Origin of the sequence: Halobaculum roseum (assembly GCF_019880245.1) — an archaeon.
Lineage (GTDB): Archaea > Halobacteriota > Halobacteria > Halobacteriales > Haloferacaceae > Halobaculum > Halobaculum roseum.
In genome coordinates this window covers 55,459-169,019 of the sequence record NZ_CP082287.1, presented here as the reverse complement: position 1 = coordinate 169,019, position 113,561 = coordinate 55,459, and the positions used below count along the sequence as shown (strand labels likewise).

General features: G+C 58.6%; 104 protein-coding genes, 9 tRNA genes and 7 pseudogenes (2 of these 120 only partly in view). 50 read left to right on the top strand and 70 right to left on the bottom strand.

From position 1 onward, the window contains the following. Positions 1 to 304, bottom strand: partial view of a hypothetical protein gene (locus tag K6T36_RS18965; protein WP_225935240.1) — the 5' portion only. 449 nt of this gene lie to the left of the window's left edge; the window shows 304 of its 753 coding nt (coding positions 1-304); the start codon lies at positions 302 to 304; its stop codon lies off the left edge, out of view. A gap of 118 nt (positions 305 to 422) precedes the next feature. Further along, a complete protein-coding gene (locus K6T36_RS16100) occupies positions 423 to 989 on the bottom strand; it encodes a hypothetical protein (protein ID WP_222923520.1) in 567 nt (188 codons plus the stop codon). A 315-nt stretch (positions 990 to 1,304) separates the two neighbouring features. On the opposite strand from K6T36_RS16100, the gene K6T36_RS16095 reads away from it, so the two are divergent. Beyond that, entirely contained in the window at positions 1,305 to 1,595 is a 291-nt protein-coding gene (locus K6T36_RS16095; protein WP_222923519.1) for a hypothetical protein, read from the top strand. Between the two features lie 380 nt (positions 1,596 to 1,975). Here K6T36_RS16095 and K6T36_RS16090 read toward each other — a convergent pair. Further along, positions 1,976 to 2,234: pseudogene (locus K6T36_RS16090) on the bottom strand (restriction endonuclease); the annotation flags it as partial. Between the two features lie 115 nt (positions 2,235 to 2,349). On the opposite strand from K6T36_RS16090, the gene K6T36_RS16085 reads away from it, so the two are divergent. Next, entirely contained in the window at positions 2,350 to 2,736 is a 387-nt protein-coding gene (locus K6T36_RS16085) for a hypothetical protein (protein WP_222923518.1), read from the top strand. A 181-nt stretch (positions 2,737 to 2,917) separates the two neighbouring features. On the opposite strand, the gene K6T36_RS16080 is transcribed toward K6T36_RS16085, so the two are convergent. Together K6T36_RS16080 and K6T36_RS16075 are read right to left on the bottom strand one after the other, a co-directional pair. Then, entirely contained in the window at positions 2,918 to 4,009 is a 1,092-nt protein-coding gene (locus K6T36_RS16080) for a type I restriction enzyme HsdR N-terminal domain-containing protein (RefSeq protein WP_222923517.1), read from the bottom strand. A 92-nt stretch (positions 4,010 to 4,101) separates the two neighbouring features. Then, positions 4,102 to 8,262 (bottom strand): Eco57I restriction-modification methylase domain-containing protein, encoded by a 4,161-nt coding sequence (locus tag K6T36_RS16075; RefSeq protein WP_222923516.1) that lies wholly within the window; start codon positions 8,260 to 8,262, stop codon positions 4,102 to 4,104. Positions 8,263 to 8,491: 229 nt separating this feature from the next. On the opposite strand from K6T36_RS16075, the gene K6T36_RS16070 reads away from it, so the two are divergent. The 3 genes from K6T36_RS16070 to K6T36_RS16060 all read left to right on the top strand — a co-directional run bounded on the left by K6T36_RS16070 (position 8,492) and on the right by K6T36_RS16060 (position 14,570). After that, positions 8,492 to 8,968 (top strand): hypothetical protein, encoded by a 477-nt coding sequence (locus K6T36_RS16070; protein WP_222923515.1) that lies wholly within the window; start codon positions 8,492 to 8,494, stop codon positions 8,966 to 8,968. Between the two features lie 135 nt (positions 8,969 to 9,103). Further along, positions 9,104 to 11,683 (top strand): PD-(D/E)XK nuclease family protein, encoded by a 2,580-nt coding sequence (locus K6T36_RS16065; RefSeq protein ID WP_222923514.1) that lies wholly within the window; start codon positions 9,104 to 9,106, stop codon positions 11,681 to 11,683. Further along, positions 11,676 to 14,570, top strand: a complete 2,895-nt coding sequence (locus tag K6T36_RS16060) for a UvrD-helicase domain-containing protein (protein ID WP_222923513.1) — start codon at positions 11,676 to 11,678, stop codon at positions 14,568 to 14,570. Before K6T36_RS16065 ends, K6T36_RS16060 begins: the two co-directional genes overlap by 8 nt. A 69-nt stretch (positions 14,571 to 14,639) precedes the next feature. Here K6T36_RS16060 and K6T36_RS16055 read toward each other — a convergent pair. Then, a pseudogene (locus K6T36_RS16055) lies at positions 14,640 to 14,912 on the bottom strand (PIN domain-containing protein); the annotation flags it as partial. A 9-nt stretch (positions 14,913 to 14,921) separates the two neighbouring features. Continuing rightward, entirely contained in the window at positions 14,922 to 15,152 is a 231-nt protein-coding gene (locus K6T36_RS16050) for a hypothetical protein (RefSeq protein ID WP_222923511.1), read from the bottom strand. A 265-nt stretch (positions 15,153 to 15,417) separates the two neighbouring features. On the opposite strand from K6T36_RS16050, the gene K6T36_RS16045 reads away from it, so the two are divergent. Continuing rightward, positions 15,418 to 15,720: a hypothetical protein gene (locus K6T36_RS16045; protein WP_222923510.1), complete on the top strand. Its 303-nt coding sequence runs from the start codon at positions 15,418 to 15,420 to the stop codon at positions 15,718 to 15,720. After that, entirely contained in the window at positions 15,721 to 16,224 is a 504-nt protein-coding gene (locus tag K6T36_RS16040) for a PIN domain-containing protein (RefSeq protein ID WP_222923509.1), read from the top strand. A gap of 21 nt (positions 16,225 to 16,245) precedes the next feature. Here K6T36_RS16040 and K6T36_RS16035 read toward each other — a convergent pair whose 3' ends face one another. From K6T36_RS16035 to K6T36_RS16020, 4 genes are all read right to left on the bottom strand, one after another. Then, positions 16,246 to 18,453, bottom strand: coding sequence for a type B DNA-directed DNA polymerase (locus K6T36_RS16035; RefSeq protein ID WP_222923508.1), 2,208 nt, complete (start codon positions 18,451 to 18,453; stop codon positions 16,246 to 16,248). 2 nt (positions 18,454 to 18,455) lie between these two features. Beyond that, on the bottom strand, positions 18,456 to 18,761 hold the full coding sequence (locus tag K6T36_RS16030; protein WP_222923676.1) for a DUF8156 family protein: 306 nt from the start codon (positions 18,759 to 18,761) through the stop codon (positions 18,456 to 18,458). A 2-nt stretch (positions 18,762 to 18,763) separates the two neighbouring features. Next, positions 18,764 to 19,516: a P-loop NTPase family protein gene (locus tag K6T36_RS16025; RefSeq protein WP_222923507.1), complete on the bottom strand. Its 753-nt coding sequence runs from the start codon at positions 19,514 to 19,516 to the stop codon at positions 18,764 to 18,766. Between the two features lie 723 nt (positions 19,517 to 20,239). Beyond that, complete coding sequence (locus tag K6T36_RS16020) at positions 20,240 to 21,802, bottom strand: pectate lyase family protein (RefSeq protein WP_222923506.1); 1,563 nt, start codon at positions 21,800 to 21,802, stop codon at positions 20,240 to 20,242. A 784-nt stretch (positions 21,803 to 22,586) separates the two neighbouring features. On the opposite strand from K6T36_RS16020, the gene K6T36_RS16015 reads away from it, so the two are divergent. Next, entirely contained in the window at positions 22,587 to 23,078 is a 492-nt protein-coding gene (locus K6T36_RS16015) for a hypothetical protein (RefSeq protein ID WP_222923505.1), read from the top strand. Continuing rightward, positions 23,069 to 23,587: a hypothetical protein gene (locus K6T36_RS16010; protein WP_222923504.1), complete on the top strand. Its 519-nt coding sequence runs from the start codon at positions 23,069 to 23,071 to the stop codon at positions 23,585 to 23,587. The genes K6T36_RS16015 and K6T36_RS16010 overlap by 10 nt, the downstream gene beginning before the upstream one ends. A 157-nt stretch (positions 23,588 to 23,744) precedes the next feature. Here the strand turns inward: K6T36_RS16010 and K6T36_RS16005 are convergent, their stop codons facing one another. Next, positions 23,745 to 25,019, bottom strand: coding sequence for an RNA-guided endonuclease InsQ/TnpB family protein (locus tag K6T36_RS16005; protein WP_222923503.1), 1,275 nt, complete (start codon positions 25,017 to 25,019; stop codon positions 23,745 to 23,747). Positions 25,020 to 25,193: 174 nt separating this feature from the next. Here K6T36_RS16005 and K6T36_RS19205 point away from each other — a divergent pair, with 174 nt between their 5' ends. Continuing rightward, positions 25,194 to 25,349: a DUF7563 family protein gene (locus K6T36_RS19205; protein WP_425601461.1), complete on the top strand. Its 156-nt coding sequence runs from the start codon at positions 25,194 to 25,196 to the stop codon at positions 25,347 to 25,349. Between the two features lie 354 nt (positions 25,350 to 25,703). Here the strand turns inward: K6T36_RS19205 and K6T36_RS16000 are convergent, their stop codons facing one another. After that, complete coding sequence (locus tag K6T36_RS16000; protein WP_222923502.1) at positions 25,704 to 26,249, bottom strand: helix-turn-helix domain-containing protein; 546 nt, start codon at positions 26,247 to 26,249, stop codon at positions 25,704 to 25,706. 754 nt (positions 26,250 to 27,003) lie between these two features. On the opposite strand from K6T36_RS16000, the gene K6T36_RS15995 reads away from it, so the two are divergent. The 9 genes and pseudogenes from K6T36_RS15995 (at position 27,004) to K6T36_RS18955 (ending at position 31,117) form a co-directional block, all read left to right on the top strand. Continuing rightward, positions 27,004 to 27,282 (top strand): type II toxin-antitoxin system HicB family antitoxin, encoded by a 279-nt coding sequence (locus tag K6T36_RS15995; RefSeq protein ID WP_222923501.1) that lies wholly within the window; start codon positions 27,004 to 27,006, stop codon positions 27,280 to 27,282. After that, positions 27,279 to 27,533 (top strand): type II toxin-antitoxin system HicA family toxin, encoded by a 255-nt coding sequence (locus tag K6T36_RS15990; RefSeq protein ID WP_222923500.1) that lies wholly within the window; start codon positions 27,279 to 27,281, stop codon positions 27,531 to 27,533. The genes K6T36_RS15995 and K6T36_RS15990 overlap by 4 nt, the downstream gene beginning before the upstream one ends. Positions 27,534 to 27,545: 12 nt before the next feature. Continuing rightward, complete coding sequence (locus K6T36_RS15985; protein ID WP_222923499.1) at positions 27,546 to 27,719, top strand: hypothetical protein; 174 nt, start codon at positions 27,546 to 27,548, stop codon at positions 27,717 to 27,719. A gap of 27 nt (positions 27,720 to 27,746) precedes the next feature. Then, the gene (locus K6T36_RS15980) at positions 27,747 to 28,016 is read left to right on the top strand and encodes an AbrB/MazE/SpoVT family DNA-binding domain-containing protein (protein WP_222923498.1); all 270 of its coding nucleotides are present in this window, start codon (positions 27,747 to 27,749) and stop codon (positions 28,014 to 28,016) included. Positions 28,017 to 28,022: 6 nt separating this feature from the next. After that, positions 28,023 to 28,325: a hypothetical protein gene (locus tag K6T36_RS15975; protein WP_222923497.1), complete on the top strand. Its 303-nt coding sequence runs from the start codon at positions 28,023 to 28,025 to the stop codon at positions 28,323 to 28,325. Positions 28,326 to 28,697: 372 nt separating this feature from the next. Beyond that, positions 28,698 to 30,140 (top strand): lamin tail domain-containing protein, encoded by a 1,443-nt coding sequence (locus K6T36_RS15970; protein WP_222923496.1) that lies wholly within the window; start codon positions 28,698 to 28,700, stop codon positions 30,138 to 30,140. Next, the gene (locus K6T36_RS15965; RefSeq protein WP_222923495.1) at positions 30,140 to 30,445 is read left to right on the top strand and encodes a DUF3006 domain-containing protein; all 306 of its coding nucleotides are present in this window, start codon (positions 30,140 to 30,142) and stop codon (positions 30,443 to 30,445) included. The genes K6T36_RS15970 and K6T36_RS15965 overlap by 1 nt, the downstream gene beginning before the upstream one ends. Positions 30,446 to 30,508: 63 nt before the next feature. Further along, positions 30,509 to 30,787, top strand: a pseudogene (locus K6T36_RS19200) (cyclin family protein); the annotation flags it as partial. Between the two features lie 42 nt (positions 30,788 to 30,829). Beyond that, complete coding sequence (locus K6T36_RS18955; protein ID WP_225935238.1) at positions 30,830 to 31,117, top strand: transcription initiation factor IIB family protein; 288 nt, start codon at positions 30,830 to 30,832, stop codon at positions 31,115 to 31,117. Positions 31,118 to 31,148: 31 nt separating this feature from the next. On the opposite strand, the gene K6T36_RS15955 is transcribed toward K6T36_RS18955, so the two are convergent. The 3 genes and pseudogenes from K6T36_RS15955 to K6T36_RS15945 form a co-directional block, all read right to left on the bottom strand. Beyond that, positions 31,149 to 31,505 carry a hypothetical protein gene (locus tag K6T36_RS15955; protein WP_222609148.1) on the bottom strand — a complete coding sequence of 119 codons (357 nt, stop codon included), beginning with the start codon at positions 31,503 to 31,505 and terminating at the stop codon, positions 31,149 to 31,151. Between the two features lie 133 nt (positions 31,506 to 31,638). Further along, a pseudogene (locus tag K6T36_RS15950) lies at positions 31,639 to 32,207 on the bottom strand (IS6 family transposase); the annotation flags it as partial. Between the two features lie 30 nt (positions 32,208 to 32,237). Beyond that, positions 32,238 to 32,609, bottom strand: coding sequence for a MarR family transcriptional regulator (locus K6T36_RS15945; RefSeq protein WP_222609159.1), 372 nt, complete (start codon positions 32,607 to 32,609; stop codon positions 32,238 to 32,240). Positions 32,610 to 32,944: 335 nt separating this feature from the next. Here K6T36_RS15945 and K6T36_RS15940 point away from each other — a divergent pair, with 335 nt between their 5' ends. Further along, positions 32,945 to 33,544, top strand: coding sequence for a nucleotidyltransferase family protein (locus K6T36_RS15940; protein ID WP_222923494.1), 600 nt, complete (start codon positions 32,945 to 32,947; stop codon positions 33,542 to 33,544). 21 nt (positions 33,545 to 33,565) lie between these two features. Here the strand turns inward: K6T36_RS15940 and K6T36_RS15935 are convergent, their stop codons facing one another. Then, on the bottom strand, positions 33,566 to 35,503 hold the full coding sequence (locus tag K6T36_RS15935) for an archaea-specific SMC-related protein (RefSeq protein WP_222609150.1): 1,938 nt from the start codon (positions 35,501 to 35,503) through the stop codon (positions 33,566 to 33,568). A gap of 52 nt (positions 35,504 to 35,555) precedes the next feature. Next, positions 35,556 to 36,170: a rod-determining factor RdfA gene (gene rdfA / locus K6T36_RS15930; RefSeq protein WP_222608957.1), complete on the bottom strand. Its 615-nt coding sequence runs from the start codon at positions 36,168 to 36,170 to the stop codon at positions 35,556 to 35,558. 89 nt (positions 36,171 to 36,259) lie between these two features. Between rdfA and K6T36_RS15925 the strand changes: the two genes are divergently transcribed. The 9 genes from K6T36_RS15925 (at position 36,260) to K6T36_RS15885 (ending at position 46,836) form a co-directional block, all read left to right on the top strand. Beyond that, a complete protein-coding gene (locus K6T36_RS15925; protein ID WP_222608958.1) occupies positions 36,260 to 36,718 on the top strand; it encodes an SRPBCC family protein in 459 nt (152 codons plus the stop codon). A gap of 95 nt (positions 36,719 to 36,813) precedes the next feature. Then, positions 36,814 to 38,100, top strand: coding sequence for a benzoate/H(+) symporter BenE family transporter (locus K6T36_RS15920; protein ID WP_222923493.1), 1,287 nt, complete (start codon positions 36,814 to 36,816; stop codon positions 38,098 to 38,100). A gap of 62 nt (positions 38,101 to 38,162) precedes the next feature. Further along, entirely contained in the window at positions 38,163 to 39,041 is an 879-nt protein-coding gene (locus K6T36_RS15915) for a DUF6282 family protein (RefSeq protein ID WP_222923492.1), read from the top strand. Positions 39,042 to 39,104: 63 nt separating this feature from the next. Next, positions 39,105 to 39,518, top strand: coding sequence for a PaaI family thioesterase (locus tag K6T36_RS15910; protein WP_222923491.1), 414 nt, complete (start codon positions 39,105 to 39,107; stop codon positions 39,516 to 39,518). Between the two features lie 61 nt (positions 39,519 to 39,579). After that, positions 39,580 to 41,160, top strand: coding sequence for a class I adenylate-forming enzyme family protein (locus K6T36_RS15905; RefSeq protein WP_222923490.1), 1,581 nt, complete (start codon positions 39,580 to 39,582; stop codon positions 41,158 to 41,160). Positions 41,161 to 41,175: 15 nt separating this feature from the next. Next, on the top strand, positions 41,176 to 42,060 hold the full coding sequence (locus K6T36_RS15900) for an FAD binding domain-containing protein (RefSeq protein WP_222608963.1): 885 nt from the start codon (positions 41,176 to 41,178) through the stop codon (positions 42,058 to 42,060). Beyond that, positions 42,057 to 42,674, top strand: a complete 618-nt coding sequence (locus tag K6T36_RS15895; RefSeq protein WP_222608964.1) for a (2Fe-2S)-binding protein — start codon at positions 42,057 to 42,059, stop codon at positions 42,672 to 42,674. Before K6T36_RS15900 ends, K6T36_RS15895 begins: the two co-directional genes overlap by 4 nt. Further along, positions 42,667 to 45,120, top strand: coding sequence for a xanthine dehydrogenase family protein molybdopterin-binding subunit (locus K6T36_RS15890; protein WP_222608965.1), 2,454 nt, complete (start codon positions 42,667 to 42,669; stop codon positions 45,118 to 45,120). The genes K6T36_RS15895 and K6T36_RS15890 overlap by 8 nt, the downstream gene beginning before the upstream one ends. A gap of 129 nt (positions 45,121 to 45,249) precedes the next feature. Beyond that, entirely contained in the window at positions 45,250 to 46,836 is a 1,587-nt protein-coding gene (locus tag K6T36_RS15885) for an AMP-binding protein (protein ID WP_222608966.1), read from the top strand. 47 nt (positions 46,837 to 46,883) lie between these two features. On the opposite strand, the gene K6T36_RS15880 is transcribed toward K6T36_RS15885, so the two are convergent. Continuing rightward, the gene (locus tag K6T36_RS15880; protein ID WP_222608967.1) at positions 46,884 to 48,005 is read right to left on the bottom strand and encodes an XdhC family protein; all 1,122 of its coding nucleotides are present in this window, start codon (positions 48,003 to 48,005) and stop codon (positions 46,884 to 46,886) included. A 270-nt stretch (positions 48,006 to 48,275) separates the two neighbouring features. On the opposite strand from K6T36_RS15880, the gene K6T36_RS15875 reads away from it, so the two are divergent. The 3 genes from K6T36_RS15875 (at position 48,276) to K6T36_RS15865 (ending at position 50,988) form a co-directional block, all read left to right on the top strand. After that, the gene (locus K6T36_RS15875) at positions 48,276 to 49,220 is read left to right on the top strand and encodes a hypothetical protein (RefSeq protein WP_225935251.1); all 945 of its coding nucleotides are present in this window, start codon (positions 48,276 to 48,278) and stop codon (positions 49,218 to 49,220) included. Positions 49,221 to 49,222: 2 nt separating this feature from the next. Then, positions 49,223 to 49,528 (top strand): DUF8156 family protein, encoded by a 306-nt coding sequence (locus K6T36_RS15870; RefSeq protein WP_222923667.1) that lies wholly within the window; start codon positions 49,223 to 49,225, stop codon positions 49,526 to 49,528. Between the two features lie 173 nt (positions 49,529 to 49,701). Further along, positions 49,702 to 50,988 (top strand): RNA-guided endonuclease InsQ/TnpB family protein, encoded by a 1,287-nt coding sequence (locus K6T36_RS15865; protein WP_222923666.1) that lies wholly within the window; start codon positions 49,702 to 49,704, stop codon positions 50,986 to 50,988. A 273-nt stretch (positions 50,989 to 51,261) separates the two neighbouring features. Here the strand turns inward: K6T36_RS15865 and K6T36_RS15860 are convergent, their stop codons facing one another. Then, the gene (locus K6T36_RS15860; RefSeq protein WP_188873101.1) at positions 51,262 to 52,020 is read right to left on the bottom strand and encodes a potassium channel family protein; all 759 of its coding nucleotides are present in this window, start codon (positions 52,018 to 52,020) and stop codon (positions 51,262 to 51,264) included. 463 nt (positions 52,021 to 52,483) lie between these two features. On the opposite strand from K6T36_RS15860, the gene K6T36_RS15855 reads away from it, so the two are divergent. The 4 genes from K6T36_RS15855 to K6T36_RS15840 all read left to right on the top strand — a co-directional run bounded on the left by K6T36_RS15855 (position 52,484) and on the right by K6T36_RS15840 (position 59,870). Next, positions 52,484 to 53,467 carry a formate/nitrite transporter family protein gene (locus tag K6T36_RS15855; protein WP_188873102.1) on the top strand — a complete coding sequence of 328 codons (984 nt, stop codon included), beginning with the start codon at positions 52,484 to 52,486 and terminating at the stop codon, positions 53,465 to 53,467. Positions 53,468 to 53,791: 324 nt separating this feature from the next. Next, a complete protein-coding gene (locus K6T36_RS15850; RefSeq protein WP_188873103.1) occupies positions 53,792 to 55,096 on the top strand; it encodes an RNA-guided endonuclease InsQ/TnpB family protein in 1,305 nt (434 codons plus the stop codon). A 241-nt stretch (positions 55,097 to 55,337) separates the two neighbouring features. Then, positions 55,338 to 57,497 carry a type B DNA-directed DNA polymerase gene (locus tag K6T36_RS15845; RefSeq protein ID WP_222923665.1) on the top strand — a complete coding sequence of 720 codons (2,160 nt, stop codon included), beginning with the start codon at positions 55,338 to 55,340 and terminating at the stop codon, positions 57,495 to 57,497. A 1,095-nt stretch (positions 57,498 to 58,592) separates the two neighbouring features. After that, complete coding sequence (locus K6T36_RS15840; RefSeq protein WP_092635370.1) at positions 58,593 to 59,870, top strand: Cdc6/Cdc18 family protein; 1,278 nt, start codon at positions 58,593 to 58,595, stop codon at positions 59,868 to 59,870. Between the two features lie 358 nt (positions 59,871 to 60,228). Here K6T36_RS15840 and K6T36_RS15835 read toward each other — a convergent pair whose 3' ends face one another. From K6T36_RS15835 to K6T36_RS15770, 14 genes are all read right to left on the bottom strand, one after another. After that, the gene (locus K6T36_RS15835; protein WP_222923664.1) at positions 60,229 to 60,552 is read right to left on the bottom strand and encodes a DUF6788 family protein; all 324 of its coding nucleotides are present in this window, start codon (positions 60,550 to 60,552) and stop codon (positions 60,229 to 60,231) included. Between the two features lie 204 nt (positions 60,553 to 60,756). Then, positions 60,757 to 61,431 carry a MarR family transcriptional regulator gene (locus K6T36_RS15830; RefSeq protein WP_222923663.1) on the bottom strand — a complete coding sequence of 225 codons (675 nt, stop codon included), beginning with the start codon at positions 61,429 to 61,431 and terminating at the stop codon, positions 60,757 to 60,759. A 71-nt stretch (positions 61,432 to 61,502) separates the two neighbouring features. Beyond that, positions 61,503 to 61,796, bottom strand: coding sequence for a hypothetical protein (locus K6T36_RS15825; RefSeq protein ID WP_222923662.1), 294 nt, complete (start codon positions 61,794 to 61,796; stop codon positions 61,503 to 61,505). 59 nt (positions 61,797 to 61,855) lie between these two features. After that, a tRNA-Gly gene (locus tag K6T36_RS15820) sits at positions 61,856 to 61,928 on the bottom strand. 27 nt (positions 61,929 to 61,955) lie between these two features. Then, entirely contained in the window at positions 61,956 to 63,485 is a 1,530-nt protein-coding gene (locus tag K6T36_RS15815; protein ID WP_222923661.1) for a TROVE domain-containing protein, read from the bottom strand. 113 nt (positions 63,486 to 63,598) lie between these two features. Further along, positions 63,599 to 63,673: transfer RNA gene (locus tag K6T36_RS15810), tRNA-Arg, on the bottom strand. 424 nt (positions 63,674 to 64,097) lie between these two features. After that, a tRNA-Glu gene (locus tag K6T36_RS15805) sits at positions 64,098 to 64,173 on the bottom strand. A 42-nt stretch (positions 64,174 to 64,215) separates the two neighbouring features. Next, positions 64,216 to 64,620, bottom strand: a complete 405-nt coding sequence (locus K6T36_RS15800; RefSeq protein WP_222923660.1) for a hypothetical protein — start codon at positions 64,618 to 64,620, stop codon at positions 64,216 to 64,218. Between the two features lie 12 nt (positions 64,621 to 64,632). Further along, a tRNA-Met gene (locus K6T36_RS15795) sits at positions 64,633 to 64,703 on the bottom strand. 103 nt (positions 64,704 to 64,806) lie between these two features. Next, positions 64,807 to 64,878: transfer RNA gene (locus tag K6T36_RS15790), tRNA-Glu, on the bottom strand. Between the two features lie 191 nt (positions 64,879 to 65,069). Beyond that, positions 65,070 to 65,156, bottom strand: a tRNA-Ser gene (locus K6T36_RS15785). 4 nt (positions 65,157 to 65,160) lie between these two features. Next, positions 65,161 to 65,233, bottom strand: a tRNA-Pro gene (locus K6T36_RS15780). Positions 65,234 to 65,482: 249 nt separating this feature from the next. After that, positions 65,483 to 65,556, bottom strand: a tRNA-Asp gene (locus K6T36_RS15775). 3 nt (positions 65,557 to 65,559) lie between these two features. Then, a tRNA-Gln gene (locus tag K6T36_RS15770) sits at positions 65,560 to 65,635 on the bottom strand. A gap of 725 nt (positions 65,636 to 66,360) precedes the next feature. Here K6T36_RS15770 and K6T36_RS15765 point away from each other — a divergent pair. Next, the gene (locus K6T36_RS15765; RefSeq protein WP_222923659.1) at positions 66,361 to 66,981 is read left to right on the top strand and encodes a hypothetical protein; all 621 of its coding nucleotides are present in this window, start codon (positions 66,361 to 66,363) and stop codon (positions 66,979 to 66,981) included. A gap of 391 nt (positions 66,982 to 67,372) precedes the next feature. Here the strand turns inward: K6T36_RS15765 and K6T36_RS15760 are convergent, their stop codons facing one another. The 3 genes from K6T36_RS15760 to K6T36_RS15750 all read right to left on the bottom strand — a co-directional run bounded on the left by K6T36_RS15760 (position 67,373) and on the right by K6T36_RS15750 (position 70,117). Then, positions 67,373 to 68,248, bottom strand: coding sequence for a DUF8172 family protein (locus K6T36_RS15760; protein WP_222923658.1), 876 nt, complete (start codon positions 68,246 to 68,248; stop codon positions 67,373 to 67,375). Between the two features lie 556 nt (positions 68,249 to 68,804). Further along, positions 68,805 to 69,212, bottom strand: a complete 408-nt coding sequence (locus K6T36_RS15755; protein WP_222923657.1) for a MarR family transcriptional regulator — start codon at positions 69,210 to 69,212, stop codon at positions 68,805 to 68,807. Between the two features lie 104 nt (positions 69,213 to 69,316). After that, the gene (locus K6T36_RS15750) at positions 69,317 to 70,117 is read right to left on the bottom strand and encodes a DUF8170 family protein (RefSeq protein ID WP_222923656.1); all 801 of its coding nucleotides are present in this window, start codon (positions 70,115 to 70,117) and stop codon (positions 69,317 to 69,319) included. A 115-nt stretch (positions 70,118 to 70,232) separates the two neighbouring features. On the opposite strand from K6T36_RS15750, the gene K6T36_RS15745 reads away from it, so the two are divergent. Further along, positions 70,233 to 70,721, top strand: a complete 489-nt coding sequence (locus K6T36_RS15745) for a helix-turn-helix domain-containing protein (RefSeq protein ID WP_222923655.1) — start codon at positions 70,233 to 70,235, stop codon at positions 70,719 to 70,721. Between the two features lie 31 nt (positions 70,722 to 70,752). Here K6T36_RS15745 and K6T36_RS15740 read toward each other — a convergent pair whose 3' ends face one another. Both K6T36_RS15740 and K6T36_RS15735 read right to left on the bottom strand, forming a co-directional pair. After that, positions 70,753 to 72,009, bottom strand: coding sequence for an RNA-guided endonuclease InsQ/TnpB family protein (locus K6T36_RS15740; protein ID WP_222923654.1), 1,257 nt, complete (start codon positions 72,007 to 72,009; stop codon positions 70,753 to 70,755). Between the two features lie 180 nt (positions 72,010 to 72,189). After that, a complete protein-coding gene (locus tag K6T36_RS15735) occupies positions 72,190 to 73,020 on the bottom strand; it encodes a type IV toxin-antitoxin system AbiEi family antitoxin domain-containing protein (protein ID WP_222923653.1) in 831 nt (276 codons plus the stop codon). Positions 73,021 to 73,345: 325 nt separating this feature from the next. On the opposite strand from K6T36_RS15735, the gene K6T36_RS15730 reads away from it, so the two are divergent. After that, a complete protein-coding gene (locus K6T36_RS15730) occupies positions 73,346 to 74,785 on the top strand; it encodes a hypothetical protein (protein ID WP_222923652.1) in 1,440 nt (479 codons plus the stop codon). A gap of 881 nt (positions 74,786 to 75,666) precedes the next feature. On the opposite strand, the gene K6T36_RS15725 is transcribed toward K6T36_RS15730, so the two are convergent. The 4 genes and pseudogenes from K6T36_RS15725 to K6T36_RS15710 all read right to left on the bottom strand — a co-directional run bounded on the left by K6T36_RS15725 (position 75,667) and on the right by K6T36_RS15710 (position 78,745). Continuing rightward, positions 75,667 to 76,746, bottom strand: coding sequence for a transcription initiation factor IIB (locus K6T36_RS15725; RefSeq protein ID WP_222923651.1), 1,080 nt, complete (start codon positions 76,744 to 76,746; stop codon positions 75,667 to 75,669). 702 nt (positions 76,747 to 77,448) lie between these two features. Further along, positions 77,449 to 77,928 carry a hypothetical protein gene (locus tag K6T36_RS15720; RefSeq protein WP_486606367.1) on the bottom strand — a complete coding sequence of 160 codons (480 nt, stop codon included), beginning with the start codon at positions 77,926 to 77,928 and terminating at the stop codon, positions 77,449 to 77,451. A 92-nt stretch (positions 77,929 to 78,020) separates the two neighbouring features. Then, positions 78,021 to 78,340 (bottom strand): annotated as a pseudogene (locus K6T36_RS15715) (DUF8158 family protein); the annotation flags it as partial. Positions 78,341 to 78,358: 18 nt separating this feature from the next. Next, complete coding sequence (locus tag K6T36_RS15710; RefSeq protein WP_222923650.1) at positions 78,359 to 78,745, bottom strand: DUF8105 family protein; 387 nt, start codon at positions 78,743 to 78,745, stop codon at positions 78,359 to 78,361. A 739-nt stretch (positions 78,746 to 79,484) separates the two neighbouring features. Between K6T36_RS15710 and K6T36_RS15705 the strand changes: the two genes are divergently transcribed. Continuing rightward, positions 79,485 to 79,970 carry a hypothetical protein gene (locus tag K6T36_RS15705; RefSeq protein ID WP_222923649.1) on the top strand — a complete coding sequence of 162 codons (486 nt, stop codon included), beginning with the start codon at positions 79,485 to 79,487 and terminating at the stop codon, positions 79,968 to 79,970. A gap of 644 nt (positions 79,971 to 80,614) precedes the next feature. Here the strand turns inward: K6T36_RS15705 and K6T36_RS15700 are convergent. Next, entirely contained in the window at positions 80,615 to 80,938 is a 324-nt protein-coding gene (locus K6T36_RS15700) for a DUF6788 family protein (RefSeq protein WP_222923648.1), read from the bottom strand. 138 nt (positions 80,939 to 81,076) lie between these two features. Here K6T36_RS15700 and K6T36_RS15695 point away from each other — a divergent pair, with 138 nt between their 5' ends. Further along, positions 81,077 to 82,003: a MarR family transcriptional regulator gene (locus tag K6T36_RS15695; RefSeq protein ID WP_222923647.1), complete on the top strand. Its 927-nt coding sequence runs from the start codon at positions 81,077 to 81,079 to the stop codon at positions 82,001 to 82,003. A 12-nt stretch (positions 82,004 to 82,015) separates the two neighbouring features. Here the strand turns inward: K6T36_RS15695 and K6T36_RS15690 are convergent, their stop codons facing one another. Beyond that, complete coding sequence (locus K6T36_RS15690) at positions 82,016 to 83,245, bottom strand: RNA-guided endonuclease InsQ/TnpB family protein (protein ID WP_157501737.1); 1,230 nt, start codon at positions 83,243 to 83,245, stop codon at positions 82,016 to 82,018. 138 nt (positions 83,246 to 83,383) lie between these two features. Between K6T36_RS15690 and K6T36_RS15685 the strand changes: the two genes are divergently transcribed. Next, a complete protein-coding gene (locus K6T36_RS15685) occupies positions 83,384 to 84,187 on the top strand; it encodes a DUF6036 family nucleotidyltransferase (protein WP_222923646.1) in 804 nt (267 codons plus the stop codon). An 11-nt stretch (positions 84,188 to 84,198) separates the two neighbouring features. Here K6T36_RS15685 and K6T36_RS15680 read toward each other — a convergent pair whose 3' ends face one another. From K6T36_RS15680 to thiD, 3 genes are all read right to left on the bottom strand, one after another. Further along, positions 84,199 to 85,014 (bottom strand): hypothetical protein, encoded by an 816-nt coding sequence (locus K6T36_RS15680; protein WP_222923645.1) that lies wholly within the window; start codon positions 85,012 to 85,014, stop codon positions 84,199 to 84,201. Between the two features lie 330 nt (positions 85,015 to 85,344). Then, entirely contained in the window at positions 85,345 to 86,271 is a 927-nt protein-coding gene (locus K6T36_RS15675) for a thiamine-phosphate synthase family protein (RefSeq protein ID WP_222923644.1), read from the bottom strand. Between the two features lie 2 nt (positions 86,272 to 86,273). Then, on the bottom strand, positions 86,274 to 87,623 hold the full coding sequence (thiD, locus tag K6T36_RS15670; RefSeq protein ID WP_222923643.1) for a bifunctional hydroxymethylpyrimidine kinase/phosphomethylpyrimidine kinase: 1,350 nt from the start codon (positions 87,621 to 87,623) through the stop codon (positions 86,274 to 86,276). 63 nt (positions 87,624 to 87,686) lie between these two features. Between thiD and tenA the strand changes: the two genes are divergently transcribed. From tenA to K6T36_RS15655, 3 genes are read left to right on the top strand one after another with little or no spacing between them, the layout of a single operon-like run. Beyond that, positions 87,687 to 88,352 (top strand): thiaminase II, encoded by a 666-nt coding sequence (gene tenA, locus K6T36_RS15665; RefSeq protein ID WP_222923642.1) that lies wholly within the window; start codon positions 87,687 to 87,689, stop codon positions 88,350 to 88,352. After that, complete coding sequence (locus K6T36_RS15660) at positions 88,349 to 89,110, top strand: TenA family protein (RefSeq protein ID WP_222923641.1); 762 nt, start codon at positions 88,349 to 88,351, stop codon at positions 89,108 to 89,110. Before tenA ends, K6T36_RS15660 begins: the two co-directional genes overlap by 4 nt. Beyond that, positions 89,104 to 90,624 carry a sodium:solute symporter family transporter gene (locus tag K6T36_RS15655; RefSeq protein WP_222923640.1) on the top strand — a complete coding sequence of 507 codons (1,521 nt, stop codon included), beginning with the start codon at positions 89,104 to 89,106 and terminating at the stop codon, positions 90,622 to 90,624. The genes K6T36_RS15660 and K6T36_RS15655 overlap by 7 nt, the downstream gene beginning before the upstream one ends. 15 nt (positions 90,625 to 90,639) lie before the next feature. On the opposite strand, the gene K6T36_RS15650 is transcribed toward K6T36_RS15655, so the two are convergent. The 4 genes from K6T36_RS15650 to K6T36_RS15635 form a co-directional block, all read right to left on the bottom strand. Further along, a complete protein-coding gene (locus K6T36_RS15650) occupies positions 90,640 to 91,188 on the bottom strand; it encodes a hypothetical protein (RefSeq protein ID WP_222923673.1) in 549 nt (182 codons plus the stop codon). 4 nt (positions 91,189 to 91,192) lie between these two features. Further along, positions 91,193 to 92,524, bottom strand: a complete 1,332-nt coding sequence (locus K6T36_RS15645; protein WP_222923639.1) for an NRAMP family divalent metal transporter — start codon at positions 92,522 to 92,524, stop codon at positions 91,193 to 91,195. A gap of 1 nt (position 92,525) precedes the next feature. After that, positions 92,526 to 92,717: a hypothetical protein gene (locus K6T36_RS15640; protein WP_222923638.1), complete on the bottom strand. Its 192-nt coding sequence runs from the start codon at positions 92,715 to 92,717 to the stop codon at positions 92,526 to 92,528. Positions 92,718 to 93,015: 298 nt separating this feature from the next. After that, positions 93,016 to 93,954, bottom strand: a complete 939-nt coding sequence (locus tag K6T36_RS15635) for an ArdC-like ssDNA-binding domain-containing protein (RefSeq protein WP_222923637.1) — start codon at positions 93,952 to 93,954, stop codon at positions 93,016 to 93,018. Positions 93,955 to 94,122: 168 nt separating this feature from the next. On the opposite strand from K6T36_RS15635, the gene K6T36_RS15630 reads away from it, so the two are divergent. Next, positions 94,123 to 94,422 carry a DUF3892 domain-containing protein gene (locus tag K6T36_RS15630; RefSeq protein WP_222923636.1) on the top strand — a complete coding sequence of 100 codons (300 nt, stop codon included), beginning with the start codon at positions 94,123 to 94,125 and terminating at the stop codon, positions 94,420 to 94,422. On the opposite strand, the gene K6T36_RS15625 is transcribed toward K6T36_RS15630, so the two are convergent. From K6T36_RS15625 to K6T36_RS15605, 5 genes and pseudogenes are all read right to left on the bottom strand, one after another. Continuing rightward, positions 94,419 to 94,781 (bottom strand): DUF8013 domain-containing protein, encoded by a 363-nt coding sequence (locus tag K6T36_RS15625; RefSeq protein ID WP_222923635.1) that lies wholly within the window; start codon positions 94,779 to 94,781, stop codon positions 94,419 to 94,421. The genes K6T36_RS15630 and K6T36_RS15625 overlap by 4 nt on opposite strands. A 75-nt stretch (positions 94,782 to 94,856) precedes the next feature. Then, on the bottom strand, positions 94,857 to 95,858 hold the full coding sequence (locus tag K6T36_RS15620) for a DUF6610 family protein (RefSeq protein ID WP_222923634.1): 1,002 nt from the start codon (positions 95,856 to 95,858) through the stop codon (positions 94,857 to 94,859). A gap of 122 nt (positions 95,859 to 95,980) precedes the next feature. Continuing rightward, positions 95,981 to 96,202: a DUF8129 domain-containing protein gene (locus K6T36_RS15615; RefSeq protein WP_222923633.1), complete on the bottom strand. Its 222-nt coding sequence runs from the start codon at positions 96,200 to 96,202 to the stop codon at positions 95,981 to 95,983. 66 nt (positions 96,203 to 96,268) lie between these two features. Further along, a pseudogene (locus K6T36_RS15610) lies at positions 96,269 to 96,669 on the bottom strand (hypothetical protein); the annotation flags it as partial. Between the two features lie 37 nt (positions 96,670 to 96,706). Next, positions 96,707 to 97,984, bottom strand: a complete 1,278-nt coding sequence (locus K6T36_RS15605) for an RNA-guided endonuclease InsQ/TnpB family protein (RefSeq protein WP_222923632.1) — start codon at positions 97,982 to 97,984, stop codon at positions 96,707 to 96,709. A 581-nt stretch (positions 97,985 to 98,565) separates the two neighbouring features. Between K6T36_RS15605 and K6T36_RS15600 the strand changes: the two genes are divergently transcribed. Continuing rightward, positions 98,566 to 99,015, top strand: a complete 450-nt coding sequence (locus K6T36_RS15600; protein ID WP_222923631.1) for a universal stress protein — start codon at positions 98,566 to 98,568, stop codon at positions 99,013 to 99,015. Between the two features lie 38 nt (positions 99,016 to 99,053). Here the strand turns inward: K6T36_RS15600 and K6T36_RS15595 are convergent, their stop codons facing one another. The 7 genes from K6T36_RS15595 to K6T36_RS15570 all read right to left on the bottom strand — a co-directional run bounded on the left by K6T36_RS15595 (position 99,054) and on the right by K6T36_RS15570 (position 102,443). Continuing rightward, positions 99,054 to 99,413, bottom strand: coding sequence for a DUF7522 family protein (locus K6T36_RS15595; protein ID WP_222923630.1), 360 nt, complete (start codon positions 99,411 to 99,413; stop codon positions 99,054 to 99,056). A gap of 135 nt (positions 99,414 to 99,548) precedes the next feature. Beyond that, on the bottom strand, positions 99,549 to 99,962 hold the full coding sequence (locus K6T36_RS15590) for a DUF7522 family protein (protein ID WP_390182302.1): 414 nt from the start codon (positions 99,960 to 99,962) through the stop codon (positions 99,549 to 99,551). 97 nt (positions 99,963 to 100,059) lie between these two features. Next, entirely contained in the window at positions 100,060 to 100,554 is a 495-nt protein-coding gene (locus K6T36_RS15585; RefSeq protein ID WP_321170480.1) for a hypothetical protein, read from the bottom strand. Beyond that, a complete protein-coding gene (locus tag K6T36_RS15580) occupies positions 100,551 to 101,015 on the bottom strand; it encodes a hypothetical protein (RefSeq protein ID WP_222923628.1) in 465 nt (154 codons plus the stop codon). The genes K6T36_RS15585 and K6T36_RS15580 overlap by 4 nt, the downstream gene beginning before the upstream one ends. 197 nt (positions 101,016 to 101,212) lie before the next feature. Beyond that, entirely contained in the window at positions 101,213 to 101,344 is a 132-nt protein-coding gene (locus tag K6T36_RS19090) for a hypothetical protein (RefSeq protein WP_008458061.1), read from the bottom strand. Continuing rightward, positions 101,344 to 101,961, bottom strand: a complete 618-nt coding sequence (locus tag K6T36_RS15575) for a DUF6166 domain-containing protein (RefSeq protein WP_222923627.1) — start codon at positions 101,959 to 101,961, stop codon at positions 101,344 to 101,346. The genes K6T36_RS19090 and K6T36_RS15575 overlap by 1 nt, the downstream gene beginning before the upstream one ends. Then, positions 101,958 to 102,443: an HNH endonuclease signature motif containing protein gene (locus K6T36_RS15570; protein WP_222923626.1), complete on the bottom strand. Its 486-nt coding sequence runs from the start codon at positions 102,441 to 102,443 to the stop codon at positions 101,958 to 101,960. Before K6T36_RS15570 ends, K6T36_RS15575 begins: the two co-directional genes overlap by 4 nt. Positions 102,444 to 102,790: 347 nt before the next feature. Here K6T36_RS15570 and cobT point away from each other — a divergent pair, with 347 nt between their 5' ends. Next, positions 102,791 to 103,840 carry a nicotinate mononucleotide-dependent phosphoribosyltransferase CobT gene (gene cobT, locus K6T36_RS15565; RefSeq protein ID WP_222923625.1) on the top strand — a complete coding sequence of 350 codons (1,050 nt, stop codon included), beginning with the start codon at positions 102,791 to 102,793 and terminating at the stop codon, positions 103,838 to 103,840. A gap of 284 nt (positions 103,841 to 104,124) precedes the next feature. Here cobT and thiC read toward each other — a convergent pair whose 3' ends face one another. The 3 genes from thiC to K6T36_RS15550 form a co-directional block, all read right to left on the bottom strand. Further along, positions 104,125 to 105,573, bottom strand: a complete 1,449-nt coding sequence (gene thiC, locus K6T36_RS15560; RefSeq protein WP_222923624.1) for a phosphomethylpyrimidine synthase ThiC — start codon at positions 105,571 to 105,573, stop codon at positions 104,125 to 104,127. Positions 105,574 to 105,785: 212 nt separating this feature from the next. After that, positions 105,786 to 106,481 (bottom strand): 5,6-dimethylbenzimidazole synthase, encoded by a 696-nt coding sequence (gene bluB / locus K6T36_RS15555; RefSeq protein ID WP_222923623.1) that lies wholly within the window; start codon positions 106,479 to 106,481, stop codon positions 105,786 to 105,788. A gap of 533 nt (positions 106,482 to 107,014) precedes the next feature. Next, on the bottom strand, positions 107,015 to 108,325 hold the full coding sequence (locus K6T36_RS15550; protein WP_222923622.1) for an RNA-guided endonuclease InsQ/TnpB family protein: 1,311 nt from the start codon (positions 108,323 to 108,325) through the stop codon (positions 107,015 to 107,017). A 170-nt stretch (positions 108,326 to 108,495) separates the two neighbouring features. Here K6T36_RS15550 and K6T36_RS15545 point away from each other — a divergent pair, with 170 nt between their 5' ends. After that, positions 108,496 to 109,860, top strand: a complete 1,365-nt coding sequence (locus tag K6T36_RS15545) for a restriction endonuclease (RefSeq protein ID WP_222923621.1) — start codon at positions 108,496 to 108,498, stop codon at positions 109,858 to 109,860. Between the two features lie 13 nt (positions 109,861 to 109,873). On the opposite strand, the pseudogene K6T36_RS18945 reads toward K6T36_RS15545, so the two are convergent. The 3 genes and pseudogenes from K6T36_RS18945 to K6T36_RS15530 all read right to left on the bottom strand — a co-directional run bounded on the left by K6T36_RS18945 (position 109,874) and on the right by K6T36_RS15530 (position 113,264). Then, positions 109,874 to 110,312: pseudogene (locus K6T36_RS18945) on the bottom strand (hypothetical protein). A gap of 310 nt (positions 110,313 to 110,622) precedes the next feature. Beyond that, positions 110,623 to 111,399 carry a DUF7345 domain-containing protein gene (locus K6T36_RS15535; protein ID WP_222923619.1) on the bottom strand — a complete coding sequence of 259 codons (777 nt, stop codon included), beginning with the start codon at positions 111,397 to 111,399 and terminating at the stop codon, positions 110,623 to 110,625. A gap of 95 nt (positions 111,400 to 111,494) precedes the next feature. Next, positions 111,495 to 113,264, bottom strand: coding sequence for a DUF4198 domain-containing protein (locus K6T36_RS15530; protein WP_222923618.1), 1,770 nt, complete (start codon positions 113,262 to 113,264; stop codon positions 111,495 to 111,497). A gap of 224 nt (positions 113,265 to 113,488) precedes the next feature. Here K6T36_RS15530 and K6T36_RS15525 point away from each other — a divergent pair, with 224 nt between their 5' ends. Continuing rightward, positions 113,489 to 113,561 carry the 5' portion of a DUF7345 domain-containing protein gene (locus K6T36_RS15525; RefSeq protein WP_225935250.1) on the top strand. 1,043 nt of this gene lie beyond the right edge of the window, so 73 of the gene's 1,116 nt are visible here — the first part of the coding sequence; it begins with the start codon at positions 113,489 to 113,491; its stop codon lies off the right edge, out of view.

Genomic DNA, 113,561 nt, shown 5'->3' with positions numbered 1-113,561 from the left:
CATCATAGGTGCTCGGTTCTCTGATAAAGTGAGGCCCATCGCCTGCGTACGCTTCAGAGACGGGATTCAGGTATCCTAATCCATCCAGTACCGGCTCGATGAGATACTGCTTGGTGAATACTTCCGGAGCCTGCTCCAGCGGTGCGCCTTCGAGTGTCTGCGTCTTGCGGAGGAGATTCGCCAGACGGTTTCCTTCACCCAACTCGCGGAACTTTCGAGGGAAGGTCTCCATCCGGTTTCGGACGCGTTCCGCGATGTGGAAGTCCGGTTGAAGTGCCGGCGGAAGAGATGCATCTTCGCTCATTTCTCGACTGGCCCTGGTAGCATCCTGCTTTCCTTGTGGGTAACCTCAGAGAATTCGCAAACACTCACATCAATAACGCAACCTGTCCGCTCGATCCTCTCCTTCATCATGGTATGCGTCACTGATCTTCTGTGAACTCTTCTAGTGGAATATCTCGCTTGTGTACTAGAGCAAGCTTCGAATTGTCGTCATCCTCCATCGTGGTGAGACCGCGTTGGACGAGGGTGTGAACCTGTCCAGCGGACTCCGGGAACGAAAACTGATCGTCCTCTGCATCGGCTCGGACCTCTAAGTAATGGAGATACAAGCGGAACGTCGTATCCGCCCCAATGGGCCACCAGATCGTACCGATCTGACCATCAACCTGTTCATTCCAATATTCTAGGTACTCCCGGACATCGTCAACGAGCCTTTCACTGGATGTACGAAGGCGAAGTGGGTATCCTTCCTCCTGCTCCATGTCCTCGATAATATCTCCGAGAAACGGATCAGCCTCGAAGGCTGTTGGTGAGTCTTGTTCGGATTCAAGAAGCTGTTCCAACGCTGTGAGTTCTTCACGGCGAGCGGCTACGGGGTAAGCGACGTTGTACTTCTCGTCGGGTAATCTCTCGTGTTGATCCGGCTGCTCTGACTGGGGGACGTGATCGCTGGTGGACGAATTAAACAAGGTCTCAAATAGTCCCATACATGTTTTCTAAATAGCAAGTATAAATACTTCGTGCTAGCGGATTAGCAGAAGCCCAATTACTGCTGGCGATTGGATGCTGATGCTCGGCGTCGACATCTCCAGCCGATATCTGGACGCGTACAGGGTGGACGCTCGAGGCGACGCTGCGGGGAGCGCGCGCATCGCCCGCCGTGTTCCGGACACTGGAGCGCTACTGTGGGTCGATCGTCGACGCAACGCCACGAGGAGAGCCCCCGAAGTTGGTCGTCACCACGCAGGTCGAATAGCTAGCCAAACGCCCGATTCAAGTCACCACCAATGTCACACCAATCCATGTCCGTCACCGTCGCTGACCTCCGTGATCGCCTACCCGCGTTCGACGATATCGAGCCCGGGTTGACGCTGGAGATCAACGGGGAGCCCTACGAGGTCACGAGCGTCGAAACCGAGCATCCCGGCCCGGGCGAGGAGATTCGCGTCCTCGATCTCGCCGGCGACGATGGGGAGATGCGACTCTCATGGGGAGCTGGTCATACCGTTGAGGAAGTCGTGTTCGCGGCTGTAGATGGGAATCCGATGATGGACGCGATCGCTGTGGAATCAATCGAGGTGGACAGCGAGTAGACCTGATTTCTCCGAGTGTGATAACTTTCAAATATTAGGATCCGCATATATCGGTAGACCGCAGACGACTCGGTGAGCTAGCAAGCAGGCGCGAATATCGGTACTTTCGGGGTTCGAATCCTCGGGGGGAAGTGGTCTAGCCGGGCTAAAGAGTAGCGCTCGAAACCTAGTTCACCAGACCATGTTAGGAATAATATCAACTGGACTATCAGGAGTCGTCTTCGAAAACGCCGGCGTAGCGCTTCCGGTCATCCTAGCGCTCATCGCGTACATTGGGTCCTCCCAAAGAACGTACTTCCCCTCACCTTTGCCCGGTACACAGTGAGATGCGTCTCTACCAATTGTTGACTGCGACTGTTTGACTAATCGATTTGAGGCCGCTACTCCTCGACAGCTCCCTCCACAATTTCAAGTTCCTCGTCGGTCAGCTCGTACAGTTCGTCGACGATCTCGTCGGTCCACTCGATTTGATTTTCCAACTCCGCAGCGCGGGCTGTTGTCTCCAGATAGCTCTCCAGCCCGTTACGAACGTCGTCGACGGCAGGAAGGGTCAACCCACGAAGCCGGTCCACCAGCGAGTTCCGTCTCCGTCGCAGTCTCGGGGAAGTCGGTAGATCCGTCTACCTCATATACAACAACTACTCAATGACAGGCTGTGCTCGAGAGGAAACACAATGACTGGAAATTCTTGAAGAGCCTCTAACTCGCCAAAGTCGCCAATACCCTCCCCTTGCATTGTTGAGGTGGAGTCATCATGACAGACGATGTTCCAGACATTGAGGTCCAGCACAGTCTTCGCAGCCGACTCACCGAGCAGTTCGATTCCGAGCTCGTCGATGCTGCGGCAGATATCATTCCGCAGTTCAACCAAGGCGAACAAGCGCCCGAGTACCGGGTAGCCGTAGCACGGGAGTTCATCGAACTCTCCGAAAACTCGCAGAAACAAAACGAAAACCCTCTCGAGGACCCTGACAAAAGCGCTCTCGTGAGGGCGTTTACCTGTGTCGCAGCCGCGAATGGGATCACAGAGACGGGGATCAGGGGCCCTTGCGTACACGCGGTCTACGAGGGTGGTGATGAGGAACAAACAGCTCAATTCCGAGAGGATCTAAAGGAGATTCGAACTCGTCTGAAGCAATAACTACCGAGTACCTCTCAATTGATTCGGCGAAACTTTCGCGACGATTCAGCCATCGAGGCCACGTTAGATCGAACGTCGATTTTGACCCCCATGCTACGCAAGTTGTTAACTAGAGACACGATTCATCGAAAGCGGAGTCTAGAACTTATTCCACCAGAAATATGACAAATTGTTAGATAATCTACCAACCCTTGGTAAACGTACAGTCCAGCCCAACTATTTGCGGTAACTCCGATACGTACCGCTGCTTGTCCGCGGCGCTCAGTGATGTGAACAGATAGACTCCACCGTCCAGCGCCTGATACTGTAACATCTCCGCCTCATCGATATGGACCGGCTCGTCATTCAGCAGTGCTCGCGAACCGCGTCCGGTACCGGGCACGTACGGCAGCTCGATAGCATCCAACAGGTCATGTGCGTCAATGAGATATTCGACCAGTGCGGCGATCGCCTCGGCTTGAGTGTCTCCACTCACGACCTCAATGCACTGACTATCGTCTGTCACCTCAATCACGTACGCGCCATGGGATGCCCCCGCTGCCTTCGACTCAGACGAGCTCGGCTCCGTACGCGATGAGCCCGCTCCTCTATCGGTCGTACTGGCCTGTGACTCCAGTCTGTCGATCAGAGCGTCGACGAACGCTTTCGCCTCGTCCTCGACGTGTTGGGAGACTGCCTCGCCAGCGGTTGTGGTCACGACGGCGGTAACCTCCTCTGCGACGGTTTCCTTCCCGGTTCGCAACTGCCGAATGGCGTGTTGGACGGCCTGCATTGTTTCAGCTATGTGTTGTGACTCGCCGGTTGCGATCGACTCTTTCGCGATGGCACGTAGCGCGTGCTGGTGGTCGTCGATCGTCTCGATAGAGAACTGCGCAAGCGAGATCTCGTTAGGGCGATCGCTGTCGCGGTCGCGCCGGTAGAGCTCAAACTTGCTACCATTGGTTAACAACCCCCAGTCAACACCGACCTGACGCATGTAACTGCTCAGCTGTTCTTCGTGATCTCCGTTGAGCGTGGTGTCACACCCTTTTGCCTCAACGAAGACAACCGGCGTATCGCTAAGCTTCAGTGCGTAATCGACTTTCTTCGTCCCGGTACCCATTCGCACTGAGTACTCAAGTTCGATGTCTGATGAGAGGATATCCCAACCCAGCAGTTCCAATAGCGGCTCGATGATCTTTCGTTTCGTGTTCTGTTCATCCATCTGTGGCGTCTCCTCAATCAGTGACGCCGACCGAGCCGAATAGGCAGAAAGGGCATCTGAATCAATCATTTGAACGTGACTTAATAATGAAACCCGTATAAAACCGGATCACAACGGTACCACAGCTCCCCATATAGGACGTAGCTGTAATTCCGGCGAAGCTACTCCTCGACAGCCTCCTCCACGATCTCGATTTCCTCGTCGGATAGCCCATACAGCTCGTAGACGATTTCGTCGATCAACTCATCAGTCCGCTCTATTTGCTCTTCCAACTCTTCAGCGCGAGCCTTCGTCTCTAGATAGCTCTCCAGCCCATCACGAACATCGTCGACGGCAGGCAGGGTCAACCCACGGAGTCGGTCCACCAGCGAGTTCGTCTTCGTCGCGGTCTCGCGGAAGCCGGCGAACCCGCCTGCCTCGTCGACGGCGACCGGGACGAACGCCTCGATGAGATCCGCCTCCGTTTCAGTGAGGTCCGTGATTCGCAGCGCCGGGAGTGGGTCAGTCTCTGTGTACCCCCACTGGTCCGTTTCGTGTGCGTCCTCGTCGTCGGGCTTGTAGCGAGCGGTGAGGCAAATCTCAACCGTCGTGTCGGCCTCACGGATGACCTCTGCGTGGCCGACGCGGAGGTTCGGCTTCTGTTCGGTTGTTTCTTGGAGGATGGAGTCTGCAGCATCTTCAGGGGGTTGCGTGAAGCCAGCTTCTGAGATAGCCTGACCAGTTGCGTAATTTCCGAGATAATTTTTCAAATCCAGATTTAGACTGGCGATCTGGCTTTTTTGTTGGGCTATGTCGGAGACCAGCTCTGCCATCACGTCGTGATAGACTTCTTCAGCTAACGCTTCGATAACGCTGTCTACACGATCTCCTCCGCGGATGTACTCTCGTAACGATTTCAGCACTTCAGTCGCCGTTTGTTCCCGTTCTTCTGCTGACAGTTCGAATTGGATGTTTTTCAGTGGGAGATGTTCCAGATACTCCCTGAACTCAATGTACCCTCCCCTGATTCCAATTGCAGCAAATAGGAGCTTGTATTCCCAATCTAAGAGAGTGGAATTCAACAAGCCAGTGTAGTATTGAGGTGCAATTTCCATATTGGTGAGTCGACTCTCAGCACCGGTGATTGTGTAGACTGTGTTGAGCGGGTAGTAGAAGTCGTCATCGCCAACACCCCCGTCATAAGCTGCTGTGAGTCTATCAGCAATCCGCTTCATCAATATCTTCGGCTGGTGGAGGAGTTCACGGGTCTTCGCGTTGTACAGTTCTTCCGGAAGGTAGTGGAGATATCTTCCATCCCACTGGATGTGGTGCCTGTGGATGTGTTGACCATCAACAACTGGATGATAGTCAGAGTCCTCCTCAGTCGGAGGACTGTCTGTGAGTAGAGTCTCTCGTGCCGATTTACCACCCATCCGAATTGCTTGCTCTAGTTCAAATTTAGTTCCCAATTCGAACGAGTCCGATGTTAGCTTCTGATGTATAGACCAGTTTGAATTCGTCATGAACGGACAGAAAACATTGCGTGGTAGTTCAGCGAATCTCCGAACTGGTGTTTGGTGAGTAAACTCACTTAGATCCCCAGAGACAAGCGATTCTGGGTTATCTTCGGGGATATTTACGACGCTCACGTCTTGATCCGGTTGGGGAGGTAGATTTTGGATCGTTGGGATGCAAGGATACGTGCTTATTCCTTTGAATACATCTGATTGGGACATATTCACAAATTGCTCGAGACGGATCTGATCTAAGAACAAATCCCGTAATGCGCTACCATTGCCGTATATTGCCCACTTGATTGGGACAATCATGCTCATGTACCCATAAGCACGTATGAGCCCGATCGACCGTTCTAGGAATACAATGTACGCGTCGTATCGGCCGACAGTAGTTTGATAGTCCTGAGAGTTCCCCAAATAATCTCGCATGGGCCCCGGGATGTTTGTCACACTGATATACGGCGGATTCCCAACAACCGCATCGAACCCCCCATCGTCGCGCTTCTCCCCATCAGTCCCGAAGAAGACCTCGGGGTACTCCAGTTCCCAGTGGAAGAAGTCCTCCTCCTTAGCCATCGCCTGCGCACTCCGGAACCAATCCTCCTCTCGCACCTCAGCCCACTCATCCTCGCTCTCAATCGCACCTGCCATTTGCTCGTACACGCCCTCAGGCACATCCAACCCGAACTGCTCGGCGGTGTGGACGTTCGCCAACTCGAATAGGCGCCCGTACAGTGGGTCCGAGCGAATCTCGTCGTAGGTCTCCTCCATCGACTTGATGTCCGCGAGCGTCTCGTTGTCGATGGCCAGCAACTCCGACATAAGCTCCATCACGTGCTCGAGCGTGTCCCGGCGAGCCTTTGCGAACACCTGCGTGAGCGTCAACTGTCCGCCTTCCTGGGCGCTATCATCAGACAGCACCTCGGTGATGTCCGATCCCACCAACGAGTTCCCATCCTTCAGGTGGTGGTCGAGGAACGCGAGCGGCTGATCGGTCGCGAGCGTCTCCAACCACATCGACAGCTTCGCGAGCTCGACGGCCATTCCGTTGATGTCCACGCCATAGATGCACTCGCGGGCGATGATCCGCCGGATGTCCTGCTCGTCGTAACTCTGGATCTCCTGCTGGCGGATGACTTCCATCACCTGCTCAGTCAGATACCCGGTCGCTTTCGTGAGGAAGTGCCCCGAGCCCATCGCCGGGTCGAGCACGGTCAGCTCGCGAATCTGCTCTAAGAACGGCGCGATGTATCCCTTGTCGCCGGGCTCTAACCCCTCTTCCTCGCGAATGTCCGCTTTGATCTCCTCGACGAGCGGGTCGATCGTCTCCTCGACGATGTACGCGACGACATAGTCTGGCGTGTAGTAGGCCCCAGTGGCCTTGCGCTCACCGTCGTCGTTCACGACATACAACTCACCTTCCTCGACCGTCTCGACGGCGTCAGCGACGCTCACCTCCGTCGCAGGCTTCCACACTTGCCCGCCGTCCTCCGACACGGCGGCGTACTGCTCGGGGGCGATACGGAACTCGTGTTCGAGCAGGCCCTCGTAAATCGTCCCCAAGTGCCGGGTATCGAGGTCGGCGTAGTCGGCGAGCACGTAGCCGTCGCCGTCGTCGGCCGTCGTCGTCCCAAGCCGATAGACAACCTCGGCGATGTACCGATCGGCCACCTCATTCTCGGCGAGAAACGCGTGCTCCTCCTCGTCGAAGAGGCCGCCGTTGTACGGCGGGATCCCCAGTGACTCCTCGCCGGAGTCGATGAGTCCGAACAAATCCTGGAGGCGGCCCCACATTGACGTGGAGTACTCGCTGTACTCGTCGAAGGACTCGCCCGCGTCGATGTCCTCGTGAATCTCCTGGCGCAGCTCGTCGAGGCTGAAGTTCTCGTTGAACTCGGCTTCGCGAGCGGGCTCGTCCGGGCTGATGAGGTGCCGCGATTCGGCATACAGCACGAACATCAACCGATACAGGAGGACGAGCGACTGCTCTTTCAGCTCCTCGCGAGCGTCCTCGTCGTCGGGGTCGATATCGAGATCATTCGTCTCGACGAAGCCCTCGCCGAGGATGCGCAGCGCGGTGAAGACGTTGTCCTGGAGATCTTCGCCGAGCTCCTGGGCGGCCGTCTCCGATTCGTTCCAGACTGTCTCGAGGAACGTCGTGCCAGCTGTCTCGCGGAACGCAGCCGGCCGGAAGAACGCGTAGAAGTACTTGAACTGCTCAAGGTCGCCAGATTCGAGGAGTTCGGGCAGGTTGACCTCGTAGTAGGTCTCGGTCGCGTAGTCCTTCGTCCCGTAGAGGCGCCAGGTCTTGCCGTCGGTGAGGATACCCCACTCCAGGCGCTCGGGCGTGTGTTCGAGGTAGTACTTGATCTGGTGGGAGGCGTCGCGATACGAGCGCGTTTCGGCGAAGCGTTTGGTGAAGTCGGCGTCCCACTGCTTGGCCTCGAGGACTGCCGAGGCGAGCGAATACATCGCATCGCGATCACCGTCGCGCTTACGGATGCTGGCGTCTCGGCGTTTCTCGTCGGATTCGAACAGGAGGCGGTCGTTGTACCCCTCGCTGTCCGGGAGGGTGGTCTCCGAGAGGGTGCCGAAGCCGAGGACGTCCAGCACTTCGTCGATCCACGAGTCGAGCAGCTCGTCCTCTTTGTAGGAGGCGACGAGCTCGCCTTCCAGTTCCCACAGGTGGTGAAGTTCCTCGAAGGCGGCTTGCGCTTCCTCGTCGCAGTCCCAGGCGTCGAGATCGTCGACGCGCTCGTCGAGATAGTACCCCGAGAAGAGGTCCGAATTGTGGTAGGGCGTTGCCCCGAGCGTGGCCTGGCTCATTTGTTACTCGCTAGCCGTAACTGAACCGGCAAGAAGGCAGTGGGTCCGGGGCTTGGACTATCCGTGGTGGCAGATAATTTCAGATTGACAAGTTACAACCTCACTTGCTTAGTTGGGTTCCTCTGACACGTCAGGGAGAATCAGCGGTAACAGTTCAACAGATCCAGACTGACTGCTTCACCACCCGCTACCAGCAGTTTCTTGTCTGTTAAAGAACATGGTGGCGACAATGTCGCTGACACGTCGAGAGACCATCGGATCTATCCTGCTCGCCGGCCTCGCCGGATGTGTCGGCTCCGGTTTGGACGGTGGCGACGAGGAGACACCTACCCCCATCGAGGTAGGACCCAGCGGTGGCGGAGTCTCGCTCGTTCGTCACCACTTTGAGTATCCCGATGCTGGTCCGGAGCTTTTCGCGACGCTCCAGAATACTCGCGACGCCGGGTTTGAGCTCGCAGATATGGAGTGTCATGTGTACGAGGGCGACACATTGCTCGCCGAAACGTTCCGGACGATCTCCATGGACGGGAATACGACCACAGAATTCAGTCTCGGCTTCAACATCGGGAGCAAACAAGTGGACTTCCAATCGTCGACACGGTACACCATTACTGTCGATGTCCCCTACGAAAATGGCGTCACCGATAAGATCGAGAAGGAGTTCGACCAGCCCGTCCAGTTCATCGAGACGACCAGTACCGAGTAACCTGACTGCGTCTTCAAGCCGACGGAGAACTCGTTCTGAAGCCAACGCAACGCCGCACAGACACAGGCAGCTTGTGTGGACCTGACGTGTTCACCACGACGACACATTGAAACAGCGCCTCCGTGACACCAACGCGTGCCACTTCGGGAGGCAAAATCCATCGACACCCTCGCCGCCGAAACGCGTGAGGCCGATCTCACACTCTCTGCGGACCCACCACTCACGCTCGCGCTAGACCGACACACCAGTACTCCACGCCTTGGTCGCGCCAGCGCAACGCCGCGAAGTTACGCCGCAAACGAGTTCGTCCCAAGCGACCGGCGCCGCCTGTTCACCGAGCTCATCACCCAGACGGACCTCACGTGGAAGCAGGCCCACCGAGCACTCGATCGCTGCCTCCAGTGTTGGGACAAGACCGGCGCACTCGACACGATCACCGACTATCCAGAGTTCGATACGCCACAGTTCCATTCCACCCGCGACATCCTCCACGAGACCGACTCGAGTTACCACGACCTCGAAGACACGACACTCTCCGACAGCACCGATGTGGCGGTAATCAATGAGCCAGGACTGAGTCCACTCGATCGAACGCTCCTCCCCGATTCTTACCAGCAGGTCGACCCCTTCACAGGCGACACGACCTCCCTCCCACAGTTTCACGTCTTCCCCTCTACCACCGCGATTGTCGACGCGCTCATCACACAACTCGATACGCACACCGCCGAGGCCGTCGGCATCGTCCTCGACGAGTCGAGTCTCCTCAGTCCACTCGTCGAGTCCGCACTCGAGACTGCCTGCATTCCGTATCAAGGTGGGCCAGGATTCATCGACGACCCCGACGTTCGGACCTTCCTTCGGCTTGCTGAGGCGGTCTTCACCGGCAGTGATCTGCGTGTCGCCGACCTTCGCCCGCTCGTCGAACGACTCGGCATCGACCTTGACAGGACCGCGGATCACCGGCGTGTCGACAGTGTCGATGTCGGCCCTGCCTACGAGCAGTTCGCCGACGCGCTCCACACAGGCACCGTCGACGATGCGATCTCGGCGTACGAACGCGCCGCCGAGAGCTCACTCTCTCAACTTCGCGAGGAGAGCGACAAGCTCGGTCTCCTCTCAACAGCGTTCACTCCGCAGCGACTCACCCAACTCCAGTACTATATCGAGTCGTTCGATATCCCGGTCGACCAGCCGAACGAGGGCATATTGCTCACGGACGGCGCGGCGACCAGCTACATCGATCGCCCGGTCGTGTTCTATCTTGGGTTGGGAGACGGCTGGGCCCAGCAACCTCCCGACCGCCCCTGGGTTGACCCGGTTGAACACGTCCAACAGGACCTCAACCGGTTTGAGGTCCTCCTGCAGAATGGCCAGGAACGGCATTTCCTTGTCCAAGCTTCCCAGGCTGATGCAGACAGTTCCCCGTGTGTATATTTCCAAGACATTGTTGACCAACCCGTCGAGTCGTTCAGCGATCTCCCGCACACGACACACGGCGGCGACGCGACTCGTGACAGCGTCGGGACGCCCTTCGTCGCTCCCGAGACCCCGGACGGCGAACAAGAGCCACCGGAGACAATCAGTCAGTCCACATTACAACGCCTCGCCAACTGCCCCCGTGAGGAGTTCTTCCACCGACTCGTCGAGTCACCAACGACGATTCCGATGGCCCGCGGCACCGTGATCCATGAGGCTGCGGAGGTATGTGCCACACATCCAGAGACGGTTCGAGAGCGACAGGAGGATGTCGTCGACGCGATGGTCGACCAGATCCGTGCGTACGCAACGACGCCCCGTGAACGGGTCGAACGAACAAAATGTGTACTTGCACTTGAGACGATCCAGCAGTATCTCGACGCGCACCCGCCGACCGACACACCGTATGAAACGTACACCGACCGCTCGCAATCCAATAACCTCGCCGAGCGCCTCGGACTCACTGTCGACTCCACACTCACCGAGCGGTGGTTCCAAGCCCCCGACATCGGACTGCACGGGTTCGTCGATTTGCTTCACACGGAGACGGCACTCGTCGACTACAAGACCGGCTCTCAATCGACCGCTGGAAAGCTTCGCCAGCAGGCGTCCCTTGACCCACTTCACGACGAGCCGAATTTCCAAGCGGCGGCGTATCTCGCCCAACATCGCCGTGAAAACCCGAATCAGCCATTGGAGATCCGGTTCGTTCATCTCCTCGAACATGACACTCAACTCGCCCGTGGCGACACCGTCCCGCTTGAGGAGCTTGTCACCACAGTCGAGTATCTCCCCTGCACCTTCGGTGAGTTCGCCGCACGCCGCGAAACGTTTGACGCCGTCACCGACTACGCCGACTCCAACGATCGGGTGAAAGCGCTCGACTCGCTTGGTTACGAAGCATACCGCGAGTTCTTCGAGTCACACGACCTCCCACGTAAGGGAATAAACACTGAGCGGCGGGAGGCGATCATCCAGTCGTTCATCGAGTATACCAAAAACCGCGTCAAGGACACGAAATACGTCGAACGCGGTTGCCGCTCCGCGGTCGAGGACATCGATGGCCTCGTGGGTGAACGCTATCTCACGGAGGATTTGGACGCCTTCGAAGCGTTCGTCGCCACCCAACGTGAGCGCCTTGCCGCTTACCGTGAGGAGGGATTCCCCGTCCGGACTCGCGAAGACGGCCCCAATTGGGATCGGGTCGACGCACAGGACGTGGTGATCGACGATGTCTGAGCCGACACCGAATGAGAACCAACAACGGCTCATCGAGTCCACCGACGGGATCTACCGCGTCGATGCCGGCGCCGGGACGGGCAAGACGTTCGCGATCACCCGGCGATACGCTCACATCTTGGAGTCGACTGACGCGACACCGGAAGATATCCTGTTGGTCACGTTCACTCGCAACGCCGCTCGCGAGATGCGCGAGCGTATCGTCCAGCAAACCGACTACGACCTGCGAGAACTCCAAGGTGCGCCCATCAGCACCTTCCACGCCTACTGTTTCCGACTGTTACGCCGCTACGGTCACACCGTCCCGGAAACGCTGGACATCGACGACCAGATCCCCGACTCGATCGACCTCATCGAAGAGTCGGTCCGCGAGAAGCAGTTGTTCCAGCGGTTCATGTCGACCTTCGCTGACGAGCATCCCGAACACGCGGCCATGCTCCGTATCTTCCGGGACACCGCTACGCTCCACACGCTCATCGGTGAACTCGCTGCGAAAGGCGCCATCCCCACTCGCGACGGATGGTTCCGATCGAGTGACGCTCCACTCGAAGGCGACCGCAAGGCGTTCTTCGAGACGGTTGCCGAGGTGAACACTCCCGGTGAGGGTGCCTCTGGCCAGACCAACAGCGACGCGAGAGGATCCGTCAGTGGTTGGGACGCGAGTGAGTACGCACCGGATGCTCCCTCTAAAGCCGAGATCCACGACGACCCCCAGGTCGATCGTGGCGTCATCGAACGCGCCTACGACGAGGATCGGACGGCGCTGCTGGCGTTCGTCCACGATGTCTACTACGAGTATCTCGCCTACGCGCTCCGGAACAACTACCTCACACAGGGGCTGATGCTGGCGCTGGCGTTCGTCATGCTGTCTGACCGGCCGGAGGTTCGCGAACAGGTCGCCCACGAGTACGTGATGGTCGATGAGTTCCAGGACACGAACGAACTCCAGTTCAAAATCGCGTTGCTGCTTGCGGACACGAACAATCTCTGTGTCGTCGGCGACTGGAAGCAGTCGATCTACGGCTTCCAGCACACCAGTGTCGAGAACATTACCGCCTTCGACGACCGACTCGAGCGGTTCACCCGCGAGTTGAATGCCGACCGAACCCGTATCGACTACCCCGTCGAGTCGGTTACTACAATCCCGCTGTACGAGAACTACCGCTCCTCGTCCTCGATCCTTGCATTCGCGGAGCAGAGTCTCTCGATTCCGGCGACGTACAGCGAGGACATCGACGATCCACTCGCAGGCGAGCGCTCGCTCGCGGCGACGAACCACGTCGACAACGCACAGATCGACGCGTATCAGGCGCCGAACGAGCACGAACTCCTCCTCGATCGGATCCAGATGGTCGTCGATAACGACGACTACGCAGTCGAGGTCACCGATGAACCACAACCAGACCCTGGCGCCACCACTGCACAGCAGGAAGCTGCCGAGCGCGAGCGATTGGGTGCGCCTTCGTACGGAGACATCGCTGTGTTCACCCGAACACGTGCGTTCGCTCGGGAGTTCCTTACCGTCGCCGACGAGTACGGTGTCCCGGTCGCCTACGACGGCGGAGTTGAGCTGTTCGACACGCCAGAAGCCAAACTCGCACTCGCGTGGCTACGCATCGCCGAATCGAACGCCCGTCGTGGTTGGGCCGTCGTCCTCGAGCGCGCTGGCTACTCGTTCGATGACACGGAGACGATTCTGGACACCGAAGCGTATCCCGATGCAATGGTGCAGTTCCGCGAGGAACTCGCTGCGATCGACACACTTGGGGGCTTCCTTCGACGCGTCTTCGACCGCTACGGCCGTACGAGCGCATACGCTGATGCGCTCGTCGATCACCTCACGAGTCTCTACGAGAATAGCACGCTCACGCGGGGAGAGGCGATCCAGTACATCGAGGCCAACCTCGATGCAGGAACCACCGTCGATATTGAAACCAGCCCGGGTGAGGACGCGGTGACCCTCCAAACAATCCACGGTGCAAAGGGACTCGAGTACCCGATCGTCATCCTCGCGAATCTCAACGACCGCGCGTTCCCGCATTACGGCCAGCCGCCAGCCTGTCCGATCATCTACGACGACGAGTTGGGGCTTCGCCAAACCCGGGCATACAGCGAGGCGGGCGACTATCCGCACGTCTACCAGCATTGGCCGACGAAGCTGTTGCAGTCGATTCAACCGTCAACGTACGATGAAGAGCGGCGCTTGCTGTACGTCGCGATGACTCGTGCAAAACGGCATCTCCTGTTCACCTCTGGGGACGACCCAAGTCGCTTCATGGACGGCCTCTCGATCGACGCGATTGAACTCGAACCGACACCCGAGCCCGTCACGGTTGCCCGCGAGTCTACTGCTCCGTTCGAGACAACGATCCCAGACAGTAGCACAGTTCCCCGCCGGCTCAGCGTCCACGATATCATGGACGACAGCGTCTATGACGAGCGCAATGGTGGTCGTGGGACCGACTTCGGAACCGAACTGCACGACTTCGCCGAGGCGTACGCACTCGACGAGCCAGTCGAACCGAGTAACGACGACGAGCGCGCGGTGGCGACGCTCATCGATGACCTTGATGGGAAACTCATCCCGGAAGAGCCGGCGTTGCTCCCGCTGCCCGGAGAACCACAGGTGACGCTCGCGGGGATCATTGACCTCGTCCACGTAACGGACGACAGCGTCGAGATCATCGATTACAAGACCGACCCCGACCGGCTGGCCCACGATGAGTACCGAACGCAGCTGAGTGTGTACTACCACGTGCTTGCGAGTGTGTACCCCGACCGACCGATTCAGGCGACTGTCTTCTACACACAGACCGCTACTCCGGTCACTATCGACCCGGTTTCGATCGACGCGCTCGACCGGCTGTCGAGATCGCGCCACGCGTAAGAACCTCACCGATCCGACCCAAGTCAGATACAGATCCGACCGGCTCCGACACCGCGCTCAGCAGATCTGATCTGTGGGTGCTTCAGCTGCTCTGTCGATAGCGGGGTCGAAGTCCTCGGCTGGAACGATTCCGATGTACTGGAACAGAAGATCGATGAACTGTGCTACTCGGTCCGGTTCCATCCCGGACTTCTTCACGTTCAGATCTTGGTAGGTCCCGATTTCGTTGTGAACGATGGCAGGTGTCTGCAGGTCAGGCTCGAGCGTGACGATGAGTTCCCGCGTTTTCGAATCGGCGATGAGTGCAGAGATGGCGACGTTGGGGTCGACGACCAACTTCATTCGGCGTCTCTACGCCGATTCCTCGTCGACGCGCTTCCGTCCGCTTTCGTTGATCTTCTGGGCGATTTCGTGGACGTCGCCCTCGGTGAGGTCACTCCGGCTGGTGAGTTCGTCCATCACTTCCAGTGTCTCGACCTTCTCTTGAATGGCTTGGCGCGTGACTTCGCTCCAGTTGATCTCGGGGTGGTTCTCCATTCGCTCTTTGAGGGTGTCATCTACGTTCACGGTGATCGTGGGCATACAGGAATCTATGAATACACAGATTACTGTTCTTTCCGGTGTATATTAGATCCGCTGATTTTGGCCGCCTCACAACCTCCAAGGGGAATCGTTCGCCACTCGAACAGAAGCCTGCAGCGCCAATATACCATACACTCGGCCACTCGAATCGCCTCCCGCTGGAACACGACAGCCCAGTCCGAGTCAGGCGAGCAACTGGATGTACTGCTAGCTCACACTGTACACACGACAACTGCTAAGTGAGGTGGCTCACAACGTACACATCATGAGCACGGACAAGAAGCGGGTCCAATTTCGCGCTCCAGACCGACTCATCGATCGGACTGACGCGCTGGCAACGGTGCTTGGCGAAGACCGGACGGATATCTTGGTGACCGCACTCCGAGAATATCTCCAGGATGCCACACACGATGATGCACTCCTCCAAGAGATCGCCGAGGCGTACTATGATGATGCGATCTCCTTCGAGCAGCTCAAATCCCTCGTCGGTGCTGAAGAGGCAGCGAACCTCCGTGTGTTGAAACAGCAGCTCAGCGACGACTTCATCGACGAGGTCGCTGACGCATAGATGGCGTCGGTGGTTGCGGATACGTCTGCGTTCGTGAGTCTCGGCATCGTTGACGATGCCCCAGCCCCGCTGTCAGTGGTACTCGACGAATACACAGTCCTCGTCCCGGAAGTTGTCGTCGATGAACTCAACGAGGTTGCCTCCTACGACGATGCGCATGGTCGGGCTGCGGGGCGAGTGCTTGACAGAATAGAATCGTTCTCGACGCGATCGATCGAATTGGATGCTGAATTCCCACTGGACGACGGCGAGAATGCAGCGGTATCACTCGCGAATAAGGTTGACGCCGACCTACTGTTGTGCGATGAGTTCAATCGTCTCGGATTAGTTCACGCCTCGCTCGTTGACACCCGCCTCGTGACGACCCCAACACTTCTGGCAGTCTGTGTGCGTAATGGATGGCTGTCCACTGGGGAGGCGCAGTCGGCGCTGGCAGCAATCAGTACAACTCGTAGCTGGGACGAGAATAGCTACGTCCAGCGGGCGCGGTCGCTACTTGAGTGAGTGATGTGGCCAGCAGGCGGTTCACCCAAACTCCCCCAGTGACGGCTCCACAACCCCTGAGACCGCCCGCTGAATCCCCTCGCGATCCCACCCAAGCGGCGAGACAACACTCTCGGCAGCCCGGATCGCTTCGCGGCGATACCACTCAACATCATACCGCCCCAACGACTCATGGCCCAATCGCACCCGACCCAACCCCGTCGCATCATCATCTACCACCAGATACTCGACGCGCTGCCCGGGCTCGAGCGCACAGTCCTTCCACTTCGCGCGCTTCAACGCCGCCACGGTCACTGTCTCGTAGCGATACTGCTCGGCGCGCTTGGACACCCGCTGCGTCACCAACAACTCCACTGGGTCAACGTCCCCATCCTCTAGCCGCCTGAGCCACCGCCGCAGCTCCCCCACAACGGCCTCCACATCATGCGTCCGGTCCAACGTTCGGATCAACGCCACCTGCAACCGCACGACCCACGCCGGCGTATCATCCTGCCGGCATTCGATCCCCCGCGTCTTCACCGCCTCACCTACACCCTCCTCCGGGTACGACTCGCCACGACGCCGCCCGAAGTAGCGCGTCAGCGCCCCACCATCACCACCGCGGCGGGGACAGAAGGCGACCCACTCGAAAGCACCCTCATACTCCAACTCGATACCCACCTCCGCACTCACCTCCTGGGCAATCGTATCAAGCGGCCGTCTATCGGTTTCACCAACATCAGGTGAGGACGTTACCCAGATCGAATCGACGATCCCGTGCAGCACGCGCCACCCGCCCGCTTCCAGTGCAGCTTTCGCATCTAACAGGATCTCCCGAGCAAACGCGTTGATTGCCTCGTGGCACTCGATCCGGCCGTACTTCGCGTTCGAGAAGCCCTGATAGCCAAAGCAGCTGACGAGGATCCACTTGATCGCCGCCGAGCGTGACTCCAACGCCGCGATCTCCTCTGGATCGTCCGACTCCCGAATCTGCTGCTTGATCGCGTCCCGCCCATCAATAAGCGGTCCTAACACAGCGGGGAGGTACCCATCTCGCTCGCAAATCGAATACCCCAGGTTTGGAACCGAGTCGTTGTCACAGCAGCCACACCGCACCGTCTCGGGTGAGATGTTGTACTCGCGAATGATGTTCGGATACAACGACGAAAAATCGAGCTCGTGGACGTCCTCGTGCACGCCAACCTCGGGCGCGAGCGTCGTCCCGCCCCGATCGGCAGTATCGAGCGTCGCCGCTGAGCGGAAGAATTCCGGGCGCCACGCTTGCCACGGGACCAATACGCCCCGCGAACGCGCCTCCCGGATCTGCATCGCCGTCAGCACCCGCCCGATCGACGCCCAGCCGAGCTCCTGGAGCGGCAGTCCAGCCCGCTCAACGAGATCGAGACAGCCCTCGAGGCCTGCCTCGTGCAAGAAAAACGAGTTCGAGCGGTCGAGCAGCACTCTCCCCGGCACCGAATACCGCGCCGGCGAGTGGCCGACGTTCCCGTAGCTCGTGTACGTCGAGGCCGACGCCAGCTGTGTATACCCTGGCTCTCGCCCAAGCTCGAACGGCCGGAGCCCGTACTCCGCCGCCGCCTCGAATAGCAGCGGGACGACCTCGGCGGTATCGACGATCAGCACGTCCGGGTCGACGCTCGCGACGCGCTCGCCAACCGCCTCGACCACCTCCCGCGGCGTCGATCCCACTGACTCACCGTCGACGGTGAGGTTGGGCAGCGCTTCTACCCCGGACTCGTGGGCCGGAAACCCCAGTTCAAGGGTCCGAAGCTCGCGAAGATCGGTATCGGGCGCTGGCTCCGTCCCGGCTTCGAGCGTATACCGAAACTGCCGCGTCACATCGACGTTGTAGCAGGTGTAGGCGTCCGCGGCACCGAACTGCTGGACTCGCCGCGCGACCGAACGCACATCCCCGATCTCGCGACACTCGATCTTGAGGACCGGCCGGGCATCAGCGCGGAACGTCTGGCGCCACACGTCCACCGAGAGCGACTCGACGGCCGCCTGCCCCGCAAGGAACGTCCGGAGGTCCTTGAGGGCCTCAGTGAGCGCCCCACGCGCCGGCAGCTGCACTCGCGGCGTCTGGCCCCCGTGCTCACCGTACAACTCCGAAACCGGCGCACCGACGTACATTGTCGGTCGGTAGTCGTCGACGCGCGTTGGTTCGACACCGTCGGCCGTGAGGCGCCACTCGACGACCGTGGTACCGTCGTAGTCGATCGCGAGCACCATCGCTATCGCTCACGCTCGACTGGCGTCTCGGCGGCCTCGGGGCCGTCCTCGAGGCGCGCCTCCAACTCCTCAACGCGCTCCTCGAGTTCGTCGAGACGATCTTCCTGTTCGAGGTCAATACTCACCAGGACGGGCGCGAGCTGGTCGGGGTGGTTCAGGTGGCTTGCAGCGTCGGCGTGCTCGCGAGCGTAGGTGAACAGCCGGTCGAGCAGCGGCTGGTGGCGCCGGCGCAGCGCTCGCCGGAAGTCGCCCCACTCGTCTTCCATCCGCCCGAGTACATCGCGGAACGTCGGGTTCGTGCGCCCCACGCTCACCACCCCTCGGGAGTGACTGGGGATGTCGTCGACGTTGACGAGGCGCTCGGCGACTCACCAGCGGTGTCGACCGGGGCGTCGACGGCGCGAGCGCGGTGCTGGAGGATCTCCCGCCAGAACGCGAGCGTCGTCTGGAGCCACCCGTCGCCGGTGTGGTAGACGAGTGTCTCTGCGTCAGATTCGGCGTCATCGCTGGTGAACCGTGGCCCAAAGGGTGTCGCCTGGCAGGTGAGCGTCTCCGCGGCGGCGGCCTCGATCGGCGCCGACAGCTCGTCGTCGCGAGCGCGAGTGACGACGACTGGGAGGTCTCGCTCGCGAGTAATCCCGGCGAGCGTCGCCAAGCGCTGGACGAGCAACTCCTGTGCCTGCTCCCGTGGGATGTCGTCCTCGCGATACAACAGATCCATCGCGGGAACGACCACGAGCGCCGGATCGGTGCGCTCGAGTACGGCGTTGGATACGATCCGTGGGAGGCGGTCGAGCAGCGAGGCGTGTTGGTAGGCCGTAAAACCGCGAGCGGTGGTGATTCGCTCCAAGTACTGGGGGTGCGGGGCAAGCGTCGCGAGCGTCGATGTCTGGACGTGCCCGCCGGCGTCGACCCAGAAGGCGTGATCACCCGAAGAGAGGAGCTGGTCGAGGACGAGCGCGCACAACGGCTCGGCGCCGAGCTCGGCGTCGATCTCCAGGAGCGTCACGCCCGCCTCGAGCGTGGGCAGTTCGACACCATCGTGCGGCTGGTCGCGATGCATACCAGAAGGCACGGTGTGCGTGCATAAGGGGCTCAGCCATGCATGGAGAGTGGAAGTGAAAGTGAACAAATCCACAGGCCGGTAACTTGGCCTGAAAGCCCTCTCACGGCCAGCTACTCCGGTTGCTCCTGTTAGGGCGTTTATCCAAATAGACCAATCGGGCCACCGGAAGTGAACCGCGTCTTGGGTGCAATCCTATCGGTCCCGCCGTCACAGAACCAGTTCACATTCGGTGACGTGATCGTCGTCGGTGCTGTCCCACAGACTGTCAGTTGTCCGGGTCGATGGGGTTCTCATCGAGGGCTACGTGGACTGCTGCAAGTCCGGCTCTGTTGAAATCCTCAACCAGTGATCGGTCTCAGCGGGCCTGCTGAATACGGGGGACATATGAAACACTAAACCAGCCCGCCGTTATCGGATTGACCTATGTCCCTGCCAAGAGATACCCTCCTATTCAGTATCGTGGTGATGCTATGGGCAGTTCAAATCGAAGCCAGTGGATACGGTAGCTCAAATACGATTGTCCTTACTTCACTCGTAATCGGGGGAATCGGACTTATTGGAAGTTTCCTGTCGGCATTGAGTTCCGTCAGTCAGAGTCCCGAGTCCGACCCCACCGAGTAATACGCAGTCCCGATCTACCAGTCGTTTTACTTGGGACCGTTCTGGAAAGAACAGCAGTCAGCGATAGATACAGACTGTGTGAAAATCAAGACGAAATCATTAGTAAATCCCTTTTTTAATAAAATTGACATTACCTGTGATCCGAGCTCCTGTGTCACTCAGATCCTGGAGATTCTCAACGAACAATTTGTTTATGCCCGCGTTCCCTCCATGAGCCCTCAAGCAAGGACCATTGGCAGCCGCGCTCACATCGCGAATTGTGGTTTGATCGATTGAAGTCTCGTCTGCCACAAGCCGAATAGCAGGTTCATCTCCCTGTCCAACGTCATCAATTGAAACATCCTTTAATAAAAACGCAGACCCCTGAGACTGTACCACGGTTACTGGCCGTCTATTCGAAGTCGGTGAGATATGGATAGAAGCTGATTCAAGTTTGACGTTAGCCGCCTCCGGAGCGACATCGAGAATCCCACCATACCCCATTGGCCCCCTGTAATTCAGGTTCTGGATGCAGGTGTCCGGCTGAAAGGTTTGAATAGACTGTCCAAATTCAGCTTCGGGAAGACTGATTTCCACGTCTTTTATCGTGTTGCCAAAGGCATTGCCACTTGATCGCCTGAAATGAACTGCTTTTGACGGATAGCGACCCTCAAGACCTTCTGGCTCATCATTTTGGTACGGGGTCTGTGCAATATGAGATATTGTCAACCCGGATATTGTGTTGCCACTACATCGCCGCTTCCCAACCCCTAACACAATCCCCTCATTTCTCGCAAACCCACTCGCGTGAATTCCTCGGAGGTTGCAGTTGGTGGCGCCAGCCATATACAGCCAGTGATCGGTTGCGGAGTTCGACAGCCAAAGATTTTCCAGTTCGCAATTCCGGCCGGCCAGGACGATGTTTGAGCGAACTGTATCATGTACATTGACATTTCTGACGAGGATGTTAGACGGCTTGCGGTCTTCCGGGACTTTAGATCCATCACCGTGAATTACTATGCCGTGGTGATGTGGTGAATACGGATACGGCGGCACGTCACGGTTGCCCGATTCGTTGCCATCGATCTCAAGATTCTCTATTGTGACGTTGCTTGTTTCCTCGCCGACGACGAGAGGGCTAACACGTATTTGTCCCCGCTCTCCGTTGACGCTGTCTCGTAACTTGAGAATAGTCGCTCCAGGACCTTCACCGACAAATCGAATATTTGAATGGAGCCGTATTCCGCCTAGCCAACCGTCTTCTGATGGCCCGATTTCATAGGTTCCTTGTTTCACATAGATCGTACCAGTTCTGAGATCATCGACTGCATTCTGAATTACGCGAGTTGCGTCTGTTCCACTGTACTTTTCTGATTCGGTCGCACCTTCGAGAGCCCTCACCTCACCGTCACGTTTGTAGATTATGTAAGAAGACGCGAGCCGATGGGATTTGACCGAAAGGGTGTGGGGTTCAAGATCCGCGCCACCTGAATTTGGACCGGAATGAGTATGCGACGGTATTGTAGATTGCGCATTGGTAGATGACTTCGTCGAAGACCGGGTGCCTTGCTGTCTATTGGATGTTTCTTTCGGGGTGTCCGACTCTCCACAACCGGCAAGACTGCTAACCATGGCGGTCACTACTCCGAGAAATGTCCGTCGTTCAGTCTGTTCAAATGCCATGAAGACGTGAAACGTGCCGGGTTGTATATCTGTTTGGAAATATAATATTTCCTAATTAATAGATCGATGGATTTGCAGCGTCTTCCTATCGGCCAATCCACCCGCTCACTGACGAAACGAAAGGCAGTGTGCTTCTGAGTATATCTATCTATTCAGCACGCAGCTCCTGCCAGTTTACGAGGGTTTCAACAGAGCCGCAAGTCCGTGTTTTGAGAGGCATTCTCGGTCGCTGACGGTGACAGAGAACAGAGCCCTTTGCCTGTGTCAGTAAGATTGTTCGTCCAGAAATTCGAAATGAACTGGAGGAGATGTCCGGATGTTCGCTCGTCTCTTGTCTGAGATCGTTGTCGGGGGTTGTTGAAGCTACCCACGGCGCCTGAGTTGGGATCTCCGAGGTCTGTTAGTGTTGGTGACCGGTGGTGGTCGCAGCAGTCACCTCAGCTGTTGTTCGAGTAGCGGCGGATCTTTGCCTACGCCTGTGTACTGGATCACGCTACAGAGGGGGGTGGACAGAATTCAGACTATGGACCCAAATCACCCGGGTGGAGAGAATCACCCAGAAGCCGGACGGCGCTTGAGTCAAAAACAGCGCTCCGTAGCGATCCTCAGAGACTAATCAATACGGCCTTATAAAGAAACGTAGTTCTTCCAACTTTGTTTTCACCCACCCTCCTGGATAACCGCATGTTGGAATCACCCTTACACACCCTCCTGACACGGGGGTGGAATCATAGTTGGAAATTGGGTGCGGAGGTTCATATACCGATGCTGAGCTCTTCGGATCATGCTCGAGCTTGACGACTATCCAGAGGGCACTGAACAGCTTCTTGAGGCGTATCTCGATAAGGTTCCGAGTCTTACGGGGGAGGAATTCGAGACGGCTGAAGACTACCGATCAGCCTGCCCCAGCAAGTTGAACCTTGAGCTCGCAACCGAACTTGACTACGAGCAGGTTAGTTACCGGATGGGCGAACTTGCTTCTGACGGGATATTCGGAGTCCATTACGAAGAGATTGGCCGCGGTTCACCGCGGATTCACTACTACCCCAAAGAACCGCTTAGGGTGTACGTCAAAACGCAGACGCTGATGAAGGACCTCTTCGGAGAAATCCCAACTGAAGTCCGGACTCACCACCTCGAAACAGTGACAACCGAACTTGGACGGCTCCGACGAGATGTCCGAACGCTAACGATTAAAGCAGGTTTCCCACCCGAAAGTACGGGACACGGGTTTACCGATGAGGATCGTGATGAGGTGGAGCTCCGATGGGAGTAATCGAGTTCGACCAGTTCCCTCCTGGCACGAAGGAATTGGTCGCTGCAATCGCGGAGTGGAAGGCGCAAAAGTATGGAGATCTGAAACGGGGCGACACCGACTACCGAGTAACTCAAGAAGAATTCACACGGAGGGATCTGGCCAATGAAACCAGTCTCTCCTTCGAGCAGGTACGCTATCGGCTTCAGGTACTTCAGCGAGAAGGGTATGTGAAACAATGGAAAAGACCCGGTGAGCAAGGGTCGCCAGAGAAGATCTATATAATGACGCATAAACTTCAGTCGCATCTCCAAGACACGGAATTACAGACAGCACACGAGGTGTCGAATGTCCGGCCGCACGAACTGCACGAACTCGTAAGCGAAATCGTAATTATACGAGAAGAAATCGAGGAGTTTCGCCTCCGTGCAGGCCTCTCTCCCCACGAGAAAGCGACAACTGAGGAGAATCCAGACCGGTACTCACGTGAAGAACACGTGCGTGAACAGAAGCGGCGACGCCCATGGTAGATTGTTACCCAGGTGCTGAAACTCCGCTGTAGTCACAGAAATGAATCGCAAGGCTACCTAATCCCGGACGAACCGTTGGTATTGGTTCTCAGAAGACAGAAAAGCTTTGACATCCTCCCCGCCATGAAGGGCGAGGATTCCCGACCGCGATGGGATATTACGGTTCGCGGTTCCCGACCTGTTCTCGTGGGGCGAAACGGCCCTCACTACAGTCGAACAGGTGAACCGCTGGCTGTGCCAACCAGCCGTTATCCCTATCACCGCCGTCCGTGGCGAGACTCGGGAGTACCTTTTGTCGAATATTCTCCGCGCCGTTCACGTCAGCGTTCGCAACCGTCTCGCATTTCTCACACACGTACAGTCCACGTTCAACGCGCTGATTGTCGTCCGTATGACCGCACGCCGAACACGACGTCGAGGTGTCACGCTCCGCCACCAACTCCACGTCGATGCCCTCGGCTTCCGCCTTGTAGTCGAGCAGCGTCGTGAAGCGGTCGAACGCCCACCTGTGCAAGTCCAGATTGCCGTGGTCGCCCCAATTCCGCGGTTCGCCGTTCTCGTCGTCTTCTCGGATGCCCCCGAGGTCGCCAACGACAAGCGTACCAACACCTCGTTCGACACACTCCTCCACGATCGCTTTCGAGAGGGCGTGCAAGAAGTGCGTCCGGCGACCCGTTCGTTTCCGGTCAAGACGAGTGGCTTCACGGGAGGAAGAATCGTCGCACATGGCTTTCTTCTTCGTGAAGTAGTATTCGTCCTCTTTGAGTGCGCCACCCGGATACAACACCGATTCACCGCCGAACGAAACAGCGGCGACGTTGCAGATCCCGAGGTCAACACCAGCCACGCCGTCACCCGGCGGTTCCGGGTCAATGACGGCGCGACAGACGAATTGCAACCGCCACTCGTCGCGTTTGTAGACGGCGCGAACCTGTTGAATGTCCCACTCGGTCAAGTCAACATCCGGGCGCGTCTGGTACTCGCACAGGATGAAGTCCGAACGGTGTTCTTTGAGGTTACGGCCTTTCGAAAGGCGAACGCGGGTGAACTGTGCATCGTGCTTGAAGCCAGCCGTTTTGAACGACACGGTTGAACGTGGATGGGAATCTCCATGTTTCCGGTAGCCGGGCGGACGGGCACGGTCGTCGCCGTTCCGACGCTTGCCGAACCAGCCGGTGAACGCTTCAGCGAGTTCTTCGAGAACGCGCTGACTGGATTGCGAATGCAAGTCCGTGTAGCGTTCGTGGCCCTTGAGTTCGGCTTTGAGTTCCCCGTCATCGGGGATCTCGCCCGTTTCATCCCACCGTTGTTGTGCGTAGTAGCGACCGACGTTCCAGAGTTTTGAGGCGGCCCACCCGAGCTGGTCGAGGTCGCCACGAACCTGTCGCTGGTTCGTGATGGTAGCCTCGAAGGTTCGGACGATCCGACTCATTTCTAGCTTCATAACTGGTTATGAACAGCGTTTTATTAATGATGCCGATTGGCGTGGATATCCGGCCTTGCCATCGACGGTGGGTTGTGTAGGAATTGTCGGCTGTATCCCCGCCCTGAAGGGCGGGGTTTTAGCCTCGAAACTTCTATAACACAACCACCATGTCTGAAAGTTATGCCGACCTGTGGAAACTGCGAGAGTTTTGTCACGCAGCGGTACGTCGATGTCTTTGCGCCTAGTGGTGCAGAATCGGTTCGTGTCTGTCCAAATTGCGAAGATCTTGTTCGAGACGGCAATGGTGTCAGAGAAGCCCGAAGTACGAGGCAGTGAGGAGTCCAGCCTGAAGTGAACGTGAAATTTTGTGGGATGTGCAGCGGCTGCGGGCGGAAATTGAGGAGCTACGCGAGGAAGTCAATGACCAATAGCGATTAGGTCGCGTCCGAAATGGGTGGTCTCGGTGACACCCCTTTGTTCGCAACCAGAGAAGTGCTATCACACAGTGGGCCCCTGACCGTGCGCCAGCTGTGCCCACTCCGCCGGTGCAGTCCTCGCGGCTGCTTGGGGATCACAGACTGTCGGAAGCTTCGCTTCTCTCTTCGGTTTCGTCGGTATCATTCGCGATCAGGGGTGGGTCTGGTTTACCCATCAACAGTGGTTGTAGGGTAGTCGAAGCGAGTATCGCAGTTAATGTGGCGGGAACGGGTTCCCGTCATCGTCGTCTTCGCCGTCAACAGATTCCATGTCTGCGTCATCATCCTGCAGCTCGTCCAGTCGGTCGCTAAGTTTTTCCACGCGCTCATCTAGGCCGCCAACCGCGTCGAGCTCCTCACGTAACTGTTCGACCTCGGCTGCGAGCTCACGGAGGTGCTCAACGCGCACGTTGCCTGGGACCTCGCCGAGTACGCGGCGCATGGCAGTCGTTGAGCGCACGAACTCCACACCGGACATCGCGATATGGTAGTGATAAGACGGGGTTCCGTGTCCGTCGTCGACGCGGTGCGCGATAACCACGCCGTTGTCAACGAGCTTGTCTAGTCGATAACGGACGTCCTGTTTCGAGAGACCTGTCCAGTCGGCTATCTCCGCGCGGGTCGGGAAGTTGACTAACACGTCGTCGTTTGTTTCGATCTCGTCTTTGTTGTCGTAGGTGCCACCGAAGCTCGGGTCGAGTTTGTACAGTCCCACGAGGATCTTATCCGTGCCGTCAGGGTAGGACTCAACGGAGAGCATATCTCGGAGGTTCCATACTGATTACATAGGTGTTCGCGTCCAATTTCCACACCTGATTCCACCAGGTGGACAGGGTGGAATCCCGTACAGAATTCCACACGAGCATATAAACTCCGTATTGAATAACCCCCCAATACGGATTACGGAGTATAGGCCCAGACTCAGACGCCGGCTGGCTTGTCGCAGATCCATCCACCCTGCAATCGGTGAGTCGGTGTCCATCCGGTCAAGCGAGTATTTCTGCGCCCGCAGATAGGCGAGGTCCACCGCGACCTCGGGCGCATCATTAGGACGTTGCCTCAGCTACGAGCAGATCGCCAAGTGGGCGGTTCGAATCTCCCTGAAAACTGTCTGTGGACGGTACAGGCGTCTAACCCAGCCTATGGAACGGGATCGACTCACTCGGTGCTTGGTCTCCTGAAGGTGGAGTAACTTCTCAGACGCCGCAATCGGCAACGTCTCTTGGCTGAATCACTACCCAACATTTCGAAATTCGCTCGCGTCTGTTGGGTAGTTGAAAACGGTTGCAACGATCAGTATCAGAACTCCCTATCGTACACGCTGCGGTGGTGGCCGACCGTCAACATGTAGACGGTATTCCCCTCGCAGTCCCAGTCGGCGATCACTCGGTAGTCCCCGACACACAGTTTGAATACGTCTTTGCCGCTGAGACAAGAGATTGCGGTCTGTAAGGCTCTCGCCGTGAAACATAGCCAGCCGAACGCTTTTGCGGTTGTGGGAGAGAACTCTACATATGAGCACTGACACCGTCGGAAATGGCGAGCCGCCGTTGCCGGAGCGAATTTCGCTCACGCCGGCCGAAGATGGTGACGGATGGGTCGCTCGCGACGAAGACACGGGTATAGCGTCGCAAGGGCCGACCCGTGCGGTAGCGCTTGAGAACCTCGATGAGGCAGTCGCTGGGTACTACGGTGGGGGGACTGAGCCAACGCCGGAGGATCTCGCTGAACTTGGCATCGACCCCGACGCGAATTCGAGCGGCTCGCTCAGTGACTCGGACCTGTTCGAGTGACACGCCGAACGTTCTCCGGACGTGAGGTCGTGAAGGTGATGGTCAACAGCGGCATCTACGAGTGGGTTCGAACGAACGGTGACCACGCGATACTCCGCTGGGAGCCGCCAGCTGACCACGATGCCGACGCTCGGACTGTCCCCGTCCCACTACACGATGAACTCGACACGGGGACACTCCGTGCGATCGCTGAGCAGGCCGGCGCGCGGGATTTCACCGAGTTTTGTGAGTGGATCGACCGGAACTCATGAAGTCCGCTTCTGATGACCAAGATCGGTAGGCTGAGGGCTGCCCCCGCGGTTCTCACCGAAGACTTCCCCCTGTTACGCTGGATTCTCAACGATTCTGAACCAGATGGTCTTGGAATAGTAGTTGAGGTCCGTCTTCACGTACTGAAGCAGACGTACGTGAAAAACAGCCGAAAATACGGGAAATAGTTGCACCCCACGCCCCCAATAGCAGGTATGGGCCCGAAAACCGACGATCGTGGGCGAATCTACTTGCCGAAGGACATTCGCGAGCCTTTCGGCGAGCGATATCGCATCGTAGAGTTGCCCTCTCATGTTGCGTTGCTCCCCGTGGCAGATAATCCGCTTTCAGCGGTCGAAGACGCAGTTGGCGACTCGCTTTCGGGGACGCCCTCTGACGAACTGAAAGCGGAAGCTCGTCGAAAGGCGCGCGAGGAGATCGACGCCGAGCGCGAGGAGCACGACGGACGCGGCGACGAGGAGTAGGTCCCAATGTACGTCGAAAGCGATTTTCTGTTTGCGCTAACGAAGCCATCAGATTGGCTCAAGGCAGATGCCGAGGCTGCCCTCGAGGAGTATGACGTCCACACCTCACTCACGACCTACAACGGATTTCTGTTTCTCACCGCAACCGCATTCATCGACGAATACGGCCTGACACCGAACGAAGCGGTCCAGACAGGAAACGCCCACACTCGCAGCAAGCCGATCATCTCAACCGATAGAGCCTACGACGCCGTCGGCGTTGAGCTGGTACCTCTCGATACCGTCAACGACGTGGCAAATAGCGAGTGAGCGGTGAAAATAATACAACATCGGACCTATCCACTAATGTGACGGCGCTCGTGCCATCAGCTGGACAGACCGGGACCGTAGCCGTAGTTGTGCTATTCGTGCTCGTAGGTGCCGGGTTGACTGGCAGGATCTCTCATGAGAATTTTACGCTTCTGTTCGTGAGCATTTCCTTCTTAGCAGGCGGGTATATGTTGGGCATGTCCCTTGATGGTCCAAAGAGATCTTGAACAGTTGCGGCTGCCCTGACGAATATGGCCGAAATGAGAGCTCCCTGAGTCGGTGCCTGAAAACCCCGGAGCACGCGACAGGATATTCGAGGTAGTCATCACCCCACCGGACACACTTAGTGCCGGCCCACTCTACTGATTGCGAATGTATCGGAGATGGCACACAGCCCTGGTCGTCGCGGTCATCGTCGTTCTCGCGGGCTGTACTGGGGGAACACCGGGTGTCACGGATGGCGGTGGGTCACCGGTACCGTCCACATCTGACACACCCACAGCTGAGCAGACGCAACAGCCGGCGCCCGAGGGCACGATGGAGATTCACTTCATCAACGTGGGCCAGTCTGCGAGCACGCTCATCATCGGGCCCACAGGTGAGACGATGCTCATCGACACGGGCGACTTCCGTACTGACGGGGAACACGTCCTGTCGTATCTCAAGGAGCACGACATCGATCGGATCGACCACCTCGTCGTCACCCACAATGACGCGGACCATATCGGGGGCAACGCCGCGGTGATCGAATACCTCGAAACCGAAGGCGAGGGCGTCGGCGCCGTGTACGACCCCGGGATCGCCGCGAGCACGCAGACGTACGAGGCGTATCTCGACGCCGTTGAAGAGTACGATGTCACGCTGTATGAGGTCCGGGAGGGTGACGATCTTCCGTTCGAGGGCGTCGACACTCGCGTGCTCGGGCCTCCCGATCCCTATCTGGATGTCGACGGGCGCAACGAGAACGGGATCGTGCTCCACATGACGTTCGGCCAGACAAGCTTCCTCCACACCGGGGACGCCGAGGAGCGTCAAGAGGAGTACCTCGTTGAGGAGTACGGCGAGTCACTCAACGCGACCATCTTCAAGGCCGGCCACCACGGCAGCGACAGTAGCTCCAGCTCCGAGCTTCTTGATCTTGTCTCGCCAGAAGTAGCGGTGATCTCCAGCGCCTACGACTCGCAGTACGGTCACCCACATGAGGTCGTCCTGGAGCGGTTCGCCGAACGGTCGATCCCGACCTACTGGACGGCGACCCACGGCACGGTTGTCATGAAGACTAACGGCTCAGCGGTCACGGTCAAAACGCAAGCCCAAGCACCGACGGATCCGCTCGCGATTCGTGATGGTGACCCGGTCGAACCGGGCACGAGCACACCCCTCGAGCAGCGCGCTGTGATCACAGCTGTGGGCGGCAGCGTCCAGACAGTGACGCCGACCGCAACGTCGACACCGGCTATAACCGACGGCGGATCCGATCCCGGCGCGCTCGAGCTCGTCGAGGTGCACGCGGACGCCGAAGGGAACGATCGCGAGAACCTGAACGACGAGTACCTCGTCTTCGAGAACACCGGTGACACCGAGCTCGATCTCTCGGGGTGGACAGTCGAGGACGCCGCTGACCACATCTACACCGTTCCTGAGGGAACGACGCTCGAGCCCGGTGCGCAGATCACCGTACACACGGGGGGTGGCTCGGATACAACAACAGACCTCTACTGGGGAGCATCTGCACCAGTCTGGAACAATGGCGGGGATACAGTAACTGTCCGAACAGAGGATGAGACAATCGTGCTGCAGGAGGAGTACAACTGATGGCTGATGATACCGCCGACGTCCCGGACGGAAAGCACACAGCAGTGGTTGACCGCTTCGAGGGCGACCTCGCCGTTTTGGAGGTGACGACACCGGATGGGCTCCGTCAACTCGTCGTCGACGAGAGTGAGCTACCCGAGGATGGCCGCCACCAGGATGCCGTCCTCGAGGTGACCGTTAAGTCACAGGAACTGGTCGGTGCCGTGTACAACGAGCGGGAGACGGAATCGCGGGCCGAAGGGGCACAAGATCGGTTCGACCAGCTTTCGAACCGGCTTGGGTCTGACACTACGGACGACCACTAGAGTGGCTGGGACACGACGATCCCACAACGGTAATATTAGCGCAAGTTAGATGCGGATCTAACTATCCCAGAGTTTGACGCTGCAGACACGAAGGCGGCCTCGAACCGGGGGAAGAGCGCCGCCGCGATCGCGAGCGCGGTTCGAGAGCTCGGCCTCCCCGATCGAGTTGGCGAAGCAGCGAGTGACCAACTTGTCGTCGCGAATGAGCACGATCTACTCCGTGGCCGTGGTGTTCGACCCTTCGCTGCCGCCGCGCTCCGGATCGAGAGCATCGCGGCCGGGCTCCCGCGGCCATTGTGTCGGATCGCAGCTACTCTCAATGTCGACGAACTCGCTGCTCGAGAGGCGGTCAAGCAACTGCAGGGCACGGGTGAGGTACCGTTGATGCTCACAGATGTTGAGATCGTCCTCATTCAGCTTTGTTTCGAAGCAGATCCACCCGACTCAGTGGCAACGGAGGCGTTCGCCTGTCTTGAAGCACTCGAGGATTCGGGCAAAACGATCAATCGCTCGCGAGCAGGAATCGCTGCTGCGTGTCTCGTCTACGCGTACGGGCTCGTCGATCTCGCGTCATCGCCAACGCAGGAGGAAATCGCTGCAATGGCGGGGACAACGCCCATGACAACGTACACACGTCGCAACGAGTTGGAAGCTGTCCTCGAGGCGGAGTGACGTTGACCTGAGATGGCGCGTGCAGCACCCCTTACGACTCGTCGAGTGACCCGATCGCTTGGTTCCTATCGGGTGCATCGACGTCGGGCTCGGAGCGCCACTGCCAGTAGGCATACTCGTACCCATCTTGTGGTTCCTTGATCGAGATGTACGCACGATCGGGAACGCCCTCGTAGTCGGAGGGGTCAGCTGAGTACCCCGCAGCTTCGACGCGACGACGAAATTCCTCCTGGTAATCACCGTCGAGTCCGGTGGTCGTTTTGTGGTCTGCGAGCTCGGCCGACCAGGCCGCGATATCGCGGAGAAGGTCTGCCGGCTGCCGTTTGAGTGGGTCGACGACGTACGCGGGCGCATCCTCGGGCGGTGCCGGTGGTGACTCCCCGGGCATAATTACCCCACGATTCTAATTATGGGGTATTATGAGTATCGGCCGGCCTGATGAGTTCGTGCCCCGAAAATCCGGAACCGGCTACTAGTGGTAAGGTTCGGATGATAGATACAGAGCGCGTATTCGGTAGTGTTCAGATAAGCTGGTTCCATGCGAAGGCGAACGCTTGAAGCCAATGTTCGACGGTATCTGCTTCGGCATGGCTGAAACGTTTGAGAACTGGTTTGTTCGACGTTTTAGTTCTCGAAAGACACATTCGACGCTGTTCCGAGTACCGTGTTTCTCGTATCTGTACTCGAGGCTGTGACAGTGGAGAGCTGCTTGCAGCCACGGTGCAGAATCGACGAGAAAGAGCGCATCATCGACGAGATGTTTCTCGCGAAGTTCGGCGAGAAACATCTCGATAATCGCTTGATTTCTCGTCGGAGAGAGCTTAACGTGCAGCAAGCGGTTCGTGTCGGGATCGACAGCTGCGTACAGCCAGAACCGTTCGTCGTTGAGTTGGATCACGGTCTCGTCAACCGCGACGTGATCCGGGTTCGCACCGTCGAGGGGCTGTAGATCTGCGTTCTGCACCCAGTTGTGAACAGTTGATCGACAGCGCTTGACACCCAATGTATCGAGAATCAAAACTGTATCCGAAAGTGATAGTACAGCCAGATGGAGTCGGATACCGGGCTTCATCGCGGGCTCGGGTGTCGCCACGCTCGAAAATCAGGGTCTCTTCGTCGGTCACTGGTCGTCCTCGACGCTCGGGTGAGGTTCCTCGGGTGCGTGCTCGCGCCACGCTTCCTTGTCTTCTTCGCCGAATTGTTCGTTGAACAGCGCTGTCACTCGCTCGTAGCCACTATATCCTTCGAGGCGTTCGGCGTCATCGGTCACCGCCCAGTACGTCGCCTTGTGCTCAACGAGGTCACGGCCCTTCAATCGCGACAGAGCGGTGCTAACCGCGCCCTCGTCGACGCCAATCTGGGAGGCGATTTCGTGGGCCTTGAACGCACGTTCCTCGTTGGCGACGAGGAACCCCAGTACCTGATCTGGGACAGAAAGATCCACGAGCTCGTCCTCGCTTGTGTTCTCGAAGGTGTCTCGGTCGATGGATATCGTTGAATGTGGATACGGTATGTACTGTAAAGAATGTTAGGAGTGAAAGCTACGAAAATACTGGGGTTTAATTCTCTGTTGACCATGGAGCGGTTCGAGGATCGCATGTATTGAGAAGACCAGCCTCAACTTCTGTAGAGCAGGTTGGACTCCATAGATTCTACATTTTGAGGCACTCGCAACGATAATCGGGGGGAAGGTTTGTGGCAATTACACTCAGACGATCACTTCATCTCATTTTCATTTCAATATTGAATAACTTCTTCTACCCAGAGAATGAAGACACCAATCCAGTAGCCCAAAGGGGCTCTTTACACAATGTACAAACAATCAGTATGACACGCAAGAAGTTTCAGGCAGATCTCTCGATCGCGGGAGTTGTCCTCGCTGCTGGGTCAAGTCAACGGTTCGAAAAAGGAAATAAGCTACTATGGCATCTTCACGAAGAACCGATAGTGGCTCATGCGACCCGGACGCTGGTTAACAGTGACATAGATACCATCGTCGTAGTTACTGGACACGACGCTGCGCGCGTAACGACCGCAGTTTGTGATTTACCCGTTAGCGTTGCATACAACCGGGAACACGATGCTGGGCAGTCGACATCTGTCGCCGCCGGAATTGATGCGATCCCAGAAGATATCGATGCTGTTGTCTTCGTGCTGGCAGACATGCCGTTCATCGATACTGAAACTGTTGATACACTCGTTCAATTCTATCGAACTAAAGACGTAACAGCGGTCGCGGCTGGGTACGGAGGTCAACGGGGCCACCCCGTCTTATTCGACGTGAATCACTTCAGGAGGCTTGCTTCCGTCGAGGGTGATATCGGCGGCCGCCAGGTCTTCGAGGAGGCCGCACACTCAATTATCGTTGATGTGGATGATCCTGGCGTAATACGCGATATTGACGAAATGGACGATATCAATAGATGATTTGTCCAAGTTTGAGATCAATCAGATCGTGGTGACTCGATTATACCCGTCGTTAACTGCAGCGGCGTCCCCCGGCAATAGGGCGACAACGAGGTAATCCGTATACTCCTTGAAGTACTCCACGACAGCCGCGATGCGGTCGGCATCAATGGCCTCTAACGAATCAAGGAGCATGAACGGAACCAGTTCATGAACATCATGAACAAGGTAACCCGCGAGCGCAAAAACGAGGCCGGTCACTTCTCGTTCACTCTCGGAGAGGTGAGACACGGTGTCTTCGTAAGCTGTTCCCTCAGCTGTTGTTCGGACAACGTGTAGATCAAATTGCGTTTCTGACGTCCCACGCCGGGTCTCGCCTTCACCCAGCGAGCGCCGTTCAATCCAGATGCGTTCGATGTTCTCGTATCCGAGTCGATCAATGAGCTGTTCCATATGGTCATTGAAGCCCGTTACAGCCTGGCGCTCTAAGTCCTCGATTCGGGTGCGGAGTTCTGCAAGCCGCTGGTTCACCGTCTCCCGCTCAGCTTCGAGTTCCGGAATCTCTGCGACAGCCTCCTCCACCTCCTCAATACGGTCATCTATCTCAGACAACTCTGATTTGAGTCGTTCGATGGTGACCTCGAGCTCGGTCTCGCGTCTATTGAGTTCGAGAACCCTCTCATTGTCATCAGGCTCCAGAGACTCAACGGCGCGCTCGGCCTCTTGGACGCGATCCCGAAGGGTAGCCCGCTCGTCTTGGAGTTCATCGATCGTCGTCCGGTTTTGGCTGAGTCGCTCCTCGATCTGCTGGAGTTGCTGATCGATCTGTTCACGCCGCTGCTGATGTTTTTCCATCCGTCGCTTCCGGTCTTGTAGCTCATCTAACTCCGCGGAAATCTCACGACGCTCTTCCATCTTTTCCCGACGTAGGGCGCGCAGGTCAGACAACCGCTCCTCGATCTCCTCGCGATCGACAACGGACCCGCAGGTCCAACACTGTAACCCTGGTTCCTCAAGAAGCTGATCTGTGGGATCCTCCGTTTCGGCGACGAGGGCATCCCGGAGGTCCGAATCCGCGTCATCGAGTAGCTCATTGTTGAACTGTACGATGTTCTGAATACGATCTACGAGCGATCCAAGTGACCGTCGACGTTCTTGCAGCTCGCCCGTTTTACGACCGATTTCACTGATCTCTTCGAACGAGGTTGGAAATTCCTCTCGCTCCTCTCGAAGTTCGGATCGTTCGTTCTCTAGCGCTTCAAGCTGTTCCCGTTCGTCCTCGATACGGTCGGAAATATTCGACAACCGTTCGCGTGCTTCTTCAAGCTCAGTTAAAGCCTCTTGATGTTCCTCCTGGCGTTTTTGCATCTCGTCAACGGCAGTGTCAGCCTCGGTAATCTCTTCTCGGACGTCCTCCAATGCAGACCGCTTATCCGTCAAGGTGGACTGGATTTCCCGACGCTCTGACTGGAGTGACGTGAGCTCAGACTTGCGTCCTTTGAGTTCTTCGATCCGCTCGTCGATCTCCGCCCGCCGGGATTCTGTGTTCTCGATCTCCTGTTCGATACTTTTTGTATCAACTGGGTCCATGATAACCTCCCGGAGATCATCCCCCCGCGCGACACTCCGCCGGGCTTCATTCGACTCAAGCAAGAACGCAAAGCGGTCCGCAAGCGTCGGATCATCCAAGTACGGGTCGCCCCCGAAAGTTGTGGTGCCGTCTTTACGTTCAAGAGTTCGAGTATACGTCTCAGGGCCTATCTCGAGTTCGACGATGCCCCTCTTGGCGTCTCCCTTGAGCGATACATCCGTACTTCCTAATGCAGCCATGATCGCTCGGAGGAACGAGGTTCGATTCGTCGCATTCCGGCCTTCAAGAACATTGACACCCGGGACGAGGGAGACTGTAGTCTCCTGTATCCCGCCAATCTGCTCAACGTGGAGGGTCGAGCCGACTTCGACCGGTGCGTCCGATTCCATATTACAGGTTAACAGTGACGCGTCTAAAACTCTAGCCTTTGTGAACCGTCGGTCAGCGTCGGCAGTCACAGCCACCTCGCTCAATGAGGTCGATTGAGTCATGTAGTGTGCCGCACGATTCACACGTAACTCGAACGTTGACCAGAACCTCGAATTCGCCGATGTCCAGCTTGTTACCGTCACGAAGTCTTTTGATCGAATCTTCGACCACTGCCTCCGTGCGATGTTGAATCGACCCAACCCGGTCGAGCTCATGCTCTTTTGAAAGGACATTCTTCTCTTTTTCCGCGTCGAGACAGTTTCGCAGATGCCGATATATCGTTTGATGGGAGCAGAACTTATCCATCGCTTTTTCAACGTTCACTCCCTCACGCTCAAGCGAAGACTTTGCTTCTAGCTGGACCGCTTCCAGCCGATTCTTGTCCGTGAGTAGACTGTGTAGATTCTCGACTCGCCCCTCAACAAGATCCACGTCAGCGGCCCTAAGTTCTGCGCGAAGAATTCGTTGATTGAACCGGTCCGCGAGGGAACGTACGCTCGTTCCAGATTCTCCTCTATCTCCAACCCACCGTTCGACTAGTTCCGAATGGATGCCGTCGAACCCGTATTCCGTCGCAACAGTTCCCACCTTGCAGCGACAAGGGGGTGCGTCCGCTGAATCTTCCATACATTGTGTTACAAACGTACTTGTGTAACTCTTTCTGTTCACTCCCGAAGAGTTAAATAGAGAATCCAGGTATGTGCTACCGTAGCACCATGAAGATCAACGGCGAACAGACGGTCGGTCAGCAACGCGAACAGCTATGGGATACGATCCTTGAATCAGAGACACTTGAGGCGACGATCCCCGGCGCAAAAGAATTGAGCCGCGATGGCGACCACTACGACGGCACTCTGGAACGGGGGTTGGCTGGTATTTCACTTACTCTCAGTGCGGATGTGGACGTTACAGAGAAGGAACAGCCTGCGTGGCTAGAGTGCGATATCGAAGGGGTGGATAACCGTATCAATAGTCGTGTCAACGGGACTGCAGAGGTTGAGTTTGAAGAGGGAGACGATGGGACGACAGTGATTGTCTACGACACGGAGTTTGAGTTTTCGGGCAAACTCGCCTCGCTTGGGTCTCGTATCATCAAACGGAAGGTGAACAGCGATCTAAACACGTTCTTTTCGAATCTTGAAGAGTACGTAGACGAAGAAGAACAACCTGTGTGACTCAACAGGTCTGACTGTTGCTCAAAATTCATCCTGATCAATCCCGATCTAAGAGAAACATTTATTATAATCACTTCGGCACTGTATGACGCACCATGTCACAATGGTCGTTAGCAAGTACCTTAGAGAGTGGTCCAGGATTCCGGGAAGGGATCGCTGAATTCGGTTCCCATCTCGATTTGAGCAAATTTGGGTCGGGGCTCACCGCGGCGGTGTTTGGCTGTACGGGGCCAGCACTCATCATCCTCAACGCCGCGAATGAGGGAGGGTTGACTAACGCACAGGCAGTGTCATGGCTGTTTGGCATCTACGTCCTCGGCGGACTGCTGACGCTTGGGATGGCGTTGTACTACAAACAGCCAATCGTCGGTGCGTGGACAATTCCTGGTGCGGTGATGGTCGGCATCGTCCTCGCTGACTTTAATTTCGCACAGGCAGCGGGTGCGTATCTCGTGTCCGGTATTCTGGTGTTCTTGATAGGGATATCCGGTAAGTTCCGCGATCTCGTTGAATTCATCCCTCAACCGATCATCATGGGGATGATCGCCGGCGTGCTAATCGAGTTCACCATAGGGATTATTACCGCCGTACAGAACGCACCATTGATCGCCGGTGTGGGGCTCATCGGCTTCCTCCTCTTTCATCGATTTGTTCCGAAGATACCCGGGATCGTCGGAGCAATCGGTCTTGGAACTGGAGCCGCAATCTGGCAGGGTTCAACTGCATTGACGAGCATCTCTATCTCGATCGCTCAGCCGATACTCGTTACTCCAGTGATCTCACTGGAGTCGATCATAACGATCGCGATCCCGTTGACCGTGATGGTGATCGGTGCCGAGAACATGCAGGCTATCGGCGTCCTGCAGGTCGAGGATTACGATCCACCGATCAACTCAATGCTTGTGTTTAGCGGGATCGGAGGGATGCTCGCGAGCTTTGTTGGTGGGCACAACGCGAACATCGCCGGGCCGATGACAGCTATTACGAGCAGCGAAGAAGCGGGAGAAGACCGTGAGGGTCGATATGTCGCATCAGTTATTGCTGGCGTGCTGTTTGGCGCGTTCGGCTTCGTCGCTGCAGCGGCAACATCGATCGTCAACGCTGTTCCGGGTACACTCATCTCGCTTCTGGCGGGTGTAGCTATGATCGGGGTGCTGATTAGCGCGTTCGAGGGGTCATGGGTGAGCACCAGTCGGTACCAGTACGGGACGTTCTTCGCGCTCATCATAGGAATGTCCGGTCTCTCGCTGTTCGACATCGGGGCCCCCTTCTGGTCGCTGATTGGTGGAGTACTGGTGTCGCTCATATTAGAAACGGAGGATTGGCGTGAACTCTTCGGTGAGGACTCGGTTCCGGACTCCTCGCCGACTGTCGATGACTGAACGATTTCGGCTGCGGCAACCTTACCAGTAGGTATAAGCCCAGTCGACGTTCAGTTTGGGGTATGATATCGAGCGACTCCGAGGTCGTCGAACGACTCGTCTCGGGAGCAGTCGACACCCACATGCACACCGCGCCGGGCGCGTTCCCCAGGCACGATACTGATTTTTCTGCTGCTCGATCGGCCGAGGACCACGGAATGCGGGCGATCGTCACCAAGAACCATCACTTTGAGACTGCCTCACGTGCTCAGATAGTCCGCGAAGAGCTTGGATTCGAGATGTTAGGAGGGATCACGCTCAACGAGTGGGTCGGCGGGCTAAACCACCACGCGGTTGACGGTGCTGCGAACTTCGACGCTGATATCGTGTGGATGCCTACGATCACAGCGGCCAACCATCTCGAGAACGCTGCCGTCCAGATGTTCGAGACCGAAGAGGAGGAAAAGGGGGGCATTTCCGTTCTCAATGATAGCGGCGAGCTTACCGACGAGACGCTAACAGTGCTTGATCGCATCGCCGCCCATGAGATGGTCATCGGTCTCTCGCATCTCAGCCCCACAGAGTCGATCGAGCTCGTAGAGGAGGCCGTCGATCGAGGTGTCGAGGAGTTCCTCGTCCAGCACCCACACGCCAACTTCCTGAACTACACCCATGATCAAATGCGGACTATCACAGATCTCGGGGCTACCCTTGAGTTCCATTATATCTGCACAACGGAAATGATGGGGAACGCGGCCACAGTCCAAGACTACGTCGACGCGGTCGACATCGTTGGGCCTGAAAACGCTGTGATGGCGACAGATGGTGGGGCGACCGCCAATCCACCGGCAATTGAGCAGTTCAAGTCCTTTGTCGCAGCTATGTTGGATGCCGGCGTTTCTGAAGCTTCAATTGAGACGATGATAGTCGATAATCCGAGGCGAATATTCGATTTGGACTGATCAGAGTGAACTATGCCATGACCGACACCCATTTGTAAGACGCCGGGAACCGGTTTTATGCGTATGTCGGAGAATGTAGACCAGCAGATGGAGGAGTACTTTGAGACGATGCCGTTCCTCAATCGGATTGGCATCGAAGAAGCGACGGTGAAAGATGGGGTGGCCGAATTCCGAGTCCCCTATGAGGAAGGGATCACGAATCATACTGTTGTTCACGGCGGCGTCATGGCTACACTTGTCGACGCCACCGTGGCAGGCGCGATCCATAGCGACGCAGAAGCCACCCTCGACGAGATGGAGCCACTAACGATCAATATGGACGTCAACTATCACGCCCCTGTAACAGAGGGCGAGATCGTCGCTCGTGCGGAACTCGTCCAGCGAGGAGGGACAATCGCAGTCGGTGAGGCTGAGATCCACAATGAAGGTGAACTTGCCGTGTCGGGTCGCGCGACCTACTTCCAGAAGTGGGAATAGGGTTCACTCTGAGCAACCAGCAGAACACTTTTACCGAAAGTTGCCAAGATATTCATTAATCATGAACATGGGAGAGGCTTTCGAACGGACGGCAGAGCGAACGCCGGACGCAGTCGGACTTGTTGATCCGGAATCGGACGTCCGATACACCTATCGAGAATGGTTTGACGAGAGCGTCGAACTAGCAGCAGCGCTGCAAAAACACAGTATCGGAACTGGTGATCGTGTCGCCGCAGCGATGCGGAACCGAGCCGAACTGGCCACGTTATACACAGCGACTCAACTGATCGGTGCAGTGTTTGTTCCGTACAACTTCCGCGTCTCGCCGGAGGAACTATCGTACCTACTCGAGAGCGCGGCGCCGGATGTACTTGTTGTCGCTGATGAGGTTACGGAGACCGTCAAATCGATGACTCACGAGTTTGACGCAGACCTCATCACAGTCGACTCGGATGTGCCCGGTGCGATGACTTACAGGTCACTTCGTGACACGGGCCGTAACTCTAAGTTCGAACCGACGTATGTGGACGCGACCAAACCGAGCCTAATTCTTCACACTGGTGGCACGACTGGAGACCCAAAAGGCGTCCCAAGAAGCCATGAGAACACACATGCGGCCGCGACAGCTCATGCGATTCAGAATTCCTGGTCGCTCGGTGAGTCGACGCTCGGCCTAATGTCGTTGTCGCACACTATGGGTATCCACACCCTTGCAACGACGATCCTCCTCGGTGGTAAGTGGATCTGTCAATGCCGGTTCTCAGCTGGTGAGACTGCCGATCTGATCGAAACAGAAGAGATCACGAGTCTCTATCTGGTTCCAACAGTGTTCCACGACCTCCTGCAGTCGGACATCGCGTCGGAGTCAGATCTTTCCTCGGTCGCGCACGTGACATACGCTGGATCCAACATGGGTCCAGCAACCGTTCGCGAAATTCAGGCCCAGTTCGATCCTGAGACCTTTGTTAACCACTACGGCAGCACGGAGGTGTACACGCACGCTATCTGTGACTTGGTGTCCAAGAAGCCGAATTGCGTGGGATATGCCGGGATCAACACTACGGTTCGTGTCGTCGAACCAAGTGACTACGGTGGTCCGAATCCGACCGCGACCGTCGGCCGCGAGTCGCTCGGCGAGATTATTGTTGACGCGACCTCTCCGGAGGCGTTCGACGGATACCTCACAGAAAATAGAGATGACGATGTTCTCGTCGACGGCTGGTTCTTCACGGGGGATTTGGGATACCGGGATGAAGACGGTGACTTGTTCTTCGTTGGCCGTGTCGACGACATGATCATCAGCGGCGGCGAAAACATCTACCCAATCGAAGTCGAAACGGTCTTGGAAGGACATGAGGCTGTCGCGGAGGCCGCAGTCGTCGGACGACCCAGTGAACGGTGGAACCAGGCGGTCACCGCATTTGTTACCCTCGCTAACGATCCCGAGGTGGTCAATTACGAGGAGATTGTCAATGCCCTTGACGAACACTGTCGGAACAGCGCCGACCTGGCCAACTTCAAACGGCCGCGAAAGTACTTCTTCATCGATTCGTTCACCAAGAGTAACGTCGGGAAAATACTGCGGAAAGAGTTACAACAACGGGAGCTAGATGTTGACGTGCATCACGTAGTCGATGTTTGACGTGACGGACGCCACATGTATCCACGCAAGTTCGAACACGTTTCGGTGCGGACCGTCGAAGAAGCTCTCGACGCGCTCGAAACGTACGACGATGCGGAACTGCTCGCGGGGGGGCAAAGTCTCGTGCCACTCCAGAAAACGAGGTTTGCCTCGCCGGACTACCTCATCGACATCACGGACATCGAAGAACTTCGGTATGTCGAGGAGGATGAAAACGAAGTACGAATCGGTGCGCTAGCGAAACACACCGATATCCAGCAAGCCAATCCGATTCAGGACCACGTTCGGCTGTTCAGCGAGTGTATCGGAGAGATCGCCGACTGGCCCGTTAGGAACCAGGGCACGTTCGGCGGAACGCTCGCCGAAGCAGATCCCTCCGGAGATTACCTTCCAGTTATGAAGGTGTTGAACCCTACGATTGAGTTGACCGGACCGGAGGGTAACCGGGAGGTCCCCTTCGAGGAATTCTACTTCGGGATGTTCACCGTCGACATGGATGACGAGGAGATCCTGACCGGCGCACGGTTACCGAAACTCCAATCGCTCGTTCCAGATGCTGTAGCTGTTGGGAGTGCGTACGAAAAACACGCCGAGCGATCGGGAGATTACGCCCTTGTGGGTGTCGCGATAGTTGTGGGAGTTGACACAGACGGACTCGTGACAGAGGCAAGGGTAAGCGTTGGCGCTGTCGGACCCCTTGTCCGCGTGACCGACGCAGAGTCGGTCGTCAAAGGAACGACGCTTGACGAGGACGCGCTCAACGCAGCAGCGACGGCTGTAGAGAAGACAGTTCAACCGGATGAGGAGGGCTCCGAAGGGGAGTACAAGGAAGCAATGGCAGGAGAGTTCGCGAAGCGTGCGCTGAGCAGTGCTTACGATCGAGCAACGGAGGAGCTATGACCGACGACACACCAACAACGACTGTATCGGTGACAATCAACGGGGAAGAGTACGTCCGGGAGACGGAAGATCGGCGACTTCTCGTTCATTTCCTACGTGAAGAGGTGGGACTGACAGGAACGCATCAGGGCTGCGTTGTCGGCAAGTGCGGTGCGTGTACCGTTTTACATAACGGTGTTCCCAAGAAGTCCTGTATGCTGTACGCCGCCGCGGTCGATGAAGACGAAATCACGACCGTCGAGGGACTTGCAAAACGCGCAGAAATGAACGGGGTCGCCATGAAAACCCGTGAAGGAACGACGTTCCACCCGCTCCAAATGGGATTTAAGCAGAACCATGGCCTCCAGTGCGGATTCTGCACACCCGGGTTCCTTATGACAGCCACAGCTCTGCTTCGAGAGAATCCAGATCCAACCCGAGAGGAAATAAAGTCCGCTATCTCAGGGAATATCTGTCGGTGCACGGGCTACACCTCGATCGTCGACAGTATCGAGTGGGCTGCGGCCCGACTTCGCGAGGATGAACCAGCGGTAGCCGACGGAGGGATCGACTCAACCCCCTGTGAAGGGTGTAACTGTGAAATCGCAGACGATGTCGAGGGAAACGATGAGTAACGCCCTCGACCGCCAAGAGGAATCGGAGGCGGATGCTGACTCGACCGCGGTCGGAGAACCCATGGGTCGTCGTGAAGATGACCGCCTCCTACGCGGCGAAGGAAAGTATATGGACGACTTTGAGCCGACTTCGAATCTCCATCACGTGGCCTTCCTCCGGTCTCCGGTTGCTCACGGCGAGATCGACGATATCGATACCACGGCCGCAGAACGCCGTGAAGATGTGACGTGTGTCCTTACGGGCGCAGACATCGCAGAGCAGATGGATCCCTTCGCAGTCGGTGTCCAGAATCCGCCCGAGTACTACCCGCTAGCTGTTGATAAGGTCAGATACGACGGCGAGCCTGTGGCAATGGTTGTAGCGACGACCAAGTACGGTGCGACCGACGCGCTGGAAGATATTGTCGTCGACTATACGCGACTGGATCCGGTTACCGACGAACTCGAAGCACTGGACGACGATTCTCCTCAGATCCATCCCAGTGGAAATTGCGCCAACTACCGCGAATTGGAGTACGGTCCTGTTGACGAAGCCTTCGAACGTGCGGACCACGTTGTCGAACGAGAGTTCGAATTCCCCCGATATACGAGTGCGCCAATGGAGACGTACGGAGTCATTGCCGAGTACGACACAGCTCGTGACGGCGCGACTGTGTGGTCAAACTTCCAAGGCCCATTCACAATGCATCCTGTTGTTGCGGGCGCATTGGGGATGTCAGAGGCGGATCTACAGTTCAAGGTACCATCCGACAGTGGAGGAAGTTTCGGTGTCAAGGCGCATATTTACCCCTACATCGCGGCAGCAGTGATAGCCTCACGCGAGGCCGGTGCACCAGTCAAGTGGATCGAAAGTCGAAGAGAGCACCTTCAGGCAAGCGCGTGTCACACGGATCGGACTCAACGTATGCGTGGCGCGGTATCCGAGGAGGGCGATATCCTAGGCGTCTGGGTCGACCTCTACGACAACTTTGGAGCATACGTTCGTGCTCCAGAGCCAGGTAACACGTTCCGTCCGCTCGGGAATTACGTGAATGCGTACGACTTCGACGCTTTCGGTGGGGAATTCCGCGCGGTTCAGACGAACAAATGCCCAGCTGGGCTAAATCGGGGTTACGGCTGTCACCAGTACTACTTCGGTCTTGAAAGACTCATAGACTGCATGGCTGATGTCGTCGGCATGGACCCGACTGCGTTCCGCGAACGGAACTTTATCGACGAAGATGAGTTCCCATATCGGACACCGACAGGCGGAGAGTATGACAGCGGACGCTACAGCAAAGCACTCCAACGGGCGAAAGAACTCTTCGAGTACGAGGACTATCTCGGCCGGCGTGACCGGGCACGAGCGAACAACCGGTACATAGGAATCGGTTGTGCGGCGATCATCGACCCGTCGGCCTCTAATATGGGATACGTTTCGGTGGCCCTCCCGCCGGAAGAGCGTGAGAAGGGGCACCCCAAGTCGGGTGCCGTCAGTGCTGTCACGATGATGGTGCAACCCGACGCGAGTATAGTGGTCGAACTCGATTCCGCTCCGAGCGGACAGGGACACGAGACGACCGCCTCCCAAATCGCGGCTGATGAACTAGGAGTCGACCCGGAAGCAATCACCGTCGTTTCGGGCATGGACACAAGCGAGAAAGCGTGGAGCGTCTCATCGGGAAGTTACTCCTCACGATTCGCCACGGTCGGTCACAGCGCTGTCAAGAACGCGAGCGAGCAAATCGCCGAACAGATGCGACGTATCGCGGCCGTAATATTGGATGTCGATCCCGTGATGATATCATTAGAAGACGGTCGTGCACACGGGCCCGACGGTGGCGCGATATCTATCAGAGAGATCGCGGGGACGGCTCACTGGAATCCATCGAAACTCCCGGACAATATCGAACCCGGCCTCCGAACCCAGCACACGTTCAGCATGGACGACTCAAGGCCGATTGACGAAGATGATCGGATCAACTCTTCAGGTTCATACGGATATGGGGTGCAACTCGTTGCAGTCGAGGTGAACAAGACAACCGGCGAAATAGACATCCTCGATTACGTCGCAGTTCACGACTGCGGAACGATCGTTAATCCCAAGATCGTAGATGGCCAAGTGGAAGGAGGGATCTTCCACGGGTTAGCAGGGAGTCTCTATGAGGAGCTTAGATATGACGACAGTGGGACACTCCAAACGGACACATTCATGGATTACGCCGTCCCGACCGCAAAGGAGGCGCCGGACGTAACGACTGACCACATCGAAACCCCGTCCCCGAAGACACCGATGGGATCGAAGGGAACCGGGGAGGCGGGAACTGAGGGTGCGCCCGCAGCCATCGCGAACGCCGTCAACGACGCGCTCGATCCGCTTGGCGTGGAAATCACATCGCTCCCGCTCAAACCACCTCGCGTGTGGTCGCTCATCGAAGAAGCAGAGGGCGAGAAGAGCAGCGACTGACCGAGGAAGACGATTCAGTGGGTTATCTAATTTGGAACAAGCGTATGTCTGTAACACAAGTTGTATTTCAGCGGAATGTTTTTAATGGACTCCCTCGTGTGAATCATCAACGTCGTGCGAGAGTCAAGCATGCACATGGGAAGAGTCTTTCAGCGATCAGTCGAACGGAATCCAAATCGAACCGCTGTCGTCGATCCCGATGAGGGTGTCGAGTACGACTACAACGATTGGAACGAGCGTGTCGATCAACTAGTAGAGGGATTGGAAGACCTCGGCGTCGGTCCTGGCGATCGCGTGGCCGTGGTTATGCAACCACGTGTTCAAGCGGGAACGATCTACTGGGCGGTGCAGAAGATCGGTGCGGTGTTCGTACCTTTCAATATTCGGGCGGCTGCCGACGAGTTGACGTTCCTAGTGGATAATACAGATCCGGATGTGATCATCTACTCCGAGATCGGCCGTGAGGCGATCGACGGAGCACACGAATCGTTTGATTCGGATATCAACCTCGTCTACATTGACGAGGATATTCCAACGTACGCTTCGCCCTACGAGTCCGTGCTGGCTGAAGATGCGGAGCCGCATGAACCGGCTTCGGTCGAACCGGATACGACGAGCATCATTCTACACACGAGCGGTACAACAGGCCAGCCAAAGGGTGTTCCGCGAACGCACACGAACACGTACACTGCGGCGAAGGCACATGCGATTCAGTCACAGTGGGTCGACGGGGAGCGGACGCTTGGGCTTATGCCGATATACCATACCATGGGGATTCGGTCACTCGTCACAACCATGATCCTCAGCGGCACGTGGGTAGCTCAACGTTCGTTCTCACCTGAACAAACCGCTGATCTGATCGAGTCAGAGGAGTTGACGAGTCTTTATCTGGTCCCAACAGTGTTCCACGACCTGGTAAAATCCGAGGCCATCGAGGGTACGGACACATCCAGCGTCGAGCGGTTGGGATACGCCGGCACTCCGATGACCAAATCCGTTGAGGCCCAAGTGAGGAACACGTTTGAACCAAGCGTCTTCGTCAATCACTATGGTAGTACAGAGGTGTACACCTATAGTGTCTGTTCGTGGATCGACGAAAAATCAGGATCAGCTGGCCGCGCAGGGATCAACACGCGAGTACGCGTTGTAGACGCAAAGCGCGACGAGGCAGTCGATCCGGAACGTACCGTTGACCCGGGAACGCTCGGCGAGATTATCGTCGATGCAACCTCTCCGGAGGCGTTCGACGGATACCTTGATCGCCCAGATGCAACCGAGCAGGCGTTTGTGGATGACTGGTACTTCACCGGGGACCTTGGTTATCGAGATGAGGATGGCGATCTGTTCGTCGTCGGTCGAGTTGATGATATGATCATCAGCGGTGGCGAGAACATCTATCCAGTGGAAGTTGAGAACGTGCTCGATGGACACGAGGAGATCGACGAGGTAGCAGTGGTCGGCCTCGAGGACGAACGTTGGAACCAGGTAGTCACTGCCTTTGTGACCGTTCCCGGATCCCAGCCAACAGGTCTTTCGGAACTGGCCGAACGGCTCGATGACTACTGTCGCGAAAGTTCTGACCTAGCCGACTTCAAGCGACCGCGTAAATATGTCTTCGTCGATGAGATCGTTAAGAGTAATGTAGGAAAGGTGCTACGACGAAAACTTGGAATCGATGACCTCGATGTAACCGTCTACGCGAACGTCAACGTATAATCGCGCATCTCGTGTATGATCGGTCGTAGTGGCGGGATTTAGCTGTGTTACCGTGGATGGATGGGACCGTCCTGCTTCGAGAGGGGTCTCCCACTGCCACCATTGTGGGCTGCAAGTAGCTCTCCAACGATGCTGAATGCGATCGCCATTGGCTCGTCCCCACCAAGGTCCAATCCCACAGGGGCAGCGATCCGATTACTGTCCACGTCGATAGGTAGCTCGTCGGTTAGTTGACGAAACCTCTTTTCTGGACCCATTACACCGATATAGTCGACTTCAGTCTCTAATAGTGACTCTAGTGCGAGTCGATCGTCTACGAAATTATGCGACATGACGATCGCATAGGTGTGGTCCGGCCGAGTGACATGATCGCCTACATCCGACGGTCGCGTCGCCGTAACCTCACTTGCGGAGGGAAACCGCCCTGGGTCCGCGTTACCGCCGCGAGCAGTGTGTAAGTGGACATCAAACCCCGCGCTGTTTGCCAAGTTGACGACTGGTCCCGCGTCTGGCTGGCCACCGAAGAGAAGTAGTCTGGGTGCCGGTTCGAAGCGGTCGATAAGTATGCGAACTGGATCACCATCTATTGAGATTTGAACAGTTCGAGTTTCCGGTGCAGAGAAGTCTTCTCCAGACGATCTGACGGCATCAACAATGTGTGAAGGGAGTCCGCGAACACTGGGAATGACTGATTCATTCTCCCCCATGACTGCTCGGTCACCAGCGACCGTACTGGACACCGAGGACTCGAGAGTCGTGATAACGGTCATGGAACGCCCCGATTGAAGTTCGTCTACGACTGGTTGATAACTCTCGTCTATCGGTTCAACCAACAGTTCAACAACGCCGTTGCAGCCAAGACCGAGCCCCCAAGCGTCGGGATCATCGCTGCTCGTAAGGTCGTACGTTTGGATGTGTGGCTCACCCTGATCAAGTACCGTGGCCGATAGTTCCACGACAGAATCCTCAAGACATCCAGCCGTCACTGCTCCCGCTACTGAACCCTTTGGTTCGACGACCATTTTGGCACCCGGACGACGATACCCGGATCCTTCAACCGATATGACGGTCGCAAGTGCAGCCTCCCGATTCGTCGAAACGATCTCCGCGATTGCGTCATGTATGTCTGAACTAGTCGCACTCCACGGACTATCTGGTGATGTGGGCATACACTGTCATCAGTGTCTTGCTCCAGCGACAATTCTCTGTCGGTGTTTTTCCATTTCTCATATGAATTAACTGACTAGTAACACTGACCAGTATAACTCTCAGAGCTGACTGATTCTAGGAGGCGCCTCATATCGGAATTGTTCTCGGAAGTGGTCATCCTAACACGAAAACACGCAAACAGCGACGCCACTCGTTGTATTTTGATCGGTTCCCTGAAACGCGGAAGCGACACGCCGCGGCTTATCGGGTATGTAGACCTCTAGTCGTGTATGGAAAAACACTCAACGTCGGACCGATTGGCGGTGGACCAGCCGACACGGGGCGCTGACCGCAATCGGTCCCTCGCTGACCAGGCCGATCCGGCTACGGACGAGATGTTGTTGCCGCAGCTCGACGACGGCATCACGCTGCTCGACGTCGAAGGAGGCCGCGGCGTCCCGATCCTGCAGTCGCTCGTGCTCGACCATCTCCTCCTGCACGACGGGCCCGCCTTCTGGGTCGACGCAAACGGACACGCGACGACGACGACACTCGCTCAGATCGCGCCCAGTCAACGGTTGCTCAACCGAATCCACGTGGCACGCGGATTCACCGCCTACCAGCACTACGGCGCCGTCTGTGATCTCCCGACGGCAGTGAACAAGTCGATCCAGATGTCCACCACCGACGCCAGGGCGGCCGGTCGAGGGACGCCAGGTCGTGACGCGGACACGTCGCCCCATACACCCGCCCTCATTGTCGCGCCGGTGGTCGACACCCAGTACCGCGCCGACGATACCCTCGGCGAGACCCACGCGAAAACCCTTCAGGCTCGAACTCTCGCCCGGTTGGCGACCTACGCCGATGGGTACGACATCCCGGTGCTCGTTACGCGAAACGAACGAAACGAATTCACCGAGTCAGTCGCGACGGTCGCCGACCACCACCTGGAGTGCGAGCAAACCCGGATGGGGCCACGGGTCGTCGGCGAGAACTTCGAGACGCTCGTCTATCCCGTCGACGACGGCGCGTACTACCAGACGACGTTCGCGTACTGGCGGCAGCTGCTCGCGGCACGCGCCACGCAGGTCGGCGTGGAACCGACGACACCGGGGCCGTCGACGCCGACCCCGGAGGGTGTCGGGACGGGCGTCACCGCTGACGGTGAGACGGTGGCGGCCACTGCGGACCCCTTGCTCGATGCGTGGACCGCGACCGGGACAGGAGGCCGATAGCGATGGGGCGCACAAACCCGACGTACCGGGATGCGCTCCGGGCCATCGAAGAGCGGTGGGCGGAGTTCCGCCGGGCACTGCGGCGTCGCGACCAGCCGCGCTTCGACCGGCTGTTCGAGTACGCCCGCGAGCATGCCGACGCGAGCGGGCTGTTGAACCACCAAAACCCGCTGCTGCCGGCGCTGCTCAGCATCGATCTTGAACAGGAGGGGCGCCTCGACGATCACGAAGAGCGCCTCGAGGAACTCGAAGCCGCGGTCGCAGCACGCGATGATCAAGAGAGTGCCCCACCGGACTCGAATCCGTGACGATGCCGTTCAGCGTGATGCAAGGGAAAGATTCCGACCTCACCGGGCAAGCGAAGCGAGAGATTGTGTGGAGAGGGAACCGACACGATACTGTGCCATCCACGCTCGATGGGTTACCGACTCCCACCGAATCGTGGCGAATATAAAGACACATGCGTACATCTGAAACACGGATGGAGGTCCGACGCACCGTCCCCGTCAAACTCGACGTGGCCGACAGCGACGCCGACCTCCTCCACGAAACCATTTCCGAGTTTCTGTGGGCCGCCAACTACGTCGTCGACCACGCGTGGCAAGGCGAGTACAAGACGACGAGCAAAGCCGAACTCCAACGCGAAACCTATGACGACGTGCGGGCAGAGACTCGGCTGCAAGCGAATCTCGTCCAGAACGCTCGCAACAAGGCTGCCGACGCCGTACAGAGCGTTGTCGCCCGGTGGAAGCAAGGGGACTATGCGGGGAAGCCGAACTTCACCGCGCCGACGCTCGTCTACGACAAGCGGTGTGCGACATTCAACGACGACCACGCCACACTTTCGACCGTCGAAGGACGGATTTCCGCTGAATACGTCCTCCCCGACGAGAACCGCGAGACACCACACTCGGAGTATCTATACAACGACGACTACGAAGTGACGGGCGCAGAACTGCACTACCGCGACGGCGAGTTCTACCTTCACGTCCGCACAAAGGCGGACGTGGAGTTCGAGACTGCCGACGACGGCAACGGCGAGCACAGCACAGTCCTCGGCGTTGACCTCGGCATCGAAAACATCGCCGTCACCTCCACAGGGACATTCTGGAACGGGTCGGAGCTGAATCATTGGCACCGCGAGTTCGAGAAGCGTCGCGGGTCACTCCACCAGCGCGGCACGCGGGCCGCACACGAAACCATCCAGTCGGTCGGACGTACTGAGACGGGCCGCTACGATCACTTCTTACACACGGTCTCCAAGGAACTCGTCGCGGAAGCCGCCGAGAACGACTGCGACGTGATCGCGTTCGAGAACCTGACCGGGATTCGTGACCGGATGCCCAACGCAAAGAAGTTCCACGCGTGGGCGTTTCGCCGCCTGTTCGAGTACGTCGAGTACAAAGCCGAAGTGGTCGGTATCTCGGTCGAACAGGTGAGTCCTGCGTACACGAGCCAGCGGTGTTCCAAGTGCGGCTTCACTCACGAGAACAACCGTCCGACCTCGGATGTGCAGAACGTATTCGAGTGCCTGAAGTGTGGATACTCCCCCCATGCGGACTACAACGCGGCGAAGAATATCGGATTGAAGTATCTCCGCTCGGCGCAAAAGTCGTCGGGCGGAGGCGCACCCGTAAACGTGCGCTTGAATCGCGGGACGTTGAACGTGAATGGCGATTACGAGCCTTCCGCCGACGGCGGACAGAACGGGAGTCCATGCGAAAGCCCCACCCGCAACGAAGCGAACGGCGAAGCCGTGAGCGAGTAGGATGGGGCAGTTTACTATCGACTTTCTGGACGACGGCCGCGTCCTGGAGTGGGAGGCAACCGCCGACGGCGCCGTCGCGACCGAGCGCGATGATACGTAGGGAGCGGAGCCAATATCTTCAGGGGTGGTCTGAGCGCCAATATGGCCTGGTGGCTCTGTTGAAACCCTCAAGGCCTGACAGGTATCGCGTGCTGAATATAGAGGGTGAGTTCAGCATGGCGAGTCCGTTCATTTCACCACACTCTACTGAACCATCCGCTAGAAAGGGAGTGCTTATTGTTCAATGAGTTGTTCTTGCTCTTCGAGGGTTTCTTCGTGGTCTTCGACAGCATCTTCTCGGGCCTCTGTCTCTCCACTGAGGCGGCCTGACAGTTCTTTGAGACGGTCTCGTTTCCCATAGAGGACGAGTGTGTCTCCGGGTTTCGTCTCCACATCTGGTTGCGGCGCCCCGATGTATGAGTCCTCCCGGCGGATGCCGAGTATCGACACCCCCTCGCTCGGTAAATCCAGTTCAGTAATCGTCTTCTCAGCCAGCCAATCCCCCGCCTCGACATCCACCTCCGCCACACGATACTCGCGTTGCAACCCGAGCAACTGGACATAATCCGTGACCTCCAACTCTGTTGTCTTACTAAGTGCCCACTCAATAAGTGGTGTGACGAGGCGGTTGAACCATCGGCTTCGTGCGAACAGGACGATTACACCGACACCACCGAGAATGTACAGTAATCCCAACAGGTTATCGCCACTAGTACGCGTGAACGAAAGCACAAGCGACGAAATCGCACCGATGATTCCAATGCTGCCGAGCCGAATGAGCGCCTTCACGGTCTTTCGGCGGCCAGCCGTGGTGACAGCCTGTTCAGCCTCTTCGGTCGTATATCCCGCTCCAGAGAATGCTGACGTGGCCTGAAAGGAGGCCACATCCGGTGAGAGGCCGTTCATCTCCAGCGCGATCGAGCCAGTACGCACAATCAACAGTGACAGCGCGAAGATGATCAGGAGTGACAGTATTGGATACGTGGCAACCATACTTCGATGTGAGTTCCCGTATTTGTAAACGTCAGCACTCACACGAACTACACGCTCTGTTCTGAGCAATCCGACTCGCACATACTGGATGCTGTGCCAGTGACCGATTCGCGCCCTCTATTCAGCATGATTGCAGAGACCTCACCGAACACTGTCAAGAGTCGCGTGCTGAGTATAGAGGATGTAGTCAACAGAATGGCAGCTTCAGAGGAATAGTCACCAGTTAGTTGGCCCTGACTCACATGCACGGGATAACGGAACGCCATACGTCCGAACGCCGGTAGCCGTCTCCCGCTTGCCGCTGATAAATTTATAATGCTACACATTATCACCTATACTCGGGGAGAGACATTATGGTACCACCATTTCATCTTAGTCCGGGATCGCGGATTATTCAGATCCGACGAGCGGACCCGACTCCGGATACAGTCGAACCACAGCAGTTGCTGTCTGGAGGGTATTCATGAGCGACGAATCCGAGGACTCGCCACCAGGCGTCCGATCCCAGGACCGGGCTGCTTCCGGCGTCCCGGCAGCGGGCTGGGCACTCGGTGATCGCTTCTCATGGAATGAAATCCATCAACGGCTGCTCGCGTCCGCCGACGAGGAAATCGCCAGCACGCTCTCGGAACTGTTTTTCAGCGGTTTCACCGCCGGCTTCGCGATCGTCTTGACGTTCATCGGCTACACGGTCGGGACCGCGACGTTCCCAAACAATAGATTCCTCGCCGCAGTGCTGTATCCGATCGGGTTCATGTACATCATTCTCGGACGGTACGAACTGTACACCGAGACCACTCTCCCACCGGTCAAGCTGGTGCTGACCCGGTTGGCCAGTCTCCCCTTGCTGTTACGCATGTGGAGCGTTGTCCTGCTGGCGAATGTCATCGGTGCCGCGTTCGGCGCGTTCATCCTCGCAAACACGCACGTACTTACGCCGGCAGAGATGGAGGTCGGAGCCGAATTCCTCCAGCACGGCCTCGAACTGGGCTGGTGGGACCTGTTCTTCAAGGCCCTGTTCGCGGGGTGGCTTGTTGCTGGCGTGGTGTGGCTCCATACGGCTGCGCGAGACACGATCTCGCGTGTCGTAATCACCTATCTCGTCTTCTACACGATTCCCGTCCTCGGCCTGTACCACGTCGTGAGTTCGGGCGCTGAAGCACTCTTCGTCGTGTTTCTCAAGACGCCGAGTCCGGGGGTACTCACCCTGATTTATGAGTTCTGGCTTCCGATCCTGCTTGGCAACACGACTGGTGGCGTCGTATTGGTCGCGCTCGCGAGCTACGCGCAAGCCGTGAGACGCCGGTATCCGGAGATTCGGGTTCTGTCGAGCCGGGAGATGCTGTTCAGTTTGAAAGGCGGTCGCCCGTTCGAAACGCCGAGACCGGGCATCCAGTTACCGGAAAACGGTGGTGGACCCGAGGAGGAATCCGACACAACTAGGTGACGTTGTACTATAGACAACCTGCAACTCTCCATTTTGTGGGGTGGTGCTGAATATGCGCTCTGTATTCAGCACGGCCTCAGTAAACTATCAGCGGCAGAGAGTTTCAATAGAGCCGGCCTGGTCTATTCACTGACTACGACTCGTCTGGACGTTCCACCGCTTCCAACCCCGCTTCGATCACCTCTCGATACGCCTCACTCAGACTGTCCATATCGGCAGCCTCCTTGTAGTCCTTCACGCGTCCAGCCAGCGTGTGGCTGATGTCGATGTTTGGTCTCATCGTCCAAAAGACCTTTACTCGTAAAAGGACAAGAAACTGTTGTCGTGAGGCGAACCAACACCTTCGCGGTCAGACCGCTTACTGACGGCGACGAGCGGCTACTCCGCGAATTGTTGGACGCCTCCGCCAGTCTCTGGAACGAACTCAACTACGAACGTCGCCAACAGTTCTTTGATGGCAACTCAGTGTGGGACACCGCCGACTACCGGAAACAGTACGTCGGTGTCCTCGGCTCAGCCACCGCTCAACAAGTAATCCGCAAGAATAAGTCGGCGTGGAAGTCGTTCTTCGCTGCCCGTGAAGACAGTGGGGATGCCGCTCCGCCCGGTTACTGGGGTAGCGAAGACGCTGGACGTGAGCTGCGTACGTTTATCCGGAACGACCAGTACACGCTTGAGTTCGGCGAGCGGAGTCGAGTCGAGATCCCCGTAGGGCAAGACTTGAAAGAGAAGTACGGACTCGGATACTACGAGCGACTCCGTCTGGAACTTGTTGGGAGCCGGAAGTGGGACGGCGAGAAAGGGCAGTTGGAAATACAGTACGACGAAGTGAGCGACACGTTCAGAGCCTTTCAGCCCGTCACAGTACCAGATTCGAAACGGGATTCACCACTAGCCGACGAATCGGCTGCTCTGGACGTGGGCGCAAACAACTTCGTCGCCTGTACGACGACGACCGGCAAACGGTTCCTCTACGAGGGTCGCGAGTTGTTCGCTGACTTCCGTGAGACGACCGAAGAGATCGCCCGTCTACAATCTAAACTTCGCGAGGGTCGGTACAGCAGTCAGCGGATTCGCCGACTGTACCGTAAGCGAACGCGTCGCCGTGACCACGCGCAGGAAGCACTCTGTCGTGATCTGATCGAACGGCTGTATGATGAGGGCGTAGCAACGGTGTATGTGGGCGACCTCACTGACGTGCTCTCGACACACTGGCACCCAGAAGTCAACGAGAAGACCCACCAGTTCTGGGCACACCGCTCGTTTGTCGATCGTCTCAAAGACACTGCCGAGGAGTACGGAATCTTTGTCGAAGAGCGGTCAGAGGCGTTCACGACGGCAACCTGTGTCGAGTGTGGCGAGCAGGTGGAGACAGAGCGGTATGGCGACGTGTTTCGGTGTTCGTGTGGACACGAGAGCCACGCTGATCTCGACGCCTCACGGACGTTTCTTGAACTGGAGACTGGCACTGAATTCGAGACAGGGTCGATGGCATGGCCCGTGCGCCTCACGTGGGACGACCACACTTGGTCGGAGTCACCACGCTCTCCCGAGAGGGCCAGTCCCAACGAGGAGCGCACAGACCGGAGTACCGGCGACGGGAAACTTGCCTCCGTGGGGACGGTATAACCACAGCCTCACCGGAGGAATCCCACGGTTCAGCCGTGGGAGGATGTCAATACACCCCACGCTTCTACGTCTTCCCTCACGCCCCAGAGGCTGACCTCGACCTTACGGTCCCTCAGTCGGTGTACGACCAACATCCGTCGTCGACGTGACCGAGATGGTTGCGAGAGAGAACATCGTTCTCTGAAATCCGGAAGTGACACGCCATCGGTTATCCGGAATACCACCTATTTGTTCTACAGGAATGCCGTTCACAATCGACTTCCTGGACGAAGGCCGCGTTCTAGAGTGGGAGGCGACCACCGACGGTGCCGTCGTAACAGAACGAGACAAGTACACCCCACGCTTCTACGTCGCCGCTCGCGACCCAGCGACCGACCTCGATCTCACAACCCTCCAATCGGTGTACGACCAGCACCCGGACGTCGTCGCGACCGAACTGGTTGCGCGACGCCCCAGCTTTCGACGGGACGAGGAGGCCGTTCTCGCGGTCGATGTCGCCCACATCGACCGCGTCACCCCACTTGCCCGGCAAGCGCGCCAGCTGTCGGAGTATCCAGTCGGGGATCTCGCCTGTTTCAACGTCGACTTCTCGCGAGAGTTCCGATACTGTCTGGAGACCGGTGCCGATCCGACGCCGGCGAGCGAGCTGTCGACGCTCCGGCTCAGTATTCCGGTGACCGAAACGAGCAACGACGTCTACGAGGAACTGTCCGTCGCCGGCGACACCGTCACCGGCTCGCCGACGGATATCCTGACCGCCGTCCAAGAGGCGCTCGACGCACACGATCCGGACGTCCTGGTCTGTTCGACGAGCGAGATCGTCCCGACCCTGTACGAGATGGCGACGGACGCCGGCGTCGACGACTTCTCGCTGAGTCGGTGGCCGGACGTCGACTACCAGCAACTCGCGAGCCGGTCGACGTACTCGAGCTACGGCCGCGTCGGCCACTCGCCGGCGCGGTACAACGTGCCCGGCCGGGCGATTATCGACGAGTCGAACACGTTCTTCTACGGAGAGACGAACCTCGACGGCGTTCTCGACCTCGTGTCGCGCTCGAAAAAGCCCGTCCAGGAGCTCGCGTGGGCGTCGATCGGGAACGTCCTCACGGCGATCCAGATCTGCGAGGCCCACGACCGCGGCGTCCTCGTGCCGTGGAACTCCTGGCGCCACGAGTTCTACAAGCCGATGGGGACGCTCCACGACGCCGACCGCGGCGGCTTCATCTTCGCGCCCGAGGTCGGCCTCCACGAGAACGTCCACGAACTCGACTTCTCCTCGTTGTATCCGAACATCATCTGTACCCGGAACGTCTCGCCGGACGTTATCCGATGTGACTGCCACAGCGACTGCGACGACGTCCCCGGGCTCGGGTACTCGATCTGCGACGACCGGGGCTACCTCGTCGACGTGCTACAGCCGATCATCGACGCACGCGACGAGATCAAGGCGGCCATCCGGCGCGAGAAGGAACGGGACGACCCCGACGAGGACCGCCTGGCGGAACTCGAAGGGCGGTCGGGAGCGCTGAAGTGGATCCTCGTCGCCTGCTTCGGCTATCAAGGGTTCAGCAACGCGAAATTCGGCCGTATCGAGTGTCACGAGGCAATCAACGCGTTCGCTCGCGAGATTCTGCTGACGGCGAAACAACGGCTGGAAGCCGGCGGCTGGCGGGTCGTCCACGGGATCGTCGACTCCATCTGGGTGACCCCGGACCCCGACGTCGACGACGAGGACCGCGAGGACCTCGAGACGCTCGCGACGGAGATTACGGAACGCGTCGAGATTCGGCTCGAACACGAGGCGCACTACGACTGGGTGGCGTTCGTCCCGCAGCGCGAGAGCAACGCAGGCGCGTTGACGAAGTATTTCGGGAAGGTCGCCGGCGACGACGATTTTAAGATCAGAGGCATCGAAGCCCGGCAGCGCTCAACCCCGCCGTTCATCGAGGACGTCCAGCGGAACTGTCTCGAACGGCTCGACGCGACTCGATCTCCGGACGCCGTACTCGACTGTCTTCAGGATGCTATCAAGCGCCTCCACGCTGGAACGGTGCCGGTCGAGCAGCTCGTCGAACGGAATCGTGTCTCCAAGCCGCTGGAGGGATACACGCAAAACACCCAGAACGTGGCGGCGCTGAAGCGGGCTCGCGATCAGGATCTCGCTGTTCATCCAGGCCAAGACATCGAGTACGTGGTCGTCGACGACAAGAAAAGCTCGCGAGAACGGGTCGCGTTGACTCACGAGGAGGTCGAGTCGTACGATGCGTCGTACTACGAGACGCAACTCGTCAGAGCTGTTGAGAGTGTGCTGTCACCGCTTGGCTGGGATCGGACGGAGATTCAACGCGAGATCGCGGAAACTAGGGAAACGAACTTGGCCGCCTTCACCGAGATTGAGTGAGATTAACCAACACTGTCGATGTGTCAGGAGATATGTTGGTTAATACTGAGTGGAGACACGGACTGGAAGCCGGAGAGAATACCTCGCCCACACACCCCTCGTCCAGAGTGAAAACCAATCAGAGGTGTGGGGTGAGGTCCACGGGAAATAGGGGTTTTCGTGAGAGGTGGTCAGCAAGAATCACGGATAGACAGCCTGAGACGGGAAAACAGGGAAGGAATGAAACAGGGAACACAAGTAGCGGTTCGAAACCACCCGGACGAATGCCGCCTTCGTCCTCCTTTGTGTGCTGAATGCACTTGGGGAATGGTAAGGAGCAGGTAGTAATAAAACTTCTAGGTAATACTATGTAGATTGGTATGTTTAGAGGATCCTCGGCTGTGTGACGACTGCTGTTAGAGAGATACACGTCTCACGCCTTGTGATTTCGGCACTTCTCAGCCGACTCGCCGTGTGGTTTCCGCCCGGTCAACCGAGGGACTCTCGTAGCGTTTCACTCTGGACGAGGGGTGTGGGGGTTCGATTCCGTCGTCAGTGTATTATGAGACGTTGAAGGAACAATCGTCATTCTGACTATTCGCCAACCAGCTAAGCGGCATCAAAGGCCGAAATCGGGATTGGTATCTCCCTCGTCAACCGTAATCAAGACACCCAATCCCGACAGTTCCTACTGTACCCTGCTTTGCTTCGGCTGGAGATCTGGCCTGCGTCTTCACTCTTGATTGGGGGTGCCGACAAACGCTCGTCACTGTCACTCGGGGTCCACACTCCACTCCAACTCGTCACACCGGAGCTTTCACTCTGGACGAGGGGTGTTGCCTCAACCAAGTACTCTGCTCTCCGGCTGGAGGGCTATTCACTCTTGACTAGGGGTGTGTCAAACCCGCTCCAGTCCGGCGTTTTCACTCTGGATTGGGGGTGCCCGTCTGCGTCGGTAACTGTCGCTCCGAATCCGATTTCACTCGGGACCGACTCGACCCTTTGTGAGGATGATACGGCAGCGACAAAACATCAGAAGACGACCATAGCCCGATTTACACTCTGGTCGAGGTAGCCAAATCATTAAGTAGGTCCCATCCGCGATGTCTTATATTGATGGCTGAGGAACCGTCCCAACTCTCTGACTTCGACGGCCGCTACGAGGATCCCGCTGACGATCCCCTCTTTGACTTTGATGAAGACGACCCTGACCGAGCCAACATTTTCGCTCGAAAGGAGCTGCTGAAGGTTGGCCACGTCCCTGAAAGCGGACGTATCGTCGGCAGAGATGGTGAGATCAAAGCCGTTGCTGCTGAACTCAGACCGATCGTTCGTGGCGATCCGCCCAACAACGTGATTATTTACGGGAAAACGGGTACGGGGAAGTCACTGGTTGCTCGTCACGTGACCGAACGAGCGCGACGAGCCGCGGAGTCGAACGGTGTGTCCGTCGGCACGGTCTACGTCGACTGCGCGCAGCACAACACACAGACGCGTGTTGCCAGGACGGTAACTCGTTCACTTAACGAAACGGACGAGACTGACTTCGATATTCCGCGCGCAGGGATTGGCAGCGGTGAATACTACGACTATCTCTGGGAGATTCTGGATACTGCCTACGAGTCAGTCATCATCATTCTCGACGAGGTGGACCGACTCGATGACGATGATATTCTTATGCAGTTGTCGCGGGCTCGCGAATCGGGGAAAGCAGATTGCCACCTGGGCGTCATCGCAGTCAGCAACAAGATTGAGTATCGTGACCAGCTTAACGAACGCGTCAAGTCCAGTCTTCGCGAGGAAGAGTTCGTCTTCCAACCCTACGACGCGAATCAGCTTCGCGAGATTATGAAGCATCGACGGGACGCGTTCCACGATGGCGTTCTCTCTGATGATGTGATTCCGCTGACGGCGGCACTAGCCGCTCAAGAACACGGTGACGCCAGAAAGGCAATCGAAATTCTTCGTCACGCCGGCGAACTAGCCGAACGAGAAAACGTCGAGACGGTCGTCGAGGAACACGTTCGTGATGCTCAGGAGTGGGCTGAAATCGATCGGTTCGAGGAGCTGCTACGCGGGTCGACGACACAGGTCAAATTCATCCTCTATTCGCTCGCGCTGCTCACCGAGGAAAATCCGAACGAGGATGGATTCTCTACCAACCGAATTTACGAGCGCTATCAAGCGACGACAGAGAAGGCTGATGCGAAGACTCTCAGCGAGCACCGCGTCTATGAGCTGTTGAAAGAGCAGGCGTTCCTCGGTGTCGTTGAATCAACTCGGACCGGTGGTGGCCGGGGTGAAGGCAGTTATCTTGAGCATCGGCTGGTTCAGGATACCGGCATCGTGCTGAAATCTGTCCTCCGGGACAGCCGGCTGGAAGACCTGGCCTAGCTCCCGTTTCGGTCGCTGACCACACCCCTGATCACGAGTGTATCTCTCGATACGTCGGAAACGTGGGGTGGGTGATCCGAGGTCGTCTTCTACTCCCAATAATCGACTTTGGCCGGGTGACGAAACGACGGAAACGTGGGGGGTGTGATCCCCTCGATCGTGGCTGCGTTCCCTCCACCGACCTCCAGTTACGACGGAAACGTGGGGTGGGTATCTTCTCTCCGAGTGTTACCTGTTTGGACTGACCGGACCCATTCACACTGAGGGGTGTGGGGTGGGTTGAATCCATTCACACTCTGGGGCGTGTCCTCTGCTACTAATTGCGCTGAACAAACACTCAGCTACAGTTCACTATCGTCTACTCGTCGGGACTGACGGGGCCTTTATACTGGGAACGCACTTTTTCGCCTTCTCGCCACTGCCAGTAGTAGTAGCGGTTGTCGTTAATCTCCTTGATCGTGATCGTGGCCTTCGCCGGGACGTCGTCCGGCAAATCGTCGGGGCGTTCTTCGATTTCGCTTTCATCTGAGTCCTCTTCGAGACGTGCCTCGCGAGCTTTGTGCTCAGCTAGCTCTTCAGCGTAGCGGGCAACGTACTGGAGCTGTTCAGAAGAGGACTCGTTGAGCGTATTGACGAGGTCTGTCGGGAGTTCCGCCGGCGGCGTCGGTGGTTCGTAGGACATCAGCGGTCGCCTCGTGTTAACCAACAAAGTGCGTATCGGCATAGATTTGTTGGTTAATCAGATATCGACTCGTCACGGGTTGAAGAGTATGAATAGCAAACTATTCAAAAATAGCAACCCGGGAACGCTGTCGATGTCAAACCAACGGTAATCAATTAAACCTCACCGTGGAGGAGGTCGATAATTCAATTGCTGCTGTGAAACTCACCAGCATTCTCTTTCTGACTCACGGTAGGAAACGTCGAGATCGAGATCGTCGTACATGCGATCGAGCATAGCGAGTGCTGACTGAAACGTCGCATAATGCTTCCGCATGAACTCTATCGTCTCGCGCCGAGAGATGACTGGATATCCTTCGACGTGGTCGGGGTTGAGCACCGAACGCTCGTTGAGGACGACTTGGAGAGGACCTTCAAATGATTCCTCCGGTTGTCGCTCAAATCCTGTTGGGATTCCAAACCGTTCGAAAAAACGCTGCCAGGCGTCGATGTCATTCTCAAGGACGGCAAGAAAGAGCGGGTAGTCTCCGGGCTCGCGACCAACCTGATAGCCCCCTTGGGTCCACACGTAGACGGCGTCCACCTGTGTAAAGGCGAAGGGCCAGTCACCGAACTGTGGGAGTACGTACGCCTCTTCGATGGACGGTGGATTCACGGCGGCACTCGTGGCCAGCAGGTCTCGTGCCGCCTTACGGACGCGATCGTCGGTCACGAACAGTCCATCATCATATCGAAGATACCCTGCATCCTCTAGTTGATTGACTGCTTGTCGAACCGTTTCGTAGGGGGTGTGGAGATGTTGGGCTACCGTTCGGATCGAATCCCCAGGATTGACCGCGAGCAACACTCTAACAGCCGTCTCATCAAACGGTTCGTACATCTAATAATTACCAATATCCTGGTAACAGTCAAATAGATTACTACACTTTCGGCTATGCCGTTCTGAACGGCCTATGCAATCCGTCTGACTGACTCAAGTCCCGAGACACCAGCCAGTCTGTCTCTGACTTCCTCCTCGCCAATCGCCGTAGCCCACCGGACCGTAATTTCGACGGTAATGAGTGTTGCCGACAGCTGTGGCTCGATACTATCCAATTCGTCAATCGTGACGTCATCGATAGTTTCGGGCCGCGAGATACGCTTCTCAGTGTCAGTGACGAGGTCCCCATCCGCGCCGCAGGGGATTCGAATCGTCACGACGGCAATTGTCGTCGAGTCTAGGTCGGTGGTATTGGATACTGCCATATTATCATCTCCGTTGAGGCGCGTCTCACGGGCCAGATGTTCGACAACTGTACTCCGAGTGCACGAGGGACGATTCGAACGTCCGTCTCGGTCGTGGCACGACCGCGTGTTTCCGAACTCCACCACTCGCGCATCCTCAAAGAAAAGATCCGAACAGGGCTAGGTCGGCTCGAACGCCTCGATCTCATCGATGATCTGCTTCGGATTCTCGGCGTGTTCGATGAACGAGAGGACGTTCTCCGACCACCCCGAGATGTTGTAGACGTTCTCGTAGCCTTCTGGCGTCACCAGGTCGCCGTAGGCCGCGAGATCGACGAGATACAGCGCGGTGTCCGCAGACACCTCGTCCCGATACGCATCGAACGCGTCCTTGACCGTCTGGGAATCGCGGGCTGTAAACGGCGTGTTGTCCCAGATCTGCATATCGGTGAAGACGACGATGCGTTCGACGGGCTCACCTCGCTCGCGGAGGTAATCGATTACCTTCCAGCCGTTCGTCGAGTTCCCGACGTCTTCGTCGATCGCCAACACCGCCGCTTGGCGCTGCAGGACTGGCGTGTCGACGTGCATCGGAACGGTCTGGAAGTCGTCGCCGAACCCGCCGACGTCGACACCCTGGTCGGCCAGGATCGCACCGAACAACGTACCGATCTCCTTCAATCGGAGCGTGCTGTTCGCGGACAGCGGCTGATCCATCGATCCCGACAGGTCGACCGCGACAAAGGTATCGCCGAATCCGCCCGGCACCGTCTCGACCGCGACATCAATTGCGTCTTCGAGCCACTGCTCGACCGCTGGTGCCTGGACATCCGCGTCTTGCAGCGCGGTGTAGGCCTGGTAGTACCGGAACGGGTACAGCGGCGCGTGTCGGACTGCCTCCAGGTCGAGGTGATCCACGACGGTGTCCTCCGGAACGCCGGCTTCGAGCATATTCCGGAGGTTCCGGATCGACGCGAAGATGGGCAGCGTGTACTCGTCGTCCTCGATGAGCAGTTCCCAGGCGGCTTGGGTGTTGCCGCGCTCGGAGATAACCGTCTCCCACGTGTTGGGCGACGGCAACGGGTCGACGTCGGGATAGTCGTCGAGGCCGCCGCGCATGAACCGTTCGAAGAGCGCTTCCTGCTCGGCGTCGACGGGCGTGGGGTGGACGCGGTTGAAGACGTCGTGCAGCGTCACCTCGCGCCGCGACAGGTCGTACTTGCCCAGCGTGTAGGCGTCGGCCATCTCCACCAGCGCGTCCTCGATCCCGCGTCGAAGCGGCCACGGCGCAGTCACGCCGAAGAGCTGATCGTGGACCGCGAGCGCGGTGGCCGTCTCGTCCATCCGCTGGATGATCGCCGGCGCCCATTCGCGGATGAGCGACTCGGGGGAGTCGTCCTTGAACCGGTCGTCGTTGGCTGCCAGCACGAGCAGTACTTGTGGGATGTCCCGCAAGTAGAGCTCCTGGCGCGCATAGGCCGCGAGCTTCAGGACGAACTCCGGGTCCTCGTTTGCGGCGGCATCGAACTGGCGAACGACAGCAGCGAGCTGTTCGTCATCGGTCTCGTAGAACGAGCCCTCCAGCAGTTGGTTGATCGTGCGCTTGTACAGTGCGAGTCGGGGGTCGGCAGGCTCGAACGCGTCCCCACCTTCGTAGTTGGTGGTCCGCGTTGCCTCCGCGACCGTTTGCTTTGGGGTGTTGAATTCCATCCTATCACCCGGAGCCGCAATAGGCGACTCCGATCGCAGCTGCCCACACGCTCTGTGAGCAGCGAGCCTCGGGAGCAAAACGTCCCGAACCAGCCTCGCATCGCTCGGCTGGACGTTCCCGGCACGATTCGAACGTGCGACACCCGGCTTCGAAGGCCGGTGCTCTGTCCTGACTGAGCTACGGGAACACGAGTGGCCGGACAATTCCTGGAGCGAACGACGGGATTCGAACCCGTAGCGTGCCATCGACGTAGCGCTCCAGATCGACGGCCACTGGCGACACGGCGACCGGAAAACTGTCGGAGCGGAACCGGTGTCGAGCGTCCTCTCGTACGCTCTTTGTCCGGGATGTTCTCGATGGACTGCGCCACCGACAGGATTTGAACCTGCGAGTTCCTAGCGAAGCAACGCTCCGACTCGACGGTCGCCACGTGCGGTCGGGCAACCGGTGGTGCGACGGGCTATGACTCCCGTTGGTGTGCTTTGCGGGCGAAGAAACGCACCACCTCGACGACCACACGCTTGGGGAAAGCTGACCGTGACAGCGTCACGGATCCGTGGCTGCCCGCTATGTCAGACACGGGAAAGCGCTGTCATGGCCAGCCCCCCGAGTGCTCCCGAGGGGAATCGAACCCCTGGCCTCCAGTTTGAAAAACTGGCGTCTCTCGCCAACGGAGACTCCGGGAGCGCTGGAGAGTAAATCAAGCACCGAGGTGTGGGCACGCACGGGTCACTGCAGCCGTTCGAAGCCCTCGAGTTGTCCGTGCGTGAACGTTACTTGATACGTGACGAGTGTCTCGAGACCCTCGAAGGAGTGTTTGAGCTTGAAGCGGCCGTGGTAGTCGTCTCGTTCGATCCAGCCGTCGTGGACTCGGTTCCGACTGCCGGCCATGTAGCGAAAATCGTCCTCGTCGACGTCGTCACGGCTCGCGTATGGCCGGTCTTCCGGCGGGACCGCTTCGGTGTGCCACTCCTCTTCGAGGAGCCGACCGTCCGCCGTAATCCGAAATGTGGTCATGGTCGGTCGATTGATGCCTTTCGTCTGCCAGTCGACGTCCTCGGCAGGAGTAATCCCTTCGGGGTACTCTGGCAGGTGGACGTCGTCGTAGAGTTCGACTGTATCGAATAGTCCCATTGTTGTCCTCCATTGCGGGACCAGGAGTCGAACCTGGACTTCGGGGATATGAGCCCCGTGGACTGCCATTATCCTATCCCGCAGCACACAATTCGGAACTCACTCATGGGCATCTCTCAGTTCTCCACAGCTGTCCGTCCCTCAGTCTAGTCGGCTGGAAGTGAGAGGTCTCGGACTGTTGGAGAATGCTCCAGCCCGGATTCGAACCGGGGGCTCGGCCGTGAGAGGGCCGGAGTTTGGCCGCTACTCCACTGGAGCGGGTTGGCCTCGTCTGGAACGGGTCATCGGCCAGTGGATGGATGGCAGTCACCTCGTTCCGTGGAAGTATGCGCCGTCCTCGGTGACGCAGATTTTCACGCTTCCAATCGTGTCGATGGACGTTGTTTCACCGAGTGGGACGTGACGGAACGCTTCCTCCTCGCAGGCAGGGCAGACATTCGTTGTCATGACGCCGCGACCCGGATTCGAACCGGGAGACCGATAGCAGACGGCCACGGCATAGCAGGCCGCTGGGTTCCCCAATACCCAGTCGCGGCACAGTGAGCCGACGAGGATTCGAACCTCGGTCCTGTGCGCCCAAGGCACAGATCGTCGTCCGCTGGACCATCGGCTCACGGGACTGCCGAGCGTTCGGCAGTTGATTATCTATCTGTACGACTTTCCAACTGCGCAACCGCGACCGAGTAGTCGTGGTTGCGCGTCTCATCGCGCGGGCGTACTTCGGGTGTTCCCGGGAATACCACACCGGCTCATGTAGGTTGCAGACCCTGCTGGGCCCAGCATCGTCGGAACGATCCAGCTGATCGCACCAACGGGCTGCCTACCTCGATGGGTATCCCCACGTGGCCACGCCACGCATCCACGCCGACGCCGGGATTTGAACCCGGATCACGGCCGTGACACGACCGTATGCTCGCCGGATTACACCACGTCGGCATGTCGCCCCGGCCGGAATCGAACCGGCGACCTCCGGATTCAAAGTCCGGCGTCCCTCGCCAGCGGAGACTCCGGGGCTCGACGTAGCCGCAGCTCTCGCTGCGGAGCTGTTGGCTAACGACTTCCGTACGCTCAGCGCGGACGGAGTCCGCTCGCTCCTGTATCGGAACGAACGGAAACCAAGCAGCCGCGAGCCTGGCACCCCGCACTCGCATCAGGCTGTGTCCTGAGCGAGTACTGGGCACAGGCAGGCGGCAATCCCGTGTTCCCCGACCCGTGACGGGTAGTCCGTATGGGGGCCGAGTTATGCGGGTGAGAGTGTCCGGCCGTCGCCGGATTGCGTCGAACTCTCGTATTCGAAGTCGACGTGGATCCGGCGGTTTGCGCCCGGGCACTTCGCACGCTGATCTTGTAGACACTCGCCGAACACGGGAGCCGCGGCTAAGCGAGAACGAGCACGCCGCGGGGTGAGGCGAGTGATGATCATCGTGTTGAACTCTCTCGGTTTGAGGGGTGTATCGGACGTCAGCCTGGAATATCGTGGCAATTGTATTAAAATTAGTTAGGGTGTGTTACCCACAGACACGGCAGTCACACTCCAAGATACGGTTGCACACGACGTTTAATGTCCTAGCATTGGCTGTCGTCGATAGCCGGACGCTGGCCGGTGTTCTCGGTTGGACCCACAGAAACTATTTACACCAACCTGCTCTCTGTGGCGATAGATGAGTGGCCGATCGCCGGTCCGGTGCTAGCCGGGAGCCCAGTCACACGGCGTGACTGACGGTTCTCGGTTAGATACCAATGACCGAGAATACCGACTCAAACGAATCTCAGAAGCCAGGGAGTGCAAACAGCGGGTATTCCAACCCCACCGAACAGCGATCATCCACTGGATGCCAGGGTAGTGGTGCTTCCCCGCCGTGCGATGCTTGTGACACCACCCAGTACGACAAACTCCACGAAGTCTCTCTCGGTGAACGGGCATATGATGTGTGTGGTGATTGCCTCCAGCTCCTCGTTGACGATGTCGAGGAGTACCACTGGTGGGACCGCCTGACTGAAGTGCACTACAATCGCGCTGCGGAGTTTCTCCGCTCCCTCGATGCAGTCTGGTGTGTCAAAGATCAGGCGTACGCTGGCGGGGAACTGTGGGTCCACACGCCCTATTGCGATGCTGCAGTCGTCAGAGATGTGTGTGACCACTTTGGGTTCCAGATTCGCTGGTTTAGCGTTGTATACCCCGTTGACGATGGCTTCGAGTGCGTCTCCGAGCACGGGCCCTGTATCGAGATCAACCTCACGTTTACAGCCCACCGTTCGGATCCACTCCCGCTTGAATACGACATTCAGAACGACGTGGCATACCACGAGATCGAGTGGCTTGACGAGTATCGGCGCCTGTTCACGTCGCCTCCCGAGTAGTTCGGACTCGCAGATCGAATTGCCTCTCCAAAATACGGTTGCACAACTGTCTCACTATTTGACGACTCGATCTGTGCGCCAAGAGTCTGTATTCCACTCTACCCGATATGATTATGAATACATCGGAGAGATGGGAATCTATGAGAGTGGACGGTGCTACGGGTTATCTACTGTTTGCGGGATCGGTCCTGCACGGTTGGCGAGTTGGCCGATGCAATGATAAACGCAAATCGTGCGAGACTTTATCCGTCGGCAGAGCCAAGATTTGCCTGACCAATGAGTCTGGACGACGCGGTTGAGGAAGCTCTCGCAACATACGGGATGTCGCGGAGCGAAGAGGCCGAAGAAACCGGCCGCACGGTCGCGACGCTCCAAGACTAGCGCACGCCGCTTACTCGAGAGTCCGAATTTTCTCTGCGAACTCCGCCTTGGATAGCCCAGGGGTTTCCATTAGCTCGGGGTTGTCGGTGCGCTCAACCGCCTCTTCGACGAATTCGATCCAGAGCTCCTCGTGCGCTGTTGCGTAGACTGTTTTCGCTTCTGCGGGATACATATCCAGCTCGTATGCCGTCAGGTCGATCTGGACCTCGTGTTTCCGTTCAAGCGTTGTCGCTCCGAAGTCAGAGAGATGTTTGAGTAGCACATTCTTCCGACGAACCGTCAAGAGACGCTTTGACTCGTTAATATACTCGTTTACCCACTCCCGCCAGTCGTATGTCTCTGAGTCGATTTCCACGGATGTCTCTGGCATCGAGAAATCGGGAGCAATCCGACGAAGGTAGAACTGAACCAGGGCAACAGCAGTCCGATGGTTCGCATTCGGAAGCGCGTGTTTGAGAATGAGATTTGAGGCGAGACGGCCTGCAACATCAGTCGCGCTGCCCTCCCACGACACCCGGTTGAGCGCATCTGGGAGTGCATCGATGTCGATGCTCTTGTACGCTTCAACGGGAACTCCTTCTTCTTCCTCATTCTGGGCTATGAGCACTTGATAGATCTCAAGGAGCCGGGCAACGATGGTACCGTTATCAGCACCCATCTCAGAGAGTGCTTCGCCAAGATCGAATTCGAGATCGCCGACGTCCCCACCACCGACGCGGGAGGTATAGATACTGAAAAACTCGCTGTCAAAATCGTACTTGCGAACCTTCACCGCCACGTCGTCGTCGTACTCGACAATCCTGGCAACGATCTCTGATGGAGCCTCGTGGACAAAATCAAGAGAGAACTGATTGTCGCCCGGATGGTGATAATAGACGTGACCCATCTACCTGATTCGCTGTACTTGGGGGAGCATCTTAATTCACGCTACCTTTCGGACCGACCTGGCATCGGGATTCCATCGAATCGAGTCTCTCCCAGTCGACGTTGATTCGGAGATGATACTCACTGTCGTAGCTTCCCTGTTCGGATCGCATTGGGTCGAGGAGCGGACACTCGCTCGTGAATGACTTGAGGAACGTCTCACGCGCCGGGAGGTCGAAGCCGAGCTGGTCGGCGAGTGACGATTCGTTTGGTCGCAGCGCCGTTGTCGGGTCGCTGGAGGCACTCAACGACCGTCGCCCACGAATAGTCTCGATCCTCCGCGACGACTATCGCCTGTACGAATTCTTGGATGCCACCACAGAGTTCGGGATGGTCGGTACAGTCAACGGTCGTCTTTTACACATCTGCGACGCTCACGGCGGTGTCCTCGATGAGCCTCGACTCGTAGCCGAAGAATTTGATCTTGAGCGGAGCGGCTACGTCCGTGAAGTCGGTCAGTCAGGCTAACCTCCGGGAATAACGGCAGACTATCGCTCCCTATTCTCTGACAACCACTCCTAATCTGGACGGGGCGCGTTCTCGTACTTGACCATCTTCTCGGGCTTATCGGCGATGGTGTCGTAGATCTGCTGAAGTGTCTCCTCCGCGGCAAGCAGATTGTGCGTCTCCAAGAACTCCCGACCCTCCTCGGTGAGGCCGTAGAACTTCCAGGGATACCCCTGCCGGCGCTGGTCGTCGTCCAGGGCGACCTCCGTGACGATGCCGGCGTCGATCAGCTTCTGGATGTACTTGTAGACGGTGGCATCACTCACGCTGGGGTTGAGCTCCTCGAGTTCATACATTGATGGGAGCTGTTGGGGGTGAGCGAGAATATCGCTGATAAGCGAAAATCGTGTCTGCTGTGTAATGAAGTGGATGACTTCCCGTGGTGTCGTGTCGTCGCCGACACCCGAACCAACCTCCATGACGATGTATTCGACCGGGCGTAGTAAAGTAGTTTACCCGAGAGTAAACTACCGAGCCGACTCACTATGATGAGTGTGCCGCCAAGCGAGTAGGACAGGATAATTCACTGGCCCTCACGCTCTTCCCACTCCGGACGTGGTGTCGGGGATGGGAGTTCGTCAACCTCAGTTCGAAGTTCGTCCTCTGTCGTCCACGGGAAGCACCGTTCGTGGAGTTCGAATTTGCGGAACTTGTTGAGATGAACCCAACTGTACGTTGCCGGCTCTTCGTCCTCATTTGTCCGGTCGTCGATCACATCCCAAACCTCCTGTTCGTCGATGTCAAGACCCTTCTCCTGTGCGCGCTCTATGAGCGACTCGACTTTTGATTGGACTTCCTCCTCCGACAAATCGTCTGCGAACACTATCTCGAGAGCAGCCTGAATGACGTGCTGTGTCGAGTCAAGGTTCTCGTCAGTCACCCACGCGTAATCACGCGGGAACACGTACGACTTGTCGAAATACGGTGGGTCATCGATCTCGCCCAATTCAGGCGCCTCCCCACCACTCTCCTTCTCGAAGACACCGACGATGTAGTCGCTGTACGTCGCGAGCAGCGAAAGCATGATATCGAACGTATTGAGCCGGTCAGTCGGAAGCTCGAGGAGATCGCCCATGATGAACGGATACGCACCGAGCTGCTTTGTCAGTTCGTTCTGGACGGCGCGAAGCCGACGGATATAGGGGTCGCGATAGCTTCCCAGGATGAAATACGATGTCCGCTGACTCCAAAGATACGGCAATTCACGCTGGGTGAACCGCCATATTTCCCGTTTCTCTGCAGGCTCAAGTTCGATGCCCCCCACGGCCTCGTGAACAACGGCCATAATCTCCCCAGCGTCCGGCGGCGGGCTTGGGTCGGTCATTAGCTGCCGATTCAAACCACAACACCTTATCCTTTCTGAATCACTTTGATTTTTTCTGATTTAACCAACTTGGATGACCCTAACTGTTATAGCGCCCCTCCTCGTATCGTCACGTATGAGCGAAACCGACACTGGCGCGGCCGATGCGGGGCCGTTCGCGGAACAACAGCGGCTGTTCAAGCTGCTGTCCCAGGATACGCGCCATCTCATCATCCAGGAGCTGCTGGGCCATCCCGCCCATCTAATGTCGCTCGCCGAACTCGAGTATATGACCGGGAAGAGCCAGGCGGCCATCAAAGACCAGTTGGAGACGTTGATCGACGCCGGGCTCCTCGCACGCTACACGTACGAACCAAGCGAGGGGAAACGTGATCTCCCCGCCCAGTTCTACGGATTCACAGAGCGGGGGGTCGAGGTCCTCCACGACTACAAGTATCTCCGTGGGCTTCCGGTCGCACGTGCCCTCTACGAAAACACGCGCAAGACCGAGAAAATCGAGCGCCACGAATCGGCCCCTCGCCCGGAGCTTCCGGATGCCGTCGCGGAAGCCCTCGAGTTCGACGAGCCCGATCTCGACGCCGTCGATGGTGGCACAAACCCATAGTTCGTCGGTCAACTACCCCACCCTACTTCGCTCAGTCTGACGACTTTGCTCGTTGAGGGTGGGGCTTGTCCGTGTCCTCGACCTCGAACCCGTCCGGGTGGGCGGTAAATCCGCCACTTGGCGTCACCGTTCCAGACTTTAGGGCAAGCTGACTGTTGCCCGTCCGCCGGGACGACTGTTGGCCTCGGCGGACGTACCGCATACCGATGTTCTTCGCCGCGTTGTAGTCTGCGTTCGCTTCCGACTCGCACTTCTGACAGCAGAAATCGGTTCGATTCGGGCGATTCTCGTCGGCTGTGAAGCCACACTCGGCGCACCGTTTCGACGTGTACGCCGAACCCACCTGCTGCACCAAGATACCGTTCGCTTCGGCTTTGTACTCTACTTGCTCGTAGAGCGTTTGGAACGCCCACTTGTGGCCCCACGACGCACCCGTGCGGTCGCGGATGTGGGTTAGGTCCTCGAACGCGATCACGTCGCACTCGTATCGGAGTGCTTCGTCTACGATAGCGTTCGACGCTCGGTGAAGTACGTCGCGGACGTAGCGAAGTTCCCGGCCACTCGACTGTTCAAGCGTCCGGTGGGCGCTTCGCGTTCCGGTCTGTTGGAGGCCGGCGCGTACCTTCTCGAACTCGCGGAGGTCATGGGTTAACTCTCGCCCGCTAAAGAAGCAGGCAGTGCTGGTGACGGCGAGATTTTTGATACCGAGGTCAACCCCGAGGACCGTTCCGTCCTCGGCGGTATTCCGTTCGGTGTCGGTCTTGTGTCGGCGGAAGCCGATGTGCAAGAAGTAATCGCCGTTGCGGGCGGTGAGCGTACTTTCTGTAACGCTCCATTCGTCAGAGTTGAGGTACTGCCGTTGGTAGCCATCGTCGGCATCGGGAAGTGCGAGCGAACACCGGACGCGACTCTCTGTCGTGGAGAGAGAAACCGTGTCGTCATCGAACAGCGTCATCGTCCGGGTGTCGTACTTCACCGTGGGTGCGGTGAACGTCGGCTTGCTGACCTTCTTGCCGTTGGACCGGCGTTCGATACAGCCAGTGATGGCTTGTGCGGCTTGGTGGGTGGCGAGAATCGCATGCTGACTCCCGAGGCCGGTTTGCTCACGCACGTCGTCGTAGGCGAGGGGCTGTACGTCGCTCTTGGCGTTGCACTTGCCCCACGCCATGTCGGTGGCGAGCTGGCAACCACGCTTCCACTCAGAGATGGTCTCCTCAAGCAACTCGCGTTGCCTACCATCTACCGAGAGTCGGGTGATTGCTGTCCGGCGCACGTAGTCGTCTGCCACAGATTCAATGTAGTCTCTTGGCTACTTATATATTAGTTTCTGTGGCCTATACAAACGCGCTCCTCCCCTCACTACTCGCACCCTTCGGTCGCTCCTTGAGGAAGGGGACTCCGCGCTACCGCTTCAGTTGAACAGCACCGTTCTCGACGCTGCAGAGAATACGCCGACTTCGTACCTAGGTCAGGACTCCGTGGGCTCCAGCATGGCTGACTCGACGTTGATTCGGAGGCGATACGTACTGTTGGTCGATCCGGTGTCGGGCCGCGTCGGGTCCAGCAGCGAGTAGCCACTTGTGAACGACGCAACGAGTTCCTCGCGGGCGGGGAGGTCGATGCCGAGCTGGTCGGCGAGATAGACGATCCGCTTGGTCGCAGCGCCGTTGTCGAGGCGTTCGAGGTACTCGCCGACGGTGTCCCAGTTGCAACCCCGTTCGTCGGCGGTGCGCATCGCGGTCGCAAGTTTCCGAAGACCACCACAGAACTCGGGGTGGTCCGCACAGTCGACCAGTGTCTTCTCCAGGTCGCTGACCTGAACGGTCGTACCCTCGATGGATGTCGGCTCAAAGCCGAAGAATTTCTGCTCGGTGACTGTCGTGACACGGTACGGGACGCCGTGGATCTCCCTGCTTTGCGCTCGGGTCGGCGTGACGACGTACACCGTCCGGGGAACCTGTTCGGTCAGCCCGTGGTGGCTGAGGGCGCTGTAGTAGCCGATGTACATCGGCTCGGCGACGTGGGCGGCGATGAGGTACTCGTGGGTGGTGTACACGGCCTCCTCGCCGGCAGTGAGTGGAATGATGAGATACGTGCCCGGGAAGAGCCGGTCGAGCCAGCCCTTCTCGGTGAGCCGGGAGGCGATCTCGCGGGCGGTGTTTGGGGGGACCTCCAGGGTCGTCTCGATGTCGTCGACGGAGATGATCTGGTGCCCCGCGCCAGCGAGTTGTGCAAGGAGTCGACTTTCTCGAGTCGAGAGACCCTGGCGTATATTTTGCGATTGTTCTATGATACCCATACCTGCGTTTCTTACATAGAATATAGTCTCAGACCTGCTTTAGCCTTGCCTCATCCTTCTTAGCTTCCTTAACCAACACAAAATCATCAAATAGATATGTGTTGGTTAAGAACCGTGGAGACTGTGGATGAACAAATCGGATGTGGCAGATTCTGTCGGCAGTATCTTCCAACCCCGTCTTCTGGCTGGTCCAGCTATTGATGTGACATTGGATCGAGTTCGAATTAGTCATTCGATACAAAATCCCGATCGTATTCAAAAACAAGGTGGAGGGGCTTGTTGACGTGCCCACAGCGTTGACTTGCCGGCACTACGAGACACAGGTATGAACCCACGCGATATCATCCGTCGAGACCATGATTCACGTGACGGTGAGGACCCGCTGCGCGTACTGGTGGATACCGCGTCACTGAACGAGCAGCTCGCCGATGGTAACGATGCCGCCCAGCGGGTACTCGACTATGCAGCGAACCGCGAGTTCGAATTCATTCGGTCGCCAGACACGCCACGGCATGAGGAGCTTGAGTGTATCCCACCGTATACAATTGAGACGGCAGAGAACGGGGCTCGAGTTGTCCGGAGCGATGATGATGGGCAGCAAACAACCACGTCATTCTCGTATCTGTTCGGATATCAGGAACGGGCGATTCGGCGGACTACAGCACGAGTCTTCTCCGATGACATCGACGCGTATGCGACCGAAGTAGAGGACGTCACCGAACGAGAGCTGGCGACAGTCCGGCAGGTGTTCGTCCACGCCGCGCTCAACCATCGTGATGAGGGACACCTGTTCATCACGAACCGAACGGTCCTCCTCACCAACCGACGGTGGTTCGAAGCGCACTTCCCCGGTGGGCAGTTGAATATCATGAGCCTCGGCGAGGCAGTCGAGTATCTCGGGCTCTATATCCGGTATCGGGAGCAGTTCTACGCTAGTCCGAACCTCACCGTCGGAATGTTCGGCTGGTACTGGCATCTCTTCCGGGCGTTGGTTCCGCGGTATCACGTGGAGGCCGACGCGGCTGACGACTATCTACGGGGATTTAGCATCCGATTTCAGAACTTGCTTATCGCCGTCGATGAGATCGGGTATCAGTATTTCCAGGAGCCAGATAACCGGACGCAGCTCAACGTCCAGTACCATTTCGACAATGCGATCTCCCTGATCACCGGCGTTTTCGATACACTAGCCCTCAAGACCGCGGAGAAGTATGCTATCGACGACATTCGCAAAGAGTTCATTTCGCTCTCGAACAACCGGGGACGGGACTTTCTGAATGAAGTACGGGAGGCAAACACCGATCTTCGTGATCACATCGCGGACCACATGGCGTACATCAATCTGGTCTATGTTCTCCGACCGCTCGTAGTCCATCGCGGAGGATATCAGGACAGTCTCCTCGAGGATGCTGATCAGGATTGGACAGCGGGAGTCATTCCGCTTGACCGGTTCAATGAGGCAGATCGAGATGCCTTCGAGCGGTACTACCGCGAGATAGATGACGATCCCTTACCCTATGATCCGCTCACTGAGTGGGGATTGTATCAGGCAGACTGGGCTGATGCGGGCTACATCGAACCATACCACTTCATGAAGGCCGCAGTGAAGACGCTCATCCAGTTTGCTAATGCGTACCTCCAGTTGCTCGGCTATCCGGATTTCATCGAGCAACACAGAGAGGACGATCAGGGGGCGACGTTCATCGATACCTGTGATCGAATCCGTCAAACCGGCTTGACCGGCTTCTATCAGGTGTTCCCGTAGCTATCTCCGACAGTCAAGGGAACTGACTGAAAGAGACTGTAATAGACTGTAATAGGCGTCTTCAGCTCTTCCTGAACGGTGTGGGAATCCCACCCGCAGTAAAGCGAGCGACTGCTCCGCAGCTGGGACACTCATCGACGAACGCACAGACTCGAAGCGAGGTTTCTAACTCACGAACGCTCCCGCACACGGAACACTCGTACGCGGTGCGATACCGGACTGATGGACGGTGCTGTTGCCGTCGTGTGTGGGAGGTCGCTGTCGGTGTCGCCCTACCGTGAGACGCTGCTGTCGGGGATCGCTCCTGGTTCGTCATGGATTGCTCGTGATCGAGCTGCCAGGCCGAATAGGGAAGCGTGTCATAGATGCGATCTGGCTTGCTGATTCCCACATCGAAAGTAGCAGGCTCGGCTGGGTCGCGTGCGTCATCTGATCGGGGCTCATCGACTGAGCTCCCGTCGACGTGTGATGTGTCTCGCTGACCCAGAGGATCCGTCTGTGCCCATACACCGAGTTCGACGGCCTCTGCCTGCTTGTAGAGCACGCCATCGATGGCGGCCGCCAGTTCAGCGAGTGGCTCGGAGATCTCGGACTCCCCGTGTTTCTCGACAGCGTTCTCGAACAACCATTCTCGGAGCGTCGCTGCGGTCTCTCTATCGACGGTGTACGATGGAACAGCGTTCATTAGTCTCTCACTCCGCCCCTCTTGGATGCGACAAACCACACACCGTCCCTATCCCCGTTGATGAGACTCCATCCAGGTGTTAGCGAGGTTGTGGCTGCGCGCGCAGCGACCGCAGGGAGCGAGCACGGAGCGGTGGGTGGGGTGGAGGGGCGTCCACGGGCGGTGGTCGCCACTAAAAACGGGGGTAGCGCCCCGCTCAGCGCAGGGTGTCCCGTTCCTCTTCGAGGCCGACACCCGGGTCGTCGGTGCCGTGTTCGGCTTCGTAGGCGTCGACGAGCTCCCGACTGTACCGCGCGATCCGATTCCGGGACGTCGGTACGATCGTGCTCGCCGCCACGGCGACCTGCTCTTGGGTGAGGTGCTTGCGCGACAGCAGCCGATCCGCCGCGTACAGCGCCGACGCCGCGACAGTGCATCGTGGCGTCCCTGGCCCGACCGGCACCCGATCGCCGAGCTTCATCAGGTGTTGGGCCAGCCGCCACGTCCGCACGGCTCGCGCCCCGGGGATGGCGTCGTCATCGAGCGCGTCGACGACCTCCATCACGGCGTTGGGTCTGATGAGCGGCGCATCGAACCCGCACTGACACCGGATCTTCCGCGCCGCAGCGCACACCCGCTCGAGGGGCGCTTTGGTGTGCTTGGCGACCGCGACGTCGATCTCGTCACGGTCGACCGCTGAGGCTCGCGCGGCCAGGAGGACGGCGCCGCCAGCGAGTGCCTCCCAGGCCATCCGCCCGCCCGGTAGCCGCGCTTCCGAGGCGCTCCGGAGATGTCGGGCCGCCTGCTTGATGACGTGGTCCGGCAGGCTCAGGTTGCCGCCGATCATCTCGATGTCACGCAGTCCCTCGTTGAGCCGCTTGGTCCGCTTGCGCTTCTCGCCGAACTGCATCCGCTTGTGCCATTTCCGGAGGCGCTGGACCTTCTCCCACTGTTCGTTGCTTAGGGGGTTACCGCGCCCATCGGTGTTTCGCCCGATTTTCGTGTGCAGGCCCTTGTCCGTCCGCAGCGGGTCCACCGTCTCGATGCTCTGGTCGGCGTCCCCGACCAGGCCTAGGTCGTTCAGCGTCGGGCTCAGGTCGACCCACTCGTCGGCGACGATCAGCCCGCAGTCCGTGCAGAACGACTGCTCGTCTTCGGTGATCACCTGGCCCTCACACTCCGGACAGGTCGACCGCCCCGACGGCTCGTGTTCGACCGTCGTCTCGTGACCGCGTTCCTCAGTGGTAGTACTCTGTACGTCCGAAACCGTCTTTTCGCTCGCGTTGTTACTCGACATTGCAGTCTCCTGAAGGCGCTCATCACAGCGCCCGACACCGCGGCCCCAAACCGCGGTTTCCTCGACGTCACGACCGACAGAGCCGTCTGCGCGCTCTCGCTCGCGCCTTCGCGAGCGCCCTCCTGGGCGCGAGCGAGAGCGCGCCCGCACGGAGGGACTCAACCAGCGCCGCGCGCCGACCCGCCCGGAGCGAGCGACCAGCGGAGAAAGCGTGGGGGGTGAGCAGTCACGCCGCGCAACCCCCCGCGCTTTCCCGCTGGCGTCGAGGGCACATACATTTTAGCCCGGCAGGAACCGCACCTACTGGAGCGGAAGCCCGCCCGGAATGGTCGGTCGCGAGCGACGCGGAGGGCGCCAGCGGCGAGCGGCGCGGGCCGGTTGAGAACCACCGGACAGCCGACGGCGACGACGGCCTATCCAGCCGCCGACCTGGCAGACTCAGAAAGGGTGAGGCCGCCTCGACCGTCCCCCGACCCCGCAAGCACCGAGTCCAGCGAGGCGCACAGCGTGAGGCGCGGGATGTCGAGCGGCCGAGGGCTTTCTAATAGCTGTCTCCGATACCACGCGAACAGAGAGCAGTATCTCGCGAGCAACCTCGACAGATGTGACCCTGATGGTAAAGGGAGTTAGCTGTCGATGCCCCTCAGATGTCGATGAGCCGGCCAGTCACGAACGATTCCGTCACTAATGTACAGAAAGCCGCTACTCGTCCTCGAGTGCGGTGTAGATCTCCGCGTGCCGCCGGCCATCGAGGTTCCCCATCTTGAGGGCAATCTTTCGACGCTCGGCGTCGCTCTCGGCCGTCTGATACCGCTCGTACAGCCGGCGGATCTCGGCGTCGACCGCCGTCGCGTCGCCATCGTAGACGCCGACGTTGTCAGGGGCAGCGAGATCGAGTGACGCGTCTTCAAGATCCGATTTAACAAGACGGAGGCGATGAGCCGTCTCGGCGCCGACCAGCTGCGTGACCGTCTCGAATTCGAGTTGGTCGTCGTAGTACTTCATCGCGACGAGCTCTTGGAACGGCTCATTGTCCGCGGTCTTGTCGAGATACTCGCGGAGGACCTCAACGAGTAGGTCTGCTCGGTTCGTGTCGTAGACCTCCGCAATGGCGTCGAGCCGCTCGACGAGAGACACTGGCGAGTGAAAATGAACTCGCCGCAGCTCGTCGCTTGGTTCCATACGGTGCGTACATTTCACACAGACGCTGGTAACGGTTTCGGGGCTTCCACAACGCACGCTCTGAGCGTCAGGAATCTGGGCCATCGAACGCAATCGTCGCCCTGTGCGTTCAGTTCTGCCAGGAATCGAGTGGCTGCGGTCTCGATTCGAGCGCGGTCGATGTTGTTGACGTCAAGGTCCGCCGTGGTAGTTCGAAACGGATCGACGACGACGAGCACGCGCTTGATAACAGTTCGGACGGTATCCGGGTCATATCTGTCGACGACAGTCGCCATCGCTCCGTCCATGTGGGCGTCCTGGTGGTCCACTCGTGGTGGTCTGTGCCCCCTCGAGGACGAGTTCGACGACGTCATCAACCGATTGCGTACTCGGGGTTTCCAGTGCGTTCACGAACGTCATAGGGGGGGTTCAGAGTCGGTCATCACTATGCTCACTCCGTCGCGTCTGTGTCTGTATCTTCCGCCGAGGGCTCCAATCGGCGCTGTCGGCGAACCTCCGCCAGCGTGTCTTCCAGCGTCCCGAGAGCCTCGATGGCCGCGAGCTCATCGGTAATCTCTTCCAGAAGGCGGGCTCGCTCGATCGTGTCCGCATCGCCGGCGGTCGTGTCGATTGCCTCGATCCGAAGTCGGCGCTCCTCCTGCCACCCACAGTCCCAGCACGTCCGGAGGACGTCGAGACGTTCGTCTGCAGCAGCATCAAGCACTACTTCGGTCAATGGCGTCGACGGAAGTCGGTTCGGTCCGATCTCGAGTGTGACCGGGCCACCACACGCAGGACAGTCCATAGCCCACGAGACACGCGCCGCCGTCATCAACATCGGGGACCCACGAGACGGACTCACAGACAGGGCTGTCAAGGACCCAATCCCGACACCCTGGGCAGGTCGTTGAAACAACGATCGCTCCGGTGACTCAGTAGACGAGACTGTGATCTCAAACTGATATATTTCGGAAGTCAGGACTCCAGAGATGGCCCCTCGGCCTGAGAGAGCCGGCGGCCTTCGCACATTGCATATCGCCTCTTCCTTTGGACAAAATCCGCGATATTCAAATCCGAATAACGGTCTCAAATCGTAGAAGAATCTCGTCGGGCCGATTTGAGGCAGTAGAAAATACCTCGACGAGCTACCGGTTCACCACTATCTCGCTAAAATTGCTCGACCACGGGCTAAGGGGGTGAATTCGGGAAGGACTGATGAGAGATACGAATACCCCTGTGTCAAGAACGCCTTGATTGATGGCTGCGCTCTCCCGGGAGATGCCGAAAGATACCCCCGATTCCCGAGAATCCGGGACGCTAAACCCACTCAAAGTTGCCCGACGGGGGTTTCCAGTACAAGGTAGACAGTACTACAACCCATCATCTTGACATACCGAGGGAACGGCTTGTTCACAGTCCGAACTTGACAGTGGACAAGTACAGGCTGTTAACCAACAATCCGAACCAGGAACAGAGTCTGTTGGTTAATAGTCTGCCCCCTCCACTGTTTCCGGAGCTTTTGCTGTCTTCATCCGTCCGACACAAGGCTTTTCGAGCGTCTTCGTGGAATCACGATTTTGCGCCGCCGTGCCCTCCTCGCGACCGCCGCCACGTCCCTCCCCGCAGTACTCGCTGGCTGCACCAGTCCCGGTGGGTTGGGTGGAAGCAACGCCGCTGCAGAAGCCCCTACAGCACGCCTCGAACTGACAACGATTGCCGACGCGAAACTCCCGACGAAGGTCCTCGATACAGTCCGCCCTGCTGAAGGCAACGACGAAACGGCACAACTGTTCGATCGGATTCTCGACGGTGGCGCGACAACGAAGGCGACACGGCCGCCACTGCCCGAACAGCAACATATCGCCTACCAAGACAGCGTCTACGAGCTGGCATACGAGGTGGTCAAGAATACGCCGGCCACCAGGTACTCCGTGAAGGTGGATATCGTAACCGGCACGGTGACCGAGGCAGAGGAGATCCCATACGCTGCTCTCCCCGAAGTCGATCAAGAAAAATTTGCCGCCCACGGGCTCGCCGATGGTGGTCACGACGCCTCCACGTAGCTTCAGTTACCTCAACTCGCGCTACGCTACGTCTTGATGGCCTGTTCCCAGCGACTTACAACTCGAAAAAGGGGGGCGGGGGTGAAACATTCGAGATCACCAAAGCGGCTTCACCAGCAATCATGTCCGAAGCTCGGTATTCCTCTCATTCGTGAACGGAGCCTACGAGCCTCGTTCTTTCGCGACCATTCTGGCGCTTACTACTCAAAAACGGGGGGTGTCGGTCGCCGGGATGTCTTGTTTCTACTCGAAAACGGGGGTGGGTGAGTCAGGAGATTCGACGTGCCGTTAGATCTACTGTGTAATCTCTTAGCCCTCTCCCATTTACAACTCGAAAACGGGGGGTGTGTCCTACGATTTCTTTGTCGTCGGTACTATTGATGATGCGGAGACGGTGGAGAAACGACGGAAAGGCGGGGGGTGTGGTCCCTTCAAAATCAGCGTCACCCCCGCCACCCACATCCAGTTACGACGGAAACGTGGGGTGGGGGTCCTCCCTCATCGAGTTTTACTCGTCCGGGTTGACCGGACCTATTCACACTGAGGGGTGTTGGGCAAACCGAACCCATTCACACTCTGGGGGGTGTCGCCTGCTACGTCTCTAATGGTACTGAAAAGAACATCAGACTACAGTTCCATCTCGTCTACTCGTCGGGATTCACCGGCCCTTTGTACTTCGACGTCACCGAATCGCCTTCCCGCCACTGCCAGTAGTAGTAGCGGTTGTCGTTGATCTCCTTGATCGTGATCGTCGCCTTCGCCGGCACGTCGTCTGGGAGGTCATCGGGGCGCTCCTCGACGTCGGCGTCGTCCGCTTCCTCCTCGAGACGGGCTTCCCGCTCTTTGTGTTCGGCCAACGCCTCGGCGTAGCTGGCAGCGTCCCGAAGATGCTCCGGTGTGGCTTCATTGAGCGTGTTGACGATCTCCGTCGGGAGGTTCGCCGGTGGGGGCGGTGGTTCGTAGGACATCGGCTACTCTCGTGTTAACCAACACGGCCCATGAACCCATAGTTTTGTTGGTTAAGCCGATGGGGGCGGTTCTCGCGATTGTTGGCTGTAACACTACTCGAAACTTCTTTATATACAAGTTTCGTACTATGTTACACCGTGCTCCGGCGCATCGAACTCGAGGTCCTCGCTACGGTCGACCGCGGCGACACGATCTCCGAGATCGCGACGAAGCTCGACCACAGCGAGAGCTACCTCTCTCGTGCCGTCGGCGACCTCGTTGAGAAAGGGCTCGTCTACACGGAACGCGACGGCCGCCGAAAACGAGTTATCCCGTCGGATGCTCGCGCCGTCGAGCTCTACCAGGACCTCGTCCGCCAGCACTCCCACATCGAGTTCCCCGAGCTGCTGACCGGCAAGGCACTCGAGGTGCTGTACTACCTCGACCAGCCGCGAACCGTCTCCGAGATCGCCGACCGAAGCGACAATTACCGCAACACGGTCAACCGCGTCCTCAAGCGGTTTCGCGACCGTGGGCTCGTCGGGACCGTCGACGGCCACTACGAGTTCAACGCCGACTTCGACCGCCTCCACGAGTTCGCGCGTGAACTCACACATCATCTACATCGCCAGCGCCTCGAAGCCGTCGCCCCGAAGGGCACGATTCTCTGGGAGGACTACGACGAATTCCTCGCCCAGGCTGAGACGGAGATCGAGGCAGAGGGGTTCCACGAAACCGGCCTCGGTCGGTTCGCGGCCTTCGACCTCCAGTTCCTGCTCACCGGCCACCGCTACTACGTCTACTCCGAGGACCTCGACGTAGTCTCACCGGCGGAGCTCTGCTGTCACACCCTCTTGATCGACGACGGCAGCCGCCACCGCTCGTACTGTCTCCTCCTGCTCAGCCACGTCGACGTCGACGAGGCGGACCTCCGAGAGCAGGCGGCGAAGTATGGTCTCGAAGACGAAATCGACGCCCTGCTCCGCTACCTCGAGACGTACGGCGAGGTTGATGACGAGCGACTCCCGGAGTGGGACGAGTTCCAGGAGCTGGCGGCTAACTACGAGGTGCCACTACCACAGTAAGCTCACTACGGCCTAAGGACCGTGGTGTTCACCGTGGACTCCCGCTCTAGCCGAATCCGGCAGGGGCTTGACCCCGTTCGCGTTCAGCATCCCGGTGTTCAAGCGCACGCCTACGGGTGCGCCTCCTTCGCCGCCAGTTTGGTTGCGAAGGAGTCGATAGCCGATGTTTTTGGCTGCGTTGTAGTCCGCGTGGTTCTCGTACTCGCAGGACTGACAGCAGAACGCGTCCTGTGCGGGGCGGTTGTCCTCGTGTGTGAACCCACAAGATGAACACCGTCTCGACGTGTTCTTCGGGTTCACTTGCTCAACCTGGATCCCGAGTACCTCGGCCTTGTACGAGACGTAGTCGTACAGGCGACGGAACGCCCACTCGTGGAACTTACGGGCATCTGGCATCCGATCGCGGATATCCGTCAAGTTCTCGAAGGCGATCACCGTGCAGCCATTTTCAGCTGCCTCGTCTACGAGTTCGTTCGCGACACGGTGAAGATACTGCTTGAAGCGTCCCGTCTCCTTGCGTCCGACCGCTTGGACGTTCTCATGAGCCCACCGCGACCCACACTCTTGGAGCGATTTGCGGCGCTGAACGTACTCCTGTCGCCAGTGGTTGAGTTCGTCGGCAGACCAGAACACGCCAGTCGAAGTAACGGCGATGTTCTCGACCCCGAGGTCCACACCGAGAACCGTTCCGTTCTCGGCTGGAACGGGGTCGTCCACATCCGCCTTTGTTCGGACGTGGAGGTAGAAATCGCCACGGCGATAATGGAGTGTCGCACCAGTAGTCTCCCACTTGTTGCTCCGCAGATATTCGGAGAAGGGCGTTTCACCGGTTACCTCGGGAATGACGTACTCGACAATAACGCGTCCATCGACGGTAGATAACGAGGCGTGGTCGTCGTGGAATGTGGCGTTTCGCTGGTTATATTCCACGAAGGGCGAGGTGAACGTGGGCAATGAAGCGTACTCACCTTTCGACCACTTCGCGAGCACACTTTCAAGTGCGTCAACGGCACGGTCGCGAGCCGACTGAACGTGGTTGCTGTGAAGCCGTGTCTGCTCGCGTAGTTCGTCGTAGGTCAGGTCGTGCAGGACGGACTTTCGGGTTTCGGCCCATTCACCGTCCCACGCGGCATCTACGACATAGTTGGCGGCCCACCGAAACTCGTCGATGGTCTCGTGAAGCAGTTCCGCCTGCTCTTCGGTCACATCGAGTTTGACCGGAACAGTGCGGTGGACCTCCATATACATCACAACACAACCTGTGATTAAAAGTATTAATAAGATATAGTAGAGAGTCAACCCTGCCATGGACCGTGAGACGACTCACGAGTGCTGGTTTTCTCCCGTACCCGTAGTTTCGGGCACCTCTATTGATTTACTATGAGACCAACATTCGGACGTGAGTACATCGAGAACGAATTCCAGCGAATCGGGGGCGGGCTATCTGAACCGCTCACAGTCTACTTGATCGGTGGTGGCGCGATGTCGCTGCGCGACCTCAAGGGGGCGACGAAAGATATCGACCTGGTCGTCCCGGATGGCGACGCGTACGGTCAGCTGTGGGCCGTCCTGATGGATCTCGGGTATGCGGAGGTTCAATCGCTGGATCCAGATTACCGGGCGCTGGGGGCGACGAGCTGCGTCGAGAACGCCGATGGGTGTCGCCTCGACATCTTCAACCAGCAGGTCGCGAACAAGCTCGTGCTCACCGACGGGATGCAAGAGCGCAGCGAGCCGTTCCTCGACACGGATCGACTGACGGTCCGGCTAGTCAGCAACGAGGATATCTTCCTGTTCAAGGCGATCGCCGGCCGCGACGACGACATCGAGGACATGAATATGCTCGTGCAGGCCGGCCTCGATTACGACGTCGTCCGGGCTGAACTCGAAGCCCAGATCGAACGCCTGGGGGACGATCAGTTCGCCACGTTCGCGAACGAGGCGCTGGTCGAACTCGAGGAGCGGTACGGAGTGACCACACCGATCGAGGACCGCGTCCAGGAGCTCACGAACAGGTACTACCGGGGGCTCGAAGTCCTCCAGGCACTCGACGAGCCGATGACCGTCGGCGAACTGGCCGCCAAACTGGAGCTGGATACTGACGAGGTTCACGACCGGATCGCGTATCTCTCAACGTTCGACCGGGTCCGTCGGGATGGCGACACAGTCCGTCCCGTGGAGTAGTCTGGCCACGACTACGGGGAGGGAAGGCGGCCGTCTGGTCGGGGAACGCGGCCCCGTTTGATCTCGTGATCGACGCGGCGCAGGTGCTTGCAGCCGCCTTCGGGTGAACGTTGCTGCCAGTCGGGACAGGTACACGATTCGTCGATGACGTCGACTTCGTACCGGTTCCCGGACGCAGACTGTACCTCGTAGCGGCCACCCTTCGAGAGGAGTGAGACGTCCATCGCTTCGGCGACGGCACGCTTCGTGCGGGGCTCAAGATCGTCCTCCGACTGTGCGTTCTCGTCGACGACCAGTCGGTCGCGAACGTCGCCCGTTCGGCCACCGTCCGGCGCGACGGCTTCCGCAGGACCACTGAGCCGCTCGTGGAGCACTTCCTCGACCGGATGGCCTTCCTGCCACAGGTAGTGGACCTCACGGCGCTCGCGATGGTCGTAGGAGCCGCACGCCGCTGCGCTCCCGGTCCACACTCGCCAGGCACCGAGCGCGGTCATCACGTCGACGATGTCACGGGGAACCGTCTGGTGGTCGTCCGGGAAGAACACCCTGAAGCGGGTACACGCTTCTTGCGGCGGGACGGTCTCCCACCAGTCTTCGCTGGAGCCCCAGCTGTCGTACATCGCGTCGTCGCTCCCGTAGCCCACCGTGACGCCGTCGATCGGCGTCCAGCCCGTCGGGAGATGGTCTGCCTGCCCCTCGAGTATCCGGAGGACGGCGTATCGAAGGTACTCGTGGGCTTGGTTGTCCGTCGTTCGAGCGACCTGATCGTGCTGCTCGGCGACGTGCTTGGCTTCCTCGAGGACCGTTGTGAGATAGGCGTCAGTCATGGTTCGCGGAGGTCAGAATGCGCCTCCGCCCCTCAGCGGGCGCAGAAAAACGCAACCTTTCCCCCGCAGTAGCAGCCGACGACGTACGCGACAGATCCGGTATCGGCAATGTAACCGACTGATATGCGTAGTAAATCGCTTATTATCCGCCCTATAACGTGTTGTCCGTATATGATTTCATCAAATATCTCTAGATGACTTGTTAAATATATCAGTATATCTACCTTCATTCGTAAATTCTGGGTTGGGACTGAGAACGAAGACTACATCGATGCCGAGTAGTTTACAGGGGATACGAGTCGAATGCAACTGGGCTTGACCCGAGGCGGTTCACGCGTCCGTGATTTCTTCTACGAGTTCGGCGGCATACTGCGCTGCCTCCTCCGCGTTCGCGCCGAGCACGTAGGTGATCGGTTCGATACCGAACGCGCCCTCATGGTACAGTACCCGGGGTGCCGACTCTCGGTCGGCAAACCGTTCGCGGAGCCGGCGCTCGCGATCCTCGTAGTCGGCGTCGAACTCCATCGTTTCAATCCCGCGCTCGCGAGCCGCCGCCAGGAACGCACTTTCGGTAGCAAGATTGACCGCCCCCCGAAGATCTGGGTCGACCGCGGCCGCCGCAAGGAGGACAGTGGCGACGTGTCGGGACGCTCCAAATTCCGGGTTCGCGGGCACCTCAACGCGGCCATCGACAGCGTAGATACGTCCGGGGATCGCCGCCACGTCGGTCGGCGTCTCGGCGTCCGGGGGCGCGGCGCCGATGTTCGAGCCGACGTTCGGAACGAACGCAGCCATCCCGGGCGTAGTCGAGAGCGTCCGCGCGGCCGAGCGCACATCGGCGAGGGCGGCCCGCTCGGCGCGTACCGACGGATCGACGCCACGAACGCAGAGATCGCAGCCGAGCCCCGCTATCTCGGGCATTCGCGTCTCGTGGATCTCACAGATCGGTCCGCGGTCCTCCAGGGCACGGACGAGGTCCAGTATGTCGGCAAGGGCCTCGTACCCGTCCAGTTCGTCGGTCGCAAGCCCTTCGGCGACCCGCTCGACGGCCGCTCGCGTTCGGGGATGTTTAGCGATGCGCGGGTCGGTGGCGGTGTCCTCGCTGACGTACGTTGAGACAGCCGCTTGCGTGACGCCCAACTCGTCGGCGATCTCCTGTTGGGTGAGCCCGTATCGCTGGAGTTCGGCCGCAAGCTCGACACGGAGGGTCGGGAGAACATCCTCCACGACGATCTCACTCGGGAGCGTAAACGGCACGGTTAGACACGCCCCGCGAGCGTCAACACGTGCCTCGTGACCGTCTCGGCGTCGGGTGCGAGCACACGCACCACTGGCTCCTTTCCGACGGCGCCACGATCGTACACCGCCACGGGGGTTCCGTCCGCCTGCTCGAAGGCGCGCCGAGCGGCCCATCCCATTGTCGAACGCTCCTCGTCTGGCTCGGGCTCCTCGCGTCGATCAATCTCCACCACGACTCCCGCAAGGTCGTCCAGCCGTTGTTCGATCGCCGTGTCGAACCGACAGTTGACCGCGAACCGCAACACGGGGTCGAACTCGCGCGCGCCGTGCAGGAAGCGCGCAACGTGACTTGAGGCGCCAAAGCGAACGCCGCGGTTGGGAGACACCCCAGAGAGGGTTCGAGTGATTCGCCCCTCAACCGCGGCCGTCTCCTCGGGTGATTCTGCGTACGGCGTCGCCCCGACCACATTCATCCCGACCTCGGGAACCGCGGGCGAGGCATCCGTATCGACCAACCGCCGGACGACGGACTCGACAGCCTCGGCCGTCCGGTCGCGCGCCGCCCGCTCCCGGAGCGCGACGAGGTGATGGACCGCTCCTGGTCCCTCGCCAACGTCATGGTTGTAGCGAATCGCGCGCGCGAGCAGGTCCGTCCCCGCTTGGACGGCCTCGATGAGAGGTTCGCCGTGGGCGAGCCGGGCCGCGACGGCGCTGGCGAGCGCGCACCCAGAGCCGTGGGTCGCGTCGGTGTCGACACGCGGGTGCTCGAACGTCTCGACGCTGTCTGCGGTGACCAGCACGTCCTGGACAGTATCGCCGGCGACGTGGCCGCCCGTCAGGAGGACCGAATCGACGCCGGTCTCAAGGAGGACGCGGCCGGCTTCGACGGCGCTCTCCTGGCCATCGACGGCGACACCGGTCAGCAACTCGGCCTCCTCGGCATTTGGTGTGGCGAGTGTCGCGTGCGCGAGCAGTTCCTCGTAGGTCCCCTCTGCCTCGGGGTCGAGCAGTCGGTCGCCGCTGGTGGCGACCATTACTGGGTCAACGACAGTTGGCGCCGCCAGATCGGCAGCGTGGTCGGCCACGAGCTCGATGACGGGTTCGGTGGCGAGCATCCCAGTCTTGAGGGCGTCGACCGCGAAATCGTCGCGGACGGCCTCGATCTGGGCCGAGATCTCCTCGAGCGGAAGTACATGGGTTGACTCCACACCACGAGTGTGCTGGGCGGTCACAGCGGTGATTGCGCTCGTTGCAAACGCGCTGCAGGCTTCGGCAGTTTTTAGATCTGCCTGCACGCCGGCGCCGCCGCCCGAGTCGCTGCCCGCGACGGTCAACACAACGGGTCGCGTATCTGGTGCTGGGGTTCGCACAATATAACTGGGTTATACAACCTGAACATAACACTTTTGCGGTCCTCGGTCTAGCGTCCTGATGTGACATTCACCGACGAACTACGTGCGGAGGCCGACGGTTACTGGTCGGCGATTCTCGATCACCCGATGGTGCGCCGACTCGGGGACGGCACCCTCGAGGAAGCGCCGTTCCGTCACTGGGTGCGCCAAGATTACGTCTACCTGATCGAGTACAGCCGGCTATTCGCGCTCGGCGCTGCGAAGGCGCCAGATCTCGAACGCATGGGCCGGTTCGCGACGTTGCTCGAATCGACCGTGAACACGGAGATGGACCTTCATCGCTCGTACGCCGCCGAGTTCGGCATCGACGAGGATGAGCTGGCGGCGACCAATCCCTCGCCGACGACCCGTGGGTACACAGACTTTCTCGTCCGAACGGCCTCCCACGGAACGTTTGGTGACCTCGTTGCCGCGCTCTTGCCCTGTATGTGGGGCTTTAACGAGACCGGAACGCGCCTCGCAGCGCGTGGGGTGCCGGAGCACGAACAGTACGCAGCCTGGATAGAGATGTACGCTGGCGAGGAATTCACCGAACTCACGACGTGGTGCAAAGACCTCATGAACGAGGTGGCCGCAGAAGCCAGCGACGCCGAGCGGGATCGCTATCGCGACCTGTTTGGGATATCGGCCCAGTACGAGTACCTGTTTTGGGATGCCGCCTGGGAGAGAGAGGGGTGGCCGCTATGACGACGCAGAGATCGGACGGGACGGATGTCCCGGTCGACTTCGAGACGTACGCCACGGCGGCGGAGGGGGGCGCAGAGGGCGCGCGATTCACTGACTGGCTTCGGGCCCGCGCGGAGCCGCAGTGGTCGACCGCCATCGAGGGCCGGTTCACCGAAGAGCTGATCGAGGGAACGATAGCCGACGACGTATACAGCCGCTACCTTCTCCAGGATTACGTGTTCGTCGAGACGCTCGTCGGTACGTTCGGCCACGCGGTCGGGGAGGCCCCGACGATGGCCGCGAAGTCGCAACTCGTGACATTCATGGAGTCGCTGACCGCTGAGGAGAACGACTACTTCGAGCGGTCGTTCGACGCGCTCGGCGTGGCCAAGGAAGCGTACACCAACCCGGAAACGACGGCCACGACCCGTGCGTTTCAGGACGTACTGGAGCGGGCGGCCCGCGAGGGCGGCTATGCCGAGATCCTCGCGGTGCTCGTGCCCGCCGAGTGGATCTACCGGGAGTGGGCGACCGCCGCCGACGCGGTGCCCGAGCCGTTCTATCTCGGGGAGTGGATCGATCTTCACGCGAACGAGGGGTTCGTCGCGTTCGTCGACTGGCTACGCGAGGAACTCGACCGGGAGGGCGCGGCCGCATCCGGTCGCCGACGCGCACGGCTCGACCGGCTGTTCCGGCGGACGGTCGAACTGGAGGTCGCGTTCTTCGAGTCGGCCTACGATGCCGACATTGGGAGCAATCTGGGTGAGAAAGAATGGTGACGCCGACAGCTGCACTCGGGCTCGTCGTGGCGGTGCTCGCCGGGAGCGCCGCGATCGGGGTATGGTACTCCCGCGGTCAGGTCGGGTCAGTCGAGGATCTCATCACTGCCCGGGGCTCGATCGGCGAGCGGCGGATGACCGGGACGCTGGTGGCGTCGGTAATGGGAGTCTGGATACTCTTTTCGGCGCCAGAGGCCGGCGCGAGCTTCGGGATCGCTGCGGTCGTCGGCTACGCCGTCGGCGAGGCGGTTCCGATGCTCGCGTACGCCCGGATCGGGCCGCGAATCAGACAGCTCATTCCGGACGGTCACTCGCTGACTGAGTACGCCCACGCGCGTTACGGGACCGCGATGTACGCGTTCATCCTTGTGGTGTCTGCACTCTACATGTTCGTCTTTGTAGCCGCTGAACTCACGGGAATTGCGGGTGCGCTCTCGCTCGTCGCCGGCGTCCCACAGTGGCAAACAGCCGTGTTGGTCGGCGGCATCGTGCTCCTCTACACAGGCTACGGCGGGCTCACGGCGAGTATTGTCACAGACACCGTGCAGGCATTGCTCGTGATTCCCCTACTCGTGGCCACGTTCATCGCCGTCCTCGTAACTGTCGGCGGGGTTGGCCCTGTCTACGACGGGGTCACCGCTGCGAACCCGGCCCTGCTTGACCCCGGGTTCATCCCGGGCCTGCAGTTCGGACTCGCGCTCTCGTTCGCCATCCTCGGTGCGGAGCTGATCAACCAGACTTGGTGGCAGCGGGTGTACGCCGGCGAGAGCGACGACGTCGTCCGGCGCGGCTTCCGAACAGCTAGCGTGACGAACGGTGCGCTCGTGTTCTTGGCTGCCCTGTTTGGCATCGTCGCAGTCGGCAGCACGGATATCGTGACCGACGTGACGAGCGCGGGCTACAATGCCGATGTCGCACTGTTCGTGCTTCTCGAGGAGGCCTTCCCGGAACCGGTTGTCCTCGGGGTGACGCTGCTCGCGTTACTGCTTGTAATCAGCTCTGTCGACACGCTGTTCAACGCGCTGGCGAGCCTCGTCGCAGTCGACCTGGGGCGGCTCACCGCAGCGGACGATCGACGGCTCCGCCTCGCCTCCCGACTGTTCACCGTCGCTGTGGCGCTCGCAGCGGTGTACGTCAGCCTCCGGGCCCGGAGCGTGCTTCGGCTGTTCTTCTTTGCGGACCTGCTGGGCGCAGCCGTCGCGTTCCCGCTCGTCTATGGGCTCTACTCGGAGTCGATCACTGGCCGCGGCGCGCTCACAAGCAGTATCGGCGGGCTGACTGTCGGGCTGGCGTACTTCCCCGATCTCCGCGGCGCGCTCGCGGCGGTCCCGGTCCTCGGCGATGCACTCCCCGCGGCGGATCCGTTGTACCTGACCTCCTTCGCGGGCGCATTCTGCGTCTCAACCGCGCTGACACTGGTCACAGCGCGGCTCTCATCGTCGGCGTTCGACCTCGAAGGTCTCGCCGGCGAGGTCGGTCGCATCGACGACGACCCTACGGAGCCGGCCGACTGACGGCGGTCGGCTCGTTCAGGAAAGTTCGACGACCCGATCGGCCCACGTCCGGAGTGATTGCAGTGACGTCCGCTCGTTTCGTGAAACAGAATCCTCGATGCCGAGTTCGTCACTCTCGAAGGCGTTACAGACGGTGACCGACGCGTGGTCGCAGTAGTCGGTCAGTGCGTCCGCACGGTCGGCGTCCGCCTGGAGCGCAATCGTCGCGTCGTTGACAAACACCGCCGTCGGATTCGCCGGCGCCGCCGCAAGCACGCGGAACGCGCGCTCGGCATTCCCCCGAGCGAGCGTGAGTGCGCCGTCCTCGGTGTCGCTCTCCGCGCGTGGGGCGTCGACCTCCACGACCCCATGGAAGGCATCATCAGGGACCGACGTGAACCGGCTCAGCCGTCCACCCAGAACGGTCCCGTCCCGTTTCAGTTCGGGTGCAAACTCCAGGACAACGACACCCGACGGTCCATTCTGTCGGACCCAGCGGCCGAGGGCTCGTGCCGTTAGCCGGGTCTTGCCGACGTTCGAGGGGCCGAGGATGAGCGTCGACCCCTCCTCGAAAACGTCTCGCATCGAATCACCCGGCCGTGCGGTCGGCGCGTCGCCACCCGGCTGCCCACTCACGCACGAACAGCGCGAGTAGAGCGAGCGTCGCGAGACCTAGCACGACTGCGAACAGGGTGACGAACGCAGGAGTCGGGGCGAGCCCATCGGTCAGGGTCGCTGCAGTGTCCCGGACGGAGTTGGCCGCCGTTACACTTGTTACACCTAGTAAGATGACGCCCGAGCCGGTCAAGAGCCGCGAGGGAGGCCCACCAGGAACGTCGTACAGGAGATACAAAACGAGTGCGAGGACGAAGGGTGTCCCAGCAAGTCCGAGTGCCAACGCCTGAACGAGCAATGGAATGAAGTTCCCGCCGACGAACGCGCCCGCGGCCGAAACCAGCGCCGTCCCGGCCAACAGCGCCCGGTACCGGCCATCATCGACGGTGGTTCCCCATCCCAGCTTGTCCGCGAGCAAGAATGGCGGGACAACCGTGTTGCCGCCGAGGGTCGAGACGGCGGCGCCGAGAATGCCGACGAGGAACAACGTCACGGCCGCGCTCCCCGCGACAGGCTCCAGCGCTGCCGCGGCCGCGGTGGCCTGTGGGGCGACATCTCGGCCGCCCAACGCCCCGGCCACAACCAGAAAGATGGAGAGGCTGTACAGCCCGAACGCGGCCAGCATCGATGCGCCGGCGTCGAATCGCGCCAGCCCGTAGTCGTCGCTGCCCCACTCTCGGGCCCGCATCGTGTACGTGTGCATTGTGACGAGCGTAATGTGGACGGCGCCTCCGAGCACACCTGCGACGGTGACTGCCGCGCCCGGCGGCGTCGTCGGCACCAGCCCTGCCGCGGCGGCGGCCGGGTCCGGCGGAACAACCGCGAGTGTCGCGACGAACACGAGCACGACAGCCGAGACAACAACTTTCGCCCCGATTTCCGCGACTCGGTACCCACCGCCTGCGAGTCCGACCGCAAGTACGACTGCCCAGAGCACGCCCCAGACCGGCGGAGTCAGGCCGAATAGTGAGGTCGACACGTCCGCGAGCCCTTTCATGATCAGCAACTGGGCCACACCGGCGACGATTACGGTGTCAACAACGAGCAGCCACGCCCACCACTTGCCGAGGCGGTCCTCGACGGCCCGGACGATTCCCCGCTCAGTAGCTGTCCCGAGCCGGGCGGCCAACAGCAACGCGACGAACCCCACCGGCGCAGACAGTACCACAACCCACAGGAGGTCGTATCCGTAGCCGACACCAGCGGCCACGAGCGCGCTAATCGTGGCCGGACCGGCTGCGATGGCACCCGCGAGCCACGCTGGCCCCATGCCCGAGAGCCGCTCATAGAGGCGGGTGAACGCCATCTCAGACACACCCCGGGAATCGATCGCCGGTGGCGTATGGGACCAGGGACTGCTGGAAGAGAATACCCACCGGTTCCATCGGCACGCGAATGTGAGACGTTACCCACTCGACCTTCACGCTCGATTCCAATCCGTCGGTGACAACATCTCCCTCACGTTGATACTGTTTGAACTGATCATCGGTGATTTTCATAATACTGGGTTGTATTCGCCAGTAATATACGTTGGGATTGACCGACTCAGGCATTCGCCGGAGACTCCTTTGGTGACCGGAACCCGACACGTCATGTTTGCTCCTCAGAGCACCGGATTGGGGTCGCCTCTTGCTACATAATATTTAAAACACAGTCGCAGCTATCCCTGACAGAGCCATCTCTGACAACCACTAGAAGATCGCAGTTCCTCATTATTCCCTGAAAGTCCTTGTCTGTGACTGTGAAAAATTTCAATCATCAGACGGCCGAAAGCCCGCTATCTGTTGATTAACCGAATTAGCGAGTAGGCGGGTCTTCGAGAACGTCGATGAGTTCTTCTGCCGTTCGACTAATCCGCCCGAGCCGCTCGCGAACGACCTCGGGATCGTCAGACTCCCAAGCAGCCAAGTAGAACGCCGACCCGCTGGTGTCGAGACCGCAGTAGCGCCCGACGACGTACGCGACGGCTTCGGCCTCCACTTCGCGTTTCGACCGTTCGGTATCGTCGTCGACGTCGAAATGGAGTAGGGCGTGTGCGTACTCGTGAATCAACGTCCGTGCGAGATCGGCGTCGTTCTCCCGATCGCGGACCTCAACGCGCGGCTGCATATCGACGAGACTGAGCTGCTCGCAGATACCCTTCGCCTCACCGTGCGTCCACTCCGCTTCCGGGACGATTCGAACCGTCACACCGAGTTCATCTGCGGCGTCGGTCAGCCGATCGATGAGGTTGCCGGCGTCCCCGGTCGCTGCCGTGTCCAGGTCGGGAAGCGGCTCGCCCTCGGTCTGGGAGACATCGAACACCGGCGCGGGCTTGAACCCGACGAGACCCTCGGACCACTCCTCGGGTGGCGTCTCGTCGTACTCACAGTCACTGTCCTCGTGGTAACTCGGCGAGTTCTCGCACTCCGGGCACTGCGTGGTGATGATCGGCGCCCAGATCCAGATGGCCGACTCGCCCTCCGTGACGTGGCGATCGAACTCCTCCTGCCACGTCCGGTAGCCCGCAACCCGGCTCGCCTCGGGGCACTGCCGCTTGATGAGGAGCGTGTTCCGGTAGGAGTAGTCGTGGAAGCGACTCTGGAGGTCGAGCCACTCTTGGAACTCCTCGCTGGCCTGCGCGTCGTCGACGCCGGCGACGAGGTCGTCGATCCACTGTTCGATGGTACTGTTCATCTCGTCGTCTCGCGTGTCGGTCTCCTCGAAGGAAACCGACGAGTCACTAGTCGTAGCCATTGTGTTCACCGAATCAAGTTCACGGCGACTGCGTCAGTTCAGAACGCGCCGCACCCTTCAGGGGCGCAAAAACAGAAATTCACCAACTGGCTCTCCAGCCGTCAGCAACGTGTTCAGTTTCACTCCACTTTCCAATATTTTACACTACACGTCTGAGTACACTGTTCCATGAGCAAGTGGGCAGATTACGTAATCACTGCAGTTAGATACAGTGGTGACTCTATCGAACAAGTTCGGGTATATGAGGACGATGGAGATCAACTGGTCAACCGAGATACGAAATCGCGAATGGCCGTCATCCTCAACTTATCGGTTGGACAAGAGTACTGTACGGCGTATAAGAATGACAATGGGAAATGGACAAAGGGTGACGATGTCGGAACTGTAGAAGTTGACGGGACAACCTACCTTCGGACTGACGGGAACAACATCGCGAGCGACAATCTGGGCGAACTGCCCGAGTTCTAGGGCGCCTTGGGATCGCGTAGAGAGCGTTTTTCATCGGCCAATCCGACCGTGACGAGGTACTCGAGGAAGTCGTCGAAGCGCTCGACGTCGCTGGGCGTGTCGGTCGCGAGGTGCCGCGCCCACTCGATGGCCCACTGGAAGGCGGGATCTGTGCCGCCCTTGCCATGGATGTACCACCAGCGAGCCGCTTTGAGGACGACCAGGGGGTTCGTCGGCGGCTGTTCGCTCGCTAGACCACGGGTGATCGACTCGATTTCGTCGGGGACATCGGCGGGATCGATATTCCCGGACTGGGTGTTCGAGATATCGATTGGAATCTCATCGATTGAAACGTCGTCTGCAGTTTGTTGCTGACTCACGGAAAGTCACCTCTGGACGAAGGCTCACGACCGAGCCTCCGCCCTCTCCCGGGGCTCGAAAAACAGCACGCTGCGTCATGCCGGCGGGATGTAGACGCTCTGTTCGCCGGCGATTTCCTCCAGGTTGTTCCGGTGATGGTGACTGAAGTAGCACTCATAGCTGCAGTATCCACAGATTGCGCCGGTATCGTATTCGGCGACGTACGGGCCGCGGCGAGTTCGCCAGACGTTCGCCCCGCACTCGGTACAGGCGGCGCCCTCGAGATCGGCAGGACTCGGTCCCTCGTACTCGACGTTGAGCCCCTCGTCTTGCGGTGTCGATTCGGGCCAGATTCCGTGGGTCCTCCAAAACTCACGGACGCGGGCGAGGCTGTGGCGCACCGTCTTTCGTACGGTGACGTGGTCGGCGTCGCGACCGCTGTCGTCCCAGCCGTCGGCCGTCCAGAATTCACCGAACTGTGCGCCACGATGCAACCCGTTCCAGTCGACGCCGACGATGTCGGCCGGTGGCTCGTCAGTGAGTGTCGGTCGGGTCAGCTGTCGAATGGAGTCGAGCTGCTTGGGCGGGCTCCCACCGAGGATGTGGACGCGCCGCCCTCTCCAATCGGCTGGGTCGGAGAACTCGTGGGCCAACCGGTCAGCATAGCCTCGCGAGTAGCCAAGAACAAGAGTCTCGGGTATTGCGTCGATCACCGCCTGCGACTTTGGAACGACGATGAGCTGGGCCTCGGGATAGCTCGCTTGGATCTCGCGAGCAGCAGCGACGTGGGCGTCGACGTCGTCGAGTTCGTCGACGTCCCCGATGACCCCGACCTCTGGTTCGTACTCGAAGAAACGGTCGATGAACCGCTCCAGATCGGGATTTCGAAAATCGTTGTCGAGCATCCCGACGGGGAGGCTGAGGTTCTGAAACTGCGTCTCTTGATACCCACAGTCCTCGCGAAATCCGGGGAGAAATCCGAGGGCTAGAGCATCGGCGACGAACGGAGCTCGATGCAGAAACGCCACATAGTCTGCTTGTCTGGCGGCGGCGATTTCGCGGGCGGTGCTGGCGCTGGAGCTCAGCTCAAGGGACATGATTAGGCTCGCGAGGCCGCTGCTGGCAGCCCCGCACCCGTTCAGGGGCCTGAAAAACCGAGGCACAGCGCTTTAACCAACGATAGGGAATTAACGCGGAGTGTGTTGGTTAAGAACAGAGCTTACTCTTTGTCCTCACGTAGCTCTTCAGCCTTCCACTTGAGCTGGCGAAGGATCTGCGTCCGATTCTGGTGAGCGTTCTCGTAGGCAACACACTCTTGCAGGGTCTCCATATCGGGAATCGTCGCGATACCGGCCTTGATCAATCGGTAATTCGGTGCTTCGAGGCGCTTCTCAGGCGGGAATTCGTCGTCACTCTCGTCGCTGATTGTGGCCTGTTCCATCTCGGTAGCCCTCCACCTCTCTAGGGCGAGAAAAACAGAACAGACGACTACGTCACTGATGCGGCGTCAGACCATCGCCTCTTGGAACCGCTCACGCAGTGCGTCCTCGCGTTCTTCGAACTGCTCGACTTTCTCCTGCAGGTCGTCGCTGACGCGCTCGATGCTCGCCAGCGCTCGCTCGCCGGCCGCGAGGCTTGCGACCCATCGTCGCCGTCCGCCGCTAACTCCTGCTCGTACGCCTGCTCGACGCGCTCGATTGTGCCTTCCGGGTTGAACAGGATGTCGTTGGCGATCCGAACGTATTGATCGAGGGATGCCCCCTCTTTCCCCTGGAAGAAGTGGGTGAGGGCGTACGTCGCGCCGGAATGCAGCGTCCACATATCGATCTCGAAGGGGGACGCCGCATTGGCTTCTGCATCGCCAGCGGCACGCTCGGCCGGGTAGTCCGGGAACCCCAGCAGGGTGTGAACTGTCTCGGTGCCAAATCTCGAGACTTCCCGTGGATTAGTCAGACACTCCCGCGACACCATCGGTCTGATGCCCTTGATCGGTGTCGTGGGTCACGGTCGGGGCGTCCACGGCCCCCGATGCCTGCCGTCGCACCTTCCGCACTTGGGGAAGGCTGTTGAGAGCAGGCACATCCCATTCTTGATGCTTCTTGATGCCTTTGACAGCCACGTTGACGCTCGCACCTCGGTCGCTGTGGTCTTGATGCTCACAGTCCTGACACTTGAACCGCTTCTTGTTCCGGTTCCCACGCTCCGTATGTCCACATATCGGACACCGCTGACTCGTGTATTCAGGGTCAATCCACGCCGTTGGAACGCCCTCGAAGGCGGCCTTGTACGATGTGTAGTATTGGAGCGCACGGAACGGTAGATGGTGCAAGCGTCGGTTCATCCGGGTGCCATAGTCGATACTGTCGCGCATCTCTTTGAGGTCTTCAAAGACGATGCACGGCTTCTCGAACTGCTGGCACCACTTCACGATGTGTCGACTCACCTTGTGGAGTCGGTCACGGACAAACCGTTCCTCTCGTCCTTCGAGCGAATCGTGCATACTCGGCTTTGCGGCGTTCTGAACCCGCTTTCGCATCGTGAAGTACCGGTGGCGCTCGGACTTGATTTCAGGGAAGTCAATGACCAGCGTATCTTCAACGCCATCTGCTGACAGTGCCGACACTGCCACGTTGCCCTCGTTAACGTCCAGGCCGATGACCGTCCGAGAGTCCTCTTTGTTTCGAACGGTGTGCTCGGTATTCGTGACGTTGACGTGCAACTCGGGCGTTCCATCGTGAAACAGTGCTTCCGCTGTCCCGATGTTCCACTCGTCGCTAGTGAGTGCCGCCCGCAATATGTCGAGATGGGCGTCGTCGCCTTCCAGGACCCCGTTAACGTGCTTGTACGGTTTGGCACTGATACGGAACCCAACAGATGCGTCGTCACAGAGCGTGAGGTTGTAGCCCTCTTCGTAGTTGGCTCGAAGCGGGTACGCACCGTCCTTGGTGTGGCTCGGCGGGCCGAAGCCGTCGTACTTGTGGTAGTTCTCCATCGCACCGAGTGCCTTCGCAACAATACGCTGTGTCGTATTTTTCACGAGGTCGGCGTCGTCAGCCACGCGGTCGGAGATTTCGTCCCAGTCTACGCCCTGCTTGGCGAGACGGATGGTTTCGTTGTACACCCACCTCGATTCGACCGTGGCGTCTTCCAGCAGACTCTCGTTGTCACTCTGGATATTCAGCTGGAAATCCAGCGTCTTCACGAGAGTCTGGTCGTGTGTCATTCGCTCCAGTCGGATATAGCACTGTATTCCCAATGAATATCAGCCATCCACGGTGAAAGTGGACCATTCATCCGAGTTTACAGCCTTCTACCTCAGGGTCAAGTCCCGAAGCACTTGGATTGTCGCTCCCGTGTCGCTCTCGGTACCATTCGGGTAGTTCGGTGTCGGTACGTCCATCGACGCCAGCGAAGATGGTTCTGGACTCTGGATCTTTCATCTCAGTCACCTCACTTGAGGAATCCTCGTCGACGTGCGACTGCATCGTCTCGCGCCCTGCGCCCCTCTCCCGGGCGCAAAAACAACACCACGTTAACCAACACCCGAGCTAAACTCTCCCACGTTGGTTAAACTGAAAATTGGGCTAGTCTGGCGTGGCCGAAAATTCCATCCTCAGAATGGGTCTTGAATTCGGAAGTCCCCTGTACCAAGGACCACCTGCCCAGCACCACAAGTCCGATTACTAAGTGCCGACAGCAACGGTTGATGAGCAGCACTGCGTCATTTTTTGATATTATATGTATTGATAATCACTCCGTTAGGATGATTACGATTACGTTTGGAACGTATTGTAGAGCCGTTACATGGCAGATCTAACCAGAATTCTCGTGCCAATTCGATATCCTCTCACCGACCAGAGCGCGCAAACCCTTGCAGCAGCTGGCCGACTCGCACATGACCACACACCAGCGGATCTTCGGGTTCTCCACGTCAATTTGTACCAAACAGGGGACAGAACACAAACGGAGGAACTCACCCATGCGATCTCGGCGACGCTCGATGGTGTCGAGGCATCCGTAACTACACGTCAAGGCTTTCTCGTCGAAGAAGTGATTCTCGAGGAGGCCACTCAAACTGATACCGACATCATTGTCGTTGGTGCGAATCAGCAGGCAACATGGCAAAAAATCCTGAGTAGAATCCTTCGGAACGGTCCTGCAGTCGGTGCATTCCTTCGTGAGAACACAGCTGTAGATACCGACGTTATGGAAGTAGACCCCGCGGCTGAGATTCCTACCGTCGAGTCAGCCTAACAAGTATAGGTGGAAACATCGAACCGCGATTTCGAGACTTAGTCCTGGATGAGTTTTTCGCATTCCCCAATGAACGTATTGAGGTCACGTGCCGTTTCAGGCTCGAGAGAGACGATGATGCCACGGTCGTTTCCTTTCGGGAAGTGGATAATAATCGCTTCTTCAAACAACCGGACTGTGGCATTGAGTTCTCCGAACGGGAAGGAGCGTTCCTCTTTTGGGGACGATTCTGGGCGAATGCGCCTTAGCATCCGATCGATTTGGCTCGTCAGACGTGTTTCTCTCACGTCTTCTCGAAGGTGTAGAATATCGGTATCGTTTCCATCGTAGCGAACTGTCCCACGATGGTACTCACCGGCCTTCCTTTCGAGGTAGTCAATTAACGCACTTTCAGCCATATTCGGATATTATCAAGCTTCATCTTAATGCTGGTTCCCCCAGATCGCGCTATTGATACTCACGCCTAGAATGCAAGCATTGGAAAACTCTACCAATAGCTGAGGGTTCCTTGAAAGGCCGATGTCCAATGGTTGCTATTGACGTTCCTCCATCACGATTGCCCTCGCTTCCGCGACGAGTCCGTGGGCATCGGCCATTGCCTCAGCATCAAGTGCAACCGCGGCCCCAACCCCGTCTTCGAGAACAAAATTCATCTCGATAACGTTCTCAAAACACTGCACAAGACAGGTGAGTTGCCCGTGGTCTTCCGAGTAGGTGTCCTCATAGATTGGCGCAGTTAATGATTCCATCCGAGAATCATCGATCGCGGATTCAATCTCTTCAGTAGTATACTGCTCAGCGACATCATCTCTGAGATAGACGATATCGTAGGACTCCTCCTCGTACTTCACGATACTACGGAGATTCTCGTCCGTTCGTTGCTCGAAGAAGTTCTCGAGGCGGGTGGCCATCCTTGTCGCCATATTACCATCTCTCGTCTCTTTCACTATATGTCTACGGCAAAGAAAGCGACGTAATATTTCGAATATTCGACTTCTAAGGGTCAGTACTCCGCTGACGACGAACCTGTTCAGGATTTGGAACCTAGGGGTGTGCTTCCCAGCAATGCCGAGCGTGGCTTTGCGGTGAGTCGAACTCTCTACTACAGGATCCACACTCGTAGGTGGCATCGGGCCAGGGCTCGCTGACGAACATCGCTGTCACCGTCGTCGCCACCGGCTCGGGGGCCTCGTTCCGCGTAACGTACCTGTAGCCGAGAACCGTCCGTTGGCCCATCGCTGTTCGGGCGATCTCGGTGGGCTTGTCCTCGGGGAGGTACACCCAGCGGACGAAGTCGTCGACCGATTTCTTGGCTGAGGGCTGGAGGATGAACCATCGCTCGTGGTCATCTCGGAACAGGTAGCGTTCGGTCCCCCTGTTTTGGAGGTATAATGGGTCACCCCTGCCGGGGACGAGCTGCAGTCCGAGCGACGGCGATACCGGCTTCAACAGCTGGTCGACGACCGATGGGCCGTCATCTGTCTGGCTGTCCGAATCTGGCTCCGCTACGAATTCATCGAGACTGGCATTCGTGGTCACGGGGACCACCTCCCGAGTGAGGCCTGTTCCCGGTCGGACTCAGCTGGGACCTCGCAGAGAAACCGCCACTTCGGCTGCTCTCGGATCTGCTTATCGGGGCGATTTCCCGCTTGGCCGGGGTCCGTTTTACCGGCACAGTGCCAGCCCTTGTCTCTGAGCGCTTTGATCATCGAGCCGTCGAAGTCGGCTCGCACGAACGTCAGCAGGAGCCGAACGCCTCGTCGCCGACCGTGCCGACGCACGAATCGTTCCATCGACCGGGCGAGGGCGGCAGAGGCGAGATTGGGGAAATCGACGCCGATACAAATCCGTGCTGCCTCGACGATTTCGTCGCCCTCGAATCGCATCCCGTCGTACTCCAGTGAGCGAATCAGCGGATAGCGCCACGTAATCGCTCCTAGTAGCTGGTTCTGATAACAGAGTCCGTGATGGACGAGATTCGTCCGGGGGACATCGTCCATATAGGAGTGATGTGCTTCGTAGATCGCGCCAGCGACGTGGCGCGGGATCGATTCGATATGGACGCGCTCTGCGAACCGCAAACCGAGCGGCGCCGTGACCGGCTGGCCTTCCCGATGAATGGGACACGAACATCCACCCTGGGTAGGCGTATACTGGAAGCCGGTACTCCGTATTCCGTCTAGAGAGTGAGTTTGGGTCACGAGTCGGTGTCGTCGGTGCGCTCCTGTCGGTCGTTGTATCGCTCCAATTCGCGCCCGATTTTCTCGAGTGCCTCGACACCACGTTCGAGGAGCTGGTGGGTGGCTCGCGCCAGTCGAAGCGTCTCCATCAGCGCTCCCCCTCCGGAGGTTCGATGAGGTCGTTGCTCTCTTCGGCGAGTTCCCGGATTACCCGTTCCACGTCAGCATCCTCGGCAACCGTCCGATGTGCGAGCGGGGCAGGATATGCACGGTCGCCCTGGCTGCAGAGTACGACCAGCCACTCCTCGCTTCCATCTCCGAGTACGATGTAGTGGTCGCAATCAGCGCGCTGGAAGACCCGCCGGTCCGGGCGGGAGACAGCTCGCCAGTTCTCGGGGAGCGTCGGTGACGGCCGTCCGCCGTCGGCGAGCGCGACGACGTCGTCGGTGAGGGTCGCCATCGCGGCGTCGATCTTCTCGCCGGTGAGGTGCCAGCACGCCGCTGCACCGTCGCACTCCAGCTGCGAGACCACCTTATTCCGGAACGCGATGTAGTGCTCACGGGCGACCTGCTCGTCGCCGTAATAGTCAAGCAGGAGTGCGCACGCGAGCTGAGCGGGCCCGCTACCACTATACCCGACTTCGAAGCCGTTCGGACTGTGATTGACGAGGTCGAGACTGCGGTCGGGGGTGAGTTCTGTGTCCTCAGGACGGCGAGTGACAACGAGCTCTCCTCCCCGACGTCGTCCAACATATCCCGTCGTCATTTGAATCGCCCCTGTTCGTCGCGCTCGCGATCCGACACGTCCCAATCGTGGTCGGTTGGCTTAATCTCGGACCCGAAGCCGTGTCGTTCGGCGTGCTCGGAGTGACTGAGGAGTTCGAGATTCTCCGGCCTGTTGTCCCACCTGACTCCATTTTTATGATGAACGTGCTTGTCCGCGACGGCGTCGAACCCGCGTTCTGCCACCATTACGAGCCGGTGAATGCCGACGGAATCCGTCGTCCCACGATAGTTTGTGGCACAGATGACATAGCCACGGTCGGTGAACACAGCGGGATGCCGTCGCCGGTTCGGGGCCGCCTCGCGTGCATCCCGACGAGGGATGTCGAGCTTCTGCATCCACTTCGAGACCGTCTGTTGTGTACATCTCAATACATCCGCGATCTTGACCGTACTCAACTCCTGTTCCCAGTAGAGTTCGTAGAGGAGCGATTCATCTCGCCAGGGGTACTCTGAATCGGTCATTGCTCGGTGACGGGGAGTGAATTCCCCCGCACCCCCTCTCGGGGCAATAAACACTATCGACCCGAAATCGTACTTGAATTTTAGCCCGATAAATAGCCTACAGGAAGCCGGAAGCACCCCAATGACCTACCAACGTATACGGGTGTTTCTATCAGGTCATAGACTCGTTTAGCGAGTCGTGCTGAATACAGGGCGCGAGTTGGTCGCACTACAATGGCTGAAATAGACCGAGAAGAATCAGTAAGTACAGTACATTACCAAAGCTCAGTAGCCGCACAACAACAATTTAGTATTATTAGGACAAGTTTGATTGTGTTTCTGTTCGCAGAGGCAGGAGACATAGAGTCATGAAATTCGTCCTCACAATCGGTAATACCGAGACCGCACGTATCGACGGAATCAGCGCGGCAGGGGCCAACCCGGACTTGATGCTCCATACACCCAGCGCAGACGCCGAGATTCTCAGCTATGGTCGTCCGACGCAGGCTCCTGTGGTGCCAGTCAGTCCAACGGGATGTCCAACCCCCGCTGTGGTGTCCCGTGCAGCGAGAGAACTGCTGGAATTCGAGAGCGTCGTCCTGAACGCAGGAACAGCGAAACCGACCACGGCACCGACGGTTACACTCCCCGGTTCAACGGGCCAGGAAATACGAGAGGCGAGGGCCGTCCCGGACGCAGCAGCAAAGTTCGATGCCGCACGGACGTATGGGCAGTCACTCCCCGATGACGAACTCGTCGTTGCCGAGACGATCCCCGGAGGCACGACGACCGCAATGGGTGTGCTGACGGCCCTCGGCGAGCCAACAGCCGTTTCCTCGTCACTGCCAGAGAACCCGCTCGAACTCAAGCGATCCGTGGTCGCTGATGGACTCCAAGCAAGTGGGCTCGCCGAGGGCGACGCTGATGGTGAACCAGTGAACGCCCTCAGGGCGGTCGGAGACCCCGTGTTAGCTGCCGTGTCGGGACTGACGGTCGGGGCGCTCGAATCAGGGACTGACGTGACGCTTGGCGGTGGGACTCAAATGAGTGCTGCGGCTGCGCTCGTGCGGCACTACGGTGTGGAGGCACCACTCTCCCAGACCACGACCTCGTTCATTGCTGATGACACCAGTGCGAACGTCCGCAAGTTAGCCGACGCACTCGACCTTGATCTCACGGTTACGAATCCTGAGTTCACCCGAACCGATCACCCTGCCATGGACGCCTACGTTCGTGGCGAAGCGAAGGAAGGGGTCGGGATGGGGGGCGCCCTCGCGCTCCTCACGGGCAAGATAACTGATGGCCCCGCGGTTACGATGGCTGATCTTCACGAGCAAATTATTACCGTGTACGATCGGCTGCTTGCGGACGCACCCGACGATCACCCCGCAGCCCCCCCGGACAGTAATATCGCCTGAAAGTAGGCACAAGGGCCAAACGAGAATGTAAAGCGGACACCTCATATCCACAACCTCGTTGGTCAATCCACCACCCGACGTAGCGGGAGGTTCCTGGTTTCAGCGTGAAACAAACGCGGCTTCCGTACTGAATCTACCCCCTGTGGTCAGTACGCCGCTTATGCCAACAGCTCGGCAAATTGGTTGGTCTATGCTGAATAGAGGATGCATAGTCAACACAGGTCCTCGAAGTCGCGATTATTCGTATTGAGTGGCCCAAAAATAGATTTCAGAACTGCTGGGGGTTAATCGTCGGCGTGTGATTCGGCAGGAGTAAATGTGACACCATTGATTTCGACTTCATCAGGAACGCGACTCGTGTCGTGGGTTCCAACCGGTGGGAGATTCACATCCGCAGATGGCGAAGCATCAAGGTCGGTCTCGTCATCAATCGAAGACATCTCACCGTCGGCATCTCGTGCGTCTTGGTCGATCCGCATCGAGCAAAACTCTACACCGCACATCGAGCAGAAGCGAGCCTCCTTGTAGTTGTCGCCAGGCAATGTTTGATCGTGGTATTCTTGGGCACGCTCGGGGTCCAGCGCGAGTTCGAACTGTCTGCGCCAGTCAAATTCATAGCGCGCTTCAGAGAGCGCGTCATCCCAGTCACGTGCACCCGGAAGGTCATTCGCGACATCAGCAGCGTGGGCTGCAATCCGATAGGCTGCAAGACCGTCTCTGACATCTACCTCATCAGGTAGACCAAGATGTTCCTTCGGGGTGACGTAGCACAACATCGCCGCTCCTGCACGAGCAGCCTCGGTCGCCCCGATCGCGCTTGTGATGTGGTCGTAGCCCGGCGCAACGTCGGTGACTAGCGGGCCGAGGACGTAGAATGGTGCGCCATCACAGACGTCTTGTTGGCGTTCGACGTTATCGGCAATCTCGTCCATCGGGACGTGCCCTGGCCCTTCAACCATGACTTGGACGCCATGGTCCCATGCGGTCCGAGTCAGCTCACCGAGTGTGTCGAGTTCGGCGAACTGGGCTTCGTCGCTCGCGTCTGCGAGACAACCGGGGCGGAGGCTATCGCCCAATGAGAACGTGACGTCGTGTTCCGCGAAGATCTCGCAGATATCCTCGAACTTCGTGTATAGCGGGTTCTGCATCCCATTCTCTTCGATCCACTGGGCTAGAATGGAGCCCCCTCGTGAGACGATTCCGGTCTTACGGCCATCTGTCAGGGGGAGATGTTCCATCAGCACGCCTGCATGGATAGTCATATAATCGACGCCCTGCGTGGCTTGCTTCTCGATGATATTGAGCAGCAGTTCGTGGGTAATATCGGCGGGGTTGTCAACATGCTTGACAGCCTCGTAAATCGGGACGGTACCGACCGGCACGGGTGAATGCTCAATATTAGCGCTACGGATGTTATCAAGATTCTCGCCGGTTGAAAGGTCCATCACAGTGTCGGTACCATAGTGGACCGCAGTGTGGAGTTTCCGGAGTTCGCCTTCAATACCACTGGTCGTGTCGCTATTGCCAATGTTCGCGTTAACCTTTGTAGAGAATTCACGTCCGATAATCATCGGGTCAAGCGATTCGTGCGCATGATTGTTTGGAATGACGGCTTGTCCGTCGGCAACCTGCTGTCGAACAAAGTCTGGATCACAGTTTTCCCGCTCGGCAACTCGTTCCATAGCGGACGTGATTTCGCCTGCTTTGGCCCACTGAAGCTGAGTCTTTGCCATCAATAACCAAGTTATATCGCCGAGTAATATAACCTATGGGAAGGGCCGACGTGTATTCGCCACTCCGTTGCGGAGTGAGATTTGAGTGAACTATTTTCTGTGAGCGTGTCATAGAAAAGTTCACGCACAGTTTTTCGGGGTAGTAACTGGCGAATATCCTGCTAAACTCTCCCGCGTATTTATCAGTATATCTCGCGTTTGCTATTGGTCGTTCAGTCGTCAGTTGGGGATTTTGGCTGCGATTGTGTCTCTGGTGTTTTGGTCGGATTCCACGCGCCGTAGTGAACAAGTTCCTCTCCGTTGATACGTTCTCGCCAGCCCTGTTGCTGAAGTACCGGCTCATCAGGGAATCCGTTTTTAGGATAGCCGACGCAGAGGTATGCGACAGGTTGGATATGGTGTGGGATGTTCAGCACTTCCCGGAGTTCGTGGGGATAGAGAAAAGATACCCACCCCACTCCGACACCTTCGGCACGAGCGGCCAGCCAGAGATTCTGGATAGCCAGGCACGTCGAATAGACATCCATCTCCTGCATTGTGTTGCGCCCAAGGACATGCGGCGCATCGCGGGTGGGATCACACGTAATACAGATATTCACCGGAGCGTCGGTAATCCCCTCCAATTTCAACTGCCCGAAATCTGATTTCTTGGGCTCCTGATAACCCTCGCGTGCGGCAGCAATCGCCCGTTCAGCGATTAATGCTATCTCTGATTTTGTTTCATCGTCTTTGACTACCACGAAGTCCCACGGCTGAGAGAATCCCACGCTGGGAGCGTGATGCGCAGCGTCCAGTATCCGCGCTACCACCTCCTCAGAGACAGGTTCAGCACAGAACTGTCTGATGTCCCGCCGTGCATAGATGGATTTGTAGACAGCTTCCCGTTCGTCCGCGCCGAACTCAACCATGTTTGTTCTAAGTAATATGCGGTTGTATATTGGTTTGGGTACAGGCTGCCTCGATAGATGTACCCTCTATATTCAGCAGCTCTCTTCTGACAGATGCTGACCAGATCATTTTCCAGACTGTCTCAGATCCTTCTATATTGACTAATTTACCGGCTCCAGCGCGGGAACTGTTGTGCAACCGCCTCTCACGTAAGTCGCTTTAGGCGGCCAGCTAGACTGTGGTTGACGAGGTCCAGACTGTGCTCGGGGGAGAGCCGCCGATGCTCCGAGAGGTTCAGGACGACGGCTTGGCCGTCGACACGGAAGCCGACGTACTCGACTGTGTCTCGGTGGGACTGAGCGAGCGATGCGACTGGAACCGATTCCGAACTGGCCATAGGTACATTCCCGTTCATCGTTGCTCGCGGGCGGTTCGGTGACCCCCGCACCCCTCTCAGGGGTTCAATAAACAGGACGGCGTAGCGTTCGGCAACGTACTGTCCACTTGACCTCCTCCCACCCCTGAAGAGATGGGATTCCCGAGCGTTGGGATATTAAGGTTTAGAGTCCACCACCTCGGCCTGCGGTTCGAATCCGCAGGAGAGGTCGTACAGGTAGACTCCGGGCTGGGCCAACCAGCCGGTACTCCTATCCCCAGAGGTGGACTCGGAGTTACTTGCGCTGTCGTTGATGTCGAGACGGATGTTCTCCGCCCCATTTACGTCTGCGTTGAACGCTGCGTCACACTCCTCACAGACGTACAAGCCGCGCTCAACACGCTGCCCATCGTCTTCTTTCCCGCACACAGAACACGTCTTCGATGTCCCACCCTCGTCCACTTCCACGACCTCGATCCCCTCGGCCTTCGCCTTATATTCGAGAATCGAGGTGAAGCGGTCGAACGCCCACCCGTGCAGGTCAAGGTTGCCGTGCTGTCCCCAGTTCTTCGCCTGACCGTTCTCATCCTCACGCACGCTACTCAAATCTCCGACGTTGACTCGGCCAACGCCCTTCTCCACACACCGCTGGACGATGTGCTTGGCGAGGGCGTGGAAGAAATGCCGGCGGCGCTCAGACCACTTCCGGTGCAGCCGTGTCGCCCGCTCGCCACCACTGTCGTCACACTTGGCAATCTCCTTCGGGAAGTAGTAGCCATCCTGTTTCAACCGATTACCCGGGTATAGGTCGGCCTCTTCCATACTGTAGGCGACAGCGGCGAAATTCGAGATACCGAGGTCGATGCCAGCGGTCTCCTCTCCGGGTGCGTCTGGCGTCTCAATATCGTCTTTGCAGACGAGGTGGAGTTCCCAGCGTTCCTTCGCGTTGTCGTAGACGGCACGAACCTGTTGCAGGTTCTCGACCGAGATGCCGGGTCGCGTCTCGTATTCGACGAGGATGTAATCGCGGTCCCGTGGGTGGTCTTTGTGATTCGCGCCTTTGCTGAGGCGGACGCGATTGTGTTTCGGGTCGTGTCGGATGCCCTTCTGCTTCCACGTAACCGTGCTGCGCGGGTGTTCTTCGTGGACGCAGCGGCCTTGGTCGTCGTAGTAGTTGCGTTTGCGGTATCCGGGCGGGTTGTCCCGGTCATCGTCTGAGGAGTACCACGAGTTGAAGGCTTCAGCGAGTTCCTCCAGAACCCGCTGACTGGACTGACTGTGCAGCCCCCGGTACTTGTCGTGATCCTTCAGCTCGCTTTTGAGTTCCTCGTGACCAGGGATCTCCCCGGTGTCTTCCCATTGTTGGCGGGAGTAGTAGTTGGCGACGTTCCAGAGTTTGCTGGCACTCCACCCGTGCCGGTCGAGTGGCTCTGCCACCTGTGAGTGGTTGCGGATTCGCGCTCGGTGGGTGCGGTGGATTTCCAACATCCGTGGAACGTCTCTATAACAGGTTATACTCGTCTGAATTGTAAATATTAATGTTTGTCAACAGTGGGCTCTTTGGGCTTATTATCGGAGGTGAATCCTCGTTCGCTATGTCGGTTTATCCCATCACAAAAGAGATGGTTATTCCCCTCACACTATCCACATAATTGAGAATGGCTGTACTGGACGATCTCTCGGGGTTCGAGTTCGAGGACGTGATGGAGGACGTGTTCCGGAACCTCGGCTACGAGAACGTCCGCCAGGCCGACCGCACGGCTGACGAGGGTCGCGACGTCATCATGGAGGAGGTCGTCGACGGCACGCGGCGCGCGATCATCGTCGAGTGCAAGCACACAGGTACGGTCGGCCGGCCGGTCGTCCAGAAGCTCCACTCGGCCATCGCGACATTCGATTTCGACGGCCCGAAACGCGGAATGGTCGTCACGACCGGCCGGTTTACGAACCCTGCTCAGGAGTACGCCGACCGCCTCCAACAAAACGACGATCCCCATCCAATCGAGTTGCTCGACGGCGAGGACCTCCGGGAGATCGCCGACGAGATCGCCCTCGACCTCTACAACGGTCGCATCGAGATTCTCTGCGACGAGACGCTCCGCCCGTACGACCCGGCCGCCGACGTCGACGCGCCCGTCGCGGAGGCGTTCCGCGACATCGAGAACATCGAAGCCGTCGACCTGCCAGAACCGCACTCGTCGGTAACGTTCCGCCCGGTGGTCGCGGTCACCGCGGACACGAACGCCGTCTTCGAGACGTCGGTGGGCGTCATCCACCGGATCAACGACCGGACGCGATTCGTCGCCCACGCCGAGCGCGGGCAGCCACAGGTCGTCGACGAAGACGTCGCGACGCTGGTCACCGAGAACCTCCACGCGACGGTCGACCTCGACGCCGAGCAGTTCGGAGAAGTATTCGACGACGTGGAGGAGCGCCGGTTCGGCCAGACCCAAACGGAGTACAAGGAATGGGCCGTCGAGCGGCTCCAGCAACACCACACGACGACGGTGACCTACACCGGCGACAACAACGTCACCTACAACAAGACCTGCGAGCCGAACCGCTCGGACATCTCCGTCCAGTCGATCGAACCAGTGTACCTCCCCGAAGTTCGGCACACCACCGACATCCAGGAGTACACCTACCCCTACGAGTACTACGCGGCAGGCCCGTCGAGAGTGACAGCCGAGGACGGCATCCACCGCTGCGTCCATTGTGGCGCGAGTGGCGTCGACGAGACGTACACCTACTGTCCGAACTGCGGGGCCATCGCCTGCTCCAGCCACATTAAAACGGAGCGGCTGGAAGGCGAACCGGTCTGTACGGGCTGTGCGGTGACGGAACGGTTCGCGCTGAAGACGAAGTACTTCTACGACGAACAGAATCTCGAGGCGTTCCGCGAGGAGTACGCCGAGATGCCGCTTCACGAGAAGGCGATGGAGAACAAGTGGCTGGCCGGGGGGAGCGTGGTCGCGACGCTGCTGCTCGTCGTTGGCCTGCTCGTCATCGGCGGCGTCATTTAGACCGGACGCGTTCTCACGCTGGCTCAGCAACTAGCTCTTCGAGTGCGTCTTCCAGCGGGCCGTGGAACTGCCAGTTGGCCCGCTCGAAGGCCTCGTCGGTTGGACCGTCCCAGCGGGGGAACGCGGAATGACCGCTCACCTTGACGGTCCACTCGGCGGGGCTCGTCGAACGCGTTCTCCGTCGGGAGTTCGACGACGTAGAGGTACTCTTCGTCGCCGTGGATGCCGTCGGCCGGATTCTCGACACCGTGTCCGAGCAGGTACATCGGCTGGTCGAGGTGTTCCATATTGTCCGGCTCAAGGAGATCTGAGGGTTGGTCAGCGTCGATCGTTCCTTCCGGGTCACCATCCAGATAGAGGCCGACCGTCGAGAGCTTGTCGAGGAACACGAACGTCGCCGCCGTGTAGCCGGGTCCGCTCTCGGCACGGGTCGCATCGAGAAGCTCCTTCAGCTAAGTGAGACCCCTGAGGACGCTCGCCGGGTAGCCGTCCGAATGCCGGTACACCTGTGCGACGCGGGCGGCGCTGCCAGCTGTTTCATCAGGCTGTTCAACTCGTTGGATGAATCGGAGTTGGCTCCGTGTCGACATCGGGTACCGCCGGCGCAAAACAAATGCTGTCCAGTACAGTAGAATGGATTTCAAGACTGAGAACCCCGAAACTTCAAGATAGAATCCACGGAGTGGGTGTCACAAGTCGCGGACTGCCAACAACGGCGGGGCTTCGAGAACGCCTCGGCACTGAGCGAGTGCCTGGACCGGTTCACTTCTGGTGACGACGAGCCACCAGAAGCGCGCTGGCAGCCATTACTGCGACGACAGCAACGCCGATACCGAATCCAGGTGCGCCAGCTCCACTCGTCCCATCATCGGCGTCAGTCGCGGTACCGCCCTCTGCGGGTGTAAACACCGTCTCGAACCCGTCGAACTGCGTCGTTGCATGCCACGTCGCGCTGTTCTGCTGCTGCGTGGTCGGCGTCGGCGTGGCCGTGTCCAGCGCGTAACCGTCGGGGCCGACGACCACGAACGACCGATCGATGTCGAAGCCACTGGCAAAGGGCTCGCCCAGAACGAGTCGGTCGCCCTCCTGGGCGGCGAGCCCGTCCCACGTCACCGACAGGCCGACGATGCCGGTGTCGTTCTCGGTCGAGAACGTCATATCGGGGTTTCGAATCGCCATCTCACGACCGGTGTCGTTTTCTGCCCGGTTTGCGATGGCCCGCATTCGGGCCGCAAACCGATTTGTTCGCTGTTCTCGGGCAGTCTCGTTCGCGCGCAGTGCCTCGAACGCCTCGCGTTCGCTGTCGGTGGTCAGATCGAAGGTGGTGACCAGCGTCACGTGAGCCGATCCGTCGGTCTCGAGGTCGACGACGAACGCTGGCTCCGCGGGTAGCGACGCTGCCGATTCGGTGGATTGTGCTGTCGCCGCCGTTGCAGCCACAGACGCCATCACGAGCAGGACGAGGGCGACGAGGACGCAGCCGAGACGGATCCTCTCCGTTGCCGCGAGACGTGTGGTCAAGTCGGGACGGTCAGTCATGGATGTGTATCATAGGTCAGTGGAAACTGTCATTACTGAATAAACGTAGTGCTTGGTACAGTTGACAACCTGAAATCGCACGCGTAGGACGTTACCTAGCTTTCGTCGTCCTCGTCAGTGTCGTCTTCGGGGGTCTCAGTTTCTTCTTCCTCTTCCTCGTCGGAATCCTCCTCGTCATCGCCTTCCTCATCTTCCTCGTCGGCCTCTTCCTCACGTTCCTCTTCGTCTTCTTCGTCCGCATCAGCGTCGCCCTCACTCTCGTCTTCTTCGTCCGCTTCGCGTTCTTCCTCCTCGTCTTCAGCCTTGTCACCGTCGCCTTCATGCGCTTCCTCGGTCAGCGTGAGCGAGCCGTTCTGCACCGTGAATTCGAGCTCGGCCTCGAAGGCGCCTTTGACGACCTCGAGTTCGAGCTCCTCGGTCGAATTCGCGTCGATCGTGAACGTCACCGTCCCGTCAGAGTTGGTCGTCCCGACTGCCTGCCCGTTCGCGTAGACCGTCGCGTTCGCGACACTCGAGCCGTTGTAGGAGACGGCCACCGAGACGGTATCGTCAGCAAGCGAGGCATCCACGTTCAGCTGCCGGAAGACCTCGCTCTCCTCGTCTTCCTCCTCGAACTCGAATTCGAGCTCACCCTCGGCCTCACCCTTCTGGGCCGTGAGTTCCGCCTCGCCGCTCTCGGGGAGCGTCACCGTCACCGTTCCGTTGGCGTCGGTCGTCCCGACGACCTGCTCGTTCAGGAAGACGGTGACGTTCTCGGCGGGCGCCCCGTTCGAGAGGACTGTGATTGTGACCGTCGCATTCGGACCGGGCCTCCCGTCGGAGACGACCATCGCGAGTTCGCCGTCTTCCGCATCTTCGTCATCCTCACTGTCTTCACCTTCGTCCTCACGTTCCTTCTCGTCTTCCTCGTCCTCGGCGCCACGGCGTTCGATCTCCTCTTCGAGCGAGAAGACCTCACCCGAGGAGCCGTCGACGCTGACTTCGGCCTCGCCGGTCTGATTGTCCGCACCCCGGAGAACGAACGCGAACTCGTAGGCACCCTCGTCCTGCTTGATTTTCGCCTCCGTGAGCGTCCAGGAACCGTTTTCGGGCGTCGAAAGCGCTGCTCGCGCCGTGTCCAGAGCATCGGCCTGGCTCACTGTGATGTTCCGATCGTCGTCACGTGGGCGCTCGATCTCGCGGGACTGCTCGCCGTCTTCACTCTGTATCTCGATCGAGAGACCATCGGCGGTTTCGAGTTCGATCTCACCCTCTGACTGGCCAGTGAACTGCTTGAGCAGTGCGGCGGCCCCAGTGCCGCTGACGCTACTCAGGTTTTCGACGGATGCACGCAGCAACGACTGGTTCATGTCGGCCGCCCGAAGTTCGAGTGCGGAGACGTTCTGGGCGCGCTTCTGAAGCTGCTCGTAGCTGTTGAGGAGATTCGTCGCCCGCGCGTTCAGCGTGGCGAGGCGCTGGGCGTACTCGGATTTGCTAATCTCGCCCTCCTCATACGCCTCGGTGGCCTCTTCGTAGTCCTCGCGGATGTCCTCGGCACGCTCGCGCAATTCCTCTGCGCGGTCGGCGATGGCCTCGGCCTGCTCTTCTTCGTTCGCGCCTTCGACCGACACTTCAAAGGCGGTGTTCTCGAAGTCGGTCTGTACTTCGTCGCTCGAGACGTCGATAACCGTCGAGAGTTGCTGTCCGACGGTGACGTTCACGCTCGAGTTGTTCTGCGTTGCATTCTCTTGGGCGGTGGCAGCCACTGCCGCGTTCCCATCGATGGCTGACACGCCACCGGTTGTCGACACTGCCGCCGCCGGGACTGTCAGCCCGACGACGAAGAACAGTGCGAGCAGTGCATATCCGAGTGACTTTGCTTTCATCGTGATCCATTTGTATACGGGATAGAGTCATAAACTGGCGAGATAGTCAGAGTGATTCGCGGACGTTTGCACTCATTTGCACCGAACGTGTTCGTTCAAATCACCTCACTGCGGGGTGATACGGCCCTGTCCGCAATCAAGCACTCCACGGGTGATTTGGTCTGCAGACGCGTCCGATGAACAAACAATTTATACGTATTTCGTCGAAATCCGGATGCAACTGAATGACTAAGTCACTGCGGAAGCCTTGGGTGGCTGTCTTTTCGGTGTGTGTTCTCGGTCTCTTGCTCACTGCGA

Excerpts from the sequence above, each read along its gene's own strand:
- K6T36_RS15600 (WP_222923631.1), top strand. The coding sequence starts at position 98,566 with ATGGCAGATCTAACCAGAATTCTCGTGCCAATTCGATATCCTCTCACC.
- K6T36_RS16095 (WP_222923519.1), top strand. The coding sequence starts at position 1,305 with ATGTCCGTCACCGTCGCTGACCTCCGTGATCGCCTACCCGCGTTCGAC.
- K6T36_RS15900 (WP_222608963.1), top strand. The coding sequence starts at position 41,176 with ATGTATCCACGCAAGTTCGAACACGTTTCGGTGCGGACCGTCGAAGAA.
- K6T36_RS15860 (WP_188873101.1), bottom strand. The coding sequence starts at position 52,020 with ATGGTTGCCACGTATCCAATACTGTCACTCCTGATCATCTTCGCGCTG.
- K6T36_RS15710 (WP_222923650.1), bottom strand. The coding sequence starts at position 78,745 with ATGTTGATGACGGCGGCGCGTGTCTCGTGGGCTATGGACTGTCCTGCG.
- K6T36_RS15680 (WP_222923645.1), bottom strand. The coding sequence starts at position 85,014 with ATGACTGACGCCTATCTCACAACGGTCCTCGAGGAAGCCAAGCACGTC.
- K6T36_RS15915 (WP_222923492.1), top strand. The coding sequence starts at position 38,163 with ATGATATCGAGCGACTCCGAGGTCGTCGAACGACTCGTCTCGGGAGCA.
- K6T36_RS15620 (WP_222923634.1), bottom strand. The coding sequence starts at position 95,858 with ATGTCCCTTGAGCTGAGCTCCAGCGCCAGCACCGCCCGCGAAATCGCC.
- K6T36_RS16085 (WP_222923518.1), top strand. The coding sequence starts at position 2,350 with ATGACAGACGATGTTCCAGACATTGAGGTCCAGCACAGTCTTCGCAGC.
- K6T36_RS15870 (WP_222923667.1), top strand. The coding sequence starts at position 49,223 with ATGGGGCGCACAAACCCGACGTACCGGGATGCGCTCCGGGCCATCGAA.
- K6T36_RS15935 (WP_222609150.1), bottom strand. The coding sequence starts at position 35,503 with ATGGAATCGGACGCACCGGTCGAAGTCGGCTCGACCCTCCACGTTGAG.
- K6T36_RS15550 (WP_222923622.1), bottom strand. The coding sequence starts at position 108,325 with ATGTTGGAAATCCACCGCACCCACCGAGCGCGAATCCGCAACCACTCA.
- K6T36_RS16010 (WP_222923504.1), top strand. The coding sequence starts at position 23,069 with ATGGGAGTAATCGAGTTCGACCAGTTCCCTCCTGGCACGAAGGAATTG.
- K6T36_RS15635 (WP_222923637.1), bottom strand. The coding sequence starts at position 93,954 with ATGGCTACGACTAGTGACTCGTCGGTTTCCTTCGAGGAGACCGACACG.
- K6T36_RS15530 (WP_222923618.1), bottom strand. The coding sequence starts at position 113,264 with ATGAAAGCAAAGTCACTCGGATATGCACTGCTCGCACTGTTCTTCGTC.
- K6T36_RS15535 (WP_222923619.1), bottom strand. The coding sequence starts at position 111,399 with ATGACTGACCGTCCCGACTTGACCACACGTCTCGCGGCAACGGAGAGG.
- K6T36_RS16025 (WP_222923507.1), bottom strand. The coding sequence starts at position 19,516 with ATGCATCGCGACCAGCCGCACGATGGTGTCGAACTGCCCACGCTCGAG.
- K6T36_RS15895 (WP_222608964.1), top strand. The coding sequence starts at position 42,057 with ATGACCGACGACACACCAACAACGACTGTATCGGTGACAATCAACGGG.
- K6T36_RS15965 (WP_222923495.1), top strand. The coding sequence starts at position 30,140 with ATGGCTGATGATACCGCCGACGTCCCGGACGGAAAGCACACAGCAGTG.
- K6T36_RS15700 (WP_222923648.1), bottom strand. The coding sequence starts at position 80,938 with ATGTCCTACGAACCACCGCCCCCACCGGCGAACCTCCCGACGGAGATC.
- K6T36_RS16005 (WP_222923503.1), bottom strand. The coding sequence starts at position 25,019 with ATGAGTCGGATCGTCCGAACCTTCGAGGCTACCATCACGAACCAGCGA.
- K6T36_RS16040 (WP_222923509.1), top strand. The coding sequence starts at position 15,721 with ATGGCGTCGGTGGTTGCGGATACGTCTGCGTTCGTGAGTCTCGGCATC.
- K6T36_RS16080 (WP_222923517.1), bottom strand. The coding sequence starts at position 4,009 with ATGATTGATTCAGATGCCCTTTCTGCCTATTCGGCTCGGTCGGCGTCA.
- K6T36_RS15835 (WP_222923664.1), bottom strand. The coding sequence starts at position 60,552 with ATGTCCTACGAACCACCGACGCCGCCGGCGGAACTCCCGACAGACCTC.
- rdfA (WP_222608957.1), bottom strand. The coding sequence starts at position 36,170 with ATGGAAGATTCAGCGGACGCACCCCCTTGTCGCTGCAAGGTGGGAACT.
- K6T36_RS15650 (WP_222923673.1), bottom strand. The coding sequence starts at position 91,188 with ATGCGAGACGTTTTCGAGGAGGGGTCGACGCTCATCCTCGGCCCCTCG.
- K6T36_RS15905 (WP_222923490.1), top strand. The coding sequence starts at position 39,580 with ATGAACATGGGAGAGGCTTTCGAACGGACGGCAGAGCGAACGCCGGAC.
- K6T36_RS16070 (WP_222923515.1), top strand. The coding sequence starts at position 8,492 with ATGTCGCTGACACGTCGAGAGACCATCGGATCTATCCTGCTCGCCGGC.
- K6T36_RS15655 (WP_222923640.1), top strand. The coding sequence starts at position 89,104 with ATGGTGACGCCGACAGCTGCACTCGGGCTCGTCGTGGCGGTGCTCGCC.
- K6T36_RS15975 (WP_222923497.1), top strand. The coding sequence starts at position 28,023 with ATGTACGTCGAAAGCGATTTTCTGTTTGCGCTAACGAAGCCATCAGAT.
- K6T36_RS16015 (WP_222923505.1), top strand. The coding sequence starts at position 22,587 with ATGCTCGAGCTTGACGACTATCCAGAGGGCACTGAACAGCTTCTTGAG.
- K6T36_RS18955 (WP_225935238.1), top strand. The coding sequence starts at position 30,830 with ATGCTCACAGATGTTGAGATCGTCCTCATTCAGCTTTGTTTCGAAGCA.
- K6T36_RS15765 (WP_222923659.1), top strand. The coding sequence starts at position 66,361 with ATGACCGAGAATACCGACTCAAACGAATCTCAGAAGCCAGGGAGTGCA.
- K6T36_RS15605 (WP_222923632.1), bottom strand. The coding sequence starts at position 97,984 with ATGACACACGACCAGACTCTCGTGAAGACGCTGGATTTCCAGCTGAAT.
- K6T36_RS15815 (WP_222923661.1), bottom strand. The coding sequence starts at position 63,485 with ATGGAATTCAACACCCCAAAGCAAACGGTCGCGGAGGCAACGCGGACC.
- thiC (WP_222923624.1), bottom strand. The coding sequence starts at position 105,573 with ATGGCAAAGACTCAGCTTCAGTGGGCCAAAGCAGGCGAAATCACGTCC.
- K6T36_RS16075 (WP_222923516.1), bottom strand. The coding sequence starts at position 8,262 with ATGAGCCAGGCCACGCTCGGGGCAACGCCCTACCACAATTCGGACCTC.
- K6T36_RS15845 (WP_222923665.1), top strand. The coding sequence starts at position 55,338 with ATGCCGTTCACAATCGACTTCCTGGACGAAGGCCGCGTTCTAGAGTGG.
- K6T36_RS15690 (WP_157501737.1), bottom strand. The coding sequence starts at position 83,245 with ATGGAGGTCCACCGCACTGTTCCGGTCAAACTCGATGTGACCGAAGAG.
- K6T36_RS15985 (WP_222923499.1), top strand. The coding sequence starts at position 27,546 with ATGACCAAGATCGGTAGGCTGAGGGCTGCCCCCGCGGTTCTCACCGAA.
- K6T36_RS15855 (WP_188873102.1), top strand. The coding sequence starts at position 52,484 with ATGAGCGACGAATCCGAGGACTCGCCACCAGGCGTCCGATCCCAGGAC.
- K6T36_RS15800 (WP_222923660.1), bottom strand. The coding sequence starts at position 64,620 with ATGGGACTATTCGATACAGTCGAACTCTACGACGACGTCCACCTGCCA.
- K6T36_RS15875 (WP_225935251.1), top strand. The coding sequence starts at position 48,276 with ATGGAAAAACACTCAACGTCGGACCGATTGGCGGTGGACCAGCCGACA.
- K6T36_RS15840 (WP_092635370.1), top strand. The coding sequence starts at position 58,593 with ATGGCTGAGGAACCGTCCCAACTCTCTGACTTCGACGGCCGCTACGAG.
- K6T36_RS15890 (WP_222608965.1), top strand. The coding sequence starts at position 42,667 with ATGAGTAACGCCCTCGACCGCCAAGAGGAATCGGAGGCGGATGCTGAC.
- K6T36_RS15760 (WP_222923658.1), bottom strand. The coding sequence starts at position 68,248 with ATGGGTCACGTCTATTATCACCATCCGGGCGACAATCAGTTCTCTCTT.
- K6T36_RS16050 (WP_222923511.1), bottom strand. The coding sequence starts at position 15,152 with ATGCCCACGATCACCGTGAACGTAGATGACACCCTCAAAGAGCGAATG.
- K6T36_RS15970 (WP_222923496.1), top strand. The coding sequence starts at position 28,698 with ATGTATCGGAGATGGCACACAGCCCTGGTCGTCGCGGTCATCGTCGTT.
- K6T36_RS15865 (WP_222923666.1), top strand. The coding sequence starts at position 49,702 with ATGGAGGTCCGACGCACCGTCCCCGTCAAACTCGACGTGGCCGACAGC.
- K6T36_RS15755 (WP_222923657.1), bottom strand. The coding sequence starts at position 69,212 with ATGGAGGTTGGTTCGGGTGTCGGCGACGACACGACACCACGGGAAGTC.
- K6T36_RS15745 (WP_222923655.1), top strand. The coding sequence starts at position 70,233 with ATGAGCGAAACCGACACTGGCGCGGCCGATGCGGGGCCGTTCGCGGAA.
- K6T36_RS15630 (WP_222923636.1), top strand. The coding sequence starts at position 94,123 with ATGAGCAAGTGGGCAGATTACGTAATCACTGCAGTTAGATACAGTGGT.
- K6T36_RS16045 (WP_222923510.1), top strand. The coding sequence starts at position 15,418 with ATGAGCACGGACAAGAAGCGGGTCCAATTTCGCGCTCCAGACCGACTC.
- K6T36_RS15725 (WP_222923651.1), bottom strand. The coding sequence starts at position 76,746 with ATGTCGAGTAACAACGCGAGCGAAAAGACGGTTTCGGACGTACAGAGT.
- K6T36_RS15685 (WP_222923646.1), top strand. The coding sequence starts at position 83,384 with ATGAGACCAACATTCGGACGTGAGTACATCGAGAACGAATTCCAGCGA.
- K6T36_RS15595 (WP_222923630.1), bottom strand. The coding sequence starts at position 99,413 with ATGGCTGAAAGTGCGTTAATTGACTACCTCGAAAGGAAGGCCGGTGAG.
- K6T36_RS15750 (WP_222923656.1), bottom strand. The coding sequence starts at position 70,117 with ATGACCGACCCAAGCCCGCCGCCGGACGCTGGGGAGATTATGGCCGTT.
- K6T36_RS15570 (WP_222923626.1), bottom strand. The coding sequence starts at position 102,443 with ATGACCGATTCAGAGTACCCCTGGCGAGATGAATCGCTCCTCTACGAA.
- K6T36_RS15940 (WP_222923494.1), top strand. The coding sequence starts at position 32,945 with ATGACACGCAAGAAGTTTCAGGCAGATCTCTCGATCGCGGGAGTTGTC.
- K6T36_RS15955 (WP_222609148.1), bottom strand. The coding sequence starts at position 31,505 with ATGCCCGGGGAGTCACCACCGGCACCGCCCGAGGATGCGCCCGCGTAC.
- K6T36_RS15545 (WP_222923621.1), top strand. The coding sequence starts at position 108,496 with ATGGCTGTACTGGACGATCTCTCGGGGTTCGAGTTCGAGGACGTGATG.
- K6T36_RS15880 (WP_222608967.1), bottom strand. The coding sequence starts at position 48,005 with ATGCCCACATCACCAGATAGTCCGTGGAGTGCGACTAGTTCAGACATA.
- K6T36_RS16100 (WP_222923520.1), bottom strand. The coding sequence starts at position 989 with ATGGGACTATTTGAGACCTTGTTTAATTCGTCCACCAGCGATCACGTC.
- K6T36_RS15580 (WP_222923628.1), bottom strand. The coding sequence starts at position 101,015 with ATGGACGATGTCCCCCGGACGAATCTCGTCCATCACGGACTCTGTTAT.
- K6T36_RS15995 (WP_222923501.1), top strand. The coding sequence starts at position 27,004 with ATGAGCACTGACACCGTCGGAAATGGCGAGCCGCCGTTGCCGGAGCGA.
- bluB (WP_222923623.1), bottom strand. The coding sequence starts at position 106,481 with ATGGTTGAGTTCGGCGCGGACGAACGGGAAGCTGTCTACAAATCCATC.
- K6T36_RS15825 (WP_222923662.1), bottom strand. The coding sequence starts at position 61,796 with ATGGCAGTATCCAATACCACCGACCTAGACTCGACGACAATTGCCGTC.
- K6T36_RS16020 (WP_222923506.1), bottom strand. The coding sequence starts at position 21,802 with ATGGCATTTGAACAGACTGAACGACGGACATTTCTCGGAGTAGTGACC.
- K6T36_RS16000 (WP_222923502.1), bottom strand. The coding sequence starts at position 26,249 with ATGCTCTCCGTTGAGTCCTACCCTGACGGCACGGATAAGATCCTCGTG.
- K6T36_RS15640 (WP_222923638.1), bottom strand. The coding sequence starts at position 92,717 with ATGAAAATCACCGATGATCAGTTCAAACAGTATCAACGTGAGGGAGAT.
- cobT (WP_222923625.1), top strand. The coding sequence starts at position 102,791 with ATGAAATTCGTCCTCACAATCGGTAATACCGAGACCGCACGTATCGAC.
- K6T36_RS15910 (WP_222923491.1), top strand. The coding sequence starts at position 39,105 with ATGTCGGAGAATGTAGACCAGCAGATGGAGGAGTACTTTGAGACGATG.
- K6T36_RS16060 (WP_222923513.1), top strand. The coding sequence starts at position 11,676 with ATGTCTGAGCCGACACCGAATGAGAACCAACAACGGCTCATCGAGTCC.
- K6T36_RS15920 (WP_222923493.1), top strand. The coding sequence starts at position 36,814 with ATGTCACAATGGTCGTTAGCAAGTACCTTAGAGAGTGGTCCAGGATTC.
- K6T36_RS19090 (WP_008458061.1), bottom strand. The coding sequence starts at position 101,344 with ATGGAGACGCTTCGACTGGCGCGAGCCACCCACCAGCTCCTCGAACGT.
- K6T36_RS15645 (WP_222923639.1), bottom strand. The coding sequence starts at position 92,524 with ATGGCGTTCACCCGCCTCTATGAGCGGCTCTCGGGCATGGGGCCAGCG.
- K6T36_RS15730 (WP_222923652.1), top strand. The coding sequence starts at position 73,346 with ATGAACCCACGCGATATCATCCGTCGAGACCATGATTCACGTGACGGT.
- K6T36_RS15720 (WP_486606367.1), bottom strand. The coding sequence starts at position 77,928 with ATGGAACCAAGCGACGAGCTGCGGCGAGTTCATTTTCACTCGCCAGTG.
- K6T36_RS15830 (WP_222923663.1), bottom strand. The coding sequence starts at position 61,431 with ATGTACGAACCGTTTGATGAGACGGCTGTTAGAGTGTTGCTCGCGGTC.
- K6T36_RS19205 (WP_425601461.1), top strand. The coding sequence starts at position 25,194 with ATGCCGACCTGTGGAAACTGCGAGAGTTTTGTCACGCAGCGGTACGTC.
- K6T36_RS15575 (WP_222923627.1), bottom strand. The coding sequence starts at position 101,961 with ATGACGACGGGATATGTTGGACGACGTCGGGGAGGAGAGCTCGTTGTC.
- K6T36_RS15885 (WP_222608966.1), top strand. The coding sequence starts at position 45,250 with ATGCACATGGGAAGAGTCTTTCAGCGATCAGTCGAACGGAATCCAAAT.
- K6T36_RS16035 (WP_222923508.1), bottom strand. The coding sequence starts at position 18,453 with ATGGTGCTCGCGATCGACTACGACGGTACCACGGTCGTCGAGTGGCGC.
- K6T36_RS15925 (WP_222608958.1), top strand. The coding sequence starts at position 36,260 with ATGAAGATCAACGGCGAACAGACGGTCGGTCAGCAACGCGAACAGCTA.
- K6T36_RS15660 (WP_222923641.1), top strand. The coding sequence starts at position 88,349 with ATGACGACGCAGAGATCGGACGGGACGGATGTCCCGGTCGACTTCGAG.
- K6T36_RS15615 (WP_222923633.1), bottom strand. The coding sequence starts at position 96,202 with ATGGAACAGGCCACAATCAGCGACGAGAGTGACGACGAATTCCCGCCT.
- K6T36_RS15735 (WP_222923653.1), bottom strand. The coding sequence starts at position 73,020 with ATGGGTATCATAGAACAATCGCAAAATATACGCCAGGGTCTCTCGACT.
- K6T36_RS15980 (WP_222923498.1), top strand. The coding sequence starts at position 27,747 with ATGGGCCCGAAAACCGACGATCGTGGGCGAATCTACTTGCCGAAGGAC.